Here is a 115,343-nt window from a genome sequence, read left to right as displayed (position 1 = left end):
GGCCCACCTGGCGCACCAGATAGTGCCCCGAGGTGTCGGGCCCCCAGCCGCCCTTGAACCGGGCTCCCGGCAGGGTCCCCAACCCCCACCGCTGGTCCTGCTCGATCTGGCCCATCAGCTTCAGCAGGCCGGCGTCGTGCGGCCGGCAGGCGGCGGTGGCCAGGAAGGCGGCCTGGTCGTCGAGACGCCATGAGGTCTGTCCGAGCACCGAGAAGTCCGGCCGGGTGCGCACCCTGGCCGGGACCGTCGTGGTGTCCCCGCGGGCCACCAGCTGGGCCTTCACCGCGGATGCGGCGGCGGCGTCGGTGCCGAGCCGTCGGGTGAGTCGCTCGGCGGCCGCGTTGTCGGAGGAGATGATGGCGGCCCGGACATCGGCGTCCCCGAGGGTGGCGGTGCCGGCGCTGAGCGAGGCCATCACCAGCGGCACCTTGATGGTCGACCAGGCCGCGCCGGCGCCCAGGGTCCCGGAGGTCCACGGCCGGCCGGTGGAGCCTACCGGGGTGATGGACAGGCCCATCGCGGCACCGGTCGAGGTGCTGACCGCGTGCACGGCCGCGCTGGCCGGTGCAGGGGCGGGGGAGGCGGGGCTGCGGGAATCGGCAGGACTATGCGTGGTGGCAGTCTGCTGTGAGTGCGGACCGGCGGAGGGGCGGGTGGCCAGGGCCGTCGCCGGACCCCCGGAGGAATGCCCGGAACCCGACGCCGAGCCGCCTCGGTGGCCGGCCCGGGTCGCTGCCAGGATCGCCGCCGCGGCGATCACCGCGACGACGACTGCCACGACGAGGGTGCGCACGGCGCGCCGGTCCCGTGGGATTCTGGTCGGAGAAGACGGGGACACCCTTGTATTCTGGATCATCGGGATGACGGAAGGGGGCACTCCACGTGTTCTGCGCGAGGTGTGGAGCCCGATTGGGGGCTCTGGAGACCACCTGTCCGAGGTGCGCCCTCGACCTGCGTCTGGCCGGCGCTGTGCGGCTGACCGACCCGGCTCTGGACGCCCTGGCCCGCCAGGAGTCCCCCGATCTGACCCGTCCTCGGGTGCGTCGACCCACCCCCCCGGGCACTCCTCACTCCGGCCTGCCGGGGCCGGTGCAGGCGGGTCCCTCGACAACCGGACGCCCGGGAGGAGGTCACCCCGGAGCCCGTCCGGGCCCGTCGGCGGCGGTGCCCCCGGGACCTCTCGATGAGGCCGTCACCCGGGTGATCCCGGTGTTCGGCGCCCTCGGTGCGGGCGGCTCCGACGATCCGGACGCCACAAGGGTGATGCCGGTGATGCCGGCCCCCGGTCGCGAGCAGGACTCCGAGATGACTCAGGTCATCGGGCAGTCGGCACCCGACGAGGCGCCCCGGCTGCTCAACCCACCCACACCTCATCAGAGCCCGTCGCGACCCTCCTCGCGGGTCGTGCCGCGTCCCCAGGGGCACCACCAGGAGGGCAGCCTGCCCTCCACCTGGTTCCGCGACCCTCAGGCCGAGTACGCCCAGGCGGTCCGAGCTCCCGGTGAGTCTCCGGCGCCGGTCTTCAACGCGCCACCGGCTCCTCGGCCGGCACCCGAGCCGCCGAGCCTCCACCACGGCCCGGAGCTGAGCGAGAACAGACGGCTGGTCCCGCTGCTGGTGATCATTCTGCTGGTCGCGTTGGCAGTGCTGGCCGGTCTCGTCTGGTGGGTGTTCAGCGGATTCACCTCCAAGGCCGTCGAACTGCTGCCGCCGACGGGAACGGTCTCCGCCCCGGCGGTGCCCGGAGCGGCCTGAACCGGGCCGACCCGCCGGTCGGCCACCGATCTCCTCGGGGGCGAGACCTCCCCATCGGCACCCGATCCCGCTCAGAGAAGTCGGGTTCGACTCAGAGGCGCTGGATCCCGCGCAGGACTCCGGTCCGGGAGGGGTCGAGAACCCCGTCCCAGGGCCAGTCGAGGGAGATCTCGGTGAGGGTCGCCGGCGGGTACCAGCGGGCGATCTCCTCGGACCGGACCGGATCCTCCGACGACAGCTCGGCCGCCAGCGCCGGAACGGTCGGCGCGTGGCCGACCACCAGCAGGGTGGGCACCTCCTCGCCGACCTCCGAGATCCGCTGCCTCATGGTGTCCACCCCGCAGGAGTAGAGGGCCCGCATCACCTCCACCGGGCAGCTCAGTCCGGTGGCCTCGAAGGTCTCGCGGGTGCGCAGGGCCGAGGAGCACAGCGTCAGGTCGACCCCGCGCAGCTGGAGCGATCGGCCCACCTCGGCGGCCTGTCGGCGTCCCACCGCGGTGAGCGGACGCTGGGAGTCGCCGGACCCGGTGACCGGACTGTGCGCGGGCTGAGCATGTCGCAGCAGGAACAGTGTGTGCACCCGGCCATCCTGTCACGGGGCCGTTGCGCCCCAGGGGACACAGCAGCCGGAGAAGCAGCAGCCGGGACACCAGCACCCGGAGCAGCAGCGACCCGGCGGTCGCTCGTTACGATGAGGCCATGCCGCTGACAGACCTGTCGCTGGAGCAGTCGCGAGACTTCCGCCCCGAGATCTCCGAGCCCGAGGACTTCGAGTCCTTCTGGGGGACCACCCTGGACCAGCACGAGAGGTTCCCCCTCAACACCTCGCTGACCCCCTTCGACAACCGTCAGCGGCTCGTCGACACCTGGGATCTCAGATTCGACGGATACCTGGGGACGCCGGTGTCGGCCTGGCTGCACGCACCTGCCGGGGCCACCGGTCCGCTGCCCGTCGTCGTCCAGTACAAGGGGTACAGCTCCTCGCGCCGGGTGCCCTTCGCGACCCCCTTCGCGGCGGCCGGCTATGCGCACATCGTCGTCGACCCGCGCGGCCAGGGCTGGGCCCACCCGACCATCGTCGACACCGCCCCCGACGACGGCCCCTGGGGAGGCGGGTCCGGCGCTCCCGGATTCATGACCCCCCATCTCGACGATCCGGCGAACCACTACTTCCGGCGCCTCTACGTCGACGCCTTCCGGGCCTCTCAGGTGGCCCGATCGCTGGACCTCGTCGACCCCACCAGGGTGGCCCTGGTCGGCCACTCGCAGGGTGGCGCCCAGGTCGCCGCGGTGGCCGGGCTGGCCGCGATGGCCGGTGTCCCGGTGAGTGTGGCGTGCGTCGACTCGCCCTTCCTGTCGTGCATCCGCCGGTCGGTGGACCTGGCCGCCTCGGGGCCCTACCTGGAAGTGGTCTCCTGGTTGCGGACCCACCCCTACCTGGTGTCGAGGGCCTTCCAGACCCTCAACCACTTCGACATCGTGCACTTCGCCCGCAGGGCCAGCACCCGGGCGCTGTTCTCGGTCGCGATGATGGACGCCACCTGCCCGCCGTCGACGGCCTGGGCCGCCTACAACGCGTGGGCCGGTGCGGCCGGCGGGGTGACCAAGGACATCACGGTGTACCCCTTCGCCGAGCACCCGGCCGGCGAGGAGGTCCAGACCTGGAACCAGCTGGGGCTGCTGGACCAGATCCTGCGGTAGCCCTGTCCGGTAGCCGGTAGCCGGTAGCCGGTAGCTGTACCGCGGGGTGGGACGTCAGTCCACCGGTCGGACTGCCACCACCAGGTCGCGCTGGATGGAGGAGTCCACCCGGTGGGAGAAGTGGGACCACTGGGGGCCGGTGAGCGGGGTCAGCCCGGCCTCGGCGAGGATCGACTCCAGATCCTCCCGGGACAGTCCGTGGGTGTTCCACGACATGCCCAGAGCCCCGCCCCTGCGCAGCTGGGAGGCCCAGACCGGGACGGCCTCGGCGAGCAGGCCGGCGGGGGAGCGGTGGGCGCCGGAGCCGGTGTGGGCCCCGTGCACGACGCCGTAGGGGGCGTCGGTGACGATCGCGTCGAAGGTCTTGCGCCCCCACAGCTGCGCCGAGTCGCGGGTGTCGCCGGGCAGCGCGGCCATGGTGAGCGGTTCGGCGCCGGGAAGTCTCAGCTCGGCGTCGAACCGCTTGCCCAGGGTGCGTCCCTCGCGGCGCAGCTTGGAGACCCGGGTGGTGTGCTTGAGCCGCTTGCGGCGCAGCCAGGTCGACAGGTGGGCGGCCATCGCCTCGAGGGCCTTGGCGTCGTCGTCGATGCCGAAGGCGTCGTGACCCTCCAGCCAGCAGGTCGACAGGGTGGTGCCCCGTCCGCACATCGGGTCGAGGATCGCCAGTCGCTGTCCGTCGTCGCGGCGTCGGGCCGGGCCGGCCTCCAGACCGGCCAGGGTGACGTTGAGCAGCAGCCGGGTGAACTGCTCATTGGTCTTGCCCTGGTACTTAGGGATGGTGACCAGGTCGTCGTCGACCAGGTCGGTGCGGGGCAGCGCCACCGGGCGCAGCAGATCCCCCTCGACGAGGTAGTAGGCCATCGTCGCCGATGCCCGCGAGATCGCCGCCAGCTGCGGACCGTCCAGGGAGTCGAGGTCGGCCGCCAGGTAGTCCACCCCGGCCAGCTGCGTGGGGGCGACCGTGCCGATCCCGGGGCAGATGAGGGTCAGCTCGGCCGATGACAGTTTGGGGGACTGGCCCGCGTAGACGTGGTTGGCCGAGGGGGCGAGAAGGATGAGGCAACGTGGCACCGCCACATTCTGGCACGCACCCGTGCGCCGGGGATCCGAGCGGGGTCAGCGAGCCCCGGCGCAGAGGAGGGAGTCGCCTCCCCCTCTGCGTCATTCCAGCCCTCTCCGTCATTCCAGCTGAGTCATCAGTCCGAGTCGGTCCGGCTCAGGCGAGGTTCACCTGGTGATGCTCGTAGGGGGTGCCCTTGGCTCGGTCGAAGGAGCTGTCGATCTCCGCCTCGGCGAGCAACCGGCCGGTCCAGGTGGCGCCCTCGACGGACTTGCCGGGCTCCAGGTCCTTGTAGACCGTGAAGAAGTGCTCGATCTCCATCAGGGTGAGGTTGCCGACGTCGTCGATGTCGCGCAGGTAGTCGCGGCGGTGATCGGCGGTGGCCACGCAGAGCACCTTGTCGTCGCCGCCCATCTCGTCCTGCATCTGGAACATCGCGATGGCCCGGCACTCGATGAGGCATCCGGGGAAGGTCGGCTCCTGGAGCAGCACCATCGCGTCCAGCGGGTCGCCGTCCTCGCCGAGGGTTCCCTCGATGTACCCGTAGTCGTAGGGATACTGGGTGGAGGTGAACAGGGTGCGGTCCAGACGGATGCGACCGGTCTCATGATCCATCTCGTACTTGTTCTTCGTACCCCGTGGAATCTCGATCGTCACGTCGAAGGTCGTACCCTCGGGCTTCTGGGTGGGGAAGAAGTTCTGGAAGTCGTCGGTCACTGTTGACCCTCTCTTGTGCTGGACGCTCGGATGGCGGAAACTGTATCCCCAGTGATGAGGAGGAGGCCGGGTGGCGAAGCATCGTTGGCGGTTGACTCAGTCTGCGCGTTTTCTCATTCTCACACTTGTGCTAGCAGTTCTAGCAGGTGCCAGCGCAATCTGGGGAAAACCCGTGATGACCGCTGTCGGCCTGATGCGCCCCTCCTCGGCCTCCACACTGCCCTCCGGTCTGTACTCCCCGACTCCTGATGCGGGCGGTCCCGGAGGCAATGGTGTGGTGGGCGCGGCGACCCCGCAGCCCATCTCGAGTGTGCCGGCGGATCCCGCCCGGGTGGCCGCCCGGATCGCCGCGATCAAGCCGGCCCCCAGTGGAACCCTCGGCGGAGTCGCGGTGGACCTCAGCAGCGGCACCACTCTGTACTCGCGCGATCCCGGGGCGATGCTGATCCCCGCCTCCAACCTCAAGGTGCTCACCGGTATCGCCCTGTTGGACGCCGTCGACGCCGGCACCCGGTTCACCACCAAGGTGGTCCGCTCGGGCGGGAGTTCCTCGCCTGCTGCCGCCGCATCCGGCTCGACCCCGGCATCCGGGGGGACGCCGGTCGCCCTCACCCTGGTCGGGGGCGGCGACCCCTACCTCCAGTCGGTCCCTTCCACGGCCTACCCCGAGTTCGCCTCGACGCTGAATCTGGCCCGTTCCACCGCCGCCGCCCTCAAGAAGCAGGGGGTCTCCTCGGTGACCCTCGGCTACGACGCGTCGCTGTTCTCCGGTCCGAACTGGAACCCGGGCTGGAGCGCCAGCTACGCCGACCAGGTGACCCACATCAGTGCGCTGTGGGTCGACGAAGGGATGCCGGGCGGATCCGGCGCCCGCTCGACCACTCCCGCCCTGCAGGCCGCCCAGGTGTTCGCCGGCCAGCTGCGGGCGGCAGGCATCACCGTCTCCGGGACGCCGGCCGCCACCAAGGCCGCCAGCGGCGACAGCACGGTGGCGGCCGTCCAGTCGGCCACCGCCGAGGACCTGCTCAAGAGGGCCCTGCTGTCCTCCGACAATGCCGCCACCGAGGTGCTGAGCCACCAGATGGCGATCGCCACCGGCAAGCCCGCCACCTTCGCCGGGGCCGCCGCGGCCCTACAGCAGCACCTCACCCGGATGGGCGCCTGGGGTCCCGGCGCCGTCATCCAGGACGGCTGCGGACTGTCGCGAGGGAACCGGGTGAGCGCCACCATGCTGGAGCGGGCCTGGCGATACGCCCTGCGCACCTCGCGGACAGAACCGATCGCCGACCTGGTTCCGGTGGCCGGGGTCTCGGGCTCCCTGTCGGCCCGCTTCCAGAGCCCGGGCGAGGTGGCCGGACGCGGACTCGTGCACGCCAAGACCGGCAGCCTCACCGGCGTCTCGGCGTTGTCGGGATGGGTGCGCACCGCCGACGGCAGGGTGGTCGTCGCGGCGCTCATCCTCAACAACTCCGCCGACCCGACCGCGGCCCACACCTGGCTGGACTCCGCCTGGTCGGCACTGGCCGCCTGCGGCTGCACGCCGTGACCCGGGCCCGACTGCGGTCGCACGCGGTGACCCGGCTGCCGGCGGCGGGCTGATCGCGTGGCACGCCAGGAACTTGGCCCGCACAGTCTGCGGGTCGCCCAGCGGGTCGCCGAGATGCTCGACGGCGTCGAGGCGGCGGTGGTGGGGTGCTCCGGAGGGCCGGACTCACTGGCCCTGGCGCTGGGCGCCGAGTGGGCGGGCCGGCGCCCCGGAACCCGGATCACCGCAGTGATCGTCGACCACCGGCTGCAGTCCGGATCCGACCGGGTCGCCGCCGAGACCGCCGAGCTGCTCGCCTGGCGCGGGATCGACGCGGTGATCCGGCGGGTCGACGTGCGCGACACCGGGGAGGGCCCCGAGTCCGCCGCCAGATCGGCCCGCCGGGCCGCTCTGCTGGAGGTCGCCCAGGACCGCCCGGTGCTGCTGGGCCACACCCTCGACGACCAGGCCGAGACGGTGCTGCTCGGTCTGGCCCGCGGATCGGGGGTCACCAGCCTGGCCGGCATCAGACCTAGGGCCGGATCCTTCTGGCACCCGCTGCTGGAGATCCGCCGCACCACCACGGTGGCCGCCTGCCGGGAGTGGGGGGTCCGTCCCTGGCATGACCCGCAGAACGCCGACCCGGTCTTCCGGCGCAGTCTGGTCCGCCGCTCGACGCTGCCGGTGCTGGAGCAGGATCTGGGCCCCGGGGTCGCCGAGGCGCTGGCCCGCACCGCCGTCCTGATGCAGGGGGAGGACGCCGTGATGGCCGGCCTGGCAGACGCCTGGCTGGCCCGGCACGCCGTCCTGCCGCAGGACCTCGCCGGGGACCAGTCGCTCCCGGCCCTGCCACTACCGACTCTGCCACTGCCGGACCTGGTGAGCGAGCCCCGCGGCCTGGCCCGCCGGGTGGTGAAGGCCTGGCTCCAGCGGGCCGGGGTGGAGAGCTCCTTCGTCCATGTCGAGGCGGTGCTCGATCTCCAGCACGCCCGGGGAGGGGCCGGCGTCGACCTGCCCGGGGCCCGCGTCACCCGGCGCGGACGGCGTCTGGAGCTGAACCCGGGAGACGAGAGCTTGAGTTGAGACCGGCCCTGGAGACCGGGCCGGAGGACCGGGACAGCGCACGACTCCGGTACCGGTAGGCTTCGCTGCGTGCGAGCTGCTGATCTGCCAGACGATCTTGAACGCGTCCTCTACTCCCAGGAAGAGGTGGCCCATCGCATCGACGAGGTGGCCGCCGTCATCGACAAGGACTACGCCGGACGCGACCCGCTGCTGGTGGGTGTGCTCAACGGCGCGGTGATGACCATGGCCGACCTGTGCCGGGCCATGAAGATCCACTGCCACATGGACTGGATGGCGGTGTCCTCCTACGGCGCCGGGACCCGGTCCAGCGGCGTGGTGCGGATCCTCAAGGACCTCACCACCGACATCGAGGACCGCGACGTGCTGATCGTCGAGGACATCATCGACACCGGCCTGACGCTGTCCTACCTCGTCCAGAACCTGCGCACCCGCAACCCGCGCAGCCTGGAGATCATGGCGATGTTCCGCAAGCCTGAGGCGATCTCGGCTCCCGTCGACGTCAAGTACATCGGCTACGACATCCCCAACGAGTTCGTCGTCGGTTTCGGGCTCGACTACGCCGGGCGCTACCGCAACCTCACCGACGTCGCGACCCTCGCCGAGCACGTCTACAAGTGATCGCGGCCGGCCGGGGGGAGTCGGTATCCGCTGGTATGGTCTGAAGCTGTCCCTCCACACCCCGGCACTAGGCAGTACATGAAAAACGCGAAGAGCATCTTCCGCGGTCCTCTGGTATGGATCGTGATTGCGATCATCGCCATCATCACGGTGCTCAATCTCACGAGTTCGATGACCGGGGCGAAGGACATCCCGACCTCCCAGGCGATCACGATGATCAACGGGAGTCAGAAGCTCAAAGAGGTCGATCTCACCGACGGCGACCAGATCATCAAGATCACCGACGCCAATGGCGACCAGTTCAAGTCCAACTGGATCGGACAGCAGAGCAACCAGATCATCACCCAGCTGGACAAGCGGGTGGACGCCGGAACTCTGGAGCGCTGGAACGGGACGAATCCGGGAGTCAGCGTCTGGAAGTCCCTGCTGGTGAACTTCCTGCCCTTCCTGGTGCTCGGCATTCTGTTCTTCTGGATGCTCAGTTCGGCCCAGGGCATGGGCGGACGCGGCGGGGTGATGAACTTCGGGAAGTCCAAGGCCAGCGTCGGCACCAAGGACACCCCCAAGACCACCTTCAAGGACGTCGCCGGCGTCCAGGAGGCCATTGACGAACTCCAGGAGATCAGGGAGTTCCTCGCCGAGCCCGCGAAGTTCCAGCGGGTCGGCGCCAAGATTCCCAAGGGCGTCCTGCTCTACGGTCCTCCCGGTACCGGCAAGACGCTGCTGGCCCGCGCCGTGGCCGGCGAGGCCGGGGTGCCATTCTTCTCCATCTCCGGTTCCGACTTCGTCGAGATGTTCGTCGGCGTCGGCGCCTCCCGGGTCCGCGACCTGTTCGAGCAGGCCAAGGAGGCCGCCCCGGCCATCATCTTCATCGATGAGATCGACGCCGTCGGCCGCCACCGCGGTGCCGGCATGGGCGGCGGCCATGACGAGCGCGAGCAGACCCTGAACCAGCTGCTGGTCGAGATGGACGGGTTTGACGTGCACGGCGGGGTCATCCTGATCGCCGCCACCAACCGTCCCGACGTGCTGGACCCGGCCCTGCTGCGGCCCGGCCGTTTCGACCGCCAGATCGCGGTGGAGGCCCCCGACATGGAGGGCCGCGTCAAGATCCTCAAGGTGCACTCCGAGGGCAAGCCGATGGCCGACGACGTCGACCTGGAGAGCATCGCCCGACGCACCCCCGGGATGACCGGCGCCGATCTGGCCAATGTGCTCAACGAGGCGGCCCTGCTGACCGCCCGCAACAACCTCGCGGTGATCGGCAATGCCGAGCTGGACGAGGCCATCGACCGGGTGATCGCCGGTCCGCAGAAGAAGACCCGGATCATGGACGAGCACGACCGCCTGGTCACCGCCTACCACGAGGGCGGACACGCCCTGGTGGCCGCGGCGATGCCCGGCACCGATCCGGTCCAGAAGATCACGATCCTGCCGCGCGGACGCGCCCTCGGCTACACGATGGTGATGCCCGACTCCGACAAGTACTCCCAGACCCGCGGCGAGCTGCTGGACCAGATGGCCTACATGATGGGTGGGCGTGCGGCCGAGGAGCTGATCTTCCACGATCCCTCGACCGGTGCCTCCAATGACATCGAGAAGGCCACCCAGGTGGCCCGCGCGATGGTCACCCAGTACGGCCTGTCGGCCCGGGTCGGCACCGTCCAGCTGGGTTCGGGAGACTCCGAGCCCTTCCTCGGGATGACCGCCGGCCAGCAGCGCGACTACTCCGAGGCCACCGCCTCGGTGGTCGACGAGGAGGTCCGCGGCCTGCTGGAGAATGCCCACCAGGAGGCCTTCGACTGCCTCATCGCCAACCGTCCGGTGCTCGACGAGCTGGTCCGCCAGCTGTTCGTCAAGGAGACCCTGAACAAGGCCGAGGTTGCCGAGATCTTCACCAAGCTCACGATGTGGCCCCAGCGCGGCGCCTTCACCGGCTCCGACAAGCGGATTCCCTCCACCGTCCCGCCGATCACCCCGGTGGCACCGGCCGCGAAGGTCGGCGCCGCCGCCCAGCCCGCCCAGATCGGGGCCTCGGCCTCGGGGTCCGGTGCCGGGCAGGCCGCAGCTCCCGGCGACAACAACGGTCAGGGCGGCCAGGGTGGTCAGGGTTGGCAGCCGCCGGCCAACTGGGCTCCCCCGGGTTGGGAGTCGGGCCAGTCGGCGCCCTCTCAGTCGGCACCTTCTGATTCCTCTGCTCAGCCGGGTCAGTCTGACCCGTCGCACCAGGCCGGTCCCTCCGCCCAGCCGGGTCAGCCCGGCGAGTCGGGACAGGGCAGCCAGCCTGGACAGTCCGGCGAGTCGGCGCAGGGCGACGACGGATCGTTCCCGCACAGCCCGTGGGCGCCGCGCTGAGTGCGGCACCTTTCCCCGGGCGCTCCTAGGATCGTGGCGTGAGCATCGATTCTGAGCACTCCATGGTGGGTCAGGCCCTTCCGCACAGCGGGCCCTCGAGCACGGGTTTCGTCGACAAGCCGCGGGCCGCGGCCGCGGTCCGCGAGTTCCTCGCGGCGATCGGTGAGGACCCGGACCGCGAGGACCTCCTGGAGACGCCGATGCGGGTGGCCAAGGCCGCCGAGGAACTGTTCGCCGGGATGCACACCGATCCGGCGGAGGTGCTCTCCAAGACCTTCGACATCTCCCACGATGAGCTGGTCCTGGTCCGCGACATCGAGGTGCAGTCCTTCTGCGAGCACCACCTGCTGCCCTTCGTCGGGGTGGCCCATGTCGGCTACATCCCCTCCAAGGACGGCCGGGTCACCGGGCTGAGCAAGCTCGGCCGGCTGGTCGACTGCTACGCCAAGCGGCCCCAGGTCCAGGAGCGCCTCACCACCCAGGTGGCCGACGCCCTGGTGCGGTACATCGGCGCCCGCGGCGTGATCGTGGTGGTGGAGTGCGAGCACATGTGCATGACGATGCGGGGGGTCCGCAAGCCAGGGTCCCGCACGGTGACCTCCGCGGTGCGCGGCATCCTGCGCGATCCGGCCACCAGGGCCGAGGCGATGGGGCTCATCACCAACGGGTGACCCGCGCCGGGTTTCCCGGATGGAGCCGCGAGTCGGCATGATGAACCCGTGATTGACGTCGATCCCCGAGACAGCGCGCCGCACCCGGCGCGAACCCTCGTGATGGGTGTGGTCAACGTCACCCCCGACTCCTTCTCGGACGGCGGGATGTGGCTGGACCCCGACGATGCCATCAGCCATGCCCGCGGTCTGGTCGACCAGGGGGCCGACATCGTCGACATCGGCGGGGAGTCGACCCGTCCCGGGGTGGCCCGGACCCCGCAGGCCGAGGAGCTGCGCCGGGTGGTGCCGATCGTCTCCGCGCTGGCCGACTCCGGGGCGGTGATCTCGGTCGACACCATGCGGGCCGAGGTGGCCCGGGCGGCCATCGGTGCGGGAGCGCAGATCATCAACGACGTCTCGGGCGGTCTGGCCGACCGCGGGATCCTCCCGGTGGTGGCCGACGCCGACGTCGACTATGTCGTGATGCACTGGCGCGGTCCCTCGGCGACGATGCAGAGCGTCGAGCTGACCCACTACGACAATCTGGTGGGCGACGTCGTGGCGGAACTGTCCGAGCGGGTGGCGGACGCCGAACGGGCCGGCGTCGCGCGCAGCCGGATCATCGTCGATCCGGGAATCGGATTCTCCAAGAACGGACGGCAGAACTGGCGGCTGCTGCAGGCGATCGACACCGTCCAGGAGGCCTTCGCCGATCTGCGGCTGCTGTGGGGGGTCTCCCGCAAGGGGTTCCTCGGCGGCCTGCTGCACGACCCGGATCCCCGGCCGCCGCTGGGCCGCGACGCCGCCACCCAGGCACTGACCTGCTGGTGCGCCGCCCACCACGCCTGGGCGGTGCGCACCCACGAGGTTCGCGGGAACCGGGACGCCTGCGAGGTCTTCGCCCGGCTGCGGGTCTCGGAGGGGGCCTGAGGCCCGGCCCCCCGGGGAGGGGACGACACCGGCGACCCCGGTGGTGCTCGGGGGCACGGTAGCCTCGCAGCATGGACACTCGCGACGACATCGGGCACATCCGCCTGAGCGGGATCACGGCGATCGGCCACCACGGGGTGCTGGACTCCGAGAAGCAGAACGGCCAGCCCTTCGTCGTCGACGTCGACCTGTCCGTACCCCTGGAGACCCGTTCCGACCAGCTGAGCGACACCGTCAACTACGCTGTGCTCGCCCAGGGAGTGGTCGAGGAGATCCAGGGAGAGCCGGTGGATCTCATCGAGACCCTCGCCGGCCGGATCGCCGACCGGTGCCTTGCCGCCGCCGGCACGACGCCGTCGGTCGGGCAGGCCGTCGAGGTGACGGTCCACAAGCCTCATGCTCCCGTCGGTGTGACACTGAGCGACGTCGCGATAGTCATCAGGAGGAATCGGACATGTCAATGACGAGGGACACCGAACCCAGGATCGACGTGGAAACCCTGGGAACCATGCGGGCGCTTCGAACCGTGGTGTTCAGCCTGGGCGCCAATCTCGGTGACACCATCGACACCCTTCAGGGGGCCGTCGACCTCATCTGCGAGACGCCGGGGGCAATGCCGGTGGGGGTCTCGCCGGTGTATCTCACCACCCCGGTCGGCAAGGCCGATCAGCCCGACTTCCATAATCTGGTGCTGGTCGTCGAGTCCACCCTGGAGCCTCGGACCCTGTTGGAGCGCGGCCTGGCCATCGAGGACGGCTACGGACGCGAGCGCCTCGAGGTGAACGGTCCGCGGGTCATCGACGTCGACCTCATCCAGGTCGGTCACCAGCGCATCGACGAGCCCGATCTCAAGCTTCCCCATCCGCGCGCCTTCGAGCGCGCCTTCGTGCTGGTCCCCTGGGCCGACGTCGAGCCCGACGCCGAGCTCGAGGGCCGTGGCCCGATCGCCGACCTGCTCTCCGGCATGGACACCTCCGGGGTGCGCAAGGTCGGCCAGGAGGTCACGCTGTCGTGACGCGGTCGTTGCCGCCCCTGGAGGATCCGCCCGAGCCCGAGCCCAGCGGGGATCTGCGTCCCACCGACCGACGTGCCGTCGTGGTCGCCGCCCTGTGCGGGGCGGTGGTCGGCTGGTTCGTGCTCAGCGTCTTCTTCCTCACCGAGGCGATGGTGCCGATCCTGCCGTGGTCCCTGCCGGTGATCCTGGCCGTGGTCGCCATCGGGGTGTGGATCGATGCCCGGGTGCTGAGCAGGAAGGTCCACGACCCGCACCGGGAGGTCTCGCCGACCGAGGGGCTGGTGAGCCTGGCCCTGGGCAAGTCCGTGGTGCTCACCGGGGCGGCCCTGGCGGGGGCGTGCATCGTCTACATCATCACCTTCGTGCGCCAGGTGGCCATCCCCTATCCGCGCCAGAGGGTGATCACCGGAAGCGTCACCGCGGTGGTCTGCGTCCTGCTGGGACTGGCCGGATGGGTGCTGGAGAGGGCCTGCCGGGTGCCTCCGGACGGTGAGGCCCGTCACCGCGAGGGTGCAGATCCGGGCCGTGCGGGCGGCGACAGTCAGCCGGCACACTGAGAACAGCCGAAGAGAATCCGAAGAATCGGGGTTCGCTGGGCGACGTGTCGGGCGTTTGGGGACGGACAGTAGTGAAATGTCCCGGCACATCTTGTTAGGATTGCCACCGTGAGTGGCGCACAGGGGAAACGAATCAGCAAACCGTCCAGTGATCGTCGCGGGGTTCTCGCGATGTTGATAGTCTGCACGGTCCTTGCCGTGGCGTGTGCAGTGATCCCCTCCATCTGGGCCGCTCGAGCCGGGGTCCTGGTGGCCCTGGTGATGGCCTGGGTGTCGGTGCTGATGGCGTGGCGCGAGATGGAGAGCATCCGCACCGCTCACCTCGCCGAGCTCAAGGCGATCCGCCAGGCCTCGGTCAAGGAGGAGCAGCGCCACCACAAGGAGTCGATGGACATGATCGACACCTTCGCCAACCGGGTGGGCATCCTCTCCAAGTCCCTGTCCGATACTCGCGGAAAGCTCGATCGCGCCGAGAATGAGCTGTCCACCCTGCGCGGCGACAAGGCAGCCCTTCAGTACAAGGTGGCCGCCGGGAACAAGAAGGTCAACGCCCTGGAGTCGCGGGTCGCCGAGCTCGAGACCGAGCTGGCCGGCATTCTTGCCGACGCCGAGGCTGGTCGCGTCGTCGACCTGCCGGGCCGCACCCTCGCCGACGCCGGTGTGCCGAGCGCGGGAGAGATCTGGGAGACCGGATCGGTTCCCACCGTCGTCGACATGTCTCGCGTCGACTTCCCCGGCGATGATCAGGTGGAGCGCAAGCACGCCTGACCCCCACAGACCACTCGAGAAGGGCTCCCCGGCCACCGGCCGGGGAGCCCTTCTCCTGTTCGGGTCTGGATCCCTTGACCGGTGTTCTGACAGGGGCGCACCAGTGAGAACGCCAACGGCGCCGCGCCGCACGCAGACGCTCCCGGGTGGCTTTCCTCATTCACAGCAGGCCGTGGTATCGGAAGCCTGAAATTTGGCCACAGCATGGAAACGGTGGGATGATCCCTGCCGGGCTCTGCGGAGTTCGTGATTCGCGTATCTGAACTGGTGATACCCGGACAGCCTGAGCGAGGGCTGTGATGCCGTCGCAGAATCGGAGATGGGCTGGTTCAGCGCTTTGAGCCGGCATCTTCGGGTGTACCCTCCGCTGTTAGCGTTTTAGGGTATTCTCCTGGCAAGTGAACACAATCGGTGAAATATTTCTGTAATCGGCTTGAAAACTGGACCCCTTAATCCTTAACATTGCAGCAGATCGGTCGGGAGGGGGAACCAGGGCCCGATCGTGTTGGTCAGAACTTTGGAAGGAACACCATGGCACAGAGGATTCGTGTTGACCTTGTCGACGATATCGATGGCACTCCCGCCGACGAATCAGTCGCTTTTGCTGTCGATGGCGTGAACTACGTCATCGATCTTTCGGCTGCAAACGCGCAGAAGCTGCGTGACAGCCTCGCGGTGTGGATCGGAGCGGCCCGCCGTACCGGTGGTCGTCGCAGCCGTGGGCACCGCCCCTCCGGCGGCCCGACCGCCAACGAGATCCGTCAGTGGGCCCAGGGCGAGGGCCTGGAGGTCTCGGCCCGTGGCCGGGTCTCCAATGAGGTGCGCGCCGCCTACGAGAAGGCTCACCTGTGATCCGACGGTCCTGAACGACCTGTGCTGCGCCGGCGACCCGACAGGGTCGCCGGCGCAGCTGCGTCCCCCCACGCCGGTCCCGCGCCGGTCCCGCGCCGGTCCCGCGTCCGTGCCCCTGCCGCCGGGTCCCCGGTGAGGAGACCAGGGGAGAAGGAGGAGTCTCCCAGCGGATCGGGGAGGGGGCGCCAGACCGCCTCGATCCGGGCTCAGAACCGGTCTGCACGGCGTCGTTGCGCGGCCGGCGAACGACGGGACTCAGGTCCTGTCAGGGGGGCGTTACTAGACTGTCCAAGACAGCGGGTGTCCCTTCGGGGTCGCCCGGGTCCCGTCACAAGGAGACTTCATGTTCGAACGGTTCACAGACCGGGCACGTCGGGTCGTCGTCCTGGCCCAGGACGAGGCCAAGGCCCTGAACCACAATTACATCGGCACAGAGCACCTCCTGCTGGGTCTTATCAGCGAGGGGGAGGGAGTTGCCGCCAAGGCGCTCGAGTCCCTGGACATCTCGCTGGAGGCAGTCCGGGCCCAGGTGGAGGAGATCATCGGTCACGGCAATTCGACGCCGACCGGCCATATTCCTTTCACTCCTCGAGCCAAGAAGGTCCTGGAGCTGAGCCTGCGCGAGGCTCTCCAGATGAACCACTCGTACATCGGCACCGAGCACATCCTGCTAGGCCTGATCCGCGAGGGGGAGGGCGTTGCTGCCCAGGTGCTGATCCGCCTGGGGGCCGATCTCAACACGGTGCGCAACACCGTCCTGCAGCTGCTGCAGGGCTACCAGGGCACCGACAAGGAGGCGGCCACCGCCGGGGCTCCCGATGTGGGGCCGGCGGCCTCCTCGGGCACCGTCCTCGACCAGTTCGGCCGCAACCTCACCCAGGCTGCCAGCAATGGCGAGCTGGATCCGGTGATCGGCCGTGAGAAGGAGATCGAGCGGGTGATGACGGTGCTGAGCCGTCGCACCAAGAATAATCCCGTTCTCATCGGCGAGCCCGGAGTCGGCAAGTCGGCCTGCGTGGAGGGTCTGGCCCAGGCGATCGTGCGGGGCGACGTCCCCGAGACGCTGCGGGACAAGCAGATCTACAGCCTCGATCTCGGTTCCATGGTGGCGGGTTCCCGCTACCGCGGCGATTTCGAGGAGAGGATGAAGAAGGTCCTCAAGGAGATCAAGACCCGCGGCGACATCATCCTGTTCATCGACGAGATCCACACCCTGGTCGGTGCGGGTGCCGCCGAGGGAGCGATCGACGCCGCCAGCATCCTCAAGCCGATGCTGGCCCGCGGCGAGCTGCAGACGGTCGGTGCGACCACCCTCGACGAGTACCGCAAGCACATCGAGAAGGATGCCGCTCTGGAGCGCCGGTTCCAGCCGATCCAGGTTGCCGAGCCGTCGATCCCGCTGACGATCGAGATCCTCAAGGGGCTGCGCGACAAGTACGAGGCGCACCACAAGATCACGATCACCGACGAGGCCATCTCCTCGGCGGCGAATCTGGCGGCCAGGTACGTCCAGGACCGCTTCCTTCCCGACAAGGCGATCGACCTGATCGACGAGGCGGGCGCCCGGATGCGGATCCGTCGGATGACCGCGCCGCCGGACCTGCGCGAGGTGGACGACAAGATCGCCCAGGTGCGCATCGAGAAGGAGGCCGCGATCGACGCTCAGGACTTCGAGCGCGCCGCCGGCCTGCGGGACGACGAGAAGAAGCTGATCGTCGAGCGCGACCGCAAGGAGACCGAGTGGAAGAACGGTGACGACTCCGCCCCGGCGGTGGTCGGCGAGGAGGAGATCGCCGAGGTGCTCTCCAGCTCCACCGGCATCCCGGTCTTCAAGCTGACCGAGGAGGAGTCCACCAGGCTGCTCCACATGGAGGAGGAGATCGGCAAGCGGTACGTCGGCCAGGAGGAGGCCGTCAAGGCCCTGTGCCGGTCGATCCGTCGTACCCGCGCCGGCCTGAAGGATCCGAAACGTCCGATGGGTTCGTTCATCTTCGCCGGGCCCTCCGGCGTCGGCAAGACCGAGCTCACCAAGGCGCTCACGGAGTTCCTGTTCGACGACGAGGATGCTCTCATCACCCTCGACATGTCGGAGTACTCCGAGAAGCACACGGCGTCTCGGATGTTCGGTTCCCCGCCAGGATTCGTCGGTTACGAGGAGGGTGGACAGCTCACCGAGAAGGTGCGCCGCAAGCCGTTCTCGGTGATTCTGTTCGACGAGATCGAGAAGGCTCACCCGGACATCTTCAACTCGCTGCTGCAGATCCTCGACGAGGGCCGGCTCACCGATGCCCAGGGCCGGGTGGTGGACTTCAAGAACACGGTCATCGTGCTCACCACCAACCTCGGTACCCGCGACATCTCCAAGTCGGTGAACCTCGGCTTCTCCAAGGCCGGGGACGAGGAGTCCAGCTACGAGAAGATGAAGTCCAAGGTCACCGAGGAGCTGAAGGGCCACTTCCGCCCCGAGTTCCTCAACCGGCTCGACGAGATCATCGTCTTCCACCAGCTGTCCCGCGAGGACATCCTGCGGATCGTCGACCTGATGATCGGCCAGCTGGAGGAGCGGATGGGCGACAAGGACATGAGCGTGGAGGTCACTCCCGCCGCCAAGTCCCTGCTCGCCGATCGGGGCTTCGACCCGTTGATGGGCGCCCGGCCGCTGCGCCGGACGATCCAGCGCGACGTCGAGGACCCGCTCGCCGAGAAGATCCTGTTCGGCGAGGTCAAGCCGGGCCAGATCGTGCTCGTTGACGTCGCCCCGGAGGGTTCCGAAGAGCCGTTCACCTTCACCGGTACGGCCCGCGAGGAGCTCCCCGACGAGGTGCCCGCCGAGCTCACCAGCGGAGCCGGCGACTCCGACTCCCGGGAGTCCTGAGGTCTCCCCGGTGCCGTAGCACGACAGCTCAATGAGTGGGCCCCCACCAACAGGTGGGGGCCCACTCGTGGTGTGTAGGGGATCGCGTTCACGTCGGGGTGATGGCCGATAGGGTGCTGCCGTGGCCAGAAATGAACCCTGGAGTGACACTGAGAATGCGGTGACGGTGCGCGCATACCTCAACATGCTGGAGCAGGAGCTGACGGGTCAGCATTATTCGAAGACGCAGTATCGGCGCGAGGTTGCTGAGCGGATCGGTCGTTCGGAGGCCTCGCTGGAGTGGAAGTTCCGAAACGTGTCCGCGGTACTTGCCGACCAGAGGTGCGTCTATGTCCGCGGATACAAGCCGGCTGTGAACTATCAGGATTCCCTGGCCGATGAGGTCGCCCGACAGGTCCGTGGACGACCAGATTTCTTCCACAAGATGGATACGGCCGTCGACCGCGATGCTGCGGATCTCCTCGACTTGAACTGGACCGACTCGGTCATGCCTACGGAGGTCCTGATTACGGATGGTCCGCATCGGCTTCACACTCGTGGGTATCACACGGATTACGTGGCTCGAGAGGCGGCGAACAAGAGTCTGGGTGATCGTGGAGAGAGAGCGGTCGTTCGTCGGGAACGCAGCATCCTTGAGGCGGCGGATCGTCGAGATCTTGCTGAACAGGTGCGCCACGTCAGCCTTGAGGACGGCGACGGCTGGGGCTACGACGTGAAGTCTTTCGAACCGAACGGGGAAGAACGCCATCTGGAAGTGAAAACCACTCGGCAGTCCATCAACTGGCCCATGATCGTCTCGAGGCACGAGGTTCGAGTCAGCGAGAGTAAGCCAGAGCACTACGTCTTGATGCGGCTGTACAACTTCGGGGATGGCACGGGCTACTACGAGCTGCACGGGGCGATCAGTGCCACATGCGATCTCGACCCGCTCGACTATTTGGCTCTACCGAAGGCCGGCGCCGCCTGAGCGGCGGCACCATCGACGTTGCTGAGGCCGGTGTCCCTCACCCTCGGTTCACCCCCGGTGCTGCTTCGGTCCTGTCAGGGGCGGGCGGTAGGTTGGCAGGCATGACTTCTGAGCCCGTGATGTGCTGCCCCGGCGGGACCTGTCACCACTCGTGCGCCCGGGGGAGGGTGACCGTCCGATGATTCAACTCGACTGGGTGGCCAAACCCTTCGGCGCCGGGGACATCGCCGGCGACGGCACCAAGAAACTGCTCGGCACCAGCGTCGCCACGCCCAGCCTGCTGCTGCGCGAGACCGCCCAGAACAGCTGGGACGCCCGCACCGACGGGGTTGTCCCCGAGTACCAGATGCGTTTCCGGCGTCTGACCGGCCAGACCGTCTCGGTGCTGCGCGACAACGTCTTCGCCGAGGCCAGCCCGACCTCCGGACTCACGGCAGCCCTGGGCGCCGACTCGATGGAGGCCATCGAGATCCACGACCGCGGCACCTCGGGCCTGGGCGGACCCACCAACAACGACTCCCAGGTCGGTCAGGACGACTCCACCAACTACCGCGACTTCGTGCTCACCGTCGGCGCGCCCCGCGGCCGCTCCCTGGGCGGCGGCACCTACGGGTTCGGCAAGTCCGCGGCCTTCCGCGCCTCCAGCTGCGGCACGCTGGTGATCTGGACCCGCATCCAGACAGCCCCCGGACAGTTCGAGGAGCGGTTCATCGCCGCCGCCGTCACCTCCAGCTTCCTGATGGACGCCAAGCGCTACACCGGCCAGCAGTGGTGGGCGCTGCGCTCGTCCGACGGCCATCCCGCACAGGTCCAGCCGGTTCTGGGGGCCGACGCCCACGCCCTCGGCGAGGCGGTCTTCGAGCGGGGATTCGGTCCCACCGAGACCGGCACCTCCCTGCTGCTGCTCGCCCCGGTCTACGACGACGGCCGCCAGGCCTTCATCGCCGAGGCCTGCACCGCGGTCCCGGTCAACCTGTGGGCCAAGCGTCTGGCCGACCAGGCCGAACGGCGACAGATGACGATCAGCGTCGTCGTCGACGGCGAGCCGGTGCACATCCCCGAGGCCGCCGACTCCCGGGTGCTGGCCGCCAAGGAGGCCTGCCTGGAGGCGGTGCGAGCCGCCCAGGCGACCGCCGAGGACCCCGAGCCCGCTCACTCCTCGGCCGCCGGCCTGGTGACCGTCGAGGAGATCTGGTGCCGCAACCCGAAGAAGCTGGTCGGTCACCTGGGGCTGGCCCCGTGCGCCGTGCCGCCGGGTGACCCCTTCAAGTCCGCCGAGAACCGCGTCACCCTGATGCGCAACTCCGCCGAGCTGGTCGTGGAGGACCGCGAGTACCCCAACTACCGCAACATGATCGGTGAGTGGGTCGGCGTCTTCAAGCCGGTCCCCGAGATGGATGCCGACTTCTCGGCCGCCGAGCCGCCCACCCACGACTCCTGGAACCCCAGCGCCCTGGAACCGGCCCAGAAGCGGCTGGTCAACACCGGGCTGCGCCGCATCGGCGAGGAGGTGCGCACCTTCCTGGCGCCGGCCGACGCCGTGGAGGCCGAGCAGCCCGCCGAGGCCGCCAGCCAGCTCGCCTCGGCCCTGGGAGTCCTCGCCCGGCCCGTCTCGGGCTCCCGCAAGTCCGCCGGTAGGCGCAGGGGCGGCAAGGCCAAGGATGTCCGCGCCCGCACCTCGAAGGTCGAGGTGCTCGGCTACGAGCTGGTCCCGCCCTCCGAGCACGGAGACCCGACCATCGCGGTGACCCGGTTCACCCTGCACGCCCGCTCCGACGGCCAGTACGTGCAGGTCACTCCCACACTCGACATCGGGATCGACGGGCGTTCCTCGTTGGGCGACTCCGACGAGATCTACATCTCCGCGTGGCAGACCTCCGAGGGCACCCGCTACGACTACGACGGGATCCGGGTCCGGGCGGGGGAGACCTTCACCGCCGACGTGAGCTATCCCGACGGGGTCGCCATCGACTGCAGTTTCCTGGGAGAGGACGCCTGATGAGAGTTCAGCCATTCCGGGCGGTGAGCCCGGCCGCGGTGAGCTGCTCGGTGCCCGCCCTGCTGCTCGACGGCCAGCGCACCGGACCCGACGAGAGACCGGTCGACTGGACCTACATCTCCGACTTCGCCATCACCGGCCAGATGTCCATCGACGCCGCTCGGGTGGCCGCCGAGAGCGGCCTGAGCGCCGACGACGGGATGACCCGGCTGCTCGCCGTGCTGCGGGTCGACTGCCCCTCCACCGGACGTCGGTTCCTGTGGGCGGCCCCCATCGGACCCGACCACCCCGCCGCCGAGATCACCGTCAAGGTCCCCGGCGGCACCGCCGCCCAGGACCTCGAGGTGCGCTACGAACTGGTCCTCGACGGACCCGACGGGATCGCCCCCGACAACCGCGCCGCCTACCTCAAGGGCAGCCGGCTGTTCACCGGCGAGGAGCCCTTCCGGTTCACCCTCGAGGGGGACGACGCCGTCTTCCCCGTCGAGGCCGTCCGGTTCCGCGGCGGGGAGTTCCCCCGCGACGCCGCCTGGCTGGTGAAGTTCTCCGCCGACGATCTCAACGCCCCCTTCCTCGGCTCGGTGAGGCTCTTCGTCAACAAGGATCACCCGGCCGCCGAGGCCCTGCTGGGAGCCGACAACAGCATCGCCCAGCCGATCATCATCCGCGACATCCTCACCCAGATGCTCGTCTCGGTGGCACTGACCGCCGGCGACGAGGCACTCGACGAGTTCGACGAGGGCAGCACCGGCGCCTGCCTGGAGGAGCTGTGCGCCAGCTACCTCGACACCACCCTGCGCGGGGCCGTCGACGTGCTGACCAGAGATCCCGGACGCCTCCTGGCGCTGCTGCAGGCCGGGACCGGATTCCTCAAGGAGTTGAAGTGAGTTCCGTCGTCATCCCCCGGCTGCGCGCCGGGGAGGCCATCCAGCTGCTCGCCGATCACGCCCGCCGACTCGGCGAGGGCACCACCGCCGACTACCTGGTCGACACCAGCCGGATCTCCACCGACGATCCCGGTGCCGGACCGCTGCCCGACTCCCAGCAGGTCGACGCCTGGCGGGAGGCCATCGTGGCCCGCCTCACCGGCTTCGACCTGCACACCAAGGAGGGTCGCGACGGCTACGGCATGGAGCTCGGCCGGGCGATCGCCGAGGTGATCGACCCGATCGGCTCCGACGCCTCCCACGACGGCGTGTGGTCCTACCTGTCCCTGCGGGTGCTGCCGGACGTCGTCCTCGCCCGATGGCCCGGGGAGACCATCGTGGGGGAGCTCAGGCTTCCCGCCGACCGGTGGATCGGCGCCCAGAGCGGCAACCAGGACCGCAGCTACCTCAAGCAGTCCTGGCGGCGCTGGCAGATCCTCGGACCGGTGATGGTCGACGCCGACCCGCTGTTCGGCGAGGCCGAGTTCGCCGCCATGCTGGGCCGGCCCTCACTGGCCCGCGACCAGCGTCTGATCCGCCAGGCGGCCACCGCGATCCTCAGCTACGGTGCCGGCCAGCCCGGCGGACGCTCCGAGTTCGCCCGCAAGTTCATGGCGCTGATCGCCGCCCGCACCGGATCGATGCTGCTGGACATTCTCAGCGACGAGGAGCTGCGCGACTTCGTCGAGGAGGAGGCCTCCAGCATCGTGCGGTCCAGGGCCCGTCGAGGGGTCTGACCGCGCGGGTCTGACCGCCCGGGTAACCGATCCCGGTCAGCCGCGCTCCCAGTCCTCGACCGGGCCGGGCACCGGCTGGAACAGCGGATGGGGGCTCGGCTCGTCGTGCTCCCAGCGAGCCGCGTCCTGGGGGCTGCGCTGGGCCAGCTTGGCCCCCAGATGGCGCCACTCGAGGTCGAGCTGACTGGTGGTGACCGGGATGAGCGGTGGCGGCGTCTGTCCGCAGGGCCGCAGGATCAGCGTCGTGTTGAAGTGGTAGCCCCGCGCGGTGGCCTCCCGGCCGAGGCCCTCCAGGTAGCAGCCGACCGCGGCCAGCGGATCGGTCTGGGCGCGGAACCGGTTGAGCTGGGGATGGTTGCGGTACCCCTTGGTGCGGCCGGCCAGGACCGCCTGGGCCAGCAGACTCTCCCGCCAGCAGGCGACCAGCCCCATCCGGTCCAGATGGCGCGGGTTCAGAGACCAGAGTCTCATCGGATCTCCTTTCCCCAGTGGGACGGCCACCAGATCGGCCGGCCGATGTCGTAGCAGAGCGCCGGCAGCAGCACCGCCCGCACCAGGAAGGTGTCGACGAGCACCCCGAAGGCCACGATGAAGGCGATCTGGACCAGGAAGAGGATCGGGATCACCGACAGCGCCGCGAATGTCGCCGCCAGCACCAGCCCCGCCGAGGTGATCACCCCGCCGGTGAACTGGAGCCCCCGGATGATCCCGGGCCGGGTGCCGTGGGCGCCGGACTCCTCGCGCACCCGGGTCATCAGAAAGATGTTGTAGTCGATCCCCAGCGCGATCAGGAAGACGAAGCCGAACAGCGGCACCGCCGGATCGGCCCCCGGCAGGTCCAGGACGGTGTTGAAGACCACCGCCGCCACCCCCATCGTCGCCCCGAAGGACAGCACGGTGGTGCCCAGCAGGACCAGCGGGGCGACCACCGCCCGCAGCAGCACCATGAGAATCACCAGGATCACCGCCAGCACCAGCGGGATGATGAGATTGCGGTCGCGCAGCGAGGTGTCGTTGGTGTCGATGGCGGTGGCCGTCACCCCGCCCACCAGAGCGGTGGCGCCGCCGCGGTCCAGCTCGGAGCGCAGATCGCGGACGGTCTGCTCGGCGGCATCGGAGTCGGCCGCATCGGCCAGGGTCGCCTGGAGGAGCACCTGGCCGTCGACCACCCGAGGCTCGGGCGCCGGGGTGCCCGGGCCGCCGAACCCGCCGATCCCCGACCGGGTCACCGGTGCGGTGCCCGCCGGGGTGTCGGCCGAGACGGCGACACTCTGCACCCCCGAACTCGCCAGCAGGACGTCGGCGACCTTCTGCAGGTCCGCCGAGCTGGTGACGACGAAGGCGGGACTGCCGGAGCCGCCGGGGAAGTGCTCAGCCAGGGCGCGCTGTCCGTCGCGGGCCTGGGAGGAGCCGAGCACCAGGTCGGACTGGGGCACCCCCTGGGCGCGCAGCTGGGTGATCCCCAGGGTGCACACCGCCAGGATCACGCAGGCCACCACCCACACCGTGCGCGGCCGCGTCGACACCGCCCGTCCTGCCCGCGCCCACAGCCCGGTGGGGGAGACCTCGCCGGAGGCCTGCGGGTCGAAGTGCGGGACCCTGGGCCAGAGGGCGGCCCGTCCCATCAGCAGCAGCATCGCCGGGAGGAAGGTCAGCGCCGCCAGCATCGCGAAGACGATGCCGATGGAGGTCACCGGCCCCAGGGTGCTGTTGGACTTCAGCTCGCTGAGCATCAGGCACAGCAGTCCGGCGATGACGGTGCCGCCGGAGGCGACGATCGGCCTGACGGACCCCTTGAGGGCATCGACGGTGGCGGTCCACCGGTCCCTCTCGGCGATCAGCGCCTCCCGGTACCGGGCGACGTAGAGCAGGGCGTAGTCGGTGGCCGCCCCGATCACCAGGATGAACAGGATCCCCTGGGTCTGCCCGCTCAGCAGCAGCACCCCGGCCCGCGCCAGGTGCCAGACCACCAGCAGGGCCACCGTCAGCGCCGAGACTCCGGTCAGCAGCACCACGACGGGCAGCAGCAGGGACCGGTAGACGATCAGCAGGATCACCAGGACGGCCGCCAGGGCCACTCCCAGCAGCAGGGTGTCGATCCCCGAGAAGGCCTCCAGGAGATCCGCGGTGAATCCCGCCGGTCCGGTGACGAAGACCTCGATCCCCTCCGGTGCGGTCCTCTCGAGGGTGTTCCTGACCCGGTCGACCGCCTCGCCGACGTCGGCGTCCCGGTCGATCGGGACGAAGGCCTGGATGGCTCGGCCGTCCTTGGAGGGAATGGCCGGGGAGCCCTGGCCGGTCACCCCCTGGACCGAGGCCAGCCCCTGGACCGCCTTCTGCAGGGCGCCGGTCTGGCTGCGGGTCAGCGGCGACCCGCTGGTCATCACGACCACCGCGGGGATCGCCGAAGAGTCGTTGAACCTCCCAAGCAGCTCCTGGACCCGGGTCGCATCGGCCGACCGCGGAAGGTAGGCGGTGGCGTCGTTGGAAGAGACCTCGTCGACCCGACCGAAGTAGGGTCCGCCGACCCCCGCCCCGGCCAGCCAGATGAGGATGAGCAGGGCGGGCACCAGCACCCTCAGCCAGCTGCGCGGAGTCCTGGAGGCGCTCCGGTGGCCGGAGGGGTCGTTGTCCATGCGGTCACAATAGGCGCGCCGTCGCCCACCCCGCGAGGCTGCGACACCCCCGTCCGCTCCCGGCGATCATGAGACGGGCCGGGGACGGCTTCCTACACTTGGCCCATGCGCATCGCTATCGGAGGCTTCGCCGGACTGCTGGGCAGCGCCCTGGTCACGGAGCTTCGTCGACAGGGCCACGAGGTCGTGACCCTCACCCGTCACGAGCCCATCGAGGCCAGCGACAGACGGTGGGACCTCGACACCCTGTCCATCGCCCCGCCCTTCCTGGACGACGTCGACGCCGTCATCAACCTGGCCGGCGAACCCATCGCCGGGGGACGCTGGACCGAGGACCGCAAGCAGCGCATCCTCTACTCCCGCCTGGACACCACCCGGATCGTCACCCGGGCGCTGGAGAGTTCGAAGCGGTGCAAGATCTTCCTCAACGGATCGGCCGTCGGCTACTACGGCCCGCGCGGCGACGAGTGGGTCTGCGAGCAGGACGGAGCCGGCGACGGATTCCTCGCCGGAGTCTGCCGGCAGTGGGAGGCCGCGGCCTCCGAGGCCCCCGACGACGTCCGCGTCGTGATGCTGCGCACCGGCCAGGTGATCGCCTCCCAGGGCGGATTCCTGGCCAAGCAGCGGCCCATGGTGCGGCTGGGACTGGCCGGCAGGATGGGCTCGGGGCGGCAGTACCTGTCGTGGATCAGCCTGCGCGACCACATCCGGGTGATGATCGCGGCCCTGACCAACCCCGAGATCGTCGGGCCGATCAACCTGGTGGCCCCGATCCCGGTGACCAATGCCGAGTTCATCGCCACCTACTCCGAGTACCTGCACCGCCCACACATGCTGCCGCTGCCCACCCCGGCGGTCCGGATGATCTTCGGCTCCGAGCTCGTCGACGAGGCGCTGCTCGCCGGCCAGCGGGTCCGCGGCGAGGTGCTCGGCCGGATCGGGTTCGAGTTCGACGACCCCAGCCTCGCCCGGGCGATCGCCACCGCCGAGCGGGGCAGGCGGTGAGCCGGCAGAACACTCGCCCGGTCCCGGTGGTCACCTGGACCCTCATCGGGATCTGCGTGCTGGTGTGGGCGGTCGAGCTCACGGTGCCCGGATTCATCGACGACATCGCGCTGTCGGCCGCGGCCGGGCGCGAGGAGCCGTGGCGGTTCCTCACCTCGGCCTTCGCCCACGCCGAGAACATCACCCACATCGGGTTCAACATGTGGGCGCTGTGGGCGGTGGGTCGCAGCCTCGAGGGATTCCTGGGGCGGGCCCGCTACATCGCCAGCTATCTGCTGTCGGCCCTGGCCGGCAGCACCCTGTTCGTGGTGATGGCCTCGCCGGCACCGAACGGGACGGCGATCGTGCCGGGCTGGTACGACGGACTGGTCGGCGCCTCGGGGGCGATCTTCGGGCTGTTCGGCACCCTGCTGGTGGTGCAGCGGCGACTCGGCGGGTCGACCAGGCCGCTGTGGATCGTGCTGGGTCTCAACGTGGCGCTGGTCTTCTTCATCCCCGACATCGCCTGGCAGGCCCACGTCGGAGGATTTCTGGCGGGCCTGGTGACCGGCGTGGTGTTCTTCGAGGACACCGAGCGGGTGCGCCGCGGACACCGGCCGATGACCTGGTGGGCGCTGGCCGGACTGCTGGCGGTGATGGTGATCCTGGTGGTCCTGAAGTACGTCATCACCCCGGTGCCTGGCTGAGCCCCGGATCCGGCAGGTCGGCGGGTGCGCCCCGCTGAAGGTGAGGGGCTGAGCCCCGGATCCGACAGGTCGGCGGGTCCGCCCCGCTGACGGTGAGGGGCTGAGCTCAGCCCACCACGATGTCGGCCAGGGTCCGGGGGCGGTGCCGCAGCCAGTGGAGCTCCTCCTGGACGGCCCACATCTGCCAGTAGGGGGCGAACATCTCGCCGTCGCGGTCCAGAGCCCGTCGTCTGCGGGTCCGCGGGTCCGCCTCGCACCAGATGCGGGTGGTGGCCATCGCCGCCGAGACCGGGGTGAGGGCCCCGCAGCACTCGACGAGGATCGCCGCCCGGGGGTCCAGCTCGCGCCGGTCGCCGGGGGCCTTCGCGGCCCAGTCCCACGGTCGGTACCCGGCGTCGTGGTCGGCCAGGATCTTCTCGGGGACCATCCGCCACGCCGCCGACAGGCCGGCCCAACCCGGGTAGAAGTCGTCGTGGACCAGCTGCCAGGGCGCTCCCGGCCGCCGGTCCAGGATGCCGACCAGGGCCTCGGCGAGGGTGGACTTGCCCGATCCCGAGCCGCCGTCGATCAGGACCACCGGTCGTCGTCCGGCGCCGTCGGCCGCAATCCGATCGACGATGGGGTCGGCCTCGCCAGGGGAGAAGGTCTCGGCCGGCCCGTGTGGGGAGCGCGCTGGTGGGCGGTCGGCAGCCTGGTGAGGTCTCACGGGGCACCATCATCCTCCGGTGGGTGGGAGGAACTGTGGACCCGCATCGGAATCCGGGGCACAGGTGCACTGGACCGTTCCCGGTTTGGTGTGCGATCTTCGGGAGAGTTCGCCGGGGGATCGAACACGAATGGGCGTGGTGTGGGGCCGTGGGGCCGATGTCGGGCCTGGTGTGGGGGTGTGGGGTCGATGTCGGGCCTGGTCCGGGTTTCTGTGCGATCTTGGGTTGAACTCACCGGAAGATCGAACACCAACGGGCCTGTGTGGGGGTTGTGGGTCTGGTGTCGGGCCTGGCCCGGGTTTGTGTTCGATCTTGGGTTGAACTCACCGGAAGATCGAACACGAATGGGCCTGGGTGGTGTCGTCCCCCGGCCTGGGTGGGGTCGTCCCCCGGGTCTGGCGGCGTCGTGTCGGACGTCAGCACGCCCCTGGCGGACGGACTGATAGAGTCTTCGGCGTCGACAGGGGAGCACGCAATCGTGCTGAGAGTGCCGAGAAGGCAGACCCTCGAACCTGATCCGGACCCGCACCAGCGGGATCAACCCGGCGTAGGGAGTCGAGAATCTCTCCAGGCTCTTTCGTCAGGGCCAGCCGCCCGGACGCGAGCGCCGGGCCCCTCCATGAGGAGGAGAAGGCAATGTTCGGGATCCGAGACCATCACGCAGGACTGGCCGTTCTGCTCGCCGCAGCGATGGCACTGGCCGGGTGCGGGTCATCGGGCGGGTCGTCCAGCGCCGGCTCGGCCTCCGGCTCGGCCACCCCGTCCAAGGACGTCACCATCGTCACCCACGACTCCTGGGCGATGAGCAAGAACGTCGTCGCCGAGTTCACCAAGAAGACCGGCTACCGGCCCAAGTTCGTCTCCCAGGGGGACGCCGGCGCCGTCGTCAACCAGATGATCCTCACCAAGGACTCCCCGCTCGGCGACGCCGTCTTCGGCATCGACAACACCTTCTCCGGACGCGCCATCCAGGCCGGCGTGCTGGACCCCTACAGCTCCGCCGCGCTGCCCGCCTCGGCCAAGGACGCCGCCCAGGACACCGACGGCAAGCTCACCCCGATCGATCGCGGCGACGTCTGCATCAACGCCGACGACGGCTGGTTCTCCGCCAAGAAGCTGGCGGTCCCCACCACCCTCGACGATCTCGCCAAGCCCCAGTACAAGAACCTGCTGGTGGTCTCCAGCCCGGCCACCTCCTCCCCGGGAATGGCCTTCCTGGCAGCCACCGTCGGCGCCAAGGGCGAGAACGGCTGGAAGGGCTACTGGACCAGCCTCAAGAACAACGGCGTCAAGGTCGACAAGGGCTGGCAGGACGCCTACAACGTCGACTTCAGCGCCGGCCAGGGCAAGGGCAGGTACCCGCTCGTGCTGTCCTACTCGACCTCCCCGGCCGACACCGTGAGCAAGGACGGGAAGACCACCGCCACCTCCGCCCTGCTCAACACCTGCTTCCGCCAGACCGAGTACGCCGGGGTCATCCACGGCGCCAAGAACCCCGCCGGGGCGAAGGCCTTCGTCGACTTCCTGCTCTCCAAGGACGCCCAGGCCGACATCCCCGGGCAGATGTACATGTACCCGATCGACTCCTCGGTGGCGCTGCCCGCCGAGTGGAAGAAGTTCGCCCCGTTGTCCCCCAAGCCGTTCACCGTCGACCCGAAGACGCTGTCGGTCAACCGGAACACCTGGATCAAGGAGTGGACCGAGACGGTTCAGGGGTGAGGTCCTACCGGACGTCCCAGTGGGTGTGGCGCGCCTGCTGGCTGGTCGCCGGCCTGCTGGCCGTCGGCTTCCTGGCGGTCTTCTTCGCCGCCCCGGCGATCCACCTCATCGTGAAGGGGTTCATCGATGAGGAGGGCCACCCCACCCTCGCGGTGATGGCCCAGACCTTCCAGTCCTCGCGGACCTGGCGGATCATCCGGTTCACCCTGGGACAGGCGAGCCTGGGCACCCTGCTCTGCCTGGTGCTCGGCCTGTTCGGCGCCCACCTGCTCTACCGGGTGAGCTGGCCCGGACGCACCCTCGTCCGGGCCCTGGTCTCGGTGCCCTTCGTGCTGCCGACCGTGGTGGTCGGCGTCGCCTTCCGGACCCTGCTGGCCTCCAACGGCCGGCTCGGGTTCCTCGGCCTGGACGGGTCCTGGCAGGCCATCACCGCCGCCCTGGTGTTCTTCAACTACTCCGTGGTGGTGCGCACGGTGGGGTCCACCTGGGCCCAGCTCGACCCGCGCCGGGCCGACGCCGCCCGGGCTCTGGGGGCCGGTCCGCTGCGGGTCTGGCGGACCGTCACCCTGCCGGCCCTGGCGCCGGCGATCGCCTCGGCGGCCTCGGTGGTCTTCCTGTTCTGCGCCTCGGCCTTCGGCATCGTCCAGGTGCTCGGCGGCACCCAGTACTCCACCCTGGAGACCGAGATCTACACCCAGACCGTCGAGTTCCTCGACCTACCCACCGCCTCCTCGCTGGCGGTGGTTCAGCTGGCGGTCACCGGGCTGTGCCTGTTCCTGTCGGGTCGGGCCCAGCGCCGTCTGCAACGGTCCCTGGGCAGTGCCTCGCCGGGACCGCTGCGATTCCGGGGACGCCGCGACGGGCTGCCAGTGGTCGTCACCGCCCTCGTCGTGGTCGTCCTGCTGCTCGCTCCCGTGCTCACCCTGGTGGAGCGGTCCTTCCAGCGCGACGGCGTGTGGTCGATGGCCAACTACCGGGCGCTGATGTCGCCCGGGGACGGCTCCGGGATGGTCATCAGCGTCTGGCAGACCCTCATCAACTCCCTCACCACCGCGGTCTGGGCGACCCTGCTGGCGGTCGGGCTGGGTGCGGTGGTGGCCCTGCTGCTGTCGCGGCGTCCCACCGGCCGGTGGGGACGGGCCGGCCTGTCGATCGGCGATGCGGCCTTCATGCTTCCCCTGGGGGTCTCCGCGGTGACCGTCGGATTCGGATTCCTCATCACCCTGGACCGGCCGCCGCTGGACCTGCGCACCTCCCCGGTGCTGGTGCCGATCGCCCAGGCGATGGTGGCGATCCCACTGGTCACCCGGGTGCTGCTGCCGCCGTTGCGCGGGATCGATCCGCGTCAGCAGGAGGCGGCCGCGGCGCTGGGGGCGCCGCCGTGGCGGGTGCTGGGAACCATCGACCTGCCGGTGCTGGCGCGCGGCCTGGGACTGGCGATCGGGTTCGCCTTCTCCACCTCGTTGGGGGAGTTCGGGGCGACCTCCTTCCTGTCGCGTCCCGATCGGATGACCCTGCCGGTGGCGATCGGCCGGCTGATCTCACGGCCCGGCGCCGAGAACTACGGGATGGCGATGGCCGCCTCGGTGCTGCTGGCGGGGATGACGGTGGTCGTGATGGGGATCGCGGAGAGACTTCGACCACCGGAGGTGACGTCGTGGTAGGCGAGCAGGTGACGGATGAGGGTCTGGATGAGGGTTCGGAGGACCGCGTGGTGGACAAGGGTGCTGCAGGGCTGTCGGTGAGAGACCTGACGGTCCGCTACGAGGAGGGCGCCCCGCCCGCGGTGGACGACGTCAGTCTCGATGTCGCACCGGGCCGGGTGGTCGCCCTGCTGGGCGCCTCCGGGTCGGGCAAGTCCTCCCTGCTGAGGGCGGTCGCCGGCCTGGTGCGGCCCGAGCGGGGGACCGTGCTGTGGGACGGCGAGGACGTCACCAGGGTGCCCGTCCACCGTCGCGGCTTCGGGCTGATGTTCCAGGACGGCCAGCTGTTCCCGCACCGGGACGTCGCCGGAAATGTCGGCTATGCCCTCAACCGGATGCCGCGGGGACGACGTCGCGCCCGGGTGGGGGAGCTCCTCGAGCTGGTCGGGCTCCAGGGGTACCAGAACCGGCCGGTCCAGGAGATCTCCGGCGGCCAGGCGCAGCGGGTCGCGCTGGCCCGGGCGCTGGCGGCCCAACCTCGGCTGCTGCTGCTCGACGAACCGCTGTCCAGCCTCGACAAGGCGCTGAGGTCCCGGCTGGCCTCCGACATCCGGGACCTGGTGCAGCGCACCGGGACGACCACAGTCCACGTCACCCACGACCAGGACGAGGCCTTCGCGGTGGCCGACCTGGTCGGGGTGATGGAGGCCGGGCGACTCGTCCAGCTCGACACCCCGGCCCGGCTGTGGGGCCACCCGGCCGACGCCGGTGTGGTGGAACTGCTCGGCCAGGGGCCGGTGGTCGCCCCCGAGCAGATGGCGGCCTGGTTCGGGGTGCGGGTCGAGGGGCCGGTGGCACTGCCGGTCGGGTCGCTGGTGGTGGAGGAGGCCCGGGAGTCCAGTGGTCGCGCTCCCGGGGCCGGTGGGATCAGCGCGGAAGTGGTCTCCTCGCGGTTCGTGAGGGGTCGCACCGAGGTGGAGGTGAAGCTGCCCGACGGGCGTCTTGCGGCGGCGGTCGTCGGTGGTGGTGCCCTCGGCAGAGAGCCCGGCGAGACGGTGGGTCTCGGCGTGGACGCCTCGGCTCTCGTGCACCTCCGGCCGGGACACTGACTGCCGGCTGCGGCGTCGACCCCGGTAGCCTGCCGCCCATAACGTGCATCGTGGTGCTTCCGACGCAGTTGGTCACCCGGTACCAGGTGGTCGACCGGGAGCTGGTCGGTGCACCGGCCGATGTGGTGGACACCCCCTCGCATCTGAACGCACTGGAACGCGACATCGCCCTCCACGGGATTCTCGTGCCCCTGGATCTGGCCTTCAACGAGGAGTTCGCCACCCTGGACGGCCATCACCGTCTGGCGGTGGCCCGGCGGCTCGGCCTGGCGACGGTTCCGGTCGCGCTGCGGCGTCTGCCGCTGACGCCGCGCCCGTGGTGGGCCCAGACCATGGATCCGCAGGACTTCACCGTTCTGGACGCAGAGTGGTCGAGGGCCCATCGGATGATGGGCCCTCGACCACTCGACAGCTAGCCGATCAGCCAGCCTCGGGCGTCACCAGACGGGACTGTCGCTGGGACTTCTCTCCCCAGCGCACCGTCAGCAGCGCGACGATGGCGATGATCGGGCAGATGGCGATGACGAGCATCGTCGACTTGATGCCGATCGCGGCCAGCACGACCGGGAAGAAGAACAGGCCGATGGCCGATCCGACGCGACCCATGGTCTCCGACCAGCCCGTGCCGATGCCGCGGATCTCGGTGGGGTAGACGACGGCGGCCAGCGTCTTGGACAGCGGGCCTGGTCCGAAGGAGCTTCCGGCGAGCAGGAAGGCGACCAGGAAGACCGGGAGCAGGGACGGGTCCTGTCCGCCCTGGACTCCGATGAGACCCATCCACACCAGGCAGACCAGCACGATCGCATAGCCCACCAGGCCCAGCCTGCGCAGGCCGAGTCGCGAGGTGAGCCGCACCCCGAGCAGGCCGGCGAGCATGGCGAGGCCCTGGGCGCAGATCGTGGCGACGATGGTCGAGACCATGTCCTTGCCGAACACCATCGCGGCGATGACCGGGATGTAGAAGCCCACACCGTAGTACTGGAGCTGCTGAGCGAAGGCGCAGATCGACACCAGCACCGTCTTCGCCCGCTGCTTCTGGCCGAAGAGCTCCCTGACCCCGTGCTTCTGCTCCTCTTCCATCGTGTCATCGCTGCCGTCGGGCTCGACGATGACATTGAGGTCGTAGGTCTTGCCCAGCACGCCGGCGGCCTGTTCGAGAGTCTGATGCCTGGCCGACCACTGGGGTGATTCCTCGGAGTACTTCAGCCGCAGCACCAGGGCGACGACGGCGATGACTGCCCCGAATCCGACCGTGAACCGCCAGATGTGCGAGGTGACCGCGTTGATCGCGAACGGCAGCGCGATGCTGACGCCAAGAATGTTGGAGAATGAGGCCAACGGCTGCCAGAAGTTGATGAACTTCGCATTGGTCTCCTTGGTCAGCAGTTCGGCCATGAAGGAGAAGGCCACCGGCATGTCCAGACCGATTGCGATACCAAGAATTACGCGGAAGAACAGAACCATCCAGAAATTCACCGACAGGCAGATCCCGATCGGTGCGACCGTCAGCAGCACGGCGCAGATGATGAACAGTTTGTACCGTCCGGTGCGGTCGGCGATGATGCCGCCGGCCAGGGCGCTGGCGAGCGCTCCGAGTGCGGTCGCCGAGGTGATGAATCCGATCTGGGTCGCGGTCAGGCCGAGGTCCTGCGTCATCGAGCTGACGCCGATGCTCAGGCTCCCCAGGTCATAGGCGTCGGCGAGGACCGAGGTCATCGCGATCGCGAACAGAATTCCGACCCGAGGGGTGTTCCTGGGATTGTCCTCGAGGTATCTGAGGATATCGCGACGACTGTGGATGACGACCGTCTCGGAGGGTGCTTCTGGTGCAACTGCTGTTGTCATGTTCATGCCGCTCTTCCTTAAGGGCACGCAGGATATCGGGGGATCGTCACTGACCCTGACCGATCTTCATTCGATATTAAGTTCTGGTTGGTATGGGTGTCTTGTCAATTTATGGATGCCACTTGGGTCAGGCCCGGACATCAACGTGCGGGATGGTGTTCTCCGGTGCTCCCGGGGCCGGTCAGTACCCGGCCCCGGGATCTGGTTCTGTGTGCTGGCGCGCCCCGACGGTTCGCGACGGCGTCGTCTTCTCAGTCGGTGAGTTCCCGGCCCGGGTAGGAGGGCATGGTGCACACCGGGTGCTCGTAGGCGCGGATCTCGTAGACCCCGGCCGACGGATCTCCGTTGGTCTTCAGGGCGACCAGGCGCAGGCGGTCGGTCGTCACCGGGCTGTCGAACGTGTGGACGACCCGGGTGGAGGTGTTGTCCTGGACACGGGCGAGGGTGTGCCAGCCATCGGCCTGCGCCGCCTGGATCTCGTACTCGCGCAGTGTCTGTGGGTCCCGGAAGAAGGGCGGATAGGCGTGGTACTCCCGCAGCAGATGGCCGGGGAAGGTCACCTGCACCTGGCGCACGGTCCGGGGCGCATCCCAGTCGAGCTGGATCCAGGCGGGCAGCGGCTCGGCCGGGTCCGAGCGCCACTCGTTGGTCGACCGGTGCGGCCGGGCCACCCCGGAGATCACCTCGCCGGGCTCGTAGCCGCGCTGGGCCGGGCTGACCCGGAAGGACAGCGTCTGGCCGGAGCCGAACCGGCGGTAGTGCCCGGGGCGGTCCTCGTAGGTGGCGATCTGGCCCGGGAGCACCGCGGGGGAGATGTGCCACTCGACGTCGGGAGAGGCCTCCAGGTCGATCCGGATGTAGCCGGGCCCCTCCGCCGCGGCCGCCGGGAGCGCGACATCCCAGTCCACCCAGGTGGGACCGCCCACGGGCACCGTCAGTTCAGTGCTGGCCAGCGGCTCTCCCGAGTTGGACTGGTAGTCCCAGATGTCGGTGACTGGGTACAGCCGGGCAGTGAGGGTGACAGGGGCGTCGCCGTGGTTGGACAGGGCCAGCCCGATCGTGTCCAGCGGCTGTCCGGCACCGCGGATGATCCACTGGGCGGTGCGCCTCTCCAGCCGGCCGGTGGCCGGGAACAGCGGGTAGTCCCGCCAGTACTCGACGCCACCCAGATGGCTCTGCGAGGACGGTCCGACCCCTCTGACCAGGTCCGACGAGCTCGCCGTGATCGTGGCGGAGCGGGCCAGGTCGGACGGGTCTGCGTTGCCGACGTGCACCAGGAAGGCGCCGTCGCGCAGCAGGGTCTGCTGCACGTCCGCCACATTGGCCATGGCGGCGTCGGCGACATTGGGGGCGGCGTGGTTGAGAGCGGCGGCGACGCCGACGGCCTGTCCCATCGAGGCACAGGTGCCGATGACCCGGGTCGCCGACAGTGCGGCGTGGGTGGCCGACATGTCGCGGCCCGCGAAGAACAGGTTGCTCAGCGCGCGTGAGGTCAGTGACGACAGCGGGATGGAGAACGGTCCGACGTACTTGGATCCCATCGACGCCGCGTGCGGATTGGTCCACTGGTTCGCGGTGGTGGGCTCGGCGACGTCCTTGAGGAGGCCGCCGATGGTGTGCAGGTCCATGTACCAGCCGCCGAAGGCCACCTCGTCCTCGTAGGCCGGGTTCTCCACGAGGTCCTGCTCGCGCAGGATGTGCCGTCCCTCGAGTCGACGCGACTCGCGCTTGCCGGGGATCTGACCGACCCAGTCCAGGGCCAGCGTGGCGGCGCGGGGGGACCAGTAGGGATCGCGGTTCTTGAGATAGTCCCAGATTCCCAGCACGTGTCGGGTCAGTTCGTGACGCAGCGTCTCGTTGTCGTAAAGGGTGTCCCACGGCGCACCGAGCTCGATCCACCAGTACCCGCACTCCAGGTGGGGCACCTTGCGGCCGCCCTTGAGGAAGAACCGCTCGTCGTCGTACCTGACGGCCCAGTCGGGAGCGTGGAACTCGGTGGGCGCACCGGTGTCGACCGTCTTGAAGCAGAGGGTCGAGCCCATCGTGTCGGAGGTCGCCTCGTCCGGGGCGTAGACCTCGCCGAACTCGCTGCCCGCCTCCATGCCCTGGCGACCGGGGTTGCCGGCGAGCTCGCCCAGTGTGCCGTCGCCGGTGCAGTCGATGAAGACGTCGGCGGAGATGTCATGGATGAGTTCCGCCCCCCAGGTCCGTGCCGTGATCCTGGTGATGCGGCCATCCACCACGGTCGCGTCCTCGACCCCGGTGTTGAGCTGGAGTGTGAGGTTCTCGGTACGAGTAGCCATGTCGTAGAGGACCATGTCCCACACCGAGTTTGTCCAGCCGTCCTCCCAGATCCGGGCATGGTTGACGACCCGGTCCTGGATCAGGGCCTCGGAGATCACGCCGGTCTCGCGGGCGTATCCGTGGAAGGCGGCGGCGCCGTGCGGCGTGACGCGCACCTCGGAGGAGGAGTTGCCTCCCAGCACTGGACGGTCCTGGATAAGGACGGTCCTGGCCCCGTGGCGGGCGGAGGCGATTGCCGCGGACACGCCTGCCATCCCACCGCCGGCGACCACCACGTCAAAGTGTTCTGAATCTGTGCGCATAGCCCTCTCTCCATCCCGACGACATGGTGACCTCGACAACGGGGTCCACGGCGCTTCGTTGACGCCATTCCACGACATCGTGGTTCTCTTCCACCCCAGGGTGGACCGGTCCACCTTTGTGGACCGGTCCACACACTACGCATGGGGAAATTTGAGGTCAATAGCCTGAGGCTATGAACTTCGAGGAATCGATGTGGACCGCACGATGAGCTTCGGCTGCACCCGGATCTGCCGTCCGGCGGCGTCGCCCAAGTGTGCATCAAGGAGAGTGGCGGCCGCGGTGGCGCCGATCTGCTGATTGTCGGGATCCATCGTTGTGAGCTGTGTCAGGTGGTAGCTCGCGACGGGTGCGTTACCGTAGCCGACCACTGCCACATCGGATCCCGCCTCCCCGATTGCTGCGAGGACACCCACAGCAGCCGGGTCGCCGGCTGTCGTGATGGCGGTGGGAGGGGTGTCGGAGGCGAGGAGCTCGCGGGCGCACCGGTAGCCTGCATCTTCCTCGAAGTCTCCCTGGATGATGGTGGATCGCGTGGCGAGTCCATGTCTGGACATGGACTCGCGGAATGCGTCGGCCCGAGCCTCGCCGACCTTCCCTATGCCGGCGATGTGCGCAATGTCCTGGTGGTCAAGTGCCACCAGATGGGTGATGACGGCGTCCATTCCCGCCCTGTCATCGGTGACCACCTCGGCAGCCACGGGCAGTGCGACATCTCGTGAACCCGCCACGACGATCGGGATCTGCGTGGCCAGGGTTTCCAGCGAGCGCATGTCCGGAACCGCTCCGACCACCAGGAGGCTCGCCGGCCGCAGGTCGTGGAGGAACGCCACCTGGGCCTTCTCCAGCTGGCGGTCGGCGCCGGGTTCGCTGAGGCTGGCCATGGACAACAGGACGTCGTGTCCGGCCGCTCTGAGTCGCCGGTAGGCGCCGGCGACGATGGGTGCGAGTGCCGGGGAGTAGAGATCGGCTATCACGACTCCGATGAACCCGCCATTGGGGCCGTTGAGCGCCCGCGCCGACCAGCTCGGTCGGTATCCCAGATCGTCAGCGGTGCTCATGATGCGCTTGAGGCTTTCCGAACCCACCCGATCCGGGTCGATGAAGGCACGAGACACGAGCGACTTGGACACCCCCGCCGCGGCCGCCACGTCCCTGATCGTGGGCCGCCTGCCACGCCCCTGCTCGCCACCAGTCATGTCCTCAGACTAACGATCCGTCGCACGGAAGTGGACACGTGCCACTTCTGGTGAGCGCCTGTGCGGGTGGGCAGTCGCGCGACCAGAAGCAGTCCTGGGCAGATCACACCCGCTTGGCGAGAGCCTCTCCCACCTCCTCGTCAATCTTGGTCCAGTACTCGATCATGTGGGTCTTCACGGGCTCGACCACATCGGTACCGACGATCTGGCCCTCGAGGGTGTCGACGAGGTCGGCGCGGTCCTGGTCGCTGAAGACGTCATGGACCAGCGAGTGCGCCTGGCCGAAGTCGTCGTCCTCGGCGTGCAGCCGGGCCGCCGAGCGCACCAGATCGCCATCATTCTCCCAGGAGTCATCGGCTGTGCCGCTGTCCTCGGCCCACGGCCGACCGTAGGAGTCCGGGGCATTCCCGGAGTGCTCCACGCGCATGTGCCCGTCGAAGGTGTAGGTGTTCGTCGGAATGATCGGACGGTTCACCTCGAGCTGTTCGAAGTTCGGTCCGATGCGGGTTCGGGCCGCGTCGTTGTAGGCGAACACCCGACCGAGCAGCATCTTGTCCGGTGAGAATCCGGTGCCGGGAACGGTGTTGGACGGAGAGACGGCCATCTGCTCGATCTGACCGAAGAAATTGTCCGGATTGCGATTGAGCTGGAACTTCCCGACCTCGATCAGCGGGTAGTCGCTGTGGGGCCACACCTTGGTGAGGTCAAAGGGATTGAAGCGATATCCGGCGGCATCCTCGTAGGGCATGATCTGCACCTTGAAGGTCCAGCTCGGATAGTTCCCCTCCGCGATCGCGCTGAAGAGGTCCTCGCGGTGGTACTCGGCATTCTTGCCGGCCAGCTGCATGGCCTCGGCATTCGACATGTTCTCGACGCCCTGGTCGGTGATGAAGTGGTACTTCACCCAGAACAGCTTGCCCTGTGCATTGATCCACGAGTAGGTGTGCGAGGAGTACCCGTTCATGTGCCGCCAGTCGCGCGGGAGGCCTCGCGGCCCCATCAGATACGACACCTGATGAGCCGACTCGGGAGACAACGTCCAGAAGTCCCACTGCATGTTGGGGGAGCGCAACCCACTGTCGGGCAGGCGCTTCTGGGACCGGATGAAGTGCGGGAACTTCATGGGATCGCGTACGAAGAAGATCGGCGTGTTGTTGCCGACCATGTCGAAGTTGCCCTGCTGGGTGTAGAACTTCAGCGCGAATCCGCGGACATCGCGCCAGGTGTCGGGAGAGCCCTGCTCGCCGGCCACGGTGCTGAATCGTGCGGCCATTGGCGTGTGACGGCCCGGCTGCAGGAAATCGGCCTTGGTGTAGGCGCTGACATCGCCGGTGATCTCGAGCTCGCCGAATGCCCCGGAACCCTTGGCGTGCGGGCTGCGCTCGGGAACTCGCTCGCGATTGAAGTGCGCGAGAGTCTCGACCAGATGGACGTCATGAAGGACGACCGGACCGTCCGTGCCGACGGTGAGCGAGTGCTCCTCGCTGACCGCCGGGGCACCGTTCTCGTTGGTCGGCGGGTTCTTCGGATCGATGGCCATTGTGAACTCCTCTCATTCTTCCCCAGCCCCGGATGAGTCGGGGTACTGCGTGGCCTCATCGGCTCACGCCAGCCGACGCATACGTGGCGTCCGGCTCTTTCGCCCATGCTTTCACGGGAGTCAAACGACTCGCAGCCGAAGGTGCAATCCCACCGGCGCAGGGCCCCAGTGCCACTTGCGGTACCGCAGCGGACGCACTGCCTCGGTGCTGCCTGCCATCACAGGCTCAGCGTTGAGTCCTTCTTGTGGACCAGACCGTCGGCGAGCAGGCTCGCCAGACACTTCTCGGCCTGGTGGCGTACCGGCCAGGCGGCCAGCGCCACCTCGACCTCGACGCCCCGCTCAGCATTGCGCACCAGATCCAGAATCACCCCGCGGCACTGCCGGTCGGTGCCCTTCCACGCCTGACCGCGCCGGACCGGGGCGCCGGTCATGGGCCTGCCGGCGGCCAGCCACCGGCAGTGGTCGGCCACCGGGCACCGGTCGCACAGCGGCGTCCGGGCGGTGCACACCAGCGCCCCCAGCTCCATCGAGGAGACCGCCCAGCGGGCCGCCTGGGCGTCGGAGTCGGGCAGCCAGCGGGACGCCAGCTCCCGATCGGCCCTGCTGGTCGACGAGCCGCAGTTGGCCACCCCGGTCTCGATGCGCGCCAGCACCCGTCTCACATTGGTGTCCAGCACCGCCGCCCGGCCCCCGAAGGCGAAGGAGACCACCGCCGCGGCGGTGTACTCCCCGACTCCCGGCAGGGCGAGAAGCGCCTGGAAGTCCGAGGGCACCACCCCGCCCAGGTCACCGGCGATCGCAGTGGCACAGGCGTGCAGACGCAGCGCCCGGCGGGGATATCCCAGGCGCCCCCAGGCGGCCACCGCGGCGCCCGGGGCCTCCTCGGCCAGATCATCGGGGGTGGGCCACCGGTCCATCCACTCGGTCCACGGCCCCACCACCCGCGACATCGGAGTCTGCTGGCTCATCACCTCGCTCACCAGCACCCCCCACGGGGTGGTTCCGGGACGACGCCAGGGCAGGTCGCGGCCGTGCTCGCCGAACCAGACCGAACAGGCCGCCCGCACCGCCTCCCGCTCGGACACGGTGAATGGCTCGGGACGGTTCGACCCGTCCGGCACAGCGTCCTCGGTCACTCAGCCGATCACCTTCGCGGCGGCCCGGCAGGCGCCCGGCAGCGCCTCGGAGAAGACCTCGAGGGCCTGGTCATCATGGGCATCGGAGAGGAACCAGGCCTCGAAGCAGCTGGGCGGAAGGTTGACCCCGGCGTCCAGCATGGCGTGGAAGAAGGCCGTGTAGGCCTCGGCGTTCTGCGTCTTCGCCTGCCGGTAGTCGGCCACCCCGTCGCGCGCCGGCGTCGATCCCAGGAACATGCTGAACAGGTTCGAGGCGTTGTTGATGACGAAGGGCACCCCGGCGCGCTCCAGCTGCTCGGCGAGCACCTGGCGCCACTGGTCGGAGCGGTCGTCCAGACGCTGGTAGACGTCGTCGGTGGCCAGCTGCAGGGTGCGCAGCCCGGCGATGGTGGCCAGCGGGTTACCCGAGAGGGTGCCCGCCTGGTACACCGGCCCGGTCGGCGCCAGCAGGTCCATCACCTCGGCCCGCCCTCCCAGGGCCGCCAGCGGCATCCCGCCGCCCACCACCTTGCCGAAGGTGAACAGGTCGGGCTCAAACCGCTCCCCGTTCTGCTGCTGGAACCCCCAGAATCCCGACGGTCCGCACCGGAAGCCGGTGAGCACCTCGTCGATGATCATCAGGGCGCCGTGCTCGGCGGTGATCCGCCGGATCGCCGCATTGAACCCGGGACGGGGCGGCACCACTCCCATGTTCGCCGCCGAGGCCTCCACGATCACCCCGGCGATCTGGTCGCCGCGGGCCGCGAAGGCCTCCTCCAGGGCGGCCTCGTCGTTGTAGGGCAGCACCAGGGTGGACGCCGTGACCCCGGCCGGGACGCCGGCCGAACCGGGCATCCCCGCGGTTGCCACTCCCGACCCGGCCTCGGCCAGCAGACCGTCGGAGTGGCCGTGGTAGTTGCCGGCGAACTTGATGATGAGGTCGCGCCCGGTGGCCCCGCGGATCAGCCGGATCGCGGTCATGGTGGCCTCGGTGCCGGTCGAGACGAAGCGGATCTTCTGGGCCAGCGGCACCCGGGAGCGGACCTCCTCGGCCAGCTCGGTCTCGGTGGCGGTCGGAGCCCCGAAGGACAGCCCGCGGGAGGCGGCGTCCTGGACGGCGGCGATCACCTGCGGATGGGCGTGACCCATCAGGGAGGGACCCCAGGTGCACACCAGGTCGAGGTAGCGGGTCCCCTCGGCGTCCCACAGCCACGGACCGGAGGCCCGCTGGATGAACCGCGGCACCCCGCCCACACTGCCGTAGGCGCGCACCGGCGAGTCGACCCCGCCGGGGATGACCGATCTCGCCTCGTCGAAGAGTTCAGCGTTACTGCTCACAGTGGTCCCTTCCCGGGGCTCCGGGCCCCAGATATTGCTCAGACGGAGATGATTCGACAGACAGGCTCAGACAGGGATGGTTCGACCGGGATGCCCCGGACACAGATGCCCTGGACGAACCGGCGACGGGGTCCGGATCAGTCCCGGAACCAGCCCGCCGCCTCGATCGAGAAGTAGCTCAGGATGACGTCGGCGCCGGCCCGGGCGATCGAGGTCAGCGACTCGGTGATGCACCGGCGCCGGTCGATCCAGCCGTTGGCGGCCGCCGCCTCCAGCATCGCGTACTCGCCGGACACCTGGTAGGCGGCCACCGGCACCGGGGAGATCTCGGCGACGTCGGACAGCACGTCGAGGTAGTGGGAGGCCGGCTTGACCATCACCAGATCGGCCCCCTCGGCCAGATCCAGCAGGGTCTCGCGCATCCCCTCGCGGCGGTTGGCGGGGTCCTGCTGGTAGGTCTTGCGGTCGCCCTTCAGGGACGAGTTGACCGCCCCGCGGAAGGGGCCGAAGAAGGCCGACGCGTACTTCGCCGAGTAGGCCAGGATCGACACATCGGTGAATCCCTCGGAGTCCAGGGCGTCGCGGATCACCGCGATCTGGCCGTCCATCATTCCCGAGGGGGAGACCATCTGGGCCCCCGAGCGGGCCTGGGAGACGGCCATCTCCGCGTACAGCGGCAGGGTCGCGTCGTTGTCGACCCGACCGTCGGGGGTCAGCGCCCCGCAGTGGCCGTGGTCGGTGAACTCGTCGAGGCAGGTGTCGGCGCAGATCACCAGGTCGTCGCCGACGGCCTCGCGCACCGCGGCGATCCCGCGGTTGAGGATCCCCTCGGGGTTCCAGGCCTCCGAGCCGATCTCGTCCTTGCGGGTCGGCACCCCGAACAGGTCGATGCCCCCGATGCCGGCCTCGGCGGCCTGCTCGGCCAGCTTCTTGATCGACTCGGTGGTGTGCTGGTACTGGCCGGGCAGGGTGGAGATCTCGCAGGCCTCGTCGATCCCCTCCACGACGAAGACCGGCAGGATGAACTGGGACGGGTGGACCCTCGTCTCGGCGACCATCCGGCGCATCGCGGCGGTGGTGCGCAGCCGGCGCGGCCGCTCGAGGGGAACCAGTGCGGGATTGAGCGTGCGGGCGGGGAACTTCGTCATGACAGGACACTTTCTACTGCGGTGAGGATGGCCTCGGGAGTCGGCTCGGCGGCGATCGCCGAGGCGGGATGGCCGAGCTCCTCGAGGGTGCGCGCGGTGGGACGTCCCATCGCGATCGGGTGTTGATGGGCCTTCCAGACCAGTCCGGCCCCGGTGACCAGACGGTCCAGGGCGCGGGCGATCGAGGAGGAGGTGACCACCACGGCGCCGATGGCGGGCCAGGCCTGGGCGATCACGGGCGGCAGCGCGTCGAGGGGTTCGGTGGTGTAGAGGTCGACCCGGGTGACCCGGCAGTCCTGGGCCGTCAGCCCCTCGGGCACGGTGTCGGCGGCCAGCTGGGAGACGGGTAGCAGGACCCGGGCTCCCGGATCCGGCCAGTCGGTCACCAGTCCGGCTCCAGACTGGTCGCGGGGCACCAGGTCGACGTCGACCCCGGCGCCGGCCAGGGCGGCTCCGGTGGCCCGCCCGACGGCGGCCACCCTGACGGCGATCTGCTTCAGCAGTCCGGCCGCGTCGAGCTGTTCGACAGCCCGGCGGCTGGTGAGCACCAGCCAGTCCTGCGGTCCGGCCCCCTCCAGCCACTGGGAGACCCTGGGCAGGGCGCCGTCCAGCTCGACGGTGCGGGTGACGGGGTGGTGGATCACGCCGAGTCCGGCGTGCTTGAGGGCCGCCCCGATCCGGTCGCCGGCGGAGTCGCGGGGCAGCAGGACCGGCGGTCGGATGATGCCGGCGTCGGTGGGGGAGACCATCGAGGTCATCGCGTCGCCTCCTCGGGACCGGCCTTCGAGGCGTGCAGGTCGGCGATCCGGGCGGCCCCCTGGTCCAGCAGCTCCCGGGCGACCTGGAGGCCCAGGGCGTGAGCGGCTCCGACCAGGGTGGCGATCTCGTCGGCCTTCTCCGGGGGACGGTCGGGCAGTTCGAGACCTGCCTGGGACCGCACCGAGCGGGTGCCGTCGACCGCGACGACCGCGGCACTGAGATCCAGCACGCCCTTCCGGACCCGGGCCAGACAGCCGACCGGGGCGGCGCAGCCGGCCTCCAGGCCCGCCAGGACGGCCCTCTCGGCGGTGGCCGACAGTCGGGTGTCGAGGTCGTCGATGGCCCCCAGCCCCCGCGCCAGCACGCCGTGGCGGGCATCGGTGGTGCGGCACTCCACGGCCAGCGCCCCCTGGGCGGGGGCGGGCAGCATGACCGAGACGTCGAGAGCCTCGCTGATGTCGCCGCCGCGGCTCAGCCGGCGCAGCCCGGAGGCCGCCACGACGACCGCATCCAGGTCCTCGCGGCCGCCGAAGCCCTTGACCCGGCCCACCCGGGTGTCGACATTTCCGCGGATGTCGACCACCTCGAGATCGGGACGGGCCGCCCTCAGCTGGGCGGCGCGACGCGGCGAACCGGTGCCGACCCTGGCTCCGGCGGGCAGCTCGGCGAGCCGCAACCCGTCGCGGGCCACCAGGGCGTCGTGCGGGTCCTCGCGCTGCGGCACCGCGGCCACCACCAGGCCCAGGGGCTGGGCGGTCGGAAGATCCTTGAAGGAATGCACGGCGATGTCGCACCGTCCGGCCAGCAGGTCGGCGCGGATCGCCGAGGCGAACACCCCGGTGCCGCCCATCTGGGACAGCGGGGTGGAGATGACATCGCCGTGGGTGGTGACATGGACCAGCTCGACGTCCAGACCGTGCCCGTCGAGGGCCCGGGCGACCATCGTCGACTGGGTGGTGGCCAGTCTGCTGGCCCGGGTGCCGAGTCGTACGGGTGTGCGCTTCTGCGGGGAGGTGGGCGCTGTTGAGGTGCGACGACTCATATCCGCCATCCTCTCACGGCGTCGGTGGAGCGAGATCGGGCCGGGCGCGCGCTCCGGACCGACAGGTGCCCCGATCGGGTGCACCGATCACTCGGGGAACCGGGGGCGTCGGCCCTGCGGCCGCAGAACAGACCGTTCCCCGAGTGTCTGGTGCAGCTCACACCAGCCGTTCGGCGGTGCGTCGGGCGTGGGGCACCAGGGCGGCGATCCCCGAACCGGAGGCCCACGCCCCGGTGAGCCCGAGGCCCTGCTGGTCGGCGATCCGGGAGTGCAGGCCCTGCACCCAGGAGCGGGTCTCGGGAGTGGTCGGGGCCAGCGCACCCGTCCAGTGGATGATCTGGGAGTCCACCACCTGGTCGGCCCTCAGCGAGACTCCGGTCAGCGCGGCGGCATCGGCCACCGCCTGTTCGACCGACAGCTCCTGGGCCTGCTGGCCGCCGCGTCCGTAGCTGATCCGCAGCAGGTGCAGACCGGTCGGGCAGGAGGCGGTGAGACTGGGCCACTTGGCCGACAGGTGGGTCAGCGCCTTGGCCTGGACGCCGGTGGACCCGGAGGCCACCAGCATCCCGTTGCCGCGCGGGCTGTCGTCGAGTCCGGGGGCGCGGATCGCCAGGTTGACGTGGGCGATCGGCGCGCCGGGGGTGAGCTCGGGACCGTCGACATCGATCACCTGGCCCAGCAGCGGCCGGGCGGTGACCGCCGAGCAGGCCACCACGACGCGGGGGGCGGTGAGATCGAGGGGGTCGCCGTCGGGTTCGGGGGGCAGCGCCGGGTCGACGCCGCGATGGGTGCTGGCGGCGTTCACTATCCAGCCCTCCCCGCCCCGGCTCAGCCCTCTGGCGCCGGTGCGGGTGAGGATCCGACCGCCGGCATCCAGGATCTGGGCGGCCAGGGTCTGGGGCATCAGGAACATCCCACCGGAGACCGAGGCCACTACCGGCTTGACCGGTCCGTCCCCCTTGAGCAGTGCCACCGCACCGGCCAGGCTGCCGGCCCGGCGCACCGCATCGGTGAGCCCGGGGGAGACCACCTCGGTGGCCAGCAGGTGGGGGTCGGCGGCATGGATGCCGCCGGCGATCGGGGCCACCAGGCGCCCCAGCACCTGGCTGCCCATCCGCTGCTCAACCAGCGAGCCGAGATCGGCCGGCAGCGTCTCGGGGACCGGCCGGCTGTCCAGCTCGGCCGCCCGGCGCGCACCCTCGACGCCCAGGGCGGTCAGCACATCGGGGGCTCCCAGATCGGCCGGGATGCCGAGGATCGCCCGGACCGGCATCGCGAAGGGGCCGTCGTCGAACCACACCCAGCTGGGCGCCGCCCTCGGGTACTCGACGGTCAGGCCGAGCTCACCGGCCAGCGCCTCGGTGTCGGGGATCCGCACCGCCCAGCCCTCGGCGCCGATGTCATAGGAGACCCCGGCGATCGTCGAACCGGCGACCAGTCCACCGGTGTACCCGCGGGACTCCAGCAGCACCGGCCTGAGCCCCGCCCGGGTGAACTGCCAGGCCGCGATCAGTCCGGCCATCCCGCCGCCGATCACGACCGCATCGACTCTGTCCATCAACAACGCTCCTACCCGTCAGCACCACGGTCGAGGCGACGTCCCGCCCCCGGACTCCTGGCCCGGACCAGGCGACCGGTTACAGCGAGTGGACGAACTCGACCAACCTGGTCAGGGTAGCGGGGTCGGTAGTGGCCGGAACACCGTGCCCCAGGTTGACGATGTGACCGGGGGCCCGCCGGCCGGCCTCCACCACCGCCCTCGTCTCGGCCTCCAGGGCCTCGGTGCCGGCGAACAGCAGAGCCGGGTTGATGTTGCCCTGCAGGGGCATCGTCAGCCCGCCGACCATCAGCGACGCCAGTACGTGGTCCAGGGTGGTGCGGTGGTCGACGCCGAGCACCGGGTGGTCGGAGGCGGCCGCCGCGACCCTGGCGAAGGGAACCGCCAGATGGGTGGCATTGACCCCGAAGTGGACCACCGGCAGGTCTCGGTCCAGACCCGACAGGGCCCGGGTCGAGTGGGGCGCGACATGGCGGACGTAGTCGGCCTCCGACAGCGACCCCGCCCAGGAGTCGAAGAGCTGCACCGCCCGGGCGCCTCCCGCGGTCTGGGCGGACAGGAAGTCAGCGTCCAGATCGGCCACCCAGTCCATCAGCCGGCCCCAGGCCACCGGGTCGGAGTGCATCATCGAGCGCGCCGCCAGATGGTCGCGGGAGGGGCCTCCCTCCACCAGGTAGGCCGCGATCGTGAAGGGAGCCCCGGCGAAACCGATGAGGGGGGTCCGCTCGCCGAGCTCCTGGACCACCATCTGCGCCTCACGGGCCACCGGCGAGGCGTCACCGGGGGATCGGGAGACCAGGGCGTCGACGTCGGCGGCGGTGCGGACCGGCTCGTCGAGAACCGGTCCGACCCCGGGTTCGATGCGCACCCCCACCCCGGCCAGCACCAGCGGCACCATGATGTCGGAGTACAGCACGGCGGCGTCGACCCCGTGGCGGCGCACCGGCTGGCAGGTGATCTCGGCGGCCAGCGCCGGGTCGAGGCAGGACTCCAGCATCGTGGTGCCCTCCCGGGCCTGCCGGTACTCCGGCAGCGAGCGGCCGGCCTGCCTCATGAACCAGATCGGCGGGTGCTCGGTGCGGTGCCCGGTCATCGCCGCCAGGATCGCCGGCTGCGCCACACGGGATTCCCCGGCGGGCGCGGCGGGGCGGCCGGTATCGGCGCCACCCGAGGCGGCGCCCGCGGGATCGGCGCTGGGGGAATCAGGGCCCGCGGCGCTCGGTGGCGGGAACTCGGTGTCGGAAGTCTGCTCAGTCATCGCCACGATTCTGCCCCATGACCGGAAGTCAGCCCGGAGTCAGCCCGGTGTCGGCCTTCGCCACGGGCGGAGTCGGTCTCGGTGCACAGCTGTTCATCGGTGGGCGCCGAACAGGTTGCCATGCTTCAATGTGGAGTTGTGGGTTTGTGCATAGTCTGCGTTGATCATGCCGAGCAGGGGCTCGGTGCCGTCTCGACCGCCGCCGCACAGGTGGACGGTCTCGGACTGGCACTCACCGACTCCCCTCAGATTCGTGGCGCGGTGGTGCTGTCCACCTGCAACCGCGTGATGGTGCTCGCCGAGACCGCCACCGAGGTCTGTCGACCCGGCCCGACGCTGTGCGGTCTGCTGGCCGACCACGGCGCCACCGTGCTGGCCCAGGAGTCCTCGGTGCTGGAGGGCGACGACGCCGTCTGGCGGCTGTTCCGGATCGCCTCCGGGCTGGAGTCGATGGTCACCGGTGAGCGTGAGATCGCCGGCCAGCTCAAGCGGGCGCTGCGCTTCGCCCGCACCCAGAGCACCGTCACCCCGCTCATCGGACACCTCGTCGAGGAGGCCCTGAGGACCTCCCGGAAGGTGGCCACCCAGACCCGTCTGTCGGCCCAGGGCCGCACCGTGGTCGCCGTCGGCTTCGACCTGGTGAGCCAGACCCTTGACTTCTCCGGGGCACGGGTGCTGGTGATGGGCACCGGCTCCTACGCCGGGGCCACCTGCGCCCAGCTGCGCGACCGCGGCGTCGCCGAGATCCTTGTCCACTCCACCTCCGGACGGGCGCAGGGATTCGCCCGCCGTCACGAGGTCACCGCCGTCGACGACGACCGGTTGGCCCCGGTGCTGGCCGGGGTCGACCTGGTCGTCACCTGCCGAGGTTCCGGCGTCCCGGCACTGACCCGGCAGGTCGCCGCCCGGGCCGTCGAGGACAGGGCTGCGGTGGCCGGGGTCGACCGCGATCTGGTGGTCCTCGACCTGGCCGTCTCCGGCGACGTCGAGCAGCCCGTCCCCGCCGGTCTGCGGGTCATCGACCTGGCGGCCATCCGCGACGCCGTGCCCGCCAGTGCCGCCGCCGAGCGCGGCGAGGCCGAGCGGATCGTCGCCGAGGGGGTCCACGACCTGGCGATGGATCTGGAGAGACGCCGTCTGGCCCCCGCCGTGGTGGCCCTGCGCGACACCCTCTCCGACCTCGTCCAGGCCGAACTCGACCGCCTTCCCGAGGACGGCTCGATCCCGGTGGACGCTGCCGCCCAGGCGCTGCGGCGACTGGCGGCGTCGATGGCCCACATCCCCTCGGTGCGCGCCCGGATCGCCTCGGAGCACGGCCTGGGGGACCGCTGGCTCAACTCGCTGAGCGATGTCCTGGGCATCGACGTGGAGGTCGACGAACACATCCTGGATCTCGGCGGCCTGGGTCTGGGCGCAATGGCATCCGGCGACACACTGACCTGCCCGGTGACCGGCCTGAGCGTCTCGGATCTGGCCCCCGCCGAGGACCGCGGACAGCACGGCGTCCACCCGATGGCGCACGACGATCCGCACCAGCTGCGAGCCGTCCAGGGACACCGACCCGAGGACGTCGCCCACCTGGTGACGATCGAGGAGACACGATGAGCGAGTACACCCCGGCCCGGGGACAGCGCGACCCGATGGATCCCTACGACGCCGTGCTGGTGGCCTCCTTCGGCGGCCCACGCAGCCGCGAGGAGGTGATGCCCTTCCTCCGGCGGGTCTCCAACGGGCGGGTTCCCGACTCCCGGCTCGCCGATGTGGCCGAGCACTACTACCGGTTCGACGGCGTCAGCCCCATCAACGAGGCCAATGAGGCACTCCTCGAGGCGCTGCGCCAGGAACTGCGCTCCCGCGGCTCCGACATCCCGGTCGAACTCGGCAACCGCAACAGCGCCCCCTGGTTCAACGAGGTGGTCTCCTCCCTCTACGACCAGGGAGCCCGACGGATCCTCATGCTGCCCACCGCGGCCTTCGACTCCTACTCCGGATGCCGCCAGTACCGGGAGGACGCCGACAAGGCCGTCGCGGCGCTGGGGCACCCCGATCTGGTGATCGACAAGATCGCCCCCTTCCACGGCATCGAGGGATACGCGGTGGCCAACGCCCAGGCGGTGATGGCCTCCTTCTCCCAGATCCCGCCGACACCGCTGGAGGCGACCCGGGTGGCCTTCGTCACCCACTCGATCCCACTGCCGATGGTCGAGGCGTCCGGGTCGGGGGAGCCCGGAACCGACTACGTGTCACAGCACCTGGCCGCCTGCACCCGGATCGCGGAGCTGGTGCGCCAGCACTTCGGCGCGATGCCGCAGTGGGATCTGGTCTACTGCTCGCGCTCGGGCCGGCCGACCGACCCGTGGCTGGAACCCGACGTCAACGACTACCTGGAGACCCTTCCGGGCCAGGGGGTGAGCTCGGTCGTGCTGGCGCCGATCGGATTCGTCTCCGACCACATGGAGGTCGTCAACGACCTGGACCACGAGGCCGCCGAGATGGCCCAGAAACTCGGTCTGGCCGTTGCCCGGGCCGCCACCCCCGACAGTCATCCGGCGCTGGTCGCCGGTCTGGTCGCACTGCTCACCGACCAGGCCGATGCGGTGCGCGAGGCCGACGGCGCTGTGCCGAAGGACCTGCTGTGCCCCTGCGAACAGGACGGATCGGCCCGTGGCGGCCGGTCGCTGAGTCCCGACACCCATCCCGGTGCCGGACACCCGGCGGGTCCGGCGCATCCGATCGCCGGTTCTGCCGGGACCCCGGCGAGCCCCGTCACCGGCCACGGTGCAACCGCGGCCTCTTCCTCCTCGCCGCAGCCTCCGGCCGAAGCGGCTGAACCGGTCGTACCGGCAGCACCGATCGTTCCCGCATCCCAGCCGACACCGGCACCGGCCGAGCCGGCAGCACCGGCCATTCCCGTATCCCAGCCGACACCGGCACCCCATCAGACAGGAGACTTCGCAGTGGCCCAGCAGGACACCGAGGACCAGACCCGGACAGCCCCCATCGCGGGGTCCCACCGGCCCGACGGCACGTACACCGTGCCCACCGATGCCCGGGACCAGCCGGTCGATCCCGACCAGGTGAACAAGGCGAGCCTGTGGGGGATGTACTCGGTCTTCAAGGTCACCACCGGACTGCCGGCCGATCCCGGGGCCCGTGCGGAGCTGGTCGACGGGTCGGTCGAGTGGGTCGCCCGGGCCGGCGCCGAGACCCGCGGCTGGTACGACCTGTCGGGGCTGCGAGCCGACGCGGACCTGCTGGTCTGGTGGACCTCCGATGACGCCGCGGTGCTTCAGGACAGCTACCACCGGTTCGTCGGGACAGGGCTGGGTCGACACCTCACCCCGGTGTGGTCGAACCTGGCGGTGCACCGTCCCGCCGAGTTCAACAAGAGCCACCTGCCGTCCTGCTTCGCCGGGGTGGCGCCGCGTCGCTGGGCCTGCTTCTACCCCTTCGTGCGCACCAAGGACTGGTACCTGCTGGACGCCAAGGACAGGTCCGCGATGCTGCGCGAGCACGGCATGGCCGGGGCCGCCAGCCCCGACGTCAAGGCCTCCACCCTGGCCGCCTTCGCGCTGGGCGACTACGAGTGGATCCTCACCCTCGAGGGTGACGATCTGGCCCGACTGGTCGACGTCATGAAGGACATGCGCTACGTGGAGGCCCGCCGCCACGTCGACATCGACACCCCCTTCTACACCGGTGAGAGGGTCGACCCCGACACCTGGGCCGGACGCCAGCTGACCGACTGACCAGGACCGGTCCCGCGGTTCCGGCCCCGTTCGGGACAGTCTGGGACGGCTCGGGACCGTCCAGGGACGGTGCCGAGACGGTCCGCGAACCGCTGAACGGGGCCGGTCGCGGCCAGCCCCGTTGGTGGATCACGGTCGAGACGGCAGGATGAACACCATGCGTGGAGTTCAGCACCCGGTGGGTCCCCAGTCAGAAGCCGTCTACTGGCGGCGACGTGCGGCCCTGGTGGCCGCCGTCGTGGTGGTCCTGGTGCTGCTGATCTGGGTGGTTGCACGCGCACTGGGCGGCGGGTCGGGAACCCCCGCGGCCCAGACCGCTGCCTCCCAGCCGTCCATCTCGATCAACCCGTCGTGGACCGACACCGTCTGGGACGAGCCCACCCCGACTCCCACGCCCACCCCGTCGAGCACCACGCCGGTGACCGCGACCCCGACAGCCGCCTCCGGTTCGCCCAGCGGATCCGCCTCGGCCGGTCCCTCGGCGTCCGCCTCCGCCACGCCCACCCCGACTCCCAGTGCGGCGGCCTGCCAGCTGGCCCGGCTCCGCTCGACTGTTCAGGCGCCCTCGCGGGTGGCCACCCGCGGATCGACGGTGACGTTCACCGTGACCGTGACGAATCAGGGCGCCGCCTGCGTCTGGAACCTCAAGACCCTGCCGGTCGAGGTCACCGTCGACTCGGGTTCCGACCGGATCTGGTCGACCGGTGACTGCGCCGCCTGGGCGCCCAAGGGCTCCCACGAGGTCGCCCCGGGCAAGAGCGCCTCGGTCACCGTGAAGTGGCCCACCAAGAGGTCGGCGAGTGGCTCGTGCAGCCTGTCGAAGGAGCAGCTGGGCACCGGCACCTACGTCGCAAGCGCCCAGGTCAAGGGCGGGGCCACCCGGCAGTACGTGATGCAGCTCACCGACTGAGTCTGCCAAGACTTCCCAGCGCAGGCCGGGGACTGACGCGCTCAGTCGTCCCGCACCTCGAGGAGGTCTCCCACCTCGCAGTCGAGGGCGGCGCAGATCGACGCCAGGGTACTGAACCTGATGGCGCGTCCGTGATCATTCTTGAGCACCGAGAGATTGGCGTAGCTGAGGCCGACGCGCTTCGACAGATCGGTGAGGGTCATGCCGCGCTCGGCCAGGAGTTCGTCCAGGCGACAGTGGACCGTGCCGGGCCGGATCCGTCCCGACATCTCAGATGGTCCCTTCCAGGTCCAGTCGCAGCTGTCGTGCCCGCAGCACCAACCAACCGCCCAGCGCGATGAGCAGTCCGAGCACGATCAGTGGCCAGTCCCAGTAGCCCCACCCCAGGGGATGGCGAGAGTTGAGGACGAGCCACATCTGGTGGCCCTGCCAGCTGGTGGGCAGTCCAAGGCCGGTGACGTAGAGCTGCTCGGCGCGGGCCTCCAGGGCTGGACGTGCGATGCCGGAGGCGACGCAGAGAGCAGCGATCGTCAGCATCGCGACCGCCACCCCCAGACCGAGTTCCCTGCGCCGCAGCATCTGGACCGCGAGGACGAGGACGACCAGGCAGGTGAGGCCGCCCACCAGGTAGGGAATGGCCGTGGCCACCGCCACCAGTGGGTCGGCCCGGGTGAGCCCCGGGAGCGAGTAGATCATCACCGATGAGTACTGCACGTCTGCCCTGGAACTCCCAAGACTCGGTCGGGGCAGTCCACCGGCGATGGCCACCTCCATGCTCATGGTGCGCCGGTTCGCATCCTGAGCCATGGCTCCGTACAGCAAGGACGCCAGCAACCCGAGGCCTGAGACGACGGTGACGACTATCAGCACACTGCGCGGCACGATCCTGCTGGCGCGAAAGGTGGGTTGGGCCATGATGCCTCCCGAGGGCTCTCATATTGATCATCGATATATCGATGATCAATATAGTCCTGCTCATCAGTACAGCCATTGGGAGCCGTCTCGCCGCAGGCTCCCACCGAGCCCCCTCAGTGCAGTCCCGGGGTCTTGTCGTCCCCCTCGAAGATCCTCTCCAGAGCGGCCCGGATGCTGCGGGCGCGCTGCAGGCCGACCCCCGACAGCCCACTGAGCTCCGAGGTGCTGCTGGCGTAGAGGGCCTGCAGGGATCCGAAGTGGTCGACGATCGTCTGGGCGGCCCTGGGCGGCAGTTCGCCGATGGTCGACAACTGCCGGTGCCCCCTGGCGTGCAGGACCATCGTCGCGGGGTAGGTCCTCGGATCCAGCCCCATCGTCTGGGCGACCAGGGTGAGATTGCCCAGATCCTCCCAGCTGAGCCGGTGAAGACCCGCCAGGCTGAACTTCCACGGGTCGATCCCCTCGGGGCGGTAGTCCTCGACGAGGAGCCGGCTCTGCTCGTCGACCCCGGCGAACAGTTCATCGCGCTGCAGGCCGACCAGTCTGCCCTCCACCCCCAGGGCCGATACATAGCCGCGCACCTCGGCGTCGATCCGCCGGGTCATCTCGATCCGCTGGGCCACCGCCGCGACGTCGTCGACGGTCGCCACGTCGTGCACCTCGACAACCGTCAGCTGGGCGGCCCTGTCCACCAGGCGGGCCCGGTAGCTGTTGAGCGTGTTGAGAGCCTGATTGGCGCGGCTGAGAAGAGTCTCCGGCTCCTCGATGCGGTGCCGGTCGCCGTCCAGGAAGACCGCCAGGGTGCTCATCGACGCCGAGGCCACCACCACCGGAACCCCGGTCTGCTGGGAGACCCGGTCGGCGGTGCGGTGCCGGGTGCCGGTCTCCATGGTGGGCAGCGACCCGTCGGGGACGAAGTGCACCGCCGCCGCAAGGATCCGCTCGTGGTCGCTGGACAGGATGAGTCCGCCGTCCATCTTCGACAGCTCGCGCAGCGCCTGCGGGGTGAGCTGGACGTCGATGTCGAACCCGCCACTGGACACCTGGCGCACCGCGGGGGAGTCCCCCAGCACGATGAGGGCACCGTTGTGACCGTGCAGAATTCGTTCCAGGCCGTCCCGGATCGGTGTGCCGGGAGCCAGTAGGGCCATCAGATGTCGCACACGCTCCGGTGCGCCGTCCGCCTCGTCAGCTGCGTCCTCGGTCATGGTTCGACTCTAGAACCTCGTGGAATCATGCCCGCTGCCTGTCCTCCTCCGATGCCGTCGGACGCCGCCGTCTGGCCAGGTTGAGCACCCCCAGGGCCTCGGCCACCGTGGACACCTCCACCACGTGCAGGCCGTGCATGGTCGGGGCCTTGGAGTGGGCCTCCCGGGAGTTGCGCGGCACGACCGCCAGGTCGAAGCCCAGCCGGGCCGCCTCCCCGACCCGCCGCTCCAGACCGGGAACCCGGCGCAGGTCGCCGGCCAGACCCACCTCGCCCAAGGCGACCACCCGGGTCGGGAAGTTCCGGTCGATCGAGCCGGAGGCCACCGCCACCGCGATCGCCAGATCGGCCGACGGATCGGTCACCTTGGCGCCGCCGACCGTCGAGACGTAGACATCCCGGGAACTCAGCGGCAGCCCCGCCTTGCGCTCCAGGACCGCCAGAATCATCGCCACCCGGCCGTTCTCCACCCCGTGGGTGGTCCGGCGCGGATACTTCTCGGTGGCCGAGGGTGCGACCAGGGCCTGCACCTCCGAGAGAAGCGGTCGCCTGCCCTCCATGGTGACCGTCACACAGGTGCCCGGCTGCGGATCGGCATTGTCGGAGGTGAACAGACCCGACGGATCGGGAACCTCGATGATCCCGGCGTCGGTCATCTCGAAGCACCCCACCTCGTCGGCCGGGCCGTAACGGTTCTTGGTGGCCCGCACCATCCGGAATCCCGAGTGCCGGTCCCCCTCGAAGGCCAGCACGACGTCGACCAGATGCTCCATGGTGCGCGGACCGGCGATCGACCCGTCCTTGGTGACATGGCCCACGATGACCACCGCCATCCCGCGCTGCTTGGCGACCCTCACCAGAGCGCCGGTGACCTCGCGCACCTGGGAGACCCCGCCCGGCGATCCGTCGGTGGCCGTCGTCCCGATCGTCTGCACCGAGTCGAGCACCATCAGGGACGGATTGGTCTGCTCGATGTGACCCAGCACGGTGCCCAGATCGGTCTCGGCGGCCAGATAGAGCTCGTCGGCCAGGGCGCCGGTGCGCCCGGCCCGCAGCCGCACCTGGGCGGCCGACTCCTCGCCGGTCACGTAGAGCGTGCGCCGACCTGCCTGCGCCCACTTCGCGGCGACATCGAGAAGCAGGGTCGACTTGCCGACCCCCGGCTCTCCGGCCAGCAGGACGACGACGCCGGGTACCAGGCCGCCACCCAGAACCCTGTCCAGCTCGCCGATCCCGGTCAGGTGCCGGTCGGCGGCCTGCTCGGAGACATCCCCGATCCGCACCGCGCGGGCCGTCGGAACATGGGAGGGCACGTCGGTGAGCTTCGGGGCGCCCTTCTCCACCACCGAACCCCAGGTCTGGCACTCGCCGCACCGGCCCACCCACTTCGCGGTGGTCCAGCCGCACTCGGTGCACACCCAGCCGTCAGACGTCTTCTTCGCCATGGACCCAGCATGACAGGCGGGACTGACAACTTCTGTTGAGGCCGGGGGACGACCCCTGGCGACCCCCGAGCGGGGTGGGTCGGCGCAGGGGTCGCGGTCCGTCGGGGTCGGGTTCCGTGGTCGGGTCAGCGGTCGGCGCCGTGCGCGCCCGGGCGACCCCTGGCGGCCACGCCTCAGATTCGGATGAGGCCCTTGTCCGGGGTGTCGAGGACCACAGCGTTGATCCCGGGGTGTCCGTTGGGGCTGGTGAAGTCGAAGTTGATCCCCTCCACCTGATCGGGAATCGACTCGCCGAGCCAGTCCTCGACGCGCTCGCGGGAACCCGAGAGCTCCACCGAGTCCAGTCGCACCACACCCTCGAGGGACGTGGGTCGCAGATCGGTGGGGGACTCCCAGTGGATGAAGTAGGGCAGCTGCGGGTCGGCGATCAGTCCCTTGATCCCGATCTGGTGCCACTGGAGTCGGCGTCCGTCGGGGAACTGGCGGGAACCGGGCACCGACTCGCGGTGCAGCCGCTCCTCATAGGGGGCCAGGTCGTCGACGGCGACCGACCAGCCCATCCAGCCCCCTCCCATTTCGGAACGGGCGCGTACGGCCTGGCCGTAGACGGCCTTGTCGGCGGCGGGATGGTCGAGGACCTCCACCACCTCGATGTAGCGCGGACCGGCCAGCGGAAGGATGTGGTTGCGCGTGCCGAAACGCGGGTGGAAGCCGCCGTCCTTGAGAGAGACACCGAGTTTCGCACCAAGGCGGGCGGCCTCGACCTTGAGTCCTTCTGGGCCTGCGACGAAAGTGAGATGGTCGACATGCATGCGGCCATTCTCCCCGGCCGCACCGCTATCTGGAAACCGGGGGCACGGGGGTTGATCGCCACGCGCTTGATCATGGCGGGAATGGTTGGTCCATGAACTAGATTTGTGGAGTGCCCAACCAGGATCAGGAACCGACCCGTACGGCGGCCGGAACACCCCGAGTGACCCTGTCCACGAGCTCGATGTATCCCGAGTCGACGGCCAGTACCTTCGAGTGCGCCTCCCAGCTCGGCTACGACGGCGTCGAGGTGATGGTGGGGATGGACGCGGTCTCCGCCGAGATCGACGACGTCGAGGCGCTGGCCGAGTACCACCAGATGCCCGTCACCTCGGTACACGCCCCCTGCCTCATCGTCACCCCCAACGTCTGGGGGACCGACCCCTGGGGCAAGCTCGTCACCAGCGGCGAGGCGGCACGCCGACTCGGCGCCCATGTCATCGTCGTCCACCCTCCGTTCCGCTGGCAGCGCGACTACGCCGCCCGCTTCGAGGCCGGCATCGCCGAGCTCAACGCCGAACCGCAGAACCGCGCCGCCGGTCTCGTCTACGCCGTGGAGAACATGTACCCGTGGCGCACCCCGGCCGGACGCTTCCTGGCCTACGCCCCCGACTGGGATCCCACCCTGCGCTCCTACGACCACCTCACCCTCGACCTCTCGCACGCCTCCACCGCCCAGATGGACGCCCTGGAGTACGTCCGAAGCTGGGGCCCCCGGCTGGCCCACATCCACCTCACCGACGGGTCGGGAACCTTCAAGGACGAGCACCTGATGCCGGGGGAGGGCAGCCAGCGGTCCTGGGAGGTGGTCCGCGACGCCGTCGGACGCGGATTCGACGGGGACGTCGTCATCGAGGTCAACACTCATCGCTTCACCAGCCGGGCGCTGCGCCAGGACGCCCTCGGGAGAGTCCTGGAACAGACCCGGGCCGCCGTCGCCGAGGGCCTCCAGTCCAGGGTGCAGGCGTACTCCGAGCCCCGCGGGGACGCGGGGCGCAGCTGACATGTGGCTCCGAGCACGCGAGATCGCCATGCACGCCGCGACGAACGAGAGGATCGCGGCGGCCGTCACCCGACTGGGACCGGCCCGCGAGATCGCCGCCTCCTATGTCGCCGGCGAGACCCTCCCCGAGGCGGTGAGGGCCGCCCGGGACGCCGTCGACAAGGGTCTTGAGGTCTCCCTGCACCCCCTGGTGCCCACCGCCACCACCCCGGCGGAGGCCGACCGGGCCACCGACGGACTGCTGGCGGCCATCTCCGCGCTGGGATCCTCCGCCGAGATGACCGGCCACTCCGAGGTCTCGATCGCCCTGTCGACGCTGGGGGTCTGCCTGCCCGAGGCCGGACCCTCCACCGCCCTCGACCGCGCCCAGAAGATCTGCCGCGCCGCCGGCAACGCCGGCGTCCTGGTCACCGTCGACGACGAGGGGCCCGAGATCCATGAGGCCGTCCTGGACATCGTCCGATCCCTGCTCGCCGACTTCCCCGAGACCGGGGTGGTGGTGCAGGCCGCCCGCCACGACTCGCTGGACCAGATCCGCGAGCTGGCGACCACCGGGCGACGGATCCGGCTGTGCAAGGGCGACTACACCGGACCTCGCAGCGAGATGGTGGTCGCCCCCCACGACGTCGACCTGCGCATGTCGGCCTGCCTGCGGACCCTCCTCCAGGGTCCGGCGACCGCACTGATCGCCACCCACGACCCGGTGTTCATCGCGATCGCCGAGCGACTGATCGCCGATCTCAACCGCGGACCCCAGACCGTTGAGTTCCAGATGCTCCAGGGCATCCGCCCCCTGGAACAGCGCCGACTGGCCGATATCGGCCGCCGGGTGCGGGTCTACCTGCCATGGGGTCGCGACTGGTACTCCTACTGCACCCGCCGAATCATCGAGAGGCCCGCCAATCTCATGTTGTTCTCCCGGTCACTGGTCGCCCGCCGGTGAGTGCGCGACGCGGAATCCCCGACGAGCCCTACGGCACCGACTGGCGCGGCGGCTCCGTCGTCGTCCCCCGGCGCCATCCCGTGCCCGGCCCGCAGGACCCGACGGAGACACCGGGACCCGGTGATGCCAGCCCGATGGACGAGGCCACAGAGCTGAGATCATCCGACACCCCGTCGAGCACCGCTGCCCCTGCCCCGAGGGCTGCCAGCGCTGCACCGGGGTCCAGCGACCCTGCGCAGAGGGACAGCGACCACGCACCGAGGGACAGCGACTCTGCGCCGAGGGGCACCGGGGCGACCCCGCTGTCGGGTGGCGGCGTCCCGCTGGTGCCCGTCGACCCCGAGCGGGACCGCAGGATCGCCCGTCGGCGCCGGCTGCTGATCATCGAGACCGTCCTGGTGCTGGCGATCAGCCTGGGCCAGTCCGCCTGGTACTCGATCCTGCGGATCATCGAGCGGATGACCCGCGGCGTCCCGCTGGCCAAGCAGACCTCGACCCTCAACGCCTCGGTGACCCCGGGCCGGCCCTGGCTCGATCTGGGCTACCAGCTCTCCGACATCGCCTTCGGGGTGGTCCCGGCCCTGCTGGCGATCTATCTGCTGGCCACCGTCAACCCGCCCCGTGGAGGGGTGCGCCATCGGCTGGGTCTGGTCGGCCCCCGATGGGGCCACGACCTGGGCGCCGGGGTGGTCATCGCGGCCGCCATCGGGATCCCGGGGCTCGGTCTCTACGCGGCCTCCAGGGCTCTGGGGATCAACACCACCGTCCAGGCCTCGGCCCTCCAGGGAGCCTGGTGGGTGATCCCGGTGCTGATCCTGGCGGCGGTGATGAACGCGGTTCTGGAGGAGACCGTGATGATCGGCTACCTCATCACCCGATGGCTGCAGGTCGGCTGGAGCACCCTCACCGTGGTGCTCGCCAGCGCCCTGATCCGCGGCACCTACCACCTCTACCAGGGGTGGGGAGGATTCCTCGGCAATGTCGTGATGGGGGCGGTCCTCGGGCTGATCTTCACCCGCACAAGACGGCTGCTGCCCCTGGTGGTGGCCCACACCGTCCTCGACGTCGTCTCCTTCGTGGGCTACGCCCTGCTGGCCCCCCATCTGTCCTGGCTGTGAGCCGGCGTCCAGGGACCCGGGCTCCCGGAGGGTCGGACCCTCCAAGCGTCGGTGCCTGAGCGGACCCGGCGCCCGAGGGGCTGTCCGAGGGCCGGTCCGCCCGCCCCGGGGCCGACAGTCCGGGACATAGAATCGCCCCCATGCGAGTTGGAGTCTTCGGAGCAACAGGCCAGGTCGGCGGGGTCATGCGCACCCTGCTGGCGCAGCGACACTTCCCCCTCGACGACGTGAGGTTCTTCTCCTCGTCCCGGTCGGCGGGAAAGAAGCTGACCTTCAAGGGCACCGAGATCACCGTCGAGGACACCGCCACCGCCGACTTCTCCGGGATCGACATCGCACTGTTCTCCGCCGGTGGCGGCACCTCCCGCCAGTACTCCCCGCAGGTCGCCGCGGCCGGCGCCGTGGTGGTCGACAACTCCTCGGCCTGGCGCAAGGACCCCGAGGTCCCGCTGGTGGTCTCCGAGGTGAACCCCGGGGACGTCGCGAACCGGCCGAAGGGGATCATCGCCAACCCGAACTGCACCACGATGGCGGCGATGCCCGTCCTCAAGCCGCTGCACGACGCCGCCGGACTCACCCGGCTGGTCGTGGCCACCTACCAGGCCGTCTCCGGCTCGGGACTGGCCGGGGTGCGCACCCTGGCCGAACAGAGCCTGGCCATCACCGACCCGGCGGCCCTGGCCCTGGACGGCCAGGTCGGTCCCGGCATCGACCTCGGCCCCTACGTGGCCCCGATCGCCTACAACGCCGTCCCGCTGGCGGGCAACCTCGTCGACGACGGCAGCGGGGAGACCGACGAGGAGCAGAAGCTGCGCCACGAGTCGCGCAAGATCCTCCACATCCCCGACCTGCTGGTCGCCGGCACCTGCGTGCGGATCCCGGTCTTCACCGGCCACGGCCTGGTGGTCCACGCCGAGTTCGCGCACCCGATCACCCCGCAGGACGCCACCCGGCTGCTCTCCGGGGCCCCCGGCGTGGCCCTCGCCGAGGTCCCCACCCCGCGCGACGCCGCCGGCACCGACCCCTCCCTGGTCGGACGGATCCGGGTCGACCAGTCGGCCCCCGAGGGTCACGGCCTGGTGCTCTTCTGCACCGCCGACAACCTGCGCAAGGGGGCCGCCCTCAACGCCATCCAGATCGCCGAGCTGGTCGCCGCCGAGGGGGCCACCCGATGAACCCGCAGATCGCGGTGCTGGGCTGCGGAACGATGGCCGGTGCGATCGTCTCCGGGCTGCTGGCCGCCGGTACCGATCCGTCGCGGATCGTCGCCACCGCCCGGTCCTCCGCGACCCGTCAGCGGGTCGCGGAGACCCTCGGGGTGGCCGCCCTCACCGACAACCGGAAGGCCGTCCGAGGGGCCGATATCGTGCTCATCGGCGTCAAGCCCGCGATGGCCGCCGCGGTGGCCTCCGAGATCGCCGAGGATCTCGACCCCCAGGTCGTCGTCATCTCGATCGCGGCGGGAGTGACCACCCAGACCCTCCAGGCGGCACTGGCCCCCTCGGGAGGCCGCCCGGTGGTCCGGGTGATGCCGAACACCCCGGTGAAGGTCGGCCGGGGCACCTTCATCGTCTCCCCGGCGGCGGGGGCCGAACAGGCCGGCGAACAGGTCATCGCGCTGCTCGACCCGCTGGGGACCGTCGTCGAGGTGCCCGAGAAGCTGCACGACGCCGCCACCGCCATCTCCGGATCGGGCCCGGCCTACGTCTTCCTGGTCGCCGAGGCGATGATCGACGCGGGCGTGGCGATGGGCGTCCCGCGCGCCCAGGCCACCGAGCTGACGGTCGCCACCCTCGCCGGGTCGGCCGAGCTGATGGCCTCCAGCGGGGAGCACCCCGCGGTGCTGCGCGGCGCCGTGACCTCCCCCGGGGGGACCACCGCCGCCGCCCTCGACCAGCTGGAGAGCCACGGGCTGCGCACCGCCTTCGCACGGGCCCTGGAGGCCTGTCGGGACAAGGCCGCCCGGCTGAGCTGAGGGCCGCCGCAGGTCCGGTGACCTGCGGGTCGGTCTCTTTGCCCCCCAGAAGCGCACCGACTAGAATGGCCATTTGTCTGCGCCACCGGGCGCGTCGACGAGTCCTGGCGGTTCAGTGGCTCGGAGATCTCCGGTGCGCATCGGGCAATCACCCTGCCGGGCCCCCGCGGCCCAGTGCAAGCCGGTCCGGGGTCGAACGACCAAGGCCGAAACGAGAAGAGGTCCACAGTGGGTTCCGTTATCAAGAAGCGTCGCAAGCGGATGGCGAAGAAGAAGCACCGCAAGCTGCTGAAGAAGACGCGCATTCAGCGTCGTCGCGCCGGCAAGTGACGCCTCGACGGCCGTGATCGGCAGACCCCGGCGGCACCGTCGGGAGCCTGCGGACCGGCCGTCCCCGGTTGAGGGCATCCCACATCCCCCCGACCCTCGGGTCGAGGGGCATGTTGTCGTTCTCCGAAGGGCCGGATGCCATCTGTGCGACGACGCCGAGGCGGTGATCGCACAGCTGCTCGCCGATCACCCCGCACTGATTCCCGGGGGACCGGTACGGGTCGACGTCGACGCCGACCCGCAGCTGAGGTCCAGATGGGGCGACCATGTCCCGGTGACCTTCGTCGACGGGGTCCTGATCGCCTACTGGCACCTGGACCGCGACACCCTCCTGAGGGCTCTCACCGAGGGTCCCCGACAGGTGGCCGTCGTACCCTGATGTCGGCCCGGCAGGGGTCCTGTCGGCCCTCTGCCCGCCCGGTTCCGACACCGATCGGGATCTGTCGCCTATCACGGACCGTTCACGCCGACCACACCGGGGTCGGGAGAATGCTCTCCCGACTTGACGCCGAGGGGTCCGGACTGAGAGAAAAGTGGGGCAGAAGTGCGGGAGCCAAGGGTATCGGCACCGGGTCGGGGTCTGGACGCCGACCCCACCGACAACGCTTCTCCCCGGCGTCCGGCACAGAACGGGCGACGGGCTCCCACGAAGGGATACAGAGGATGACTCAGACGCCATCGAGCCCTGCGGAGGTGCAGGACAGTGGCCTCCAGACGAGGGCCGTCGCACAGGCCAGGGTGCAGTTCGTCGGCACCGGCCCCGGCGACCCCGGCCTGCTGACCCTGTCCGCGGTGACGGCGATCAACCGTGCCTCCCGCATCATCATCGACTCCGAGCGACTGCGCGCCCTGCTCCAGACCCCCGAGATCCAGCTCAACGCCGAGGCCGAGATCATCGAGCCCGACACCCCCCAGGACATCATCGCCGCCCTGCTGGACGCCGCCGGGCACGGTCTGGACGTCGTCCGGCTGGTCGAGGGAGACCCCTTCCTGGACGGCGACATCGGCGCCGAGTGCAGTGCCCTGGCGATCGCCGACCATGACGTCGACGTCGTCCCGGGAGTGTCCCCGCTCACCGCGGTCCCCGAGTACGCCGGGGTCTCCCTGCACGGACATGACGTCCAGCTGATCGGCGTCGAGTCGGCCCGCCGGGACCTCAGCTCCGAGGGCTACCCGTGGGCCGCCGAGGGCCTCATCGTGGTCTCCACCATCGTCGATCTGGTGCGCGAGGTCGTCGCCCACGCGCTGGAGTCGGGCCGCGGGGAGTCCGAGCCCGCAGTGATCACCCTGCACGGCGGCACCACCGAGCAGGTCTCCACGACCACCACCCTCGGCGGACTGGCGGCCGCGGTCGCCAAGACCGATCCGGCCGAGCCCGCCTACATCGTCATCGGTCACGTGGTCGCCGAGTCCAGCCGGGCCCGGCTGGACTGGTACGAGTCCAAGCCGCTGTTCGGCTGGTCGATCCTCATCCCGCGCACCCGCGACCACTCGGCGACCCTGCCCTCCCGCCTCCAGGACTACGGCGCACGATGTCTGGACGTGCCCACCATCAGCATGGAGCTGCCGCGCACCCCCCAGCAGATGGACAAGGCGATCCGGGGAATGGTGGAGGGCCGCTACGAGTGGGTGGTCTTCACCTCGGCCAACGCCGTGCGGGCGGTCCGCGAGAAGCTGGAGAGCATCGGCCTGGACTCCCGGGCCTACTCCGGGCTGCGGATCGCGGCGATCTTCGACTCCACCGTCAAGGCCCTGGCCGAGTGGGGGGTGCGCCCCGACCTGGTGCCCGAGGGAACCCAGTCGACCGCCGCCCTGGCGGCCACCTTCCCGGCCTTCGACGACGCCCTGGACCCGATCAACCGGGTCTTCGTGCCGCGCGCCGACATCGCCACCGAGTCCCTGTCGGCCGAGCTGTCGGCCCTCGGCTGGGAGGTCGAGGACATCATCGGCTACCGCACCGTGCGGGCCGCCCCGCCGCCCGCCGAGACCCGCGAGGCGATCAGGGCCGGCCGCTTCGACGCCGTCGTCTTCACCTCCTCGACCACCGTGCGCAATCTGGTCGGGATCGCCGGCAAACCGCACCGTCACACCGTGGTCGCCGCCATCGGGCAGCGCACCGCGGAGACCTGCGAGGAGCACGGCCTGGCGGTCGACGTGGTCGCCCCCGAGCCCACCCCGACGGCGCTGGCCGACTCCCTGGCCGCCTTCGCCGCCGCCCGCCGCGATGATCTGATCGCCAAGGGCCGTCCGGTGATCCGTCCCTCCCAGCGCAAGCGCCGGGGTCGTCAGCCCGGGCACTGAGCCGTCAGTCGCCACTGGGCCGTCAGATCAGCACGGATTCCCCAGATCACCACTGAGCCGTCAATCACCACCGGTCCACGGCCGGTAGCCGTAGATTTGGTGGGGACCGCAACCAGATTGGAGCCGGAGATGAGTCGCACGACGACCGTGCACCTGCTGCGCCACGGCGAGGTGGACAACCCGACCGGCGTGCTCTACGGGCAGCTCCCGGGCTTCCACCTGTCCCCGAACGGACGCCGGATGGCCGCCCGGGCGGCCGAGTTCTTCGCCGGCGTCCCGCTGGCGGCCCTCATCAGCTCGCCGTTGGAGCGCGCCCAGGAGACGATCGCCCCGGTCGCCGCCCTGAACCCGGGTCTCGAGGTGCAGCTGGAGCCCGACGTCATCGAGGCCACCAGCGTCTTCGAGGGACAGGTCTTCGGGCCGGGCCACCACGCCCTGCGCGATCCGCACAACTGGAAGTACCTGCGCAATCCACTGCGGCCCAGCTGGGGGGAGCCCTACACCCACATCGCCGCGCGGATGCAGCGCGCCATCCTGGCCGCCGCCCGGCAGGTCGGGGAGGGCGGACAGGCCCTCATCGTCTCCCACCAGCTGCCGATCTGGATCGCCCACCTGTCGGCCGAGGGACGCCGACTGGCCCACGACCCGCGCAACCGGGTCTGCACCCTCGGGTCGGTGACCAGTTTCGGGGTCCTGGACGGACGCATCGTCCGCGTCGACTACGCCGAGCCCTCCCTGGACCTCATCCCGAAGGGGGCCCGTCGGGCGAACATCTCCGCCGGGTCGGCCGACCCGGCAGGGTCCGACCCCGCGGCATCGGATCCGGGTTCCGGCGGGCCCGCCGGACGATGAACCGGCGCACCCTGCTGGCCGCCGCCGGCCTGCTGGTGTCGGTTCCGCTGGCGGGCTGCAGCTCGTCGTCGGCGGCCAGCGATGACAAGGGGTTCGCCGCCGGTGACGGCTCCTACACCACGATCGAGGCCGACAAGCGCCAGCCGGCACCGGTGCTCACCGGCACCTCCCTGGACGGCACCCGACTGAGCACCGCCGACTCCGCGGGCAAGGTGATCGTCATCAACGTGTGGGGATCATGGTGCGCCCCGTGCCGTCACGAGGCCCCCGGACTGTCGAAGGCGGCCTCCCAGACCTCCTCGATCGCCGCCTTCTACGGCATCAACACCCGCGACCTGGACCGGGCCCCGGCCCAGGCCTTCGCGCGCGCCTTCTCGGTCGGCTGGCCCAGTTTCTTCGACCCCGACGGGGACCTCCTGCTGAAGTTCAGCTCCCTTCCCCCCAAGGCCATCCCCTCCACCCTGGTCATCGACCGGAAGGGCAGGATCGCGGCCCGCTTCCTCGGTGAGGTCAGCACCATCAGCCTGGTCCAGATCATTCGACAGATCGCCGCGGAGAAGCCGTGACCGAACTGCTGACGACCCCCACCCCGGTGCCCCTGGAGATCGGGGCCTGGGCTGCCTCGGCGCTGCGCGGATCGATGCTGGGAGCGGTGCCGGTGGCCCTGCTGGCCGGCCTGGTCTCGTTCTTCTCGCCGTGCGTGCTGCCGCTGGTGCCCGGCTACCTGTCCTATGCGGCGGGCCAGAGCGCCGTCGAGCTCTCCGAGCCCTCGGGCTCCGGCGGGCAGCCCGCACGGCGGCTGCGCACCTTCGCCGGATCGGTGCTCTTCGTGCTCGGCTTCACGATCGTGTTCGTGGCCACCGGCAGCGTGATCGGCGGTCTGGGACGCTCCCTGATCGCCCATCAGCGCACCCTGGAAATCGTCATCGGGGCGCTCACCATCCTGCTCGGGGCGATGTTCGCCGGGCTGGTGCCGCTGGGCCGCCGGGAACTGCGCCTCCACCGGCTGCCGCGGGCCGGGCTGGCCGCCGCCCCTGCCCTGGGGGTGGTCTTCGGACTGGGCTGGACACCGTGCATCGGCCCGGCCCTCACCGTCGTCTACGGGCTGTCCCTCCAGGAGGGGTCGGCACTGCGCGGCGCCGCCCTGGCCTCCTGCTACGCCCTGGGGCTGGGGATCCCGTTCATCGCCGCCGGCGCCGCCCTGGGCTGGCTGGGACGCACCGTCGGATGGGTCAGACGTCACCAGCTCGGCGTCCAGCGGGCCGGCGGGGTGCTCATGATGGCCGTCGGGGTCGCCCTGGTGACCGGCTGGTGGGCCGCCCTGATGGCCATCCTGCGGAACTGGGCGGCCCGGTTCGGAGCAGTGATCTGAGTGGGCCGGGATCGAGTGGGCTGGGATCAGGCGCACGGTGTCGGGTGGCCGGCACCCGACGGGACGACCGCCACAGCGATGGAGGGGTGAGATGACCGACAGCACGAAGGCCCTCGGGCTGCGCGCCACCGCGCGCTGGATCTGGGGTCAGCTCACCAGCATGCGCACCGCCCTGGTGCTGCTGTTCCTGCTGGCCGCCGCCGCGATTCCCGGATCACTGATCCCCCAGACCGCCTCCAGCGCCATCAAGGTCGCCGACTTCGCCGCCGCCCACCCCACCCTGGACGCCGTCTACCGGCGCCTGGGGCTGTACCACGTCTACACCTCCACGGTGTTCTCGGCGATCTACCTGCTGCTGTTCATCAGCCTCATCGGCTGCATCATCCCGCGCATCACCGCCCACCTGAGGGCGCTGCGGCGTCAACCCCCCAGGACCCCGGCCCGTCTCGACCGGCTGCCCGAACACGCCGAGCGGACCATCGACGCGACCCCCGCCGACGCCGAGCGGATCACCGCGGCCGCGCGCAGCTGGCTGCGCTCCCGGCACTACCGGGTGGCCCTCGACGAGGACGGCTCGGTGCGCGCCGAGCGGGGCATCCACCGCGAGACCGGCAACCTCGTCTTCCACGTCTTCCTGGTGGTACTGCTGGTCGCGATCGGCTGGAACACCCTGTGGGGGTACAAGGGCAGCGCGGTGGTCGTCGAGGGCCAGGGGTTCTCCAACAACCTCACCCAGTTCGACGACTTCCACGCCGGGGCGATGGTCAACACCGACACCCTCACCCCCTTCTCGCTGGTCCTCAAGAAGTTCAACGTCACGTTCGAGACCGGTCCGGTTCAGCGGGGAGCCGCCCGCCAGTTCGCCGCCGACGTCTCCCTGACCCGAGACGGCCGCACCTCCGAGCACACCCTGGAGGTGAACCATCCGCTGACCCTCGGGTCGACCAATGTGCACCTGCTCGGGCACGGCTACGCGCCGGTGGTCAAGGTCACCGACGGCAACGGCCACGTCGCCTTCCAGGGGGCGGTGGCCTTCGTCCCCCAGGACGGCAACTTCAGCTCCACCGGGGTGATCAAGGTGCCCGACGCCCGGCCCGACAGGCTGGCCTTCCAGGGATTCTTCCTGCCCACCGCCTCGGTGGGGGCCACCGGGCCGGTCTCGATCTTCCCCGACACCTACAACCCGCAGCTCTTCCTCAACGCCTGGTACGGGAAGCCGATCCCCGAGACCGGCACCCCGCAGAACCTCTACGTGCTCAACACCACCGGCATGACCCAGGTCTCCGAGAAGGGCCAGAAGGTCAGCTTCGCGCTGAGACCGGGCCAGGGGTACCGGCTGCCGGGCGGCCAGGGCAGGATCGAGTTCACCGGCTATCAGCGCTGGACGAAGATCCAGGTGTCCCACTCCCCGGGTCTGCCGCTGCTGTTCGCCTCGGTGCTGATCTCGGTGGCAGGGCTGTGCGTCAGCCTGTTCACCCGGCCGAGGCGGCTGTGGCTGAGGGTCCGCCCCGACGGCGATCGGCTCACCATCCAGGTGGGCGGACTGGACCGGGCCGACGCCCGCGCCGGCCTCGACGAGGACGTGACGGACCTGCTGGGAGTCGCCGGGGGAGCTACAGTGTCCCCGATCGCAGCCGAGGAGGCCTCATGACACTGGCGAGCCTGTCCGCGCTGGGCATCGTCACCGCCGCCGTCGTCTACATCCTCGCCTTCCTGGCCCACGTGGCCGAGTGGGCCGGGTTGCGCGGCATCGGGGACGACCCCGCGGATGACGCCCCGGATGGCGTGCCGGACAAGGTCCGCGAGGCCGAGGTGCGCGCCGAGACCTGGGGCCGGATGGGTCTGTACCTCACGGTGATCGGGGCGGCCAGCCAGGGGGTCGGGGTGGTCTGCCGCGGGCTGGCGGCCCACCGGCTGCCGTGGGGCAACATGTACGAGTTCGTCACCGCCGCACTGTTCTTCGTGGTGGTCGCCTACCTGCTGCTCATGACCCGACGCAACGTCCGCTGGCTCGGGATCGGCGTCACCCTGCTGCTGGCGATCGGCAACGGACTGGCCGCCACCGTCCTCTACGTCGGGATCGCGCCCCTGGTCCCGGCCCTCCACTCGGTGTGGTTCGTGGTCCACATCGTCGCCGCCTGCCTGGCCGCCGCCGCCCTCAACGTCGGCGCCATCGCATCGGTGCTCTTCCTGGTCAAGCAGCGGGCCGAGCGCCGGGCCGCGCGCACCGGCACCCCGCTGCGCGGATTCCTGGCCCGGGTTCCCGACTCCCGGTCGATCGACAATCTGGCCTACCGGGCGCACGCCTTCGGATTCCCGATCTGGACCTTCACCATCGCCGCCGGATCGATCTGGGCCGAGTACGCCTGGGGACGGTTCTGGGGGTGGGACCCCAAGGAGACCTGGTCCCTGGTGACCTGGGTGGTCTACGCCGGCTACCTGCACGCCCGCGCCACCGCCGGCTGGCGGGGCACCCGCGCCGCCGTCATCGCGATCATCGGGATCGCCGCATTCTGGTTCAACTTCGTCGGGGTGAATCTGTTCATCTCCGGTCTGCACTCCTACGCGGGGATCTGAGACGGGACCCCTGAGTGACTGACGAACGCTATGACGACCGACAGGTGTGGCTGCCGGCTCTCGACCAGGAGCAGTGGGAGCCGCTGGTGCGGCTCGTCGCCCTGCTGGTGTCCCCGTCCCACCCCGACGGCGCCGTCGCCGAGACCCTGGTCCGCGACGCCATGCTGGGGATGTACCGGGACGATCCGACCTTCCACTCCTGGTCCCATGTGGTGGGCTCGCTGCGCGCCCGGGTCGCCACGGCGGCCCGGGTCGCCCAGCGCGGGGCCGGCGGCTCCGATCCGTCATCGCTGTCGCACCGGGAGACCGGCGAGGAGGCGGAAGGGCCCGAGAACGCCTCAGGCGACCCGGTCGCAGGAGATTCGGTCCCAGAGGAGGCCGGTGGCGGGGACGCCGACCTGCTCACCGGGCTGACCGGCCTGCCCCACCGGCTGCGCGAGGTGATCGTCGTCAAGCTGTACGCCGGGGTCTCGATCGCCGAGACCGCCGACATCCTGGAGGTCACCCGCCGGGTGGCCCGCCGTCGTGTGGTGCGAGCCCTGGCCGAACTGGTCCGGATCTGCGACATCCCGCCCGACACCGACGTCCAGGAGCTGGTCGCCGACCGTCTGCGAGCGGTCGGCGAGAGGGTTGTGCCCTCCGACCGACGGGACGAGATCCTGCGACGGGCCCGCGAGATGCGCGAACCCCGGGGATCCTGGCGCAACCACGCGCTGGTTGCCGCGATCATGGTCGCCGCACTGGCCGCGGGCTACGGGCTGTCGACCCTGTGGGGAGGGTCCGGGGACCAGACCGATCCGACCGCCAGCGGTGTGGTGAGCGCCTCCGACCTGGGAACCTCCTCGGCCGACACCTCGGTGACCACCATGCAGGCCGGCGTCCAGGTGTTCTACCTGGGCCGCGACGACGGGCTGATCTACCGGGAGTTGCGCACCCTTCCGACCGTCGGCGACCGGCTCGGCACGGCGGTCGCCGCGGTGCTCAACGTGGCGCCGTTGGACCCGGAGTACATCTCCAGCTGGTCCGGCGGGCAGGTCAACGAGGCCCGCGTCCGGGGCGATCGGATCACCCTGGACCTGTCCCAGTCGGCCTTCGCCCAGTTCCGCACCCGCGGCCAGGAGGAGGACGCCATCCAGCAGCTGGTGTTCGCCGCGACCGCCGCGGTCGACAACGGATCGCAGAAGTCGGTGCGGATCCTGGTGGACGGATCCCCCAACCTCCCTCTCATCGGCAAGCCTCAGACCGACTTCCAGCGCGCCCGGCTCAATGCGGTGGCGCCGCTGTGGATCGACACCCCGGAGGCCGGCACCACGGTCTCCTCGGGGCCGCTGATCATCTCCGGGGTGGTGAAGTCCGGGGTCGCCTCGCCGACCTGGCAGCTCTACAGCACCGCCTCGAAGACGGTGGTGGCCCGGGGCGGCGTGGAGACTCTTCCCCCGTACGGCTCGTGGATGCGGTGGCACCAGGAGATCGTGGTGCCCGACGTCCCGGGGGAGTACCTGGTGAGGTTCACGGTCGGGCGCACGACCGTCCAGAGAACCATCTCGGTGAGCTGATCGTCCCGCCCGCTCAGTCGAAGAGGCGGCCCGCTCAGTCGAAGAGGCGGCCCGCCGCCGCGGTGGCCAGCCGGGCGGGCACCAGACCCACCGCCGTCGTCTGCACCTTGTTGGCCAGCCCGTCGACCGCGGCGGGTTCGCGGCGCGACAGGGCGCGGAAGGCGGTCTCCACCACCTGGTCGGGGTGACGTCGTCTGCCCGGGAATCCGTCGTCGCCGGCCGCGTCGAAGAAGCCGGTGTCGGTGGGACCGGGGCAGATCGCGGTGACCCGGACGCCGGTTCCCCTGGTCTCGGACCACAGCGCCCGGCTGAAGGACAGCACGAAGGCCTTGGCCGCCGCGTAGGTGGCGAAACCGGGGATGGGCTGGAAGGCCGCGGTGGAGGAGACGTTGATGATCGTTCCGCGCCCCCGGGCGATCATCGCGGGAAGAAGGGTCGACGACAGCTGGACGACCGCCTGGCAGTCGACCGCCACCTCGGCCGCCAGCCTGGCCGGGTCGGCCTCGGCCACGGTGGTGAGGGTGCCGAACCCGGCGTTGTTGACCAGGGTGTCGACGCAGATCCCGCGATCTGCGAGGTCGGTGGTGAGTGCGGTGGTCCGGGCGGGGTCGGACAGGTCCACCGACTCGGTGATCACCTGGACCCCGTGGTCGACCCGGATCCGGTCGGCCAGTCGGTCCAGCACCTCGGTGCGCCGGCCGACCAGCACCAGATTGTGGTCGCGGCGGGCCAGATAGCCGGCGAAGGCCTGTCCCAGGCCTCCGGTGGCGCCGGTCACCAGCGCCCACGGCCGCTCGTCAGGGGTCGGCGGGAGGGCTGCGGAGAGATCGGCCGGGGTCTGGTCAGGATGGGTCATGACGAGATCTTAGGGCGGCCGCCGGAGACGCCGCCGGGACACGATCAGTCCAGCGAGGCCCCCCGGGTCTCCAGGGACAACTGGTCGGCGTCCAGAGTGTCCAGTGCGGCGCTGACCGCCTCGGGGCTGAACTGTCCCGAGTCGCTGGCGTCCAGCAGCGCCCGGCGCTGGGCGACGATCAGTCTGAGGGCGTAGTTGCGCGAGATCTCGGCGGCCCGACGCCGGTGCTCGGGGGAGGCGATGGCGTCTCCTGCCGGGGAGGTCGTCGGCTTCTCGCGGATCTCGGCGAACTGGCGCCAGGCCAGTGCCACCGCGGCCGCCTGGAGCCTGTTGTCCTCGGCCTGGCCGCCCTCCTGCCGGTTCATCCGGGCCAGCAGGGTGCGCATACCCGGGGACACCGGCACATCGCGGACCGCGCGGTGCAGCAGGGTGCGGATCTCGGCCTGCTCCTGGGGATCGATCCCCTCGGCGACCGCCGGGCGGGCCAGCTTCACCACCAGCCCCAGGGTGCTGCCCTGCAGCAGCAGGGAGGCGGCCGCCACCAGGAAGGCGACCACCACGAGGAAGGACCGGTGCGGAGTGTCCAGCGGCAGGGTCTGGGCGGCCGCCAGGGTGATCGCCCCGCGCATTCCCGCCCAGATCATCACGACACCCTCGCGGGGCCCCAGCGGGTGCTCGATGTAGTAGTCCAGATCGGAGATCATCCGGCGCAGCCGAGCGCCGAACCGCTCCACCCGGCCCGGGGACAGGGTGGTTCCGCGGAACTCCATCGTGCCGTCCTCGGAGGCCCGGGCCTGCCCGACCCTCTCGGTCGCGGCGACCAGCCGGGTGCGGTGCCGGGAGCGGCGTCTGGACCGTCGCGCCACCCACATCAGCAGGGGGGCGACGACGGCGGTCCGCACCACCAGGGTGAGCACCAGGGCAACGGCGGCGACCGAGACGGCCAGCCGCCAGCCGAAGGACTCGGCCTCCATGTCCTTGACGATCGCGGTGAGCTCCAGGCCCATCAGCAGGAAGACCGCCGACTCGAGGATGAGCATGACCGCCCCCCAGGTGTTGCGGCTGGACATCCGCTGGGTGGGGGTGAGGACCCGCGGCCCGTGGTGGCTGGCGACCAGTCCCGCCACCACCGCGGCCACCAGGCCCGACCCGTGGAGATGCTCGGCGGGCAGGTAGGCCAGGAAGGGGGTCGCCAGCGACAGCACGGTGTCGGCGGTGGGCTCGTGGACCCGCGATCGCAGCCAGATCATCAGCCGGCCGATCAACCAGCCGACCACCAGCGCCACCAGGACGGCCAGCAGGAAGTCGCCGATCACCTTGCCGGCGCTCACCTGACTGGCGATCGCCCCGACCGCCGAGGCGAGGATGACCAGGGCGGAGGCGTCATTGATGAGGCCCTCCCCGTCCAGCACGGTCACCACCCGGCGCGAGACACCGGCCCTGCGCACGATCGAGGTGGCCACCGCGTCCGAGGGGCTGACGATCGCTCCCAGCGCCAGGCAGGCGGCGATCCCGATGCCGGGGGCCATCCGATTGACGACGAAGCCGATCACCCCGGCGGAGATCGCCACCAGCAGAACGGCCAGCACCCCGATGGGTGCGATGTTGCGCCGGAAGTCGGAGACCGGCATGTTGACCGCCGCCGAGTAGAGCAGCGGCGGAAGGATGATCATCAGCACCAGTTCGGGCTCGACCTCGACCTCCGGCATCCCGGGGATCAGCGCCACCGCGGCGCCCAGCAGCAGGAGCAGGATGGGCGCCGCGATCCCGGTCCGGTCGGCGAGCAGCTCGGCGGCCGCGATGACGAACAGGGTGGCGATGATGATGACGAGGACGACAGTCACGGGGTCATTCTCACACCACCCCGCCGTCAGCGCGGGTCCGCCTGGAAGAACCGGTAGGCCGGCGAGTCGGAGGCGTCGCTCCACGGATAGCCGACGGCGTCCAGATGCCCGGTGAACCCCGGATCGGCACTGGCACCGGCGAATCCGGCGAGCACCCGGCCGGTGTCCATCCCGAAGCTTCGGTAGTGGAACAGGGAGATGTTCCACCGGCTGCCCAGCACCGACAGGAAGTGCACCAGGGCCCCGGGCGACTCCGGGAACTCGAAGCTGGCCAGCCTCTCGCCCAGATCCACCGGGGGACGTCCCCCGATCATGTAGCGCAGGTGGGTCTTGGCGTTCTCGTCGTCGGACAGATCGGCCACCCGGTAGCCGCCCCGCCTCAGGGCCGAGGCGATGTCGGCGCGCTCCTCGCGGCTGTGCAGCTCGACGCCGACGAAGACGGTGGCCCGGTCGGGGTCGCAGTAGCGGTAGTTGAACTCGGTGACCATCCGCCGGCCGAGCACCCGGCAGAAGTGCAGGAAGGAGCCGGCCCGCTCAGGAATCTCCACGGCGAAGAGCCCCTCCCGCTGCTCGCCGAGCTCGGCCCGTTCGGCGATGTAGCGCAGCGAGCCGAAGTTGAGATTGGCCCCCGACAGGATGTGGGCCAGCCTCTCCCCGGTGATGTCGTGGCCGCGGACGTACTTCTTGAGCCCGGCCAGGGAGACCGCCCCGGCGGGTTCGGCGACCGCCCGGGTGTCGTCGAAGAGGTCCTTCACCGCGGCGCTGATCTCATCGGAGCTGACGGTGACGACGTCGTCGATCGACGACTTGAGCAGCCGGAAGGTCTCCTCGCCGATCCGGGCCACCGCGACCCCCTCGGCGAACAGCGAGACGTGGTCGAGGGTCACCGGGTGGCCGGCGGTCAGCGCGGCCGCCAGGCAGGCGGACTCCTCGGGTTCGACGCCGATCACCTGGATCTCGGGCATCAGCTGTTTGATGAGGACGGCGATGCCGGCCGCCAGGCCTCCGCCGCCGACCGGCACGAAGACCCGGTCGAGGCGGGCGTCGTCCTGCAGCAGCTCGAGGCCGATGGTGCCTTGGCCCGCGATCACCAGAGGGTCGTCGAAGGGGGCCACATAGGTGAGCCCGTGGTCGGCGGCCAGCGCGACGGCGTGCTCCTTGGCCTCGTCGAAGGCGTTGCCGGCGAGCACCACCTCGCCGCCCAGCTGGCGGACCGCCTCGACCTTGATCGAGGGGGTGGTGATGGGCATCACGATGACCGCGCGCACTCCCAGCCGGGCCCCCGACAGGGCGACCCCCTGGGCGTGGTTGCCCGCCGAGGCGGTGACCACCCCGGCCGCCCTCTCCTGCTGGGAGAGGGCGCGCATCCGGGTGTAGGCGCCGCGCAGCTTGAAGGAGTGCACCGGCTGGCGATCCTCCCGCTTGGCCAGCACGGTGTTGCCGATCCGGCGGGAGAGTCGCTCCATCGGCTCCAGAGGAGTCTTCATCGCGACCTCGTAGACCGGTGCGCGCAGCACGGCGCGCAGGTAGTCCTGGGCGCTCATCGGGGCGGAGGGGACCGGCTGGCCGGCGGGGACGTCGGCCGGCCCGAGGGCGGGTGCCTCCAGGCCGCTCTGGGTGACCATCCTCACAACCGGTGGGACAGGACGGGCTGGGAGGCCGAGCCGGCCTCCGCAGAGGCGGACGCCAAGGCCGTGGCGCTCGAGCCGGCGGCCGCCGCAGTAGCCGGAGCCGCCGTGCGGGAGACCGGGACCACCTGGGAGAGGTCGCGCACCCCACCGCGGTCGGCGGAGGAGGCGAGCAGCCCGTAGGCCTTCAGAGCGGTGGAGACGGCGCGGGTCCGGGTCACGTGCGGGGTCCAGGCGTCGGCCCCACGGGCCTCCTCCTCGGCCCGCCGACGGTCCAGCTCGGCGTCGGGGACGTCGAGGCTGATGGTGCGGTTCGGGATGTCGATGGAGATCGTGTCGCCGGTGCGGACCAGGCCGATGAGCCCGCCGGAGGCCGCCTCGGGGGAGACGTGGCCGATCGACAGTCCGGAGGTGCCACCGGAGAAGCGGCCGTCGGTGAGCAGGGCGCACTCCTTGCCCAGGTGCATCGACTTGAGGTAGCTGGTCGGGTAGAGCATCTCCTGCATGCCCGGTCCGCCCTTGGGGCCCTCGTGACGGATCACCACGATGTCGCCGGCCTTGATCTTCTTGCCGAGGATGCCGGTGACGGCGTCCTCCTGGGCCTCGTAGACCACCGCCGGACCGGTGAAGGTGAGGATCGAGGCGTCCACCCCGGCGGTCTTGACGATCGACCCGTTCTCGGCGATGTTGCCGTAGAGCACGGCCAGCCCGCCGTCGGCGGAGTAGGCGTGCGCGATGTCGCGGATGCACCCCTGAGAGCGGTCGGTGTCCAGGCTCTCCCAGCGGCTCGCCTGGGAGAACATCCGGGTGGTGCGGACCCCGCCGGGGGCGGCCGCGTAGAGGGTGCGGACCTCCTCGTCGGGATCTCCCATCAGGTCGAAGTGGGCCAGCTCCTGGGCCATCGTGGCGGGCCTGCCGTCGGGGGACCAGACGGTCGAGGTGGAGGTGTCGATGAGGCCGCCGCGGTTCAGCTCCGAGACGATGCCCAGCACCCCGCCGGCGCGGTGGACGTCCTCCACGTGGAAGACGCTGGTGGAGGGGGCCACCTTGCACAGGTGCGGGACCCGGCGCGACAGGGCGTCGATGTCGGACATCGTGAAGTCGACCTCGCCCTCCTGGGCGGCGGCCAGCAGGTGCAGCACGGTGTTGGTGGATCCGCCCATCGCGATGTCCAGGCTCATGGCATTGGAGAAGGCGGCCCTGGTGGCGATCGAACGGGGCAGCACGGTCGCGTCGTCCTGGTCGTACCAGCGCTTGGCGATCGCGACGATCTGGCGGCCGGCCTGCTCGAACAAAGCCTTGCGGTCGGCGTGGGTGGCCAGCAGGGAGCCGTTTCCGGGCAGCGACAGGCCGAGCGCCTCGGTGAGGCAGTTCATCGAGTTGGCGGTGAACATCCCCGAGCAGGAGCCGCAGGTCGGACAGGCGTTCTCCTCCATCAGGGCCAGGTCGTCGTCGCTGGTGGACTCGTCGCCGGCGGCGACCATCGCGTCGATGAGGTCGAGCTTGCGGATGCCGTCGGAGAGAGTCACCTTGCCGGCCTCCATCGGGCCGCCGGAGACGAAGATGGTGGGGATGTTGAGCCGCATGCTGGCCATCAGCATGCCGGGGGTGATCTTGTCGCAGTTGGAGATGCACACCAGGGCGTCGGCGCAGTGGGCGTTGCACATGTACTCCACCGAGTCGGCGATCAGCTCGCGGCTGGGCAGCGAGTAGAGCATCCCGTCGTGTCCCATCGCGATGCCGTCGTCGACGGCGATGGTGTTGAACTCCTTGGCGACGCCGCCGGCCGCCTGGATCTGCTCGGCGACGATCTTGCCGACGTCGCGCAGACCGACGTGGCCGGGGACGAACTGGGTGAACGAGTTCGCGATGGCGATGATCGGCTTGCCGAAGTCTCCGGCTCCCATGCCGGTGGCGCGCCAGAGGGCGCGGGCACCGGCCATTGCGCGGCCAGAGGTGCTGGTGGCGGATCGCAGGGTGGGCATGTCGTCTCCTAGGTGGCCGTGGTGCGGGTGGCGTCGGCCGGGTGAAACAGGGTGTCGGCGGATACAGGAACGCCCTCCGTCCGTGAGGAGGGAGGGCGCGCGGTCTCGTGTGCGAGGGCGGGGGTCTTCAGACCGCGCGCCGACGAATAAGAACTCGACCGGTATTCATGGCCTGCAGGCTACCAGCAGGGACAACCCGTCCCGAAGGCGATGTCCAGATCCTGGACGCCGGGTCACGGAGTGAGACTGCCCATGAAGGGCAGCAGGGGTGTCATCAGGCCGGCGCTCATCCACGCCATGCCCAGACCCATCGCGGCGTCCGCCAGGCCGCTGAGCCGGGCCGAGGCCGGGGTGGTGGGGGAGGTATGGCAGCAGGCCGGCAGGCCGGGATGGGGCGGCCGGCCGGTGACTGCGCGCACCAGTCCGGACAGGCCCAGAACCACCAGGCAGACCATCAGGGGCAGCCCGATCCCGGTGATCAGGGTCAGCCCCGAGACGGTGGTGGCCCCCTCCGCCATTCCGGAGTGGGCCATGTCCCCCATCCCCGTCATGGTGGCGGAGTGCCCCATCCGGGAGTGGCTCGCCATCGAGGCCAGGTGCCAGACCATCGCGGCGAACATCGCGGTGTGGCCGGCCGCCAGCCAGGAGGTCTTCCAGGCGGCCATCGCGGCCATCCAGAGGGTGCCCAGGGACATCACGGTGATGAACACCGGGCCGGTGAGCACCCCGGGAAGAGCGCCCCACCAGCTGTGCGGCACCATCAGCAGCATCACCACCGACATCGCCAGGTGGAAGCACTCCGAGACCGCGATCGGTGCGCCGTGCTCCAGCGGTTCGGCCGGGGCCCAGGAGGGCGGGATGTCGACGCCGAGGCTGGCGAGCAGGTCGCGGACCGACCAGAGGGTGCACCAGATGAACAGGATGAGCAGGCCGATGAAGGTGACCGGGGTGCTGGTGAGGGTGAACATGTGTCTCCTTTGAGCCTCGCAGGGATGCTATCGGGGGCCGCGTCGCGGATCAACACGGACCGCCGGGAGCGGGCCCGACGGCGTGCGCCGGTGCGCGATTGCGGCGGGTCCCGGATGGAAGTCGGCTCCGGATGGAAGACTGTGCCCATGACCACCGGGGACTCTTTCGACATCGCCATCATCGGGTCGGGATCGGGCAACACCATCCTGGGCAAGGAGTACGCCGACAAGAAGGTCGCCATCATCGACTCGGGCACCTTCGGCGGCACCTGCCTCAACTACGGCTGCATTCCCTCCAAGATGTACGTCATCCCCGCCGACTTCGCCTCCTCGGTGGGAGACGCCGCCCGGGTCGATGTCGACCTGGAGCTGGCCGGCGCCGACTTCCGGGCCATCCGGGACCGGATCTTCAGCCGGATCGACCCCATCTCGCGGTCCGGCCTGGCCTTCCGCCAGGGGTTGGACAACACCACGGTGTTCACCGAGGAGGCCCACTTCGTCGACCCCCACACCCTCCAGGTCGGGTCCCGGCAGATCACCGCCGAGCAGATCGTGCTGGCCGCCGGGTCGCGGCCCCGGGTCCCCCACCTGTTCGGCATCGACGACCCGCGCTGGTCCGACCGGATCCACACCTCCGACACCATCATGCGGATCGACGAGCTGCCCGAGCGGCTGGTGATCCTGGGCGGCGGGTTCATCGCCGCCGAGTTCGCCCACATCTTCTCGGCGCTGGGCTCGAAGGTCACCATCATCAACCGGTCCGGCAGGATGCTCCGCCGGGAGGATCTGGACATCTCCCGGCAGTTCACCGAGGAGCTCGCCTGGCGGGCCTCACTGCGGATGTCGGAGGAGACGGTGGCCATCGAGGAGGACGCCGGCGGCCACCTCACCGTCGTCACCGTCGACTCCTACGGGGTCGACTACATGTACCCCGGCGACATCGTCCTCAACGCCACCGGACGGATCCCCAACTCCGACCGGCTCAACCTGCCCGCCGCCGGGGTGGCGGTCGACGACGACGGTTTCGTCACGGTCGACCAGTACCAGCGCAGCTCCGTCGGGCACATCTGGGCGCTGGGCGACATCTGCTACCCCGGATTCCTCAAGCACGTCGCCAATGCCGAGGCGCGGGTGGTGCGCCACAACCTGCTCCACCCGGACTCCCTGGTCGCCGCCGACCACCGGTTCGTGCCCCATGCGGTGTTCTCCTCCCCGCAGGTCGCGGCGGTGGGGGCCACCGAGCAGGAGCTGCGACAGTCCGAGACCCACTACGTCTCCTTCACTCAGAAGTACTCCGACGTCGCCTACGGCTGGGCGATGGAGGACGACTCCCACTTCGTCAAACTGCTCGGCGATCCGGTCACCCGCACCCTGCTGGGAGCCCACATCATCGGGCCGCAGGCCTCCACCCTCATCCAGACCGCGATCCAGACGATGACCTTCGGCCAGCGGGTCGACGACGTCGCCCGTGGTCAGTACTGGATCCACCCGGCGCTGCCGGAGGTGATGGAGAACGCCCTGCTCGGCCTGGCGGGGGAGATGGACACAGCTGGGAAGGAGGCGTGACCCACCCCTCGCTCACCCTCCTGGTCTGCTGCCCGGGGGCCTAACCCTCCTGGCGGCCGGCCCGCCAGTAGCCCATGAAGGCGACCTGGCCGCGGTCGACACCGTGATCGGTGACCAGCAGCCGGCGCAGCGCCTTGACGGTGCCGGCCTCACCGGCCACCCAGGCGTAGAAGCGGCCCCCAGATGAGGCCTGGGGCGCCTCCCACAGGAGCTCCCGGTCGACGTCGACGTCCTCCAGGGCCGTGGCCGCCGGGTGGTCGGTGCCGATCACCTCGGGACGGTCCCGGCAGAACTGTTCCACCGCCGCGATGAGGGCGCGGCCGGGCTCGGCCTCCCGGGCCAGCCAGTGCAGCCGTGACCCGGACGGCACCTCCACCGGCAGGGCGTCGTCGGCCTGGGGGATCTCCAGGAAGGCGTGCACCCGGCGTCCCCGGGACGGGTCGGGTCCGGCCGTCGCGGCCATTCCCTCGAGGATGGCGCAGACCGCCGGGGCCGCCGTCTCGTCGCCGGCCAGCAGGATCTCCGGAGCAGCACCCGGATGGAAGTCGATGCCCAGCCCCGAGTGGGGTGAACGGGAGTCCGGGCCGACCACCACGAGCTCATCGCCGATTCCCGAGGCCAGCGCGAACCGTGAGCCCGGACCGGCCGGTCCGTGAATCGCCACGTCGACGGTCAGCATCCGGCGTCCCGGGTCGATGGCGCGCACCGTGTAGGTGCGCATCGGATTGCGCGCGGAGTCCGGGGCGGCCAGCCACCGCTGGTACCAGTCGCCGGACTCCAGCGCCCCGGCGTCGTCGAGTCCCAGGTCGCACCAGGACCCGTCCGGGTTGGGCAGCAGCAGCTTGATCCGCTGGTCGAGCCGGTCGGTGCCGAAGACGTCGAGATCCTCGCCGGCCAGTTCGAGGCGGATGAAGTGGGGGCTCAGGCGCTGCCGGGCGGCGACCCTGACCCGGTAGGGCCGGAAGCCGCCGGTGGGCACCGGGTGCGGGTCGGGAGTGCTCATGCCGCGCCCCGGTTCCCGGTCTGCTGCGAGGGCCCGTCCTCCGGGGCCGGCTGTCCCGGCTTCTCTGGTTGTTCCGGCTTCTCTGGCTGTTCCGGCTGTTCGGGTTGCTGCGGGGCCGGACGCGCCCTGCCGAGCGGGATCACGATCGGGGAGCCGTTGACCGGGTCGGTGATCACCCGGGTGTCCAGGTCGAAGACCCGGGTCATGGTGTCCTGGGTGACCACATCGGCGGGACGTCCCCGGGCCATCACCGTCCCCTCCCGCATCGCCACCAGCCAGTCGCAGTAGCGGGCGGCGAGGTTGATGTCGTGGAGCACCATCACCACCGTCGTGCCGGTGCTGCGGTTGAGCTCGGCGAGCAGCTCCAGCACGTCGATCTGGTAGGCCAGATCCAGATAGGTGGTCGGCTCGTCCAGCAGCAGCAGGTCGGTCTGCTGGGCCAGCGCCATCGCGATCCAGACCCGCTGGCGCTGGCCCCCCGACAGCTCGTCGACCGGACGGGTGGCCAGCTCGGCGGTGCCGGTCAGCGCCATCGCCGAGGCGATCGCCTCGTCATCGACGGCCGTCCAGCGCGCGAAGGTGCCGCGGTGCGGGGCCCGGCCGCGGGAGACCAGGTCCTCGACCACGATCCCGTCGGGGCAGGTGGGCGACTGGGGCAGCAGACCGAGCACCGTGGCGACGGCCCGGGTCGGCATCTGGTGGATCATCCGACCGTCCAGCAGGACGGCCCCGGAGGAGGGCCTCAGCAGCCGGGCCATGGTGCGCAGCAGGGTGGACTTGCCGCATCCGTTGGGTCCGATGATGGCGCCCATCCGGTGGTCGGGGACGGTCAGGTCGAGGGCCTCGATGACGGTGCGCTCGCCGTACCCGACGGTGACCGCCTCGGCGGAGAAGTCGTGATCGGTCATGCCGTCTCCCTGCGTGTGAGTCTGATGATGAGGACGATGAGATAGCTGCCGCCGACGATCCCGGTGACCACTCCCACCGGGTAGCTGTGGACCAGCAGATGGGCCGCGATGAGGTCCGAACCCAGCACCATCGCCGACCCGACGAGGGCCGCCGGCAGCAGGCAGGACCGGCCGTGGCCGACCAGATGGGCGGCGATCGGCCCGCACAGCAGTGAGACGAAGGCGATCGGCCCGGTGGTCGCGGTGGCGGTGGCCAGGATGACGACGCCGACCAGCATGATCGCCTGCCGGGTGGCCCGGACCCGGACCCCCAGACCGGCGGCGGCGTCCTCCCCGAGCCTCATGGTGTCCAGCGGGCGGGCCAGCACCGCGATCCCCGGCAGGCCGACCACCAGCACCGCGACCAGCGGCGTCAGATCCGACAGCCGGATCCCGTTGAGGCTGCCGGTGAGCCAGCGGCTGGCCGCCTGGATGTCGTACTGGTTGCCGCCGATCATCACCCACATGGTGGCGGCGTCGAACATCGCACCGGCCGCGATACCGATGAGGATGAGCCGGGAGGTGGCCCCGCGACCCTGCCAGGCCAGGGCGGCGATGGCGAGTGCGGTGAGCAGTCCGCCGGCCACCGCCATCCCGGTCAGAGCCAGCCCCGAGGCGCCGACCAGGATGATCCCGGCCACCGCGGCGGTGTTGGCCCCGGCCGTGATGCCGATGATGTCGGGGCTGGCCAGGGTGTTGCGCAGCAGCACCTGGAAGCAGGCGCCGACCACCCCGAATGCGGCCCCGGCCAGCAGTCCGGCGAGGGCCCGGGGCAGCCGCAGGCGCCCGACGGTGAAAGGAGGCTCCCGGCACCTTCTGTCCGAGGACCACCCGGATCGCCTCGCTCGGCGAGTAGATGCGCTCCCCGACGCACAGGCAGGTCAGGAACAGGGCCGCCACCATCACGATCAGGACGACGACCACCAGGATCTGGCGCTGCTGCCGGCGGCGGCGTCGGGACCGCACCAGATCGGCCTGGACCGCGGTGCTGTTCACAGCTCCCCCATCCGGCGGCTGCGCACTAGGGCGATGAACACCGGGGCGCCGATGATCGCCATCACGATGCCCACCTGGACATCGGTGGGCCGGGTGATGATCCGTCCCAGGACGTCGGCGAGAAGCAGCAGCAGGGGTCCCACCACGACGCTCCAGGCGAGCACCCAGCGATTGTCGGCGCCGACGATCGCGCGCACGGCGTGCGGGACGATGAGCCCCACGAAGCCGATCGGCCCGGCCAGGGCGGTGGAGGCGGCGGCCAGCAGCACCGATGCGGCGGCGACCAGGAGCCTGACCCGGCCGACCCGCACGCCCAGGCCGGCGGCCATCTCGTCCCCCAGGGCCAGTGAGTTCAGGGCCCGACCGGAGAAGGCGGCCAGCCCGGCTCCGACGACGAAGAAGGGCAGCACCTCGACGATCTGGTCGAACCGGGCACTGTCGATCCCGCCGGCCTGCCAGGACCGGAAGGTCTGCAGCAGCTCCGCGCGGGGAAGCAGCACAGCCTGGGTGACGCTGGTGAGCACGGCAGCCATCACGGCCCCCGCCAGGGCCAGCCGCAGCGGGCTGGGGCGGCCGCGTCCCCCCGAGCCGATCCCCCAGACCGCGGCGGCGGCGCCCGAGGCGCCCAGGATCGACGCCCAGATGTACTGGCCCGGGGTGTCCAGGCCGATGTAGGCCATCCCGATGACGATGAGTGCGGCGGCACCAGCGTTGACCCCGAGAATCCCGGGATCGGCCAGCGGATTGCGGGTGATGGCTTGCATGAGGGCCCCCGAGACCGCCAGCGCGGCGCCCACCAGCAGACCCAGGACGGTGCGCGGGACCCGGGTGCGGACCGCCTCGGCGGCGAAGGTGTGCACCGACGGGTCGGTCAGTGCCGACCAGACCTGGCCCAGTGGGACGGACCGGGAGCCCACCGCCACCGAGGCCGCGCAGGCCAGCACCAGGGCGACCAGCGCCACTGCCAGCCCCCACAGCCGGGCCCGCCGGCGTCCCACCGGGACGGTCGACCGGCGGTTCGCCCGGCTGGTCCGGACCGGGGCGGGTGGCGCTGTGGGGGCCACCGGGGTCAGCTCAGCTTCTCCGCGGCCCGTGCCAGGGCGGCGGCGTAGGGGCCGACCTGGCTGGGGATCGACAGCACCGAGGGGGAGACCGCCGAGGCGAGCTCGGAGTTGTCCTCGATGACGGCCACCGAGCCGCGCTTGACCGCCGGGATCCGCGAGATCAGCGGATCCTTCTGGAGGAGCGGGAGCAGGGTCTTCGGGTCGCCGTAGGAGACGATGATGTCGACGTCGGAGTAGACGTCGGCGTTCTCGGCCGAGATCTCCTTGTAGAAGGCCGCACCCTGGGACTGCTTGGCGACCGAGGCGGGGGTGGTGAACCCGAGATCGGTGAGGTAGGCCGGTCGGGCGTCACCGGTGGTGTAAATGGTGAGGGTGGACAGCTTCTTGGGGTCGAACCACATCACCGCCGCCGAGCGGCCTTTCAGCCCCTTGTACTTGGCGATCGCCGAGACCATCGTCCGCTCGCAGTCGGCGATCACCTTCTCGCCGGCGGAGGTGCGTCCCATCGCCTTCGCGGTGACGCGCATCACGTCGCGCCAGGTGGCTCCCCAGGGGATCTTCGAGGTGTAGGGGATGGTCGGGGCGATCTCGGAGAGGGTGGCGTACTGCTCCTTGGTGACCCCCGAGGAGATGCCGAGGATGAGGTCGGGCTCGGTGTCGGAGATCGCCTCGGTGTTGATCGAGTCGGTCTCGTCGTAGACCTTCGGGAGCTTGTCGCCGGTGCCGCCGAGCTTCGTCACCGCGCGGGCGGTCCAGGCGAGCATGCCGTTCTTGTCGACCTGCCCGTAGTTGGCGCGGGGCATTCCGACCGGCAGGACGCCGAGGGACAGCACGGCGTCCTCGCCGCTCCAGCCGGTGGTGGCGATCCGGGTCGGGGCCTTGGGGATGGTGGTGCTGCCCCAGGCGTGCGTGATGCTGACCGGGAAGGAGTCGGTGGGGGCCGTGCCGGAGGCCGGGGAGCCGGAGGGCGAGGCGGAGGATCCCGACGAGGAGTCGGTGGCGCCGCAGGCCGACAGGGCCAGCAGCGCGGTGCCGCCCAGAGCGGTGGAGAGAATATGGCGCCGGCTGAGCGGCGTGGTGAGAGGGGAACGGTGGGACACGGGGTTCACGGGCTCCTTGAGAAGATGTCGACGGGTCGCTGTGCTGTCTGGCGGCGCGTGCCTCCGCAGGAACGGGCAGGACGTGCTGTCGGGCAGAGCTGAGTGCCAGGCTGGGCCGGGTGTCGGACGGGGGAGGAACTCCTCATCACCCGACAATTAGGTGAGCCTAACCTCATCTAATTGGTTGAGCAACCGCTGACAAGCGCAGATGCACCCGCCGGGACCCACTCCGATGCCGGCCGGAGGTGCCCCGGGTGGCACCAGGGGTGAGAATGGGGTCATGTCCACCGCCCGCAGGATCGCATGAGCACACCGATGAGACCCGGGGTCGCTGTCCCCGGAGACGGGCATGGATCCGGGCATCCGCAGGCATCCCCACATCCGCACGTGGGCGGTCCTCATGCCGCCGGGGGCGCTCACCCTGCTGGGCATCCCGGCAGCGCGACCTCTGCTGGGCATCCCGGCAGTGCGATCTCTGCAGGTCATCCCGGCGGTCCGCCCGGTCCCCGGGGGCCGGGGAGGATCATCCGGGCCGCCACCCCCCGATGGGTGATCGCCTGCTCGATCGCACTGAGCTGGATCGCCGCTGCCGCGACCGCGATGCTGCTGGCACTGCTGGGCGAGGGGGTCGATCGGGTTGCGGCCGGCGGTCGGATGTCACAGCGCGGCGTGCTGGAGTGCGCCGTGCTGGCGGTGATCGCCGGTGCCGGGGTCGGAGTCGGCCAATGGCTGTCCCAGTGGGCGGCCTCCTCGACCGAGCGACGACTGCGCCAGGCCGTGATGTCGAGGGTCCTGCAGATGGGGCCGACCGGCACCCGCCGGCGCACCGGAGCACTGCTGTCCATGGCCACCACCTCCATGGAGCGCACCGCCCACTACCGGGCCGGCTTCCTGGGGCCGATCGTCGGGTCGATCACCACCCCGCTGCTGGTCCTGACCGTGATGGCGGTCACCATCTCTCCCGGCATCGCGCTACGGCTTGCCGCGCTCATCGTGCTGGTGCCCCTGGCGATCGGCGGCTTCCGACGTCTGGTCCGTCCCGTCGGGGCCGCCTACCGGCGCTCCCAGGCCCGGCTCACCGCGGCCTTCCTGGAGGCCCTCCAGGGGCTGGACACCCTGGTCTACGCGCGGGCCGCCGGCCGGACCGCCGCCCGACTCGCGCACCGGGGCGAGCAGCACCGCCGGTCCCTGATGCGGCTGCTGGCCGGCAACCAGCTGCTGATCCTGGTGGTCGACGCCGCCTTCTCGCTCACCGTGGTGGTGGCCGGAGGAGTGCTCGCGGTGGCCCGGGTGTCCTCGAGACAGCTGTCGGTCGGGCAGGGGATCGCCGTGGTCCTCATGACGATCCTGGTGATCGGGCCGGTCGACGTGGTCGGCCAGTTCTTCTACATCGGGGTCGTCGGACGCGCCCATCAGGCCATCCTGCGTCGTCACCTGGAGACCGGAGGCCCCGCCTCCAGAGGGGGGACGGCGACGGGTGCCTCGCCCCGGGTGCCCACCTCAGCCGGCACGTCACCCCGGGACTCCACCGCGGCCGGCAGGTCACCCCGGGACTCCACCGCGGCCGGCAGGTCACCCCGGGACTCCACCGCGGCCGGCGATCGGTCGCGCAAGGCTCCCGCAACGGGCGGTTCGCTGCGGGCCCCCACCGCAGAGACCACGTCGCCGGACCCCCGGCGTCCGGCCCTGGAGCTCGACGATGTCAGCGCATCCTGGACCCCCGGTCGCCCGGTCCTGACCGGGGTGAGCATCCGGGTCGATCCCGGCGAGACCGTCGCTCTGGTGGGCCCCAGCGGGATCGGCAAGTCGACCCTCAGCGCCCTTGTCCAGGGCCATCTCACACCGGCATCGGGGACGGTGCGGGTCGACGGGATGGACACCCGCACAACCGACCCCCGGGAGCTGCGGTCCAGACTGGCCGTTGTGGAGCAGCGCCCCTTCCTGTTCCTCGGCACCATCGCCGACAACCTCCGGATGGCCGCCCCGAAGGCCTCCGAGGCCGACCTGTGGGCAGCCCTGGGGGTGGCCGGGCTCGCCGAGGAGGTGGGCGCCATGCCTCTTGGCCTCCAGACCCCGGTGGGAGAGCGCGGCCGCACCCTGTCGGGCGGTCAGGCCCAGCGGTTGGCGATCGCCCGGGTCGCGCTGCGCGACGCCCCGATCCTCATCCTCGACGAACCGACCTCCGGGGTCGACCTGGCCGCCGAGGCCCAGATCCTGGCGGCCCTGCGGCGACTGGCCGAGGGCCGCACGGTGCTGCTCATCGCCCACCGGCCGCAGGCGATCCTGTCCGCCGACCGGGTCATCAACCTCGCAGAGCTCCAGGAGGGCCGATGAGCACGTCCTCGAGAAGGTCACTGGTCGGCTGGCTGGTGGGACACACCCGACGACTGGTGCCCGTCCTGGGGATCGCCGCCGTGGCGAGGATCGCCTCCCAGCTGGCCGGCGTCGCGCTGCTGGTGATCGCCGCCCGGGCCGTCGTGTCGGTCGCCCGCATCGGCGATGCGTCAACCGGGAGCCCGAGCCACACGCAGCTGCTCGCCCTCGGCCTGACGATGGCCGGGGTGGCGCTGGCGAAGGCGGTGCTGCGCTACCTCGAGCAGTACTGCGGACACTGGGTGGCCTTCGGCTGCCTCCAGCGGCTGCGTGAGCTGTTCTTCTCGCGTCTGGTCCCCCAGGCCCCCGCGGCGACCACCGGGCGCGCCGGGGCCGAACTCACCGAGCGCGCCACCCGCGACATCGATCGGATCGAGGTGTTCTTCGCCCACACCCTGCCCCCGGCGGTCTCCGCCGTCCTCGTGCCGGTTCTCGCGCTGGCTTGGTTGGCGGGGACCTCGGGGGTGCTCGCGTTGACGCTGGCGGCCTCGGTCCTGGTGGTGCTGGTGGTGCCGGTCATCGGCGCATCCCTCAGTTGGCGGGCCGCCCGACGGGTGGCTGCCGGACGCGGGGAGGTCGCCGCCCAGCTCGGTGACGACCTGCAGGGGGTCCGCGAGGTGCTGGCCCTCAACGCCGGACCGGCCCGGATGGCCTCCCTGGAGGCCGCCGACCGCCGGCTGGGTTCGCTGCGCGGCCGCTCGGGCGCCCTCGCCGGGGTGCGCGCCGGGATCATCGCCGCCGTCCAACCCGCGGGACTCGTGGCGGTCGTCGTGGTGACGCCACTCTGCGGGGCCGGCTGGGAGTCGATGCTGACGGCTCTGGCGGTCGGCATCGGCCTGTGGACCCCCGCCCGCGGGATCGACGACTTCGTCCAGGGTCTCGACGACTCTTTGGCCGCCGCCGAGAGGGTGCGCGAGGTGATCGACGCGACACCCCTCGTCGTCGATCCGGACTCCCTGGTGGGCGGCGGCCAGGACCCGCGGATCGTTCTCGATCGGGTGTCCTTCGGCTACCCCGGCGGGGGTCGCACGGCTCTGGACGACGTCTGCCTGACGGCGGAGCCGGGCTCCTGGACCCGGGTGGTCGGGGTGTCGGGATCGGGGAAGTCCACCCTCGCCGGACTCCTGCTGCGCGGCTGGGACGTCGACTCCGGGAGTGTGCGGCTGGGCGGGGTCGACGTCTCGGCGATGAGCCTGGACGAGCTGCGCTCCCGGGTGGCGATGGTGCCCCAGCATCCGGTGCTGTTCTCGGGGAGCCTGGCCGACAACCTGCGGCTGGCGCGTCCGGAGGCCGATGCGCGGCTGCTGGAGCGCGCCCTGGCCGCCGTCTGCCTGGAGGACTGGGCGGCCGGACTGCCCCAGGGGCTCGACACGCCGATGACCGGTCGGGGATCCGGGGTCTCCGGGGGCCAGTTGCAGCGGATCGCGATCGCCCGCGGACTGGTGGCCGGTCCCGAGGTGCTGGTGCTTGATGAGGCCCTCAGCCAGCTGGACGCCCCCACCGCCGAACGGGTCCGCGCCGGCGTCGCCCGATGGCGTCGGGGAATGACCGTGCTGGAGATCACCCACCGGGTCGATCTCGTCCCTGACGACTCCCCGGTGATCGTGCTGGACGCCGGCAGGATGGTGGAGCAGGGGATGGCCGGTCGGCTCCGCGCCGGGGACGGACCGCTGTCGCGGCTGGTGGCCAGGGGCTGAAGGTGCTCCTACCGGGTGGACGCGACTCGGCCCTGCGCAGTGGTCTGCGCAGGGCCGAGGGGAGTCCGGTTGATCAGTCGTCGGGGCTGATGAGGCCCCTCTGGTAGGCCCTCACCAGGTGGCGGGGGACCCGCAGCTGACGGCCCTCGACCACGATTGGGACCAGCTGGGGAGCCTCCGCCTTCCACTGGGAGCGGCGGTGGCGGGTGTTGGAACGCGACATCTTGCGCTTGGGAACGGCCATGGTGTCACCAGCTCGACTTCGTGATGCCGGGCAGTTCGCCGTTGTGGGCCATCTCGCGGAATCTCACGCGGCTGATCCCGGCCTTGCCGACGAATCCGCGCGGCCGGCCGTCAATGGCGTCGCGGTTGCGCAGTCGCACCGGGCTGGAGTCGCGGGGGAGCTTGGCCAGCTCTCGGGATGCGGCCAGCCGCTCCTCCATGGACAGGCTCTCGTCCTTGCGGGCCGCGCGCAGCTGGGCCCGGCGCTCCGCATGGCGGGCGACCAGCACCTCCCGCTTGTGCTGCTTGACGATCTTGGACTTCTTGGCCATCAGCGGGCCTCCTTGAACTCGACGTGGCGACCGACCATCGGGTCGAACTTGCGCAGCACGAGCCGGTCGGGGCAGTTCCGCCGGTTCTTGCGGGTGACGTAGGTGTACCCGGTGCCCGCGGTCGACCGCATCTTGATGATCGGCCTCAGATCCTTGCTCTTCTTGGCCATCGGGCCGTCTCCTCTCGCGGTGCCGGCGAGGCACCTCCCATAGACTCTGTTGAGAACTATTCTCATATACTGCCTCAGGGTCGGCCCTGGGGCAAGCCGGACCCTGGAAAACGGGGCAGGTTCCGGGGGCGCCGGCTGCGGCGGGACGGCATGTGGGGGTAGTCTCACCGGGTCCGCGCCGGGGCTTGCCCTGAACCGCAGTCGGCAGTTTTCGACAAGATCAGTACAATACGGCTGGAACCGACAGAACACAGTGCCCCACGGGGCCAGGAAGCAGAGCGTCATGAAGAACGGCATTCACCCCGACTACCGACCGGTGGTCTTCCGCGACATCTCTGCCGGGATGAGCTTCCTCACCCGGTCCACTGCGAACTCGCAGAAGTCGATCGAGTGGGAGGACGGCAACACCTACCCGGTCATCGACGTCGACATCTCCTCGGCCAGCCACCCCTTCTACACCGGCAAGGCCAAGGTCATCGACACCGCCGGCCGCGTGGAGAAGTTCAACCGCCGTTACGGGCGCCACTGACCTATTCGGTCGGCGGGCAGCGATGTCCGCCTATCCACGAGTTCTGCGATCTACAGGGTGAGCATCGGATTATCCATCCGGTGCCCCGTAGGTGGCAGAACTCGTCTCTGTGCCCGCGCTGCAGGGTTGGCTGTGGCTCGGGAGTGGGCGGTCGCGGGATGAGATCTGCCACTGTGCCTGCGGCGCGTGCACTATCCAGCGCCCCGCACTGCAGGTGGCAGAACTCACCGGCGCAGCTCCCTGGGGCGCCCCCGAAGGCATCCCGAAGTGGCTCAAAGCGGCCCTGAGCACGCTTGTTCATTGGGCCGGAGCGCCTCGGAGTGGCTCAAGTGGCCCTGAAGAGGATCGTTCGGCGGGTCGGGGTGCCCCTGAGTGGATCAAGCGGCCCTGGCCATGTTGTCCGGTGGGTCGGGGTGCCCCGAAGGGGCCTCGAGGGCTGCACTGCTGTGTGATCCGGGGCGAGACTGGACGGCCTTCCTGTCAGATCTTCTCGCCTCGGGCGAGCATCTCGGTGATCACGGCGTCGATCCCGCGGCAGTCGATGATCTTCATCCCCTTGGGGGTGAGCCGCAGCTTCGCCCGGCGGCCCAGGGAGGGCACCCAGTAGCGCGTGGTCTGGAGGTTGGGCTCCCAGCGGCGACGGGTGTGGCGCTGGGAGTGGGACACCGAGTTTCCGTAGCCGGGGCGCGTGGCCCGGACCTGGCAGCGACGAGACGTGAGATCTCCAATCGAAACAGTAATGAGAATCGTTCGCATATAATGCGCGGTATCGATCCCCGGTCAACTCGAGTCGTTTGGGAGCCGGGCGTTGCGGTGGGCTTCGGGGGTCGGTCCCACGAGAGACTCGAACAGGCGATGGAGCTCGGGGCTTCACCGTCGCAGGTGCTTTCGGCCATGGGCACAGCGGGCTGGATCCCACGGATCCCAGTGAGATCTGCCACCGGAGAGTGCGGGCTCTGGACTATCCATCCGGTGCTCCGTATGTGGCAGATCTCAACTCTGCGATTGCCTGGCGGAGCTGGCTGTGGACCGCGTTCAGCAGGTCCGAGGTTGAGTTCTGCCATCTTGGTGGGTGGCGAGTGGATTATCCGGCTGCCGGTGCCGTACATGGCAGATCTCATCCGTGTGCCGGGTCGGATCACCGGATCCGGTCCGGCTGCCGACCTCCAGAGGGTCGGATCACCCGAAGCGGCCCGAGATGTAGTCCTCGGTGGACTTCTGGGTGGGGTTGGAGAAGATCTTCTCGGTGGAGTCGATCTCGACCAGGCGGCCCGGTTCGCCCTGAGCCTTGAGGTTGAAGAACGCGGTCCGGTCGGAGACCCGCGCCGCCTGCTGCATGTTGTGGGTGACGATCACAACGGTGAAGCGTTCCTTCAGCTCATTGATGAGGTCCTCGATCGCCAGGGTGGAGATCGGGTCCAGGGCCGAGCAGGGCTCATCCATCAGCAGCACCTCGGGTTCCACAGCGGTCGCTCGGGCGATGCACAGCCTTTGCTGCTGGCCACCCGACAGGGAGGCTCCCGAGCGGTCCAGCCGGTCCTTCACCTCGTCCCACAGGTTCGCCCCGCGCAGCGCCCGCTCGGTCACCTCGTCGAGGGCCTTCTTGTTCTTCGCCCCGGTCAGGCGCAGCCCGGCCACCACGTTGTCGCGGATCGACATCGCGGGGAAGGGGTTCGCCCGCTGGAAGACCATCCCCACGGTCCGGCGCACCGCCACCGGGTCGACCCCCTTGCCGTACAGGTTCGCCCCGTCGAGCAGCACCTGTCCGGTGCAGTAGGCCCCCGGGATCACCTCGTGCATCCGGTTGAGGGTGCGCAGCACCGTCGACTTGCCGCAGCCCGAGGGCCCGATGAAGGCGGTCACCGTGCGCGGTTCGACGGTGAGCTCCACCGACTCCACGGCGTGGAAGTCTCCGTAGTAGATGTTGAGGTCCTTGACCTCGATCCTCTTGGCCATGTCAGTCCTTTTCTTCTGGTCGTCGCCGCATCCGCGAGGGAGGCGGTCACCGGCCCATTCGGCGCAGGTAGCGGCGGGAGATCGCCTTGGCGATGATGTTGAGCCCCATCACCAGGACGATGAGGGTCAGCGCGGCGCCCCACACGGTGGGGGTGTCGGCCGATCCCTGGGTGTACGCGTTGGAGATGATGGTGGGCAGGGTGGCGAAGGTCTGGGTGTTCGGATTCACCGTGAGGTACTGGTTGAACTGCAGCAGCACGATCAGCGGTGCGGTCTCTCCCATCACCCGGGCAAGCCCGAGCATGATGCCGGTCGCGATTCCCGAGATCGAGGTGGGCAGCACCACCGAGACGATGGTCCGCCACTTCGAGACGCCCAGTGCCAGGGAGGCCTCGCGCAGCGAGTCGGGCACCAGCTTGAGCATCTCCTCGGTGGACCGCAGCACGGTCGGCACCATGAGGATCACCAGGGCCAGGGACGCCGCCCAGGCCGACTGGTGGCTGCCGAAGGTGGTGACCACCAGGGCGAAGATGAACAGTGCCGCGACGATCGAGGGGACTCCGGTGAGCACGTCGACCGCGAAGCTGATCACCCTGGCGATCTTCGTGCCGCGGGCGTACTCGACCAGGTAGATGGCGGTCAGCAGGGCGATCGGAACCGAGATGACGGCGGTGATGAGGCCGATCTCCACGGTGCCGAGGATGGCGTGCAGGGCGCCCCACTTGGCCTGGTCCGCGGCGTCCATCGCATTGGTCCACCAGGACGCGCGCAGCAGGGATCCGATCCCCTTGCTGATCGCAGACCACAGCACCCACACCAGCGGTGCGACGGCCAGCAGGGTGGACAGGACCATGAAGGCCGAGGCGAATCCGTTGCGGGCGGTCCGCCATGCGGAGGGCCGGGAGAGGTCCAGACGCGGTGCGGGCGCTCCGGCGGTCGCGCCTGAACCGGCACCTGCGGTGGCGCTCACACCTGCGCTCACCCCTGCGTTCGCACCGGCACCGGCGGCGACGCCGTTCGGCGTCCCGGGGGCGGTCTTCGAGTCGTGGGGGGATGAGGAGCTCATCGCTTGACCCCTCTCTCGGCGATCATTCGGGCCGCGCCGTTGACGAAGAAGGTGATGACGAACAGGGCCAGGCCCGAGGCCACCAGGGCGCCCAGGGACTTGGGATCGTTGAGGGCCTCGGGGAAGTCGCGGGCGATCTTGGAGGCGAAGGTGTCGCCGCCGGTGAAGATCGACGGGTCGAAGGCCCGACGCAGCTGCATCTGGCTGACCTGCTGGAGGATCAGGGTGACGGCCAGGGTCTCGCCCAGGGCCCGTCCCAGACCGAGCATCGATCCGGAGATGATCCCGGACCGGGCGTGGGGCAGGACGGCCATCTTGATGACCTCCCAGCGGGTGGCCCCCAGGGCGAGGCTGGCCTCGATCTGGTCGGTGGGGGTCTGGGCCATCATGTCACGGCTGGTGGCGGTGATGATCGGCAGGATCATGATCGCCAGCACGGTGGAGGCCAGGAAGACGGTTCCGCTCACATCGGTCCAGCTGGGTGTCTCGCGGAAGATCGGGATCCAGCCCAGAAGGGTGGCCAGCACCGAACGGATCCACTCCAGGAAACCGGCCTGACTGAGCACGATGCTGCCCCACAGGCCGAAGATGATGGAGGGCACCGCGGCCAGCAGGTCGACCACGAAGGCCACCGGACCGGCCAGCCGAGGAGGCGCCATCTGGGTGATGAACAGGGCGATGCCGATGGCCAGTGGCACCGCCACCGCCAGCGCGATGATCGACGAGATGGCGGTGGTCCAGGCCATCGCTGCGATCCCGAAGTTGAGCGGGGAACTGTCGGTGGACCAGGTGCGGGTGGTGAAGAAGTTCGACTCGTTGTCCTGCAGCGCCGGGATCGCGGACCTCACGAGGAAGGCGAAGATCAGCACCACCAGGACGGCCAGCAGGATCGCCACGGTGGCCGAGGTGCCGGAGAAGATCCGGTCGCCGACCCTGGACGGCGGCTTGGTCTGCACCCTGGTCGGGTGCGGGTCGGGCTGGCCCGCGGCGTGCGGGGACGCCGGGCCGTGGGACTGCGCGACGGCGTTCGGTTCGGCCATGGATTTCCTTCCTCAAGCGGGATCCGACACGACGGGACCGTGCCCGGTGAGACCCGTCCGACGTCAACAGTGGCACATCGGCGGGTGGTTGAGACCGGGCACGGTCCTCATCGTGATGAATCGGGACGGACAGGTCAGGAGATGGCCGCCACCGAGGCGAGCACCTTGCCGGAGACCTCGGCCGGCAGCGGGGCGTAACCGGCCTTCTGGATGGCGGCCTGCTCGGTGGAGGAGGCGTAGAAGGACATGAAGTCCTTGAGGAGGGCGGTCTTCTGGGGGTCCAGGCCCTTCGAGCAGACGATCTGGTAGGTCACCAGAACGGCCGGGTAGACGCCCTGGGGGGTGTCCTTGTACTGCATCTCCAGGCGCAGGTCGTTGCCGTTGCCGGCGGCCTTGGCGGCCGAGACCGCCTTGCCGGCGGACTCGCCGGTCAGCTCGACAGGTCCGGCGCCGTTGTCGATCTTGGCCATCGACAGGCTGTTCTTGGTGGCGTAGCTCCACTCGGCGTAGGAGATCGAGTCCTTGGTCGACTTGACCGCCTGGGAGACGCCGGCAGACTTGTCGGCGCCCTTTCCGGTGCCCTTCCACTGCTTGGAGTGGGGCTCGGACCAGATGTCGCCGGCTGCCGTGTTGAGGTAGTTGGTGAAGTTGTCGGTGGTGCCCGACTCGTCGGAGCGGTAGAACACCGAGATGTTGGTGGAGGGGAGCTTGGCGCCAGGGTTCTCCTTCTTGATCGCCTCGTCGTCCCACTTGGTGATGTCGCCGGCGAAGATCTTGGCCATCGTCTGCGTGCTGAGGGTGAGGTCGGAGACGCCGTCCACGTTGTAGACCACGGCGATCGGGCCGGCGACCATCGGCAGGTGCCAGGCGTCATTGGCCGAGCAGCGCTCCTTGGCCTTGGCGACCTCGCCCTTGTCGGCCGACAGGGCCGAGTCGGATCCGGCCCAGTCGATCTGCTTGCCGGTGAAGGCCGAGACGCCGGCGCCGGAGCCGGTGATCGAGTAGTTGACCTGGCCCTTGCCCTTGCAGGCGGTCTTGTAGTCGTTGATCACCTGGGTGATGGCATTGGCCTGGGCCGAGGAGCCGGCGCCGTTGATCGCGCCGCCGGGGCAGGTCGGGGTGTACTTGGTGTTGCCGACCGGTGCCGCGGCGGTGCTGGACGAGTCGGTGCCGGCCTGGCTGCTGGCCGCCGAGGAGGTCTCGGTGGCCGAGGGGGAGGAGCTGCTGCTCGAGCTGTTGGAGCCGCACGCGGCGAGCGAGACGCTGCCCAGGAGTGCCATGGTCGCGATCATGGCGAGGCGCTTGGTCTTCACAAGAACTTCCTTGAGTGCTGGGGACTGTGGTCCACGGGTCCGGGAGTCTTCCGGTGGTCCGCGAGGACGTCTCCCGGAGCACTTCTGGTGGCCCGTACAGCGCACACGCTAAGCGGCCGACATGACCTGAGGGCCGCCCCCCGGTGAACGCCGGGTGAACAGCTGCCGGCCGGCGGACAGGTCCGCGCAACCGGATCCCCCGAGCACCTCAGATGCTGGGCCTGTGCCATTCCTGGCGGATCGCCTTGCCCTTGGCGTTGAGGTGGACGACCAGGCACTCGGCGGTCGCCATCGGGTGGTTGCCGGAGTGCAGGACGTCGCCCATCGCCGGCAGCACCGGCCGGTGTCCGCAGATCGCCAGCGGCTGGTCCGGGTCGGCCAGCTGCTCGGCGACCAGCTCCTTCATGGCCTTGCGGGTGGGCTTGTGGTGGGCCTCGAAGGCCTCCTCGGTGAACTCCTCGCGCTGCTGGATCTCGACCCCCGCGGCCTGCGCGTAGGGGGTGAGGGTCTGCATGCATCGGGTCGCCGGGGAGCTCACCAGCCGCGAGACGCCGTAGGCCTCCAGCAGGGCGGCGAGGGCCTTGGCCTGGCGCTTGCCCCGCCGGTCCAGCGGGCGTTTCGGATCGGTCTTGTTCCGGTGCTTGCCCGAGGCCCACTCCTTGCGGCTGATCGCCTTGGCGTGGCGCACCAGGGCGATGGTGGTGGTGGCCGGGAGTTTCACGGCCTCCTCGAGAACCTGGACGTCGGTGGCGTAGCTGAGCCGGGTGCGGGCCTCGGCCAGGTCCAGCCACATCGCCTGGTCGACCTCCTCGTCGGGCTCGTGGGGGTGCTCGGAGCACACCGTGCCGACCCACCACTGGACGAGCTTGGCCATCTTGTTGGGCATCTCGTACTCGATGGGCTGCAGGTTCGCCGACAGCCGGATCCGCACCCCGGTCTCCTCGAGCACCTCGCGCACCGCGGTCACCGGGGAGTCCTCGCCGGGCTCCTGGTGTCCCTTGGGCAGGCTGATGTCGTCATAGCGGGGTCGGTGCACCGCCAGCACCTGCACCGTCCCCTCGGCGGTGCGGCGCAGGACCACTGCACCGGCCGCCAGGACCGGTCCCTTGCGGCGGCTCATCGGTGACGCCCCCTGGTCCGGGTCTCGGCGATGAGTCGTTCCTGCAGATCGGTGAGGATCTGGCCGTCGGCGTCGCGGGAGACCTGGGTCCACTCGCGGTCGCGCAGCTGCCAGGAGATGGTGTGCTCGTTGAAGGCCAGCGCGAAGAGGTTCTCGATCTCGGCGATGTGGTCCTTGTTCGACAGGCTTACCAGCACCTCGACGCGGCGGTCCAGGTTGCGGTGCATGAGGTCGGCCGAGCCGATCGCCACCGTCGGACGCCCGCCGTTGGCGAACCAGAAGACCCTCGAGTGCTCCAGGAACCGGCCCAGGATCGAGCGGACCCGGATGTTCTCGCTCAGCCCGGGGATGCCCGGCCGGATGCTGCACATCCCGCGCACCCACAGGTCCACCGGGACCCCGGCGCGCGAGGCGCGGTAGAGGGCGTCGATGATCGCCTCGTCGACGATCGCGTTGACCTTGATCTTGACCCCGGCCGTCCGGCCCTCCTTCTTGGCGGTGATCTCCCGGTCGATCGCCTCCAGGATGCCGCTGCGGATCCCCTCGGGGGCCACCAGCAGTCGGCGGTAGCGTTTCTCGGCGGTCATCCCGGACAGGTGGTTGAACAGCCGGGCGACGTCGTCGGTGATGATCGGGTTGCAGGTGAGCAGCCCCAGGTCCTCGTACTGTCGGGCGGTCTTCGGGTTGTAGTTGCCGGTGCCGATGTGGGCGTAGCGGCGCAGGCTGTCGCCCTCGTCGCGGATCGCCAGGGAGAGTTTGCAGTGGGTCTTGAGACCCACCATCCCGTAGACCACGTGCACCCCGGCCTTCTCCAGCACCCGGGCCCAGCCGATATTGGCCTGCTCGTCGAAGCGCGCCTTGATCTCCACCACGGCGAGCACCTGCTTGCCGGCCTGGGCGGCCTCCACCAGGGCGTCGACGATCGGGGAGTCGCCGGAGGTGCGGTAGAGGGTCTGCTTGATGGCCAGCACCTTGGGATCGGCGGCCGCCTGCTCGATGAACCGCTGGACGCTGGTGGCGAAGGAGTCATAGGGGTGGTGGACCAGGACGTCACGACGCCGGATGGCGGCCAGGATGTTGGCCGGCCGGGCGGTCTCGACCTCCGCCAGGTGGGGGTGGGTGATGGGCAGGAAGTTGGGGTACTTGAGGTCGTCGCGGTCGACGTCGCCCAGGGAGAACAGCCCGGTGAGGTCCAGCGGGGCGGGCAGCCGGAAGACCTCCCGCTCGGAGACGCCGAGCTCGCGGGTGAGCAGTTCGAGCATGTCGTCCTGGATGTCGTCCTGAACCTCCAGGCGGACCGGTGGCCGGCCCACCTCGCGGCGCAGCAGCTCCTTCTCGAGGGCGAAGAGGAGGTTCTCGGCGTCGTCCTCCTCGACCTCGACGTCCTCGTTGCGGGTCACCCGGAAAGTGGTGTGCTGAATGACGTGCATCCCGGTGAACAGCTGGTCGAGGTGGCGGCTGATGACCTCCTCCAGGGGGAGGAACCGGCCGTGTCCCAGGTCGATGAACCGGGGAAGCACCGAGGGCACCTTGACCCGGGCGAACTGATTGGTGCCGGTGACCAGGTTGCGCAGCATCACGCCGAGGTTGATGGACAGCCCGCGGATGTAGGGGAAGGGGTGGGAGGGGTCGACCGCCAGCGGGGTGAGGACCGGGAAGACCCGTTCGGAGAAGAGGGTGCGCATCCGGTCCTTCTCCTCGTCGTCCAGCTCCGACCAGGTGAGGATGTGGATGCCCTCCTGGCCCAGCGCCGGGCGGACGTCCTTGGAGAAGACTCTCGACTGGGCGCTCACCAGCTCGTGGGTGCGGTCCAGGATCGCCTCGTGGAGGTCGCGCGGCATCTGGCCGGTGAGGGTGGGCACCGCGACGCCGGCGTCGATGCGGCGCTTCAGCCCGGCCACCCGGACCATGTAGAACTCGTCGAGGTTGCTGGAGAAGATGGCCAGGAACTTCGCGCGCTCCAGCAGCGGGATGCGCTCGGCGTCACGGGCCAGGTCGAGGACCCGGTTGTTGAAGGCCAACCAGGACAGCTCGCGGTCGGAGTAGCGGTCGACCGGAAGGTCCTGGTCGGACGCGGGGGCCTTGCGCTTGGCCTTCTGGGCCGCCTGTCTGGCCGCTGAAGGGGTGACTGACTGCTTGGCCATCTGGCTGCTCCTTGTGGGAACCGGGACGGTGTCGTCGGTTGTGGCCGTCCGGTCTGTCGGCCACAAATCTATCGGACGGGACGTGGGTGAAGGGCCGGTCGGAATCCCGCCGCCGTGGCGGCCGGCCCTGCCGGCGGGTCAGCGCTGGGCCTGGAAGCGGTATCCCACCGACCGGACGGTCTGGATGTGACCCTCGTACTCCGGGCCGATCTTGGCGCGCAGCCGCCGGATGTGGACGTCGACGGTGCGGGTGCCGCCGTAGTAGTCGTAGCCCCAGACCTCTGAGAGCAGCACATCGCGGGTGAGCACCCGGCCGGGATGGCCGACGAGGAACTTCAGCAGTTCGAACTCGGTGTAGGTGAGGTCCAGGCTGGTGCCCCCGACCGAGGCCGTGTAGGCGTCCTCGTCGACGGTGAAGGGGCCGGCGACCAGCTCCTTGGTCTCGTGTCCCGAGGCGACGAACCGCAGTCGGGCGTCGGCCTCCAGGGAGGTAGCGGTGTCGGTGAGGAAGTCGTCGGCCCCCCAGTCCCGGGTCACCACCGAGAGGGTCTTGGCCGAGGCGAGAAGCATCACCGGGACCGTCGACTCCCGGGAGGACAGCTGCAGGCAGGTCTCGCGCGCTCTGGCCGGTTCGGTGCGGCAGTCCACCAGGACGACGTCGGTGGTGTCCAGATGATCCAGACAGTCCTCGATGTCGTCGTAGCGGATGGTGGTGTGAGGGAGCAGCTCGAGTGCCTCCGGCAGCGGCTCGTCTGCGGGCCCCACAAGAGCCAGTCTCGACACGATGCGCCTTATCCTTCCCACGGCCTGCCACAGGATTGTGAGCACGGTCACCATCCGGATGACGACGCCATCGTAGCGGGGTGGGAGTTCGGCACCCGACGGTGCCCGCCCCGATGACCCCTCATCGATGGAACTGCTTGTGGACCAGTGATCGACTCTGATGTGCATTCTGCCCCAGATGGGCCCGGAATGGCGCATTTTTCGTGCTGGTGTGCATCGGGCACATAAGATCGCTGGGTGGTCTCGGACCTTCCTGACAACTGGTTCAGACCCGCGCGCTCCCAGGAGGACGGCGACGCGGGGGAGTCTGACCCACGCGATCCCGGTGAGCGCAGCGGCGATGAGGACGCTGTCGAGACCACCGGATCCGGTGCCGGCGAGCCCGGCGAGAAGGCTCGTTCCGAGAAGGGCCGGTCAGAGAAGACTCGTTCCGAGGAGAGTCGCGGAGACGACACCCTCGACCCGACCACCGGTGGGCTGCTCAGCCTGGGCGATCCCGACGGGGAGGGGCCCAGCGTCGTGGTGGGTCATACCGCCGGCTACCACCGGGCCTCCGGGCACGGCTTCGACGGCCCGCACGGCATCCGGTGGTCCTGGGTGCTGCTGGCCGCGGTCCTGTGCATGGTGATCGGCCTGGTGGTGGGGATTCTCATCCCCGGACATGACTCCCAGGACCAGCCGTTGCCGCGCATCTGCGCGGCAACGGGGTTCCAGTCGGTCGGCTAGCCGAGGTCGCGGCCGGTCGGGCGGAGCGCCCAACCGGCCCGACAGGGGAGTCCGGCCGGCTCGGCAGCGGCACTCAGTCGATCGGGTAGCCGGTGGTCGGCCCCTCGGTGTTGGGCTGCCAGCCCAGGGCCGGGGCGATGTGGGTGGCGAAGTTCTCCAGCAGTCTCAGGTTGACCTCGGGTCCCAGCTGCGAGGGGATGGTGAGCATCAGGGTGTCCGCCTCCTGGATGGCGACGTCGGCCTTCAGCTCGGCGATCAGGGTGTCCGGATCACCGGAGTAGGTCTTGCCGAAGGTTGAGACGAAGCCGTCGATCATGCCGATCTGATCGCGGGACTGGTCGCCCATCGGGGCGGCGAACCAGAGGTCCTCCTTGCTGAGCACCGGGAAGATCGAGCGGCTCACCGAGACCCGCGGGGTCCGGGTGTGGCCGGCCTCCTTCCAGGCCTGCCGGTAGGCGCGGATCTGAGCGGCCTGGATCTCGGCGAAGGATCCGCCGTTCGCCTCGGTGAGCAGTGTCGAGCTCATCAGGTTGACCCCGAGTCGCCCCACCCACTCGGCGGTCGCCGCGGTGCCCGATCCCCACCAGATGCGGTCGGTGAGGCCGGGGGAGTGCGGTTCGATCCTCAGTCGCTGGCCGGGGCCGAACTGCTCGGGGTCGGCCTCGGCGACCCGTTCTCCCCCGATCGCGCGCAGGAAGAGGTCGAACTTGTCGCGGGCGAGGTCGGCCCCGCGGGGGTCACTCGACCCGGTGTAGCCGAAGGCCTGGTATCCGCGCAGTGCGGGTTCTGGGGATCCCCGGCTGATGCCCAGGGCGATCCGGTTGTCGGCGATGAGATCGAGCGCCCCGGCCTCCTCGGCCAGGTACAGGGGGTTCTCGTAGCGCATGTCGATGACCCCGGTACCCACCTCGATGCGCTTCGTGGTGGCGGCGATCGCCGACAGCAGCGGCATCGGGGAGGCCGCCTGCCGGGCGAAGTGGTGGACCCGGAAGTAGGCCCCGTTGACGCCCAGTTCATCAGCTCCCTGGGCGATCTCGATCGCCTCGCGCAGGGCTCGGGCGGCGTCCGGGTCGTAGGGTCCGGTGCCCCGGCCGTAGTGGCCGAAGGAGAGGAATCCGAAACTCTTCATGTCCGCATCAATGTCCGTGACATGTCAATTATTCCCGCGGGCATCTATTCCCGCGGGCATCGTCACGCAGTGCCTCCTGCAGCCGGGAGCGACTGTCGGGTGCCCGCGTAGTGGGTCGACAGGCTCCGGTACTGCGGCGACATGAAGGCCAGCGCCACCGCGATCAGCATGACCAGACCCGCGAGCAGGAACATCAGGGCGATGCCACGGGTGTCCCCGCGCCCGAGCAGCCAGCCGAGGAGATGCTGCCCGGACCCCTCGCGCATCCAGGGGATGACCGCGAACTCCGCCACCGGCGCCACCAGGAAGGCCGAAACCGGGGCGGCGGCCGTCTCCAGACTCTGGGCGAACCCGAAGACCCGACCCTGTCTCTCGAACGGCACCACTCTCTGCAGGATCGTCTGCTCGGCGGCCTCCGCGGCCGGGATCATGCACATGTAGACGAAGATCCCCACCGCGAACAGCACCCAGGACTCCCGGATCGCGAAGACGGCGCCGACCACCGCCACCCCGATGTTGACCATCAGCAGGGTGCGCACCGGGTTGTGGCCCAGGCCGGTCCTGGCGATGATCCCGCCGCCCACGATGAACCCGATGCTGGTGACGCCCAGCACCAGACCCCAGGCCTGGGCGGACATCAGCTCCAGTCCGTAGGGGTCCATCAGCGCCATGTAGACCCCGCCCACCAGATTGTTGAAACAGGTGAACAGGATCAGGGCGATCAGCCCGGGCACCGAGCGGATGGCCGCGATCGAGCCGGACAGATCGATGCGCTGCCTCAGGGTCAGAGCGGGCTCCGGGGCCGGGGCGCCGTCGGGACTCGGGACCCCGGCGGGAGTCTCGGCGCTGTCGGTGGTGCCGGCGGGGATCCCGGTGCTGTCGGCGGTTCTGCCGGGCACCTCCTGGCCGCCCTCGGGAGAGGACTCCGCGGGGGTGCTCCGGGCCGCCGTCATGATCCTGTCCTCGGGGATCGAGATGGTCACCAGATGGGCCATGGCGGCTCCGGTGGCCACCAGGGCGATGAGCAGGGTGGGTCCCATCCCCAGATATCCGATGGACAGCCCGGAGAAGACCGAGGTCACCATGAAGGCGATCCCCTGCACCACCCCCACCAGGCCGTTGGCCCTGTCCCGCCGGTCGTCGGGGACCAGCAGTGTCACGGTGGTGGACAGCGCGATGTTGCGCATGTTCTCCACCACGCTGCCGGCGAGGATGACGCCGATGAAGGCCCAGAACGCGGGGGAGGAGATGCTGAGGAAGGACTCGTCGGGCAGCACGACCCACATGCCGCCGGCCAGCAGGTAGGTGCCCAGGGTGACCACCTGGGCGATCACCATGACCTTCTTCTTGCGGTTGTGGTCCACGATCACCCCGAAGGCCAGCGAGCACAGGGCCACCATGGCCATGTACCCGCCGCCGACGATACCGGTGGCGAGCACCGATCGGGTCTCGAGGTAGATCCAGAAGGTGAGCGCGAACCACAGGAAACTCGTCGTCACGTTCGCGAGCAGGGTGTTGACCAGGACGTGATGGAAGCTCTTCACGGCCCCTCCTCGGTTGGGTCCGGCCGGTGACCGGATCGGACTGACCGACACACAGTATGCAGGGCAGGTCCGACAACTTCGGGACAGCCGGTCGTCGCGCTCGATCCCGACGTCCAGTTCCGCGGTCCAGCGGCGGTCCCGCCGTCTCGAGCCGGTTACTGCCAGGTGTCGGAGTCGATGATGATCGTCACCGGGCCGTCGTTGACCAGGCTGACCTTCATGTCGGCGCCGAAGACGCCGGTCTCGACATGGGCGCCCAGGGTGCGCAGGTGCTCGACGAAGTGGTCGATGAGGGGTTCGGAGACCGGGCCGGGGGCCGCGGCGTTCCAGGTGGGACGACGTCCCTTGCGGGTCCCCGCGTAGAGGGTGAACTGGCTGACCACCAGCAGCGGCGCCCCGATGTCGGAGGCCGACCGCTCATCCTCGAGGATCCGCAGTCCCCACACCTTGGACGCCACCTTCTCCACCACGGCAGGGGTGTCGTCGTGGGTGATGCCGGCCAGGATCACCAGACCGGGCGAGGTCAACTGCCCGACGGTCCGGCCGTCGACGCTGACCCGGCCCTCCAGCGCGCGCTGGATGACCACTCTCACCGGGCGACCCGGATGTCGTGCTCCTGCTGGGTGGCGGGCTGGCAGTGGCAACGATCGGCCACCGCCACGCCCCACAGCGCCTGGTCGATGTGCTCACCGCATCCCTGCCAGGTGGGCTTCCCGCAGCGGGGGCAGGTGATCTGATGGCACATGTGGTTCTCCCTGATCCATTCGAGGTACGAGTCGTCGCGGGTCCGGGATCCGGCCGCGGCATCGCCGCCGCACATGCTACGACGCCTCGGCGGGGTCCCCGGGGATCCTTGCCCCGGACATAGAATCCCCCCATGGCCACACTTGATCTCGTCGTCCTGGTGGCCGCCTGCCTGTCGGTGACCGTGGGGTTGCTGGTGCTGGTGGTTCGGGAGCTGCTGCGCAGGGCCGGCCCCGGCGTCTGACCCGCACCCGACCACTCACCGCCCTCGCCGAGTCCCAGGAGAAACCGATGCCCTTCCAGATACCCGATGATCTCAACAACGCCCTGATGCCGCTGGCCTGGATGATCGGCCACTGGGAGGGGGAGGGCCACGGCACCACCCCCGAGGACGGCGACTTCGACTTCGGCGCCCAGGTGGACTTCGCCGACAACGGCGGCGACTACCTGCACTACGTCTGCCAGACCTTCACCAAGAATCCCGACGGCACCCCGAAGGCGCCGCTGCGGATGGAGGCCGGGTTCTGGCGTCCGGGCCCCGATCAGACGATCGACGTCGTGATGGCCGCACCGGAGGGCTGGGCCGAGGTCTGGACGGGCACGATCGACGGCGCCCGGATCGAGCTGGTCACCGATGCCGTGATGACCACCGAGAACGCCGATCTGCCCTACACCGGCGGTCAGCGGCTCTACGGGCAGGTTCAGGGGGATCTGCTGTGGACCTTCGACCGGGCCACCGCCGAGACCCCCCTCCAGCCCTACATGTGGGCCCGGATGGCGAGGTCCTGATGTCGGCGGTGATGCTGGCCGAGGGACCCGACGCCGGTCTGGTGTCCCATCTCGACAATCCCAATCTGGAGCAGCGGCGGATGGCCGACGGCTCGGGCTGGCTGCTGCTGGCCAACCGCGAGGTCTTCTCGGTGACCGGCCCCGACCGGCTGGGCTGGCTGCACTCGATCACCAGCCAGTTCCTCGAGGGCCTGGAACCGGGCCGGACGGTCACCGGTCTGGTGCTCTCGCCGACCGGCCACGTCGAGCACGTCTTCCACGGGGTCGACGACGGCACCACCTTCTGGGCCTGGACCGAGCCAGGACGCGGGCAGGGGCTGGTCGACTGGCTGGACTCGATGCGCTTCATGATGCGCGTGGAGGTGGCCCTGCGTCCCGACCTGCAGGTGCTGTGGCTCGCCTCCAGCACCGCCGCTCCCGGAGCTCTGACGGACTCGCTGGTGAGCCTGGACTCCGAGGTGGCCGAGGGCCGGGAGCTGCTGGTCCCGGCGGACCGCCTCGACGAGATCACCGGAAGTCTGGACGCCGTCCAGGTAGGGGTGCGGGCCTGGGAGGCGCTGCGGATCGCCGCCGGGCTGCCGAGGATCGGCCTGGACACCGATGAGCGCACCATCCCCAATGAGATCGGCCTGTACGGCACCCATCTGGAGAAGGGCTGCTACCGCGGTCAGGAGACGGTGGCCCGGGTGCACACCCTGGGTCGGCCGCCACGCCGGCTCACCCTGCTCTGTCTGGACGGCTCGGACGCCGACCTGCCCGCACCCGGCAGCGAGGTGACCCTGGCCGGACGCCGGGTCGGGACCCTGGGCACCGTGGCGATGCATCACGAGGCGGGCCCGATCGGGCTGGCCCTGCTGCGCCGGGCGACGCCCGGCGACGCCGTCGTGGAGGTGGACGGCCATCCCGCCAGCCAGGAGTTGCTGGTGGACCCGGAGGTCGGGCTGCACGTCCGGCCGATACTCTGAGGGGACATCTCCCCGGGACCGGGAGAACACGATGAGGAGAACACGAGTGCCGCAGAAGGTCGATTTCAACAAGACCCAGAAGCTGCTCACCGCAGTCATTGACGTCGCGGTGTTCGTCGGCTGCCTCTACCTGTCCTTCTACCTGCGTTTCTTCACCTCGTTGGGATTCATTCCGTCGCGCAATCTCAATGACGCCAAGGCTGCGATGCTGGTATCGGCGATCGGTTTCCTGGCCATCAACGTGTTGTCGGGTGTCTACGTCCTCTACAACAAGACGGTTCTCGATGTGTGGATCATCACCGTCGTCGACCAGATCCTCATCACAGTCTTCATCATGGCCCTCACCTTCGCCGGCCGGTGGTTCGCCTTCCCCCGGTCGGTGCTGCTCATCAACCTGGCCGTCAGCATCATCGTGCTGGTGCTGTGGAGAACCTCGGTCTTCCTCGCCTATCAGCGGATCCGCGGGGTGAAACGGGTGATGGTGCTCGGCCCCCCAGATCAGATCTCCGGGGCTGTGCTGAACTACATGTCCAACCGCAGTCGTCGGCACCGCCTCACCCAGGTGGTCGACGGGCACTACCTGGAGCAGATCCGGGCACACATCGACGAGTTCGACACCGCCCACGTCTCGGATCTCATCCCCAACGCGGAGCGCACCGCGATCTATGATCTTCTTCTCGGCGAGGAGAAGGAGATATTCCTCACCACGAGTTTCGAGCACCTGCTGCTGGTCAATCCGACGATCATGAGTATCGAGGACGAGTCGATCATCGCCGCCAGCCCGTTCAAGATTCCGTCGGAATTCGACCTCATCAAGCGGTGCTTCGACTTCCTGGTGGCCCTGATCGGTCTCATCATCGCCTCCCCGGTGATGCTGGTCACCGCGATTCTGGTGAGGACGACCTCCCCGGGCCCGGTGTTCTACCGGCAGACCCGGATCACCAAGGGGGGCAAGGAGTTCCGGATCCTCAAGTTCCGGTCGATGGGGGTCACCGCCGAGAAGAACTCCGGCCCAATGCTCGCCACCACCAACGATCCTCGGGTGACCCCGGTCGGCAAGTATCTGCGCAGTCTCCGGATCGACGAGCTGCCGCAGCTGTTCAACGTGCTGGTCGGGGACATGTCGATGGTCGGACCCCGCCCGGAGCGGCCCTTCTTCGTCGACCAGTTCCAGCAGGGGAACGCCCACTACCGGCTGCGCCACAACGTCCGGGCCGGACTCACCGGCTACGCCCAGGTGTACGGGAAGTACGCCTCGGACTTCGCCAGCAAGCTCAACTTCGACCTCATCTACATCAAGGAGTACTCGCTGCTTCTCGATGTCAAGATCATGATCCAGACCATCAAGATCCTCTTCGACAAGGTCTCCTCGCGCGGGGTCGACGAGACCGAGGAGCGCGACACCACGGTCCGGCTGCCGGAAGGGGTCCAGGAGCTCCACTGAGTCCCTGCGGCCCTGGAGAAGGGTCACAGAGGCCTGAGACGCCTCAGACGAACTGCACCTGGTCGGCCGCAGTGGCCGTGCCCCGGGCATCGGGGTAGACGCTGCCCCAGGTCGCGTACATGTTGGTCTGGGCGATCGTGGCCCTGGCCGGCAGCTCGATCCCGTCGAACTCGCCGTCCTCGGTGGTGTGCGCATCGGAGACCAGCACCGAGTCGTAGCCGAGTATCAGGGCGCTGTGCCAGGTGCATCGAATGCACTGGTCGGTCTGCGCCCCGGCGATCACGAGTCGCCTCATCCCGAGGCGTTCCAGCAGCGCCGGGAGCTGCGGGTTCGAGAAGGAGTCGCCGTAGGTCTTGTCGATGCGGGCGTCGCCGTCGGCGCGGACCAGTCGGTCGTCGAGCTGCCACTGGTCGCTGCCGAGCGGCATGGCCTCGTCGTTGTGCTGGACCCAGATCACCGGAACCTGCTCGGCGTGAGCGCGGTCGACGAGACCGACCACACGGGAGACGACGCCGTCGGAGTCATAGGCGTTCGCCAGTACGTCCTTCTGCAGATCGATGACGATCAGCGCTGTCCTGTTCTGTGTCATCGCCACACCCTAGGTGGTTGCGGTTCATGGGGCCGGTGGCTCGCCTGCCCTGGTGCGGCTCATACGGCCAGGAGCGTCCTGAGGCCCGACTGGGGGGACAGACAGGAGTCCCGGGGCCGAACGCTCGGCCCCGGGACTCCTGTCGATCCTGGCCCGCCTTGAGGGCGGTCCGGTGGTGCGGGCTCAGCGGTAGACGACCACCTTGGTGTTCACCGGGGCGTGGTTCCACACGTACTGGATGCCGGACCAGGACCGGATGTTGACGCAGCCGTGGGAGTTGCCGACGTAGCCGCGGGCGGCGAAGTCGGAGGAGTAGTGGATGGCTTCGCCGCCGCTGAAGAACATGGCGAAGGGCATCCTGGACCCGTAGAGGGTGGAGACGTGGTTCTTGTTCTTCCAGAAGATCTTGAAGGAACCCTCACGGGTGGGCTCGCTGGGCCTGCCGAAGCGGGCATCCAGGGTGATGAGGATCTTGCCGTTGTTCACCAGACGGAGCTTCCGGTCGGTCTTGGAGATGCAGACCACCAGTCCCGAGAGGCATCGGTTGTCGAGTCGCTGGGGGTTGGGTGCGGGCTTGCTGCGCGACAGGTAGCTGGTCTGGACCCAGGCCGTCCTGCCCTTGTAGTTGACCGGGGTGAATCCTCGCTGGGCGATGCCGACGGCCGAGACGTGGTCGCCGCGACGCAGGCTGGCGATGGATCGGGCTGCCAGGCTGGGGCTGACCCGGACCGGCACCGTGGCGGTGGCGTAGACGATGTACTTGGTGAACGCCGGACGCGGCTTGGGCCGTGGCTTGGGGGCCGGGGCGGGCCGGGTGGTGGTGAGGTATCGGGATGCGATCCAGGCCTGGCGGCCCTTGTAGTTGACGGCGGTCCAGCTGCCCTGACGGGCGGTGCCGTTCCCGGCGTCGCGGGTGCCGACGTACTGACCGCGCTGCAGGGTGCCGCGGGACTTGGACGAGGTGCTGGGGCTGACTCGGACGCTCACCGTCGTTGTCGCGTAGACGAGCTGAGCGGAGAACTTGGGCCTGGCCGGCGTCGGGGTCGGTCTGGGAGCCGGAGCTGGTTTCGTGGCGGAGAGGTACTGGGTGGAGATCCAGGCCTGGCGGCCCTGGTAGTTGACGGCGGTCCAGTCGCCCCGGCGGGCGGTGCCGTTCCCGGCGTCACGGGTGCCGACGTACTGACCGCGCTGAAGGGTACCGAGGTTCGACCCTGCGGTGGAGGGGGTGCTGCGCACGGTGACGGTCCCGGTGGCATAGACCAGACTGGCCCTGAACGGTGCGGCACTGTGGCTGGGGATCGACGGTGACGGGGTGCTCGATCCCGCCTGTGCTGGAGTCGGTGTGGCCGACTCCGACGGTGGGGCCGACGGCGGATCAGACGGGGCCGCGCTGGCGAACCCTGCTCCGCTGAAGGCCACGGCTGCGGTGGTGACGGCGACCGCCAACCATCGAGGAACTCTGGTGCCCATGGCACACCTCTCAGATCTCGGACCCTCCATGGCCCGGTTGTCGCCGGCCTGCAACCGGCAGCTGAAAGGTACCTCACGAAGGCCCAGAAATGGCAATTCCCGGGACGCTGCGGGCGATCTGGTGCTATCGGTACACCACCACCGTGGTGCCCACCGGGGCGTGGTTCCACACGTACTGGATGCCGCCCATCGAGCGGATGTTCACGCAGCCGTGGGAGTTGCCTGCGTAGCCGCGGGCGGCGAAGTCGGAGGAGTAGTGGATGGCCTGTCCGCCGCTGAAGAACATCGCATAGGGCATCTTCGAGCCGTAGATGGTCGAGACCCAGTCCTTGCTGCGCCACCCGATGGTGAAGGTGCCCTCCCGGGTGGGGCCCTCCTCGGAGCCGAACCGGGCATCTAGGCTGATGAGGATCTTGCCGTCCTGGACCAGCCGCAGCTGGCGGTCCGACTTGGAGATGCAGACCACCAGGCCGGTGGTGCAGCGCTTGTCGAGGGCGACCCCGGTGGTCGGGCTGGTGGGCGCCGGACGGTTGGTGGTGAGGTACTGGGAGCGCACCCACCCCGTCCCGCCCTGATAGGTGATCGAGGTCCAGGATCCGGCCACCGCACCGGCGGTGGTGATTCTGGCGCCCGACTCCAGGGTGCCGAGCAGCTGGCTGCCTGCCAGGGGGTGCACCCGGACGTTGAGGACGGTGGTGGTGTACATGGTGCGTACCGGAGCCTTGACGCTGGCCGGAAGGGGTTCGGGCCGGTTCCGGGAGAGGTAGCCGCTGGTGACCCAGTAGGCGTCCCCGTCATGGCGGATTGGGGTGAAACCGTTGACATCCCTGCCGGTCACCTGGACCCGGTCCCCGCGCGACAGGGCGCTGCTCACCGCGGCGTCGCTGCTGGCGGCGGCGCGCAGGTTCAGCGAGGAGACCGTGACATAGGCGGTGTAGGGGTCGAAGGGAGCCGGGCTGGGAGTGGTCGGGCTCGTGGTGGGGGTCGGGGTCCCGGTGGTGGGTGTCCGGCTCGGCGACGAGGGGGTCGAGGGGCTCGGCAGGGAGGGCTGCACCGAGGTGGAGCTCGAGGTGCTGGCAGGAGTCGAGGCCGGCGCGGAGGTCGCGGTGGAGGAGGTGTCCGGTCCCGGCGTCCCGGTGGTCGAGGAGGCGCATCCCCCGACGGTCCCGGTCAGTGCGACCATCAGGGCCACGACGGCCCCCCGACTCCCCACGCGGACTGCACTGGCTCGCATCGACTCTGCTCCCATCCGACGGCCTCCCCCGGGCTGGCAGGGCTGTCGCAGCGATCTGCGGCCCCCTGGGTGAACGCGCTGACCCGTCGGGCCAGCGCGTTCACACTATCCGTTCGGGCTTGCCGCACCGCCATTGGCGAGCGGGTGTCGCCGAATCTACCGGGCCGACCGGGCCGGCCCGGTCGGGATCAGGCGTGCTTGGCGCGGAGCCTGGCCTTGGCGCGGTCGTGGGCGTTCAGCGAGGTCTTGCGGATCCGCACGACCTCCGGGGTCACCTCGAGGCACTCGTCGGAACGGCAGAACTCCAGCTGCTGCTCCATCGACATCTTGGTGGCGGGGATGAGCCTCTCCAGCTCGTCACCGGTGGAGGATCGCACGTTGGTGAGGTGCTTCTCCTTGGTGGGGTTGACATCCATGTCGTCGGGCCGGGAGTTCTCGCCGACCACCATGCCCTCGTAGACCTCGTCGCCGGGGGAGACGAACATCGTGCCGCGCTCCTGCAGGTTGAACAACGCGAAGGAGGTCACGACTCCCTGACGGTCGGCGACCATCGATCCGGACTGGCGGGTGCGCAGCTCGCCGACCCAGGGCTGGTAGTTCTCGAAGACCTGGTTCATGATTCCCTGACCGCGGGTCTGGGTGAGGAACTCGGTGCGGAAGCCGATGAGACCGCGGGCCGGCACCACGAACTCCATCCGGACCCAGCCGGAACCGTGGTTGACCATGTGCATCATCTGCCCCTTGCGCAGCCCCATCATCTGGGTGACGGTGCCCATGAACTCCTCGGGGGCGTCCACCGTGACCCGCTCGAAGGGCTCGTTGAGCTTTCCGTCGATCTCCCGGGTGACGACCTGCGGCTTGCCGATGGTGAGCTCGAATCCCTCGCGGCGCATCATCTCGACCAGGACCGCCAGCTGCAGCTCGCCGCGTCCCTGGACCTCCCACATGTCGGGGCGGCCGGCCTCCAGGACGTTGATCGACACATTGCCGATCAGCTCCTGGTCCAGTCGGGCCTTCACCAGGCGGGCGGTGAGCTTGGTGCCGGAGTGACCCGACAGTGGGGAGGTGTTGATGCCGATGGTCATCGACATCGACGGCTCGTCGACGTGGATCAGCGGCAGCGGCTTCGGGTGCTCGGGGTCGGTGATCGTCTCGCCGATGGTGATGTCGGGGATTCCGGCCACGGCGACGATGTCGCCGGGTCCGGCGGTCTGGGTGGGGACCCGCTCGAGGGCCTTGGTGATGAGCACCTCGGTGAGCTTGACGTTCTCGATCGAGCCGTCCCTGCGGCACAGCGCGACCGGCTCGCCCTTGTGGAGCTCGCCCTCGACGATGCGGCACAGGGCCAGACGGCCGAGGTAGGGGGAGGCGTCCAGGTTGGTGACGTGGGCCTGGAGGGTGGCGCCCTCGGTGTACTCGGGCGCCGGAATGCTCTTGAGGATGGTGTCGAAGAGGGGCTGGAGGTCGGGGGAGTCCGGCAGCTGGCCGTCGGCGGGCTTGTCCAGGGAGGCGCGGCCGGCCTTGGCGGAGGCGTAGACCACGGGGACGTCCAGCAGGGAGGCGTCGTCGTCCTCGGAGAGGTCCATGAAGAGGTCGTAGGTCTCCTCGACCACCTCGTCGATGCGGGCGTCGGGCCGGTCGACCTTGTTGATCACCAGCACCAGCGGGAGCTTCTTGGCCAGTGCCTTGCGCAGCACGAAACGGGTCTGGGGGAGCGGGCCCTCGGAGGCGTCGACGAGCAGCAGGACGCCGTCGACCATCTCGAGACCGCGCTCGACCTCGCCGCCGAAGTCGGCGTGGCCGGGGGTGTCGATGATGTTGAGGGTGATCTCCTCGCCGTCGCTCATGGTGTGCTTGACGGCGGTGTTCTTGGCGAGAATGGTGATCCCCTTCTCGCGCTCCAGGTCCATCGAGTCCATCACGCGCTTCGCGACGTCGGCGCCCTCCCGGAAGGCTCCCGACTGCCACAGCATCGCGTCCACGAGGGTGGTTTTCCCGTGGTCGACGTGGGCCACGATGGCGATATTGCGCAGGTCTTTGCGAACGGGCATGCAGGAACTCCGGTCAGTCGAGGGAGATTTGGGGCGGACGCCGGTGGGCATCCCGAGCGATTGTAGTCGTTGCGCGTGTGTGCCGGAACAATGCCGTGCCGGACGGCGTAACGTGGCGGGTCGGTATGTGTACAGATCTGAGCATCGCCCCCAGTGGCCGGCAGTCCGAACCGCGATGGGCGAGGGCCGGCCTGTTCGGCGACAGAGGGAGTTCCCGATGAGCAAGGTGAACCCCGCGGTCTGGGCCGTCACCGTCGCGTGCGCCTTCTCCTACATGGGCATCGGTCTGGTCGATCCGATCCTCCCGTCGATCTCGCGCTCCCTCAACGCCTCTCCGGGGCAGACCGAGCTGCTGTTCACCACCTACCTCTTCGTCTCCGCGATCGTGATGTTCTTCGCCTCCTGGGTGTCCTCGAGGATCGGCCGCAAGACCACCCTGCTGCTCGGCCTGGGGATCGTGGTGGCCTTCTCCACGGCCTGCGCGCTGGCATCCGGTGTGAACCAGGTGATCGGCTTCCGCGGCGGCTGGGGAGTGGGCAATGCGCTCTTCGTCTCCACCGCCCTGGCCACCGTGCTGGGGGCGGCGGCCGACCCGCACAGCGCGATCAGGCTCTACGAGGGGGCGCTCGGGGCCGGCATGGCTCTGGGGCCCCTGGTGGGAGGGCTGCTCGGCGGCATCTCCTGGCGTGGGCCGTTCGCCGGCACCGCCGTGCTGATGGGCGTCGGACTGCTGCTGATCGCCCTCCTGGTTCCTCGCCCCGCGGCCTCCACCCGGCCCCCCAGCCCGGTATCGGCTCCCTTCAGGGCCTTGGGCGATCCTCGCCTGCGGGTGCTGATGATCGCAGCGGTGGTCTACAACTACGGCTACTTCACGCTGCTCGCCTACGCCCCCTTCCCGCTGGAGGCCGCTTCCGCGAAGGCCGGACGGACCTTCACCCCGCTGGATCTGGGCCTGGTGTTCTTCGGCTGGGGGCTGCTGCTGGCCCTCGGGTCGGTGTGGGGGGCGGGTCGGCTGTCCCAGCGGTACGGGACCAGGCACACCCTGGTGGTGATGCTCATCGGGCTGACCGTGGTGGAGGTCGCGCTGGCCGTCAGTCTCAACCTGGCGGTGCAGGTGGTCGGCGTCATCATCGGCGGCGGAATGATCGGCATCCTCAACACCCTGATGACCGAGCTCGCGATGTCTGCCAGTGACCTGCCGAGTGACGTCGTCTCCTCCAGCTACTCCGGTGCCCGCTTCATCGGTGGCGCGATCGCCCCGGCGATGACGGGCACCCTCTCGGCGATGTGGGGAGTGGGCGGTCCCTACTGGATCGGGGCGGTCTGCCTGCTGGCCACGGTGTGGCTGCTGTGGCTGGACCATCGGGCCGTCGTGAGCCGCGCACGGTGATCCCCGTGGACGAGGCGTCGGCGCATCTGCACCTTCATCGTCCGACAGAGGGTCTGGATGAAAGCGTTGCCCGCGGCTGCGTCGCAGGGTTCATTCCGTTGCCCTCACCGGACAGTGTGGCGCCGCTCATGCTGGCTGCCTATAAGGGAACCCCCGACGACGAGGGCGAGTCCTTGGCCGATACCGTCGCCATCCTGCGATCGACGATGGGGGGAGGATTTGGGCGATGGTTGCCGCAGGCGTCATTCCTCGCCCGAGATGACAGCGGTCGATCGGTGGGCGCGATTGTCACTGCTCTGGAGGACGACGGCACCCCGTTCATCGTGTTCGTGTTTGTCGCCCCTGATCGCGGTGGTCAGGGCATAGCCTCTGGGCTGATCGGCCGGTCATGCCGCACGCTGTGTGAGTCCGGGTACTCAACGGTGCGTTTGTGGGTCAACACTGCCAATGAGCGGGCGGTGAGCTTGTACCGGCGTCTCTCCTTCGTCGATGTCGTGGGCTGACTGATCCGCGTTCGGTCCCCGGCCCTTGAGAAGGTTGATTCCCCAGCGATGGTGTCGGTCATTGCGTGGCCGCGGACTCGACTCATGCGCCGTGCGTTCCCGGATCGATCAGCGCCCGAAGAGTCGCGCGGAGGGGTTGGATGGAGGCCGCGAGACTCATGCCGTGGCTGTGGGCGCTGCCACAGCCACGGCGTCGTCGGCATTGAGACGTGGAGTGTTCCCGCTTTTGTGGACAGTGCTTTAGGGGCTCCTCAGGATTGAGGGTGTAGCTGTGTGTGGCCTGTAGGGCGGGGTCTGAGGGTGCATGCCACCACCTGAATAGTAAGCCATTCGTCAGGCGGGACTCCAGTAAGATGTGACTTCTGAAACTCCCCAGTATGATTCTAGAGTGGAATAAATCTCCAGGTAGACGGGGTCCTTCTCGTCCCACTTGACGGGTTCCCGGTTGTGCAATCTCATTGAGTTTTCCGCTTCAGGAGGAATCCATACACCATAATGACGGAAATATTCGGCAGAATCTCCCCGCCAATAAAACTCTCCATCAGAGTAGATCGCACTACCTCCTGGGACTTCGAACTTTCCCCCTAATATGGCTCATCATAATCCACGGTGTAGCTGAGGTCTGAATCCGCCGGTTTCGAGGAGGGATCGGGCGACATAGTGGGTGAGGTTGCGGAAGCCGAGGGCTGATCCGCGGAGGTGCTCGAGGCGGCCATTGATCGCCTCTGTGGGACCGTTGCTGGTGCCGGGCTGGTCGAAGTAGGCCAGCACGTCGACCGCCCGCTGCTTCAGCGTGCGGCCCAGTGTGCGGAGTTCGACCAGCGCTGCTGGGACGCCGCTGGCGAGGCTGGCGATGAGCTTGTTCATGAGGTCTCGGCCGCGAGCAGGGTCGGGGTCGCGGTAGGCGGTGACCATGCGTTGGTAGGCCGCCCAGGTGACCTCAAGTTCGGTGTGCGCCTCGTCAGCGAACAGGGCGTCAAGCCGGGTCTT

At 69.8% G+C, this 115,343-nt stretch carries 103 protein-coding genes, 2 pseudogenes and 1 riboswitch (1 of these 106 running past the window's edge); of the genes and pseudogenes, 51 read left to right on the top strand and 54 right to left on the bottom strand.

The annotated features are described in order from the left end of the window. Positions 1–838, bottom strand: partial view of a hypothetical protein gene (locus H590_RS14310; RefSeq protein ID WP_126412758.1) — the 5' portion only. Its footprint begins 158 nt before the window's first position; the window shows 838 of its 996 coding nt (coding positions 1–838); the start codon lies at positions 836–838; its stop codon lies beyond the left edge, outside the window. A 71-nt stretch (positions 839–909) separates the two neighbouring features. Between H590_RS14310 and H590_RS0101695 the strand changes: the two genes are divergently transcribed. Then, entirely contained in the window at positions 910–1,755 is an 846-nt protein-coding gene (locus tag H590_RS0101695) for a hypothetical protein (RefSeq protein ID WP_028702190.1), read from the top strand. Positions 1,756–1,846: 91 nt separating this feature from the next. Here H590_RS0101695 and H590_RS0101690 read toward each other — a convergent pair whose 3' ends face one another. Next, on the bottom strand, positions 1,847–2,335 hold the full coding sequence (locus H590_RS0101690) for a SixA phosphatase family protein (protein WP_028702189.1): 489 nt from the start codon (positions 2,333–2,335) through the stop codon (positions 1,847–1,849). Between the two features lie 119 nt (positions 2,336–2,454). Between H590_RS0101690 and H590_RS0101685 the strand changes: the two genes are divergently transcribed. After that, positions 2,455–3,456, top strand: coding sequence for an acetylxylan esterase (locus H590_RS0101685; protein ID WP_028702188.1), 1,002 nt, complete (start codon positions 2,455–2,457; stop codon positions 3,454–3,456). Positions 3,457–3,510: 54 nt separating this feature from the next. On the opposite strand, the gene H590_RS0101680 is transcribed toward H590_RS0101685, so the two are convergent. Further along, a complete protein-coding gene (locus H590_RS0101680) occupies positions 3,511–4,527 on the bottom strand; it encodes a TRM11 family SAM-dependent methyltransferase (protein WP_028702187.1) in 1,017 nt (338 codons plus the stop codon). A 145-nt stretch (positions 4,528–4,672) separates the two neighbouring features. Further along, positions 4,673–5,233, bottom strand: a complete 561-nt coding sequence (locus tag H590_RS0101675; RefSeq protein ID WP_028702186.1) for an inorganic diphosphatase — start codon at positions 5,231–5,233, stop codon at positions 4,673–4,675. A 175-nt stretch (positions 5,234–5,408) separates the two neighbouring features. Here H590_RS0101675 and dacB point away from each other — a divergent pair, with 175 nt between their 5' ends. The 16 genes from dacB to H590_RS0101595 all read left to right on the top strand — a co-directional run bounded on the left by dacB (position 5,409) and on the right by H590_RS0101595 (position 23,096). Continuing rightward, positions 5,409–6,779, top strand: coding sequence for a D-alanyl-D-alanine carboxypeptidase/D-alanyl-D-alanine endopeptidase (dacB, locus tag H590_RS0101670; protein WP_232021290.1), 1,371 nt, complete (start codon positions 5,409–5,411; stop codon positions 6,777–6,779). Between the two features lie 57 nt (positions 6,780–6,836). Next, complete coding sequence (gene tilS, locus H590_RS0101665; protein WP_028702184.1) at positions 6,837–7,841, top strand: tRNA lysidine(34) synthetase TilS; 1,005 nt, start codon at positions 6,837–6,839, stop codon at positions 7,839–7,841. 69 nt (positions 7,842–7,910) lie between these two features. Next, on the top strand, positions 7,911–8,462 hold the full coding sequence (gene hpt, locus H590_RS0101660; protein ID WP_028702183.1) for a hypoxanthine phosphoribosyltransferase: 552 nt from the start codon (positions 7,911–7,913) through the stop codon (positions 8,460–8,462). A 78-nt stretch (positions 8,463–8,540) separates the two neighbouring features. Then, a complete protein-coding gene (gene ftsH / locus H590_RS0101655; protein ID WP_028702182.1) occupies positions 8,541–10,817 on the top strand; it encodes an ATP-dependent zinc metalloprotease FtsH in 2,277 nt (758 codons plus the stop codon). Between the two features lie 62 nt (positions 10,818–10,879). Next, a complete protein-coding gene (gene folE, locus H590_RS14305) occupies positions 10,880–11,488 on the top strand; it encodes a GTP cyclohydrolase I FolE (protein ID WP_036980618.1) in 609 nt (202 codons plus the stop codon). Between the two features lie 102 nt (positions 11,489–11,590). After that, positions 11,591–12,400, top strand: coding sequence for a dihydropteroate synthase (gene folP / locus H590_RS0101645; RefSeq protein WP_414973661.1), 810 nt, complete (start codon positions 11,591–11,593; stop codon positions 12,398–12,400). A 71-nt stretch (positions 12,401–12,471) separates the two neighbouring features. Beyond that, positions 12,472–12,864: a dihydroneopterin aldolase gene (gene folB / locus H590_RS0101640; RefSeq protein ID WP_028702180.1), complete on the top strand. Its 393-nt coding sequence runs from the start codon at positions 12,472–12,474 to the stop codon at positions 12,862–12,864. Then, on the top strand, positions 12,855–13,415 hold the full coding sequence (folK, locus tag H590_RS0101635; RefSeq protein ID WP_028702179.1) for a 2-amino-4-hydroxy-6-hydroxymethyldihydropteridine diphosphokinase: 561 nt from the start codon (positions 12,855–12,857) through the stop codon (positions 13,413–13,415). The genes folB and folK overlap by 10 nt, the downstream gene beginning before the upstream one ends. Further along, positions 13,412–13,972, top strand: coding sequence for a DUF3180 domain-containing protein (locus tag H590_RS14300; RefSeq protein ID WP_051238057.1), 561 nt, complete (start codon positions 13,412–13,414; stop codon positions 13,970–13,972). Before folK ends, H590_RS14300 begins: the two co-directional genes overlap by 4 nt. Before the next feature lie 171 nt (positions 13,973–14,143). After that, positions 14,144–14,740 (top strand): cell division topological specificity factor MinE, encoded by a 597-nt coding sequence (locus H590_RS0101625; protein ID WP_232020913.1) that lies wholly within the window; start codon positions 14,144–14,146, stop codon positions 14,738–14,740. 531 nt (positions 14,741–15,271) lie between these two features. After that, positions 15,272–15,592 carry a histone-like nucleoid-structuring protein Lsr2 gene (locus H590_RS0101620; RefSeq protein ID WP_028702177.1) on the top strand — a complete coding sequence of 107 codons (321 nt, stop codon included), beginning with the start codon at positions 15,272–15,274 and terminating at the stop codon, positions 15,590–15,592. A gap of 343 nt (positions 15,593–15,935) precedes the next feature. Next, positions 15,936–18,467: an ATP-dependent Clp protease ATP-binding subunit gene (locus tag H590_RS0101615; RefSeq protein ID WP_028702176.1), complete on the top strand. Its 2,532-nt coding sequence runs from the start codon at positions 15,936–15,938 to the stop codon at positions 18,465–18,467. Between the two features lie 121 nt (positions 18,468–18,588). Beyond that, a complete protein-coding gene (locus H590_RS14295) occupies positions 18,589–19,434 on the top strand; it encodes a protein NO VEIN domain-containing protein (protein ID WP_071161686.1) in 846 nt (281 codons plus the stop codon). A gap of 178 nt (positions 19,435–19,612) precedes the next feature. Next, positions 19,613–21,433: a hypothetical protein gene (locus H590_RS0101605; protein WP_028702175.1), complete on the top strand. Its 1,821-nt coding sequence runs from the start codon at positions 19,613–19,615 to the stop codon at positions 21,431–21,433. Further along, positions 21,433–22,320 carry a hypothetical protein gene (locus tag H590_RS0101600; RefSeq protein WP_028702174.1) on the top strand — a complete coding sequence of 296 codons (888 nt, stop codon included), beginning with the start codon at positions 21,433–21,435 and terminating at the stop codon, positions 22,318–22,320. Before H590_RS0101605 ends, H590_RS0101600 begins: the two co-directional genes overlap by 1 nt. Further along, positions 22,317–23,096 (top strand): DUF6339 family protein, encoded by a 780-nt coding sequence (locus H590_RS0101595; protein WP_028702173.1) that lies wholly within the window; start codon positions 22,317–22,319, stop codon positions 23,094–23,096. Before H590_RS0101600 ends, H590_RS0101595 begins: the two co-directional genes overlap by 4 nt. A 36-nt stretch (positions 23,097–23,132) precedes the next feature. Here H590_RS0101595 and H590_RS0101590 read toward each other — a convergent pair whose 3' ends face one another. Further along, the gene (locus tag H590_RS0101590) at positions 23,133–23,567 is read right to left on the bottom strand and encodes a pyrimidine dimer DNA glycosylase/endonuclease V (protein WP_028702172.1); all 435 of its coding nucleotides are present in this window, start codon (positions 23,565–23,567) and stop codon (positions 23,133–23,135) included. Then, positions 23,564–25,732, bottom strand: coding sequence for an MMPL family transporter (locus H590_RS14290; RefSeq protein ID WP_084149191.1), 2,169 nt, complete (start codon positions 25,730–25,732; stop codon positions 23,564–23,566). The genes H590_RS0101590 and H590_RS14290 overlap by 4 nt, the downstream gene beginning before the upstream one ends. A 105-nt stretch (positions 25,733–25,837) precedes the next feature. Between H590_RS14290 and H590_RS0101580 the strand changes: the two genes are divergently transcribed. Together H590_RS0101580 and H590_RS0101575 are read left to right on the top strand one after the other, a co-directional pair. Further along, positions 25,838–26,737, top strand: coding sequence for a TIGR01777 family oxidoreductase (locus tag H590_RS0101580; RefSeq protein WP_028702171.1), 900 nt, complete (start codon positions 25,838–25,840; stop codon positions 26,735–26,737). Continuing rightward, entirely contained in the window at positions 26,734–27,423 is a 690-nt protein-coding gene (locus H590_RS0101575; RefSeq protein WP_028702170.1) for a rhomboid family intramembrane serine protease, read from the top strand. Before H590_RS0101580 ends, H590_RS0101575 begins: the two co-directional genes overlap by 4 nt. A 106-nt stretch (positions 27,424–27,529) precedes the next feature. On the opposite strand, the gene H590_RS0101570 is transcribed toward H590_RS0101575, so the two are convergent. Then, positions 27,530–28,129, bottom strand: coding sequence for a nucleoside/nucleotide kinase family protein (locus H590_RS0101570; RefSeq protein WP_232020914.1), 600 nt, complete (start codon positions 28,127–28,129; stop codon positions 27,530–27,532). A 453-nt stretch (positions 28,130–28,582) separates the two neighbouring features. Next, positions 28,583–28,701: riboswitch (TPP riboswitch) on the top strand. A 65-nt stretch (positions 28,702–28,766) separates the two neighbouring features. On the opposite strand from H590_RS0101570, the gene H590_RS0101565 reads away from it, so the two are divergent. From H590_RS0101565 to H590_RS18600, 4 genes are read left to right on the top strand one after another with little or no spacing between them, the layout of a single operon-like run. Further along, entirely contained in the window at positions 28,767–29,849 is a 1,083-nt protein-coding gene (locus tag H590_RS0101565) for a thiamine ABC transporter substrate-binding protein (RefSeq protein WP_028702168.1), read from the top strand. Beyond that, positions 29,825–31,513 carry an ABC transporter permease gene (locus tag H590_RS0101560; protein ID WP_028702167.1) on the top strand — a complete coding sequence of 563 codons (1,689 nt, stop codon included), beginning with the start codon at positions 29,825–29,827 and terminating at the stop codon, positions 31,511–31,513. The genes H590_RS0101565 and H590_RS0101560 overlap by 25 nt, the downstream gene beginning before the upstream one ends. Further along, a complete protein-coding gene (locus H590_RS0101555; RefSeq protein WP_232020915.1) occupies positions 31,507–32,601 on the top strand; it encodes an ABC transporter ATP-binding protein in 1,095 nt (364 codons plus the stop codon). Before H590_RS0101560 ends, H590_RS0101555 begins: the two co-directional genes overlap by 7 nt. A 50-nt stretch (positions 32,602–32,651) precedes the next feature. Next, the gene (locus tag H590_RS18600; protein WP_028702165.1) at positions 32,652–33,017 is read left to right on the top strand and encodes a ParB N-terminal domain-containing protein; all 366 of its coding nucleotides are present in this window, start codon (positions 32,652–32,654) and stop codon (positions 33,015–33,017) included. A gap of 4 nt (positions 33,018–33,021) precedes the next feature. Here the strand turns inward: H590_RS18600 and H590_RS0101545 are convergent, their stop codons facing one another. The 11 genes from H590_RS0101545 to hemE form a co-directional block, all read right to left on the bottom strand. Continuing rightward, the gene (locus H590_RS0101545) at positions 33,022–34,452 is read right to left on the bottom strand and encodes an MFS transporter (RefSeq protein WP_084149190.1); all 1,431 of its coding nucleotides are present in this window, start codon (positions 34,450–34,452) and stop codon (positions 33,022–33,024) included. 245 nt (positions 34,453–34,697) lie between these two features. Further along, on the bottom strand, positions 34,698–37,052 hold the full coding sequence (locus H590_RS14285) for an FAD-dependent oxidoreductase (protein WP_051238054.1): 2,355 nt from the start codon (positions 37,050–37,052) through the stop codon (positions 34,698–34,700). Positions 37,053–37,223: 171 nt separating this feature from the next. Continuing rightward, positions 37,224–38,249 (bottom strand): LacI family DNA-binding transcriptional regulator, encoded by a 1,026-nt coding sequence (locus tag H590_RS14280; protein ID WP_084149189.1) that lies wholly within the window; start codon positions 38,247–38,249, stop codon positions 37,224–37,226. A gap of 103 nt (positions 38,250–38,352) precedes the next feature. Then, a complete protein-coding gene (locus H590_RS0101530; RefSeq protein ID WP_028702163.1) occupies positions 38,353–39,789 on the bottom strand; it encodes a catalase in 1,437 nt (478 codons plus the stop codon). A gap of 218 nt (positions 39,790–40,007) precedes the next feature. Then, the gene (locus H590_RS0101525; protein ID WP_036980604.1) at positions 40,008–40,778 is read right to left on the bottom strand and encodes an HhH-GPD family protein; all 771 of its coding nucleotides are present in this window, start codon (positions 40,776–40,778) and stop codon (positions 40,008–40,010) included. A 150-nt stretch (positions 40,779–40,928) separates the two neighbouring features. Then, positions 40,929–42,245, bottom strand: coding sequence for a glutamate-1-semialdehyde 2,1-aminomutase (gene hemL / locus H590_RS0101520; RefSeq protein WP_028702161.1), 1,317 nt, complete (start codon positions 42,243–42,245; stop codon positions 40,929–40,931). 137 nt (positions 42,246–42,382) lie between these two features. Then, a complete protein-coding gene (gene hemB / locus H590_RS0101515) occupies positions 42,383–43,393 on the bottom strand; it encodes a porphobilinogen synthase (RefSeq protein WP_084149188.1) in 1,011 nt (336 codons plus the stop codon). Further along, positions 43,390–44,151, bottom strand: coding sequence for a uroporphyrinogen-III synthase (locus tag H590_RS0101510; protein ID WP_028702159.1), 762 nt, complete (start codon positions 44,149–44,151; stop codon positions 43,390–43,392). Before H590_RS0101510 ends, hemB begins: the two co-directional genes overlap by 4 nt. Then, positions 44,148–45,194, bottom strand: coding sequence for a hydroxymethylbilane synthase (hemC, locus tag H590_RS0101505; RefSeq protein ID WP_051238052.1), 1,047 nt, complete (start codon positions 45,192–45,194; stop codon positions 44,148–44,150). Before hemC ends, H590_RS0101510 begins: the two co-directional genes overlap by 4 nt. A 157-nt stretch (positions 45,195–45,351) precedes the next feature. Continuing rightward, complete coding sequence (locus H590_RS0101500) at positions 45,352–46,752, bottom strand: protoporphyrinogen/coproporphyrinogen oxidase (RefSeq protein WP_028702157.1); 1,401 nt, start codon at positions 46,750–46,752, stop codon at positions 45,352–45,354. 79 nt (positions 46,753–46,831) lie between these two features. Further along, positions 46,832–47,845 carry a uroporphyrinogen decarboxylase gene (hemE, locus tag H590_RS0101495; RefSeq protein WP_051238078.1) on the bottom strand — a complete coding sequence of 338 codons (1,014 nt, stop codon included), beginning with the start codon at positions 47,843–47,845 and terminating at the stop codon, positions 46,832–46,834. A gap of 303 nt (positions 47,846–48,148) precedes the next feature. On the opposite strand from hemE, the pseudogene H590_RS14275 reads away from it, so the two are divergent. The 3 genes and pseudogenes from H590_RS14275 to H590_RS17080 all read left to right on the top strand — a co-directional run. Beyond that, positions 48,149–49,486 (top strand): annotated as a pseudogene (locus H590_RS14275) (NAD(P)-dependent oxidoreductase); the annotation flags it as partial. 125 nt (positions 49,487–49,611) lie between these two features. Further along, positions 49,612–51,759 (top strand): hydrogen peroxide-dependent heme synthase, encoded by a 2,148-nt coding sequence (gene hemQ / locus H590_RS0101485; protein WP_036980518.1) that lies wholly within the window; start codon positions 49,612–49,614, stop codon positions 51,757–51,759. Between the two features lie 157 nt (positions 51,760–51,916). Next, positions 51,917–52,669, top strand: coding sequence for a hypothetical protein (locus tag H590_RS17080; protein WP_154101195.1), 753 nt, complete (start codon positions 51,917–51,919; stop codon positions 52,667–52,669). Between the two features lie 41 nt (positions 52,670–52,710). Here H590_RS17080 and H590_RS0101475 read toward each other — a convergent pair whose 3' ends face one another. The 5 genes from H590_RS0101475 to H590_RS0101455 all read right to left on the bottom strand — a co-directional run bounded on the left by H590_RS0101475 (position 52,711) and on the right by H590_RS0101455 (position 57,048). Then, a complete protein-coding gene (locus H590_RS0101475; RefSeq protein ID WP_028702153.1) occupies positions 52,711–52,938 on the bottom strand; it encodes a helix-turn-helix domain-containing protein in 228 nt (75 codons plus the stop codon). A 1-nt stretch (position 52,939) separates the two neighbouring features. Further along, positions 52,940–53,584 (bottom strand): hypothetical protein, encoded by a 645-nt coding sequence (locus tag H590_RS0101470; protein ID WP_126412759.1) that lies wholly within the window; start codon positions 53,582–53,584, stop codon positions 52,940–52,942. A gap of 113 nt (positions 53,585–53,697) precedes the next feature. After that, positions 53,698–54,792 (bottom strand): DNA integrity scanning diadenylate cyclase DisA, encoded by a 1,095-nt coding sequence (gene disA / locus H590_RS0101465; RefSeq protein ID WP_028702151.1) that lies wholly within the window; start codon positions 54,790–54,792, stop codon positions 53,698–53,700. Positions 54,793–54,817: 25 nt separating this feature from the next. Next, positions 54,818–56,236: a DNA repair protein RadA gene (gene radA, locus H590_RS14270; RefSeq protein ID WP_036980516.1), complete on the bottom strand. Its 1,419-nt coding sequence runs from the start codon at positions 56,234–56,236 to the stop codon at positions 54,818–54,820. 173 nt (positions 56,237–56,409) lie between these two features. After that, positions 56,410–57,048, bottom strand: a complete 639-nt coding sequence (locus H590_RS0101455) for a VOC family protein (RefSeq protein WP_028702150.1) — start codon at positions 57,046–57,048, stop codon at positions 56,410–56,412. A 161-nt stretch (positions 57,049–57,209) separates the two neighbouring features. On the opposite strand from H590_RS0101455, the gene H590_RS0101450 reads away from it, so the two are divergent. The 14 genes from H590_RS0101450 (at position 57,210) to H590_RS14260 (ending at position 71,073) form a co-directional block, all read left to right on the top strand. Further along, positions 57,210–58,049 carry a sugar phosphate isomerase/epimerase family protein gene (locus H590_RS0101450; protein ID WP_028702149.1) on the top strand — a complete coding sequence of 280 codons (840 nt, stop codon included), beginning with the start codon at positions 57,210–57,212 and terminating at the stop codon, positions 58,047–58,049. Positions 58,050–58,077: 28 nt separating this feature from the next. Then, positions 58,078–58,992, top strand: a complete 915-nt coding sequence (locus tag H590_RS0101445) for a proline dehydrogenase family protein (protein ID WP_028702148.1) — start codon at positions 58,078–58,080, stop codon at positions 58,990–58,992. A gap of 326 nt (positions 58,993–59,318) precedes the next feature. Continuing rightward, positions 59,319–60,110, top strand: coding sequence for a CPBP family intramembrane glutamic endopeptidase (locus H590_RS0101440; RefSeq protein WP_051238077.1), 792 nt, complete (start codon positions 59,319–59,321; stop codon positions 60,108–60,110). Between the two features lie 140 nt (positions 60,111–60,250). Further along, positions 60,251–61,285: an aspartate-semialdehyde dehydrogenase gene (locus tag H590_RS0101435; protein WP_028702146.1), complete on the top strand. Its 1,035-nt coding sequence runs from the start codon at positions 60,251–60,253 to the stop codon at positions 61,283–61,285. Further along, positions 61,282–62,085, top strand: a complete 804-nt coding sequence (gene proC, locus H590_RS0101430) for a pyrroline-5-carboxylate reductase (protein WP_028702145.1) — start codon at positions 61,282–61,284, stop codon at positions 62,083–62,085. Before H590_RS0101435 ends, proC begins: the two co-directional genes overlap by 4 nt. 228 nt (positions 62,086–62,313) lie before the next feature. Then, positions 62,314–62,415: a 30S ribosomal protein bS22 gene (locus tag H590_RS17750; RefSeq protein WP_002550589.1), complete on the top strand. Its 102-nt coding sequence runs from the start codon at positions 62,314–62,316 to the stop codon at positions 62,413–62,415. A 13-nt stretch (positions 62,416–62,428) separates the two neighbouring features. Beyond that, positions 62,429–62,794 (top strand): glutaredoxin family protein, encoded by a 366-nt coding sequence (locus H590_RS19275; RefSeq protein ID WP_269471497.1) that lies wholly within the window; start codon positions 62,429–62,431, stop codon positions 62,792–62,794. Between the two features lie 284 nt (positions 62,795–63,078). Continuing rightward, positions 63,079–64,716 (top strand): bifunctional uroporphyrinogen-III C-methyltransferase/uroporphyrinogen-III synthase, encoded by a 1,638-nt coding sequence (locus H590_RS0101415; protein WP_028702143.1) that lies wholly within the window; start codon positions 63,079–63,081, stop codon positions 64,714–64,716. A 129-nt stretch (positions 64,717–64,845) separates the two neighbouring features. Continuing rightward, complete coding sequence (locus tag H590_RS14265) at positions 64,846–65,568, top strand: histidine phosphatase family protein (protein ID WP_084149185.1); 723 nt, start codon at positions 64,846–64,848, stop codon at positions 65,566–65,568. Next, complete coding sequence (locus tag H590_RS0101405; RefSeq protein ID WP_028702142.1) at positions 65,565–66,134, top strand: TlpA family protein disulfide reductase; 570 nt, start codon at positions 65,565–65,567, stop codon at positions 66,132–66,134. The genes H590_RS14265 and H590_RS0101405 overlap by 4 nt, the downstream gene beginning before the upstream one ends. A gap of 74 nt (positions 66,135–66,208) precedes the next feature. Further along, positions 66,209–66,940 carry a cytochrome c biogenesis CcdA family protein gene (locus H590_RS0101400; RefSeq protein ID WP_028702141.1) on the top strand — a complete coding sequence of 244 codons (732 nt, stop codon included), beginning with the start codon at positions 66,209–66,211 and terminating at the stop codon, positions 66,938–66,940. Positions 66,941–67,031: 91 nt separating this feature from the next. Beyond that, positions 67,032–68,591 (top strand): cytochrome c biogenesis protein ResB, encoded by a 1,560-nt coding sequence (gene resB / locus H590_RS0101395; protein WP_028702140.1) that lies wholly within the window; start codon positions 67,032–67,034, stop codon positions 68,589–68,591. After that, a complete protein-coding gene (gene ccsB / locus H590_RS0101390; RefSeq protein ID WP_028702139.1) occupies positions 68,588–69,517 on the top strand; it encodes a c-type cytochrome biogenesis protein CcsB in 930 nt (309 codons plus the stop codon). The genes resB and ccsB overlap by 4 nt, the downstream gene beginning before the upstream one ends. Before the next feature lie 14 nt (positions 69,518–69,531). After that, on the top strand, positions 69,532–71,073 hold the full coding sequence (locus H590_RS14260) for a GerMN domain-containing protein (RefSeq protein WP_051238049.1): 1,542 nt from the start codon (positions 69,532–69,534) through the stop codon (positions 71,071–71,073). Positions 71,074–71,107: 34 nt separating this feature from the next. Here H590_RS14260 and H590_RS14255 read toward each other — a convergent pair whose 3' ends face one another. The 5 genes from H590_RS14255 to H590_RS14245 all read right to left on the bottom strand — a co-directional run bounded on the left by H590_RS14255 (position 71,108) and on the right by H590_RS14245 (position 78,354). Continuing rightward, entirely contained in the window at positions 71,108–71,929 is an 822-nt protein-coding gene (locus H590_RS14255; RefSeq protein ID WP_084149184.1) for an SDR family NAD(P)-dependent oxidoreductase, read from the bottom strand. A gap of 44 nt (positions 71,930–71,973) precedes the next feature. After that, positions 71,974–73,773 carry a cation:proton antiporter gene (locus tag H590_RS0101375; RefSeq protein ID WP_028702138.1) on the bottom strand — a complete coding sequence of 600 codons (1,800 nt, stop codon included), beginning with the start codon at positions 73,771–73,773 and terminating at the stop codon, positions 71,974–71,976. Between the two features lie 26 nt (positions 73,774–73,799). Beyond that, on the bottom strand, positions 73,800–75,398 hold the full coding sequence (ilvA, locus tag H590_RS0101370) for a threonine ammonia-lyase, biosynthetic (protein ID WP_331855823.1): 1,599 nt from the start codon (positions 75,396–75,398) through the stop codon (positions 73,800–73,802). 2 nt (positions 75,399–75,400) lie between these two features. Further along, complete coding sequence (ilvD, locus tag H590_RS14250) at positions 75,401–77,386, bottom strand: dihydroxy-acid dehydratase (RefSeq protein ID WP_084149182.1); 1,986 nt, start codon at positions 77,384–77,386, stop codon at positions 75,401–75,403. Between the two features lie 233 nt (positions 77,387–77,619). Continuing rightward, entirely contained in the window at positions 77,620–78,354 is a 735-nt protein-coding gene (locus H590_RS14245; RefSeq protein WP_036980512.1) for a DUF5134 domain-containing protein, read from the bottom strand. A 147-nt stretch (positions 78,355–78,501) separates the two neighbouring features. On the opposite strand from H590_RS14245, the gene H590_RS0101355 reads away from it, so the two are divergent. Continuing rightward, positions 78,502–79,920 carry a mycothione reductase gene (locus H590_RS0101355; RefSeq protein WP_036980509.1) on the top strand — a complete coding sequence of 473 codons (1,419 nt, stop codon included), beginning with the start codon at positions 78,502–78,504 and terminating at the stop codon, positions 79,918–79,920. Between the two features lie 40 nt (positions 79,921–79,960). Here H590_RS0101355 and H590_RS0101350 read toward each other — a convergent pair whose 3' ends face one another. The 5 genes from H590_RS0101350 to H590_RS0101330 all read right to left on the bottom strand — a co-directional run bounded on the left by H590_RS0101350 (position 79,961) and on the right by H590_RS0101330 (position 85,030). Further along, positions 79,961–80,923: a siderophore-interacting protein gene (locus tag H590_RS0101350; RefSeq protein ID WP_051238048.1), complete on the bottom strand. Its 963-nt coding sequence runs from the start codon at positions 80,921–80,923 to the stop codon at positions 79,961–79,963. Continuing rightward, positions 80,920–81,831, bottom strand: a complete 912-nt coding sequence (locus H590_RS14240) for an ABC transporter ATP-binding protein (protein WP_051238047.1) — start codon at positions 81,829–81,831, stop codon at positions 80,920–80,922. Before H590_RS14240 ends, H590_RS0101350 begins: the two co-directional genes overlap by 4 nt. Continuing rightward, positions 81,828–82,622 (bottom strand): FecCD family ABC transporter permease, encoded by a 795-nt coding sequence (locus H590_RS14235; RefSeq protein WP_232021292.1) that lies wholly within the window; start codon positions 82,620–82,622, stop codon positions 81,828–81,830. Before H590_RS14235 ends, H590_RS14240 begins: the two co-directional genes overlap by 4 nt. A 240-nt stretch (positions 82,623–82,862) precedes the next feature. Beyond that, on the bottom strand, positions 82,863–83,930 hold the full coding sequence (locus H590_RS0101335) for a FecCD family ABC transporter permease (RefSeq protein ID WP_232020919.1): 1,068 nt from the start codon (positions 83,928–83,930) through the stop codon (positions 82,863–82,865). Positions 83,931–83,935: 5 nt separating this feature from the next. Next, entirely contained in the window at positions 83,936–85,030 is a 1,095-nt protein-coding gene (locus H590_RS0101330) for an iron-siderophore ABC transporter substrate-binding protein (protein ID WP_126412761.1), read from the bottom strand. 549 nt (positions 85,031–85,579) lie between these two features. Between H590_RS0101330 and H590_RS19270 the strand changes: the two genes are divergently transcribed. Further along, on the top strand, positions 85,580–87,364 hold the full coding sequence (locus tag H590_RS19270; protein WP_051238044.1) for an ABC transporter ATP-binding protein: 1,785 nt from the start codon (positions 85,580–85,582) through the stop codon (positions 87,362–87,364). Next, positions 87,361–89,100, top strand: a complete 1,740-nt coding sequence (locus H590_RS0101320) for an ABC transporter ATP-binding protein (RefSeq protein ID WP_028702131.1) — start codon at positions 87,361–87,363, stop codon at positions 89,098–89,100. The genes H590_RS19270 and H590_RS0101320 overlap by 4 nt, the downstream gene beginning before the upstream one ends. Positions 89,101–89,173: 73 nt before the next feature. Here the strand turns inward: H590_RS0101320 and rpmF are convergent, their stop codons facing one another. Genes rpmF through rpmG form a run of 3 tightly spaced genes read right to left on the bottom strand, consistent with a single transcriptional unit; the run spans position 89,174 to position 89,824 of the window. Then, positions 89,174–89,344 (bottom strand): 50S ribosomal protein L32, encoded by a 171-nt coding sequence (gene rpmF, locus H590_RS0101315; RefSeq protein WP_028702130.1) that lies wholly within the window; start codon positions 89,342–89,344, stop codon positions 89,174–89,176. Between the two features lie 4 nt (positions 89,345–89,348). Next, on the bottom strand, positions 89,349–89,654 hold the full coding sequence (gene rpsN, locus H590_RS0101310) for a 30S ribosomal protein S14 (protein ID WP_028702129.1): 306 nt from the start codon (positions 89,652–89,654) through the stop codon (positions 89,349–89,351). Next, entirely contained in the window at positions 89,654–89,824 is a 171-nt protein-coding gene (gene rpmG, locus H590_RS0101305) for a 50S ribosomal protein L33 (RefSeq protein WP_028702128.1), read from the bottom strand. Before rpmG ends, rpsN begins: the two co-directional genes overlap by 1 nt. Before the next feature lie 283 nt (positions 89,825–90,107). Here rpmG and H590_RS0101300 point away from each other — a divergent pair, with 283 nt between their 5' ends. After that, positions 90,108–90,353 carry a type B 50S ribosomal protein L31 gene (locus tag H590_RS0101300; protein ID WP_028702127.1) on the top strand — a complete coding sequence of 82 codons (246 nt, stop codon included), beginning with the start codon at positions 90,108–90,110 and terminating at the stop codon, positions 90,351–90,353. A 480-nt stretch (positions 90,354–90,833) separates the two neighbouring features. Here the strand turns inward: H590_RS0101300 and rpmB are convergent, their stop codons facing one another. From rpmB to H590_RS0101260, 8 genes are all read right to left on the bottom strand, one after another. Next, the gene (gene rpmB / locus H590_RS0101295; protein ID WP_051238043.1) at positions 90,834–91,109 is read right to left on the bottom strand and encodes a 50S ribosomal protein L28; all 276 of its coding nucleotides are present in this window, start codon (positions 91,107–91,109) and stop codon (positions 90,834–90,836) included. 423 nt (positions 91,110–91,532) lie between these two features. Then, entirely contained in the window at positions 91,533–92,309 is a 777-nt protein-coding gene (pstB, locus tag H590_RS0101290; protein ID WP_028702125.1) for a phosphate ABC transporter ATP-binding protein PstB, read from the bottom strand. Between the two features lie 46 nt (positions 92,310–92,355). Next, positions 92,356–93,375, bottom strand: coding sequence for a phosphate ABC transporter permease PstA (pstA, locus tag H590_RS0101285; RefSeq protein WP_097798342.1), 1,020 nt, complete (start codon positions 93,373–93,375; stop codon positions 92,356–92,358). Continuing rightward, positions 93,372–94,415 (bottom strand): phosphate ABC transporter permease subunit PstC, encoded by a 1,044-nt coding sequence (gene pstC / locus H590_RS0101280; RefSeq protein ID WP_084149179.1) that lies wholly within the window; start codon positions 94,413–94,415, stop codon positions 93,372–93,374. Before pstC ends, pstA begins: the two co-directional genes overlap by 4 nt. Before the next feature lie 134 nt (positions 94,416–94,549). Beyond that, positions 94,550–95,707 carry a phosphate ABC transporter substrate-binding protein PstS gene (pstS, locus tag H590_RS0101275; protein WP_036980573.1) on the bottom strand — a complete coding sequence of 386 codons (1,158 nt, stop codon included), beginning with the start codon at positions 95,705–95,707 and terminating at the stop codon, positions 94,550–94,552. 229 nt (positions 95,708–95,936) lie between these two features. Next, complete coding sequence (locus H590_RS0101270) at positions 95,937–96,848, bottom strand: NUDIX hydrolase (protein ID WP_028702121.1); 912 nt, start codon at positions 96,846–96,848, stop codon at positions 95,937–95,939. Further along, positions 96,845–98,992: an RNA degradosome polyphosphate kinase gene (locus tag H590_RS14225; protein WP_084149178.1), complete on the bottom strand. Its 2,148-nt coding sequence runs from the start codon at positions 98,990–98,992 to the stop codon at positions 96,845–96,847. The genes H590_RS0101270 and H590_RS14225 overlap by 4 nt, the downstream gene beginning before the upstream one ends. 138 nt (positions 98,993–99,130) lie before the next feature. Continuing rightward, positions 99,131–99,829, bottom strand: coding sequence for a winged helix-turn-helix transcriptional regulator (locus tag H590_RS0101260; protein ID WP_051238075.1), 699 nt, complete (start codon positions 99,827–99,829; stop codon positions 99,131–99,133). 183 nt (positions 99,830–100,012) lie between these two features. Here H590_RS0101260 and H590_RS0101255 point away from each other — a divergent pair, with 183 nt between their 5' ends. Then, positions 100,013–100,501: a hypothetical protein gene (locus H590_RS0101255; RefSeq protein WP_028702119.1), complete on the top strand. Its 489-nt coding sequence runs from the start codon at positions 100,013–100,015 to the stop codon at positions 100,499–100,501. A gap of 73 nt (positions 100,502–100,574) precedes the next feature. Here the strand turns inward: H590_RS0101255 and H590_RS0101250 are convergent, their stop codons facing one another. The 4 genes from H590_RS0101250 to H590_RS18740 all read right to left on the bottom strand — a co-directional run bounded on the left by H590_RS0101250 (position 100,575) and on the right by H590_RS18740 (position 103,919). Then, positions 100,575–101,630, bottom strand: a complete 1,056-nt coding sequence (locus H590_RS0101250) for an LLM class flavin-dependent oxidoreductase (RefSeq protein ID WP_028702118.1) — start codon at positions 101,628–101,630, stop codon at positions 100,575–100,577. Between the two features lie 62 nt (positions 101,631–101,692). After that, a complete protein-coding gene (locus tag H590_RS0101245) occupies positions 101,693–103,174 on the bottom strand; it encodes an MFS transporter (protein WP_028702117.1) in 1,482 nt (493 codons plus the stop codon). Between the two features lie 155 nt (positions 103,175–103,329). Further along, positions 103,330–103,767, bottom strand: coding sequence for a D-aminoacyl-tRNA deacylase (gene dtd, locus H590_RS0101240; protein ID WP_028702116.1), 438 nt, complete (start codon positions 103,765–103,767; stop codon positions 103,330–103,332). After that, positions 103,764–103,919, bottom strand: coding sequence for a hypothetical protein (locus H590_RS18740; protein WP_169338788.1), 156 nt, complete (start codon positions 103,917–103,919; stop codon positions 103,764–103,766). Before H590_RS18740 ends, dtd begins: the two co-directional genes overlap by 4 nt. A 290-nt stretch (positions 103,920–104,209) precedes the next feature. Between H590_RS18740 and H590_RS0101225 the strand changes: the two genes are divergently transcribed. The 3 genes from H590_RS0101225 to H590_RS0101215 are packed head-to-tail and all read left to right on the top strand — an operon-like array spanning position 104,210 to position 107,116. Beyond that, positions 104,210–104,707 (top strand): nitrobindin family protein, encoded by a 498-nt coding sequence (locus H590_RS0101225; RefSeq protein WP_028702115.1) that lies wholly within the window; start codon positions 104,210–104,212, stop codon positions 104,705–104,707. Continuing rightward, complete coding sequence (gene ygfZ / locus H590_RS0101220) at positions 104,704–105,672, top strand: CAF17-like 4Fe-4S cluster assembly/insertion protein YgfZ (protein ID WP_028702114.1); 969 nt, start codon at positions 104,704–104,706, stop codon at positions 105,670–105,672. Before H590_RS0101225 ends, ygfZ begins: the two co-directional genes overlap by 4 nt. A gap of 31 nt (positions 105,673–105,703) precedes the next feature. Further along, positions 105,704–107,116, top strand: a complete 1,413-nt coding sequence (locus tag H590_RS0101215; protein WP_036980504.1) for a sugar transferase — start codon at positions 105,704–105,706, stop codon at positions 107,114–107,116. Between the two features lie 43 nt (positions 107,117–107,159). Here the strand turns inward: H590_RS0101215 and H590_RS14215 are convergent, their stop codons facing one another. The 5 genes and pseudogenes from H590_RS14215 to typA all read right to left on the bottom strand — a co-directional run bounded on the left by H590_RS14215 (position 107,160) and on the right by typA (position 112,460). Beyond that, positions 107,160–107,705, bottom strand: a complete 546-nt coding sequence (locus tag H590_RS14215; protein ID WP_036980502.1) for an isochorismatase family protein — start codon at positions 107,703–107,705, stop codon at positions 107,160–107,162. Positions 107,706–107,888: 183 nt separating this feature from the next. Then, positions 107,889–108,293, bottom strand: a complete 405-nt coding sequence (locus tag H590_RS19385; RefSeq protein WP_051238074.1) for a L,D-transpeptidase — start codon at positions 108,291–108,293, stop codon at positions 107,889–107,891. Between the two features lie 243 nt (positions 108,294–108,536). After that, positions 108,537–109,175: pseudogene (locus H590_RS19380) on the bottom strand (SH3 domain-containing protein); the annotation flags it as partial. A 124-nt stretch (positions 109,176–109,299) separates the two neighbouring features. Next, positions 109,300–110,409, bottom strand: coding sequence for an SH3 domain-containing protein (locus H590_RS17600; RefSeq protein ID WP_126412762.1), 1,110 nt, complete (start codon positions 110,407–110,409; stop codon positions 109,300–109,302). 188 nt (positions 110,410–110,597) lie between these two features. Continuing rightward, positions 110,598–112,460, bottom strand: a complete 1,863-nt coding sequence (gene typA, locus H590_RS0101195) for a translational GTPase TypA (RefSeq protein WP_028702111.1) — start codon at positions 112,458–112,460, stop codon at positions 110,598–110,600. A gap of 217 nt (positions 112,461–112,677) precedes the next feature. Here typA and H590_RS0101190 point away from each other — a divergent pair, with 217 nt between their 5' ends. Then, positions 112,678–113,850 (top strand): MFS transporter, encoded by a 1,173-nt coding sequence (locus tag H590_RS0101190; protein WP_028702110.1) that lies wholly within the window; start codon positions 112,678–112,680, stop codon positions 113,848–113,850. Between the two features lie 5 nt (positions 113,851–113,855). After that, positions 113,856–114,353 carry a GNAT family N-acetyltransferase gene (locus tag H590_RS17075; protein ID WP_126412763.1) on the top strand — a complete coding sequence of 166 codons (498 nt, stop codon included), beginning with the start codon at positions 113,856–113,858 and terminating at the stop codon, positions 114,351–114,353. Positions 114,354–114,950: 597 nt separating this feature from the next. On the opposite strand, the gene H590_RS14200 is transcribed toward H590_RS17075, so the two are convergent. Further along, a partial coding sequence (locus H590_RS14200; RefSeq protein ID WP_036980499.1) for an ISL3 family transposase occupies positions 114,951–115,343 on the bottom strand: 393 nt, incomplete at its 5' end.

Origin of the sequence: Acidipropionibacterium jensenii DSM 20535 (assembly GCF_000425285.1) — a bacterium.
GTDB lineage: Bacteria > Actinomycetota > Actinomycetes > Propionibacteriales > Propionibacteriaceae > Acidipropionibacterium > Acidipropionibacterium jensenii.
The sequence above is the reverse complement of the archived record's forward strand: the minus strand, read 5'-3'. Positions and strand labels throughout refer to the sequence as shown.

Coding starts and splice junctions, on each gene's coding strand:
- H590_RS0101685 (WP_028702188.1), top strand. CDS start 2,455: ATGCCGCTGACAGACCTGTCGCTGGAGCAGTCGCGAGACTTCCGCCCC.
- dacB (WP_232021290.1), top strand. CDS start 5,409: ATGACCGCTGTCGGCCTGATGCGCCCCTCCTCGGCCTCCACACTGCCC.
- ftsH (WP_028702182.1), top strand. CDS start 8,541: ATGAAAAACGCGAAGAGCATCTTCCGCGGTCCTCTGGTATGGATCGTG.
- folE (WP_036980618.1), top strand. CDS start 10,880: ATGGTGGGTCAGGCCCTTCCGCACAGCGGGCCCTCGAGCACGGGTTTC.
- folP (WP_414973661.1), top strand. CDS start 11,591: ATGGGTGTGGTCAACGTCACCCCCGACTCCTTCTCGGACGGCGGGATG.
- folB (WP_028702180.1), top strand. CDS start 12,472: ATGGACACTCGCGACGACATCGGGCACATCCGCCTGAGCGGGATCACG.
- folK (WP_028702179.1), top strand. CDS start 12,855: ATGTCAATGACGAGGGACACCGAACCCAGGATCGACGTGGAAACCCTG.
- H590_RS0101625 (WP_232020913.1), top strand. CDS start 14,144: ATGTTGATAGTCTGCACGGTCCTTGCCGTGGCGTGTGCAGTGATCCCC.
- H590_RS0101620 (WP_028702177.1), top strand. CDS start 15,272: ATGGCACAGAGGATTCGTGTTGACCTTGTCGACGATATCGATGGCACT.
- H590_RS0101615 (WP_028702176.1), top strand. CDS start 15,936: ATGTTCGAACGGTTCACAGACCGGGCACGTCGGGTCGTCGTCCTGGCC.
- H590_RS0101605 (WP_028702175.1), top strand. CDS start 19,613: ATGATTCAACTCGACTGGGTGGCCAAACCCTTCGGCGCCGGGGACATC.
- H590_RS0101600 (WP_028702174.1), top strand. CDS start 21,433: ATGAGAGTTCAGCCATTCCGGGCGGTGAGCCCGGCCGCGGTGAGCTGC.
- H590_RS0101590 (WP_028702172.1), bottom strand. CDS start 23,567: ATGAGACTCTGGTCTCTGAACCCGCGCCATCTGGACCGGATGGGGCTG.
- H590_RS14290 (WP_084149191.1), bottom strand. CDS start 25,732: ATGGACAACGACCCCTCCGGCCACCGGAGCGCCTCCAGGACTCCGCGC.
- H590_RS0101580 (WP_028702171.1), top strand. CDS start 25,838: ATGCGCATCGCTATCGGAGGCTTCGCCGGACTGCTGGGCAGCGCCCTG.
- H590_RS0101565 (WP_028702168.1), top strand. CDS start 28,767: ATGTTCGGGATCCGAGACCATCACGCAGGACTGGCCGTTCTGCTCGCC.
- H590_RS0101545 (WP_084149190.1), bottom strand. CDS start 34,452: ATGAACATGACAACAGCAGTTGCACCAGAAGCACCCTCCGAGACGGTC.
- H590_RS14285 (WP_051238054.1), bottom strand. CDS start 37,052: ATGCGCACAGATTCAGAACACTTTGACGTGGTGGTCGCCGGCGGTGGG.
- H590_RS14280 (WP_084149189.1), bottom strand. CDS start 38,249: ATGACTGGTGGCGAGCAGGGGCGTGGCAGGCGGCCCACGATCAGGGAC.
- H590_RS0101530 (WP_028702163.1), bottom strand. CDS start 39,789: ATGGCCATCGATCCGAAGAACCCGCCGACCAACGAGAACGGTGCCCCG.
- hemB (WP_084149188.1), bottom strand. CDS start 43,393: ATGACGAAGTTCCCCGCCCGCACGCTCAATCCCGCACTGGTTCCCCTC.
- H590_RS0101510 (WP_028702159.1), bottom strand. CDS start 44,151: ATGACCTCGATGGTCTCCCCCACCGACGCCGGCATCATCCGACCGCCG.
- hemC (WP_051238052.1), bottom strand. CDS start 45,194: ATGAGTCGTCGCACCTCAACAGCGCCCACCTCCCCGCAGAAGCGCACA.
- H590_RS0101500 (WP_028702157.1), bottom strand. CDS start 46,752: ATGGACAGAGTCGATGCGGTCGTGATCGGCGGCGGGATGGCCGGACTG.
- hemE (WP_051238078.1), bottom strand. CDS start 47,845: ATGACCGGGCACCGCACCGAGCACCCGCCGATCTGGTTCATGAGGCAG.
- hemQ (WP_036980518.1), top strand. CDS start 49,612: ATGAGCGAGTACACCCCGGCCCGGGGACAGCGCGACCCGATGGATCCC.
- H590_RS17080 (WP_154101195.1), top strand. CDS start 51,917: ATGCGTGGAGTTCAGCACCCGGTGGGTCCCCAGTCAGAAGCCGTCTAC.
- H590_RS0101475 (WP_028702153.1), bottom strand. CDS start 52,938: ATGTCGGGACGGATCCGGCCCGGCACGGTCCACTGTCGCCTGGACGAA.
- H590_RS0101470 (WP_126412759.1), bottom strand. CDS start 53,584: ATGGCCCAACCCACCTTTCGCGCCAGCAGGATCGTGCCGCGCAGTGTG.
- disA (WP_028702151.1), bottom strand. CDS start 54,792: ATGACCGAGGACGCAGCTGACGAGGCGGACGGCGCACCGGAGCGTGTG.
- radA (WP_036980516.1), bottom strand. CDS start 56,236: ATGGCGAAGAAGACGTCTGACGGCTGGGTGTGCACCGAGTGCGGCTGG.
- H590_RS0101455 (WP_028702150.1), bottom strand. CDS start 57,048: ATGCATGTCGACCATCTCACTTTCGTCGCAGGCCCAGAAGGACTCAAG.
- H590_RS0101445 (WP_028702148.1), top strand. CDS start 58,078: ATGCACGCCGCGACGAACGAGAGGATCGCGGCGGCCGTCACCCGACTG.
- H590_RS0101435 (WP_028702146.1), top strand. CDS start 60,251: ATGCGAGTTGGAGTCTTCGGAGCAACAGGCCAGGTCGGCGGGGTCATG.
- proC (WP_028702145.1), top strand. CDS start 61,282: ATGAACCCGCAGATCGCGGTGCTGGGCTGCGGAACGATGGCCGGTGCG.
- H590_RS0101415 (WP_028702143.1), top strand. CDS start 63,079: ATGACTCAGACGCCATCGAGCCCTGCGGAGGTGCAGGACAGTGGCCTC.
- H590_RS14265 (WP_084149185.1), top strand. CDS start 64,846: ATGAGTCGCACGACGACCGTGCACCTGCTGCGCCACGGCGAGGTGGAC.
- H590_RS0101405 (WP_028702142.1), top strand. CDS start 65,565: ATGAACCGGCGCACCCTGCTGGCCGCCGCCGGCCTGCTGGTGTCGGTT.
- H590_RS0101400 (WP_028702141.1), top strand. CDS start 66,209: ATGCTGGGAGCGGTGCCGGTGGCCCTGCTGGCCGGCCTGGTCTCGTTC.
- resB (WP_028702140.1), top strand. CDS start 67,032: ATGACCGACAGCACGAAGGCCCTCGGGCTGCGCGCCACCGCGCGCTGG.
- ccsB (WP_028702139.1), top strand. CDS start 68,588: ATGACACTGGCGAGCCTGTCCGCGCTGGGCATCGTCACCGCCGCCGTC.
- H590_RS14255 (WP_084149184.1), bottom strand. CDS start 71,929: ATGACCCATCCTGACCAGACCCCGGCCGATCTCTCCGCAGCCCTCCCG.
- ilvA (WP_331855823.1), bottom strand. CDS start 75,398: ATGGTCACCCAGAGCGGCCTGGAGGCACCCGCCCTCGGGCCGGCCGAC.
- ilvD (WP_084149182.1), bottom strand. CDS start 77,386: ATGCCCACCCTGCGATCCGCCACCAGCACCTCTGGCCGCGCAATGGCC.
- H590_RS14245 (WP_036980512.1), bottom strand. CDS start 78,354: ATGTTCACCCTCACCAGCACCCCGGTCACCTTCATCGGCCTGCTCATC.
- H590_RS0101355 (WP_036980509.1), top strand. CDS start 78,502: ATGACCACCGGGGACTCTTTCGACATCGCCATCATCGGGTCGGGATCG.
- H590_RS0101350 (WP_051238048.1), bottom strand. CDS start 80,923: ATGAGCACTCCCGACCCGCACCCGGTGCCCACCGGCGGCTTCCGGCCC.
- H590_RS14240 (WP_051238047.1), bottom strand. CDS start 81,831: ATGACCGATCACGACTTCTCCGCCGAGGCGGTCACCGTCGGGTACGGC.
- H590_RS0101320 (WP_028702131.1), top strand. CDS start 87,361: ATGAGCACGTCCTCGAGAAGGTCACTGGTCGGCTGGCTGGTGGGACAC.
- rpmF (WP_028702130.1), bottom strand. CDS start 89,344: ATGGCCGTTCCCAAGCGCAAGATGTCGCGTTCCAACACCCGCCACCGC.
- rpsN (WP_028702129.1), bottom strand. CDS start 89,654: ATGGCCAAGAAGTCCAAGATCGTCAAGCAGCACAAGCGGGAGGTGCTG.
- rpmG (WP_028702128.1), bottom strand. CDS start 89,824: ATGGCCAAGAAGAGCAAGGATCTGAGGCCGATCATCAAGATGCGGTCG.
- H590_RS0101300 (WP_028702127.1), top strand. CDS start 90,108: ATGAAGAACGGCATTCACCCCGACTACCGACCGGTGGTCTTCCGCGAC.
- rpmB (WP_051238043.1), bottom strand. CDS start 91,109: ATGCGAACGATTCTCATTACTGTTTCGATTGGAGATCTCACGTCTCGT.
- pstB (WP_028702125.1), bottom strand. CDS start 92,309: ATGGCCAAGAGGATCGAGGTCAAGGACCTCAACATCTACTACGGAGAC.
- pstA (WP_097798342.1), bottom strand. CDS start 93,375: ATGAGCTCCTCATCCCCCCACGACTCGAAGACCGCCCCCGGGACGCCG.
- pstC (WP_084149179.1), bottom strand. CDS start 94,415: ATGGCCGAACCGAACGCCGTCGCGCAGTCCCACGGCCCGGCGTCCCCG.
- pstS (WP_036980573.1), bottom strand. CDS start 95,707: ATGATCGCGACCATGGCACTCCTGGGCAGCGTCTCGCTCGCCGCGTGC.
- H590_RS0101270 (WP_028702121.1), bottom strand. CDS start 96,848: ATGAGCCGCCGCAAGGGACCGGTCCTGGCGGCCGGTGCAGTGGTCCTG.
- H590_RS14225 (WP_084149178.1), bottom strand. CDS start 98,992: ATGGCCAAGCAGTCAGTCACCCCTTCAGCGGCCAGACAGGCGGCCCAG.
- H590_RS0101260 (WP_051238075.1), bottom strand. CDS start 99,829: ATGGTGACCGTGCTCACAATCCTGTGGCAGGCCGTGGGAAGGATAAGG.
- H590_RS0101250 (WP_028702118.1), bottom strand. CDS start 101,630: ATGAAGAGTTTCGGATTCCTCTCCTTCGGCCACTACGGCCGGGGCACC.
- H590_RS18740 (WP_169338788.1), bottom strand. CDS start 103,919: ATGTGCCATCAGATCACCTGCCCCCGCTGCGGGAAGCCCACCTGGCAG.
- H590_RS0101225 (WP_028702115.1), top strand. CDS start 104,210: ATGCCCTTCCAGATACCCGATGATCTCAACAACGCCCTGATGCCGCTG.
- H590_RS0101215 (WP_036980504.1), top strand. CDS start 105,704: ATGAGGAGAACACGAGTGCCGCAGAAGGTCGATTTCAACAAGACCCAG.
- H590_RS14215 (WP_036980502.1), bottom strand. CDS start 107,705: ATGACACAGAACAGGACAGCGCTGATCGTCATCGATCTGCAGAAGGAC.
- H590_RS17600 (WP_126412762.1), bottom strand. CDS start 110,409: ATGCGAGCCAGTGCAGTCCGCGTGGGGAGTCGGGGGGCCGTCGTGGCC.
- typA (WP_028702111.1), bottom strand. CDS start 112,460: ATGCCCGTTCGCAAAGACCTGCGCAATATCGCCATCGTGGCCCACGTC.
- H590_RS0101190 (WP_028702110.1), top strand. CDS start 112,678: ATGAGCAAGGTGAACCCCGCGGTCTGGGCCGTCACCGTCGCGTGCGCC.